This is a genomic window from Allobosea lupini (genome assembly GCF_900109525.1).
Taxonomy (GTDB): domain Bacteria; phylum Pseudomonadota; class Alphaproteobacteria; order Rhizobiales; family Beijerinckiaceae; genus Allobosea; species Allobosea lupini.
Map to the genome: position 1 here is coordinate 1 of NZ_FOAN01000013.1, position 104,893 is coordinate 104,893.

The window sequence follows — 104,893 nt, forward strand, 5'->3', positions numbered from 1 at the left end:
GCTCTTCCACCTGATCAGCAAGCTCTACGAGAACACCTCGGTCATCATCACCACCAATCTCGCCTTCGCGGACTGGCCCCAGATCTTCACCGACGCCAAGATGACCACCGCAATGCTCGATCGGCTCACGCATCACTGCGACATCATCGAGACCGGCAACGAGAGCTGGCGCTTCAAGAACCGGGCCTGAGCGCGCCCAAGACCATCGCGAGCTGGACGCCGAAATCGCCCCGGCCGAGCAACCCCGACCAGCTCAGCCGGGCCGATCCCGGCACGGCGGCGCAAGCCCAAGGGGGGCTAGCCTTCAACGCGATAAGAGGGCTGCGCTTCAATGCGATTTGACAGCCATCACAAAGCGAGGACACGGGCCGTAGATTCGACCGTCTTTCCCGGAGAACGAAGGTCGCTCCCGTCGCACGCGCACCCACTCGATCAACGCGCGACGCATCATAAGCTCTCGGCTGATCGTCGGCTGCGCGGCTGGCCGGATGGCTTTGATCGGCGCGTTGTAGCGGCGGCGAACGGCAATCTCGCGGGACAGCTGCTCTCGTGTCTCGCTGCTCGTCGCGAGATCGCGAACATGCTCGAAGGCTGCTATTTCAGCTAGGCGGCGTTTGCGCATTTTGGGATCGCGAATCCGCTTTTGGTGGAAGCGGTAGATGTCCGCGAGTTGCTCTAGCCCCTCTCGATCAAGTCGCGCAGCATTGCTGCCTGCCGCTTCGACGATGCAGGCCCATTGCTCAGCGGTGTATTTGAAGCCGCCGCTATCCATGAGTACCGCCGTGCATTTGAACGACGTTGGTGGGCAGCCGCTGATTATTCAGGATCGCCGCGATCTGCGCGTCCAGCGCCTCGAGTGCCCGCTTCTTTTGTACAAGGAAGTCGTGCCGGTCGTAGGTCGAGCCGGTGACTGTCGCCCTGACTGTCGATTGGTGATTGAGGACGTACGCGATAGTGAGACGGTCGATTTCGAGCTGGGACATGATTGTCGCTGCTGTCCGCCTTAAATCATGGGGCGTTGCTGGCGACTTGAGCACAGTTCGTGTCCGCTCGAATGCTTTCGCGAGATCCTGCGATGTCGGTGCCTTTCCCTTTGTCGTCAGGAACAACGGCCCGCGCTTCTTGCCCTCGGAGAGCCGCCTCACGATCGCCAATGCCTCGCCGACCAGCGGCAGCACGTGTGCCGTTTTCGTCTTCACCCTCTCGCCGGGGATCCGCCACACAGCTGCGTCGAGGTCGATCTCCTCCCGCGACATCCCCGCTACTTCACCCGGCCGAGCGCCAAGAAGGAGCACCAGCCTTACTAGGTCGGCGTAGCGGGGAGCTGTCTCATTCAACCCGCTCCAAAGAGCGCGTATCTCTTCGGCATCGAGGTGCCGCTCCTTCGGCGCTTCGGTGCCGCGCTTCTTGAGGCCACGAACGGGGTTTTCCTTTGCCAGCCCTTCGGACACCGCCCAAGAGAACACCGACGAGATGACGGACATCACTCGGTTGGCGACGACGGGAGCACGCTTCGCGACATCGTCCAACAACACCCCGACTTCCGGCCTTGTGATCTCGTCAACGCGACGCTCGCCCATGCGCGGGATAACGTCCTTGTCGAGCAGTTGCTGATATTCGGCAGCGGATCGAATCTTCTTTCCGTGACTCGCCATAAAGCGCTCGACCAGTTTGGAGAACGTCAGAGCCTCCCGGCGGATTTTCTCCTCGATGACTGGATCGCCGCCGTCTTGCACACGCTTTTTGAGAGCCAGCGCCTTGTCGCGTGCGGCGGCAACGCTCCAAGCGGGGTACGTGCCAATCGAATATCGCCGCTGTCGGGCTTCCCCGCGGACGCGATAAACGAAGGACCAAGCCTTGCTGGTCGGGCTGACTCGCAAGGTAAGACCTGGCACCTTGCCGTCTCGCACGACGAGGCGCTGACCGGCTTCCGCCTTCAGAGCTCGGACTTCCACGTCGGTCAACGGTTTTCCAGCCAAGTTTGAACTCCGACCATCTCCCCGGATCACACCAGGGTCACAAAAAATCGGTACTGCACGAAATTGGCTGAAACAAGTAGAAAAGAAATTTCGCCGCTATATCAGAACGTTGAGCGTCTCACACGGTTTCAGCCGTTTTCTAGATATTGCGCAGGGAAAGTTACCAAGATCAAGTGAGGCGTTTCGCCTAACTGCTTGACTGGTTTAGAAAAACCGCCCTTCTCAGGGCGGTTTTTTCGTTTTGGGCAGGGCATACCCCTAACCTGTTTGGGGGATTGTGTCGGTTTTACCCGCCTGCTTTCCTGAGCCGAGACGCCTTCGGTTACCAGTGGGGAGTATCCGCATGAAGCCGCTGCGTTTGGCCATCGCCTTGAGCCTGTTCTGCACACCCCTCCTGATAGCCGATGCAATGGCAGCCAAGCGCCCGGCTGATGACCCGCGCCGCAAGTGCCGCGAGGCCATCCAGAAGAGCCAGGGGCTCGGCAAGGATGCTAAGGTCTCGCGCAAGGCCATCGACCAGTGCGTCGCGAATGGCGGGCAGAACTGAGCCTGACCGTTCGCTGTAGCGCGGCGGGCCCAGCGACTGCCTGCGACGTCATCTTTCCCCGGCCGAGCGCTCTTTCAGCAGCTCGTTGAGACGATCCTGCTTCTCGTTGAGCAGATCCGACAATCTCTCTTCGCTCCCGGAGCCGGATGCGGCGGCAGCCTGTTCCGTCAGGTCGGAAATTTGTCGGCGCAGGAGCGCAATCAGATCGTCCAGCGCTTCGTGATTGCCGTTTTCCGCCATGGCTGCTGTCTCCATTCTTAACGACGGGCCATGATGACCTGCAGGCGACGATCACGAGGTGGGACCGTGGCTGCCATCCGATAACTCGGCAGCTCACAGATTTGCTCCATAGCGACGCAAATTCAATCGGCGCATTCGCGCCGGCGGCTCCCTCTTCAGAACCGCAATTCGACGCGTCCCTTGAGGGCGTGGTCTCTGGAGCGCTCCCCGATGGCGGCGGAGTAGGTCAGGCCCAGCGCGGTGGCCTGCGAGATGCGCCAGTCGAGCCCGGCCTCGGCGACGAGGGCCTCGCGATCGATCGGTGCGGCGAAGACCGTGGTCGGCGTGGTGCCGGCGACGAAGGCGGTGCGGGCCTGCGGGGTGAGATCGCCGAAGCCATGGCGCCAGCCGAGCATCGCCCGCGCGAACAGCGGCATCGCCCCGAGCTGCGCCTCGGCGCGGACGCCGAGCGTGGTGAAGCCCAGCGTCTGGTCGGAGGAGAGCACCCGCAAGGCGGCCGCGCCGCCGCGCTCCGTACCGGCATCGGTCGAGACCCGGATCAGTGCCAGCTGTGCGAAGGGCTCCAGCGCAACGCCGCTGAAGGCGAAGGCATAGCCAAGCTCGGCGAAGCCTTGCGCGACCTGCCCCGGACGCTGCAGGCGCAAGAGGTCACTGAGCCCGCGGATCTGGACCTGGCGGCGGATGTCGCTCTCCGACCAGGTGTAGGCCGCGCCGGCATCGAAGCGAAGGTTGCCGAAGCGGGCGCCGGCATAGAGCGCGGCATGGCCGCTTTCGAGCTTGCCGCTGGAAAGCCTAGCGTCGAGATCGAAGCGCGACTGGCTGTAGCCGCCGGCGACGCCGAGCTTCAGCGACGAGCCCGGCGCGTCGTAGACCATGAGATCTGCGCCGAGCAGTGCCCCGCCGCTGCGGCGGCTCAGGCTGGCGGCGTTGCCGTCGCCGTCGCTGTTGCCGGTGCCGCCGAAGGCCGTGCCCCAGAGGGCGTAGCGCGGCTGCGGCAGCGGGGCCGGCATCACGATCGCGCCCTTGCGGCCGGGCAGATCGGCGCTGAAGCTCGCCGCGACCTGCTGCCCCGGCGCGGTCAGCAGCGGGCCGCGCAGATGGCCGAGGATCGTATCGCGCACCAATCGGCTCTCGTCGATCATCACGCTGACGGCTTGCGCATGCGCCTCGCCCGAGAGCAGGTCGAAGCCGGCCCGCGCCTGATCGGCCGTCGCCGAGATCAGCGCGTCATAGACCGCATTGCCGACGCCAAGCCGCTCCGCCGCGATCGCGATGAAGCCCTGGTTGCGGGTCTGCGCGATGGGATTGCGACCGGAACCGTCCGGCCCGAACGCGGCGTCGTTGCGCGTCATCGTCAGCGTGACATTCGCGCCGCCATAGCTCAGCGACGGCGTCAGGAAGGCGAGGTTCGAGGTGACGCTGGTGAAGCTGCCGCTGACCCCGCCCGAGGCGGTGAGGATAGTATAGCTCGTGCTCGCGGCGTAGTTGCCGCTCTCGGCCAGCACCTGGACCGTGCCGCCCGAGAGCGTCGCCGAGCCCGAAGCGACGATCCTGTCGCTCTGGCCGGCGGCGTTGACCTCGACCTGATAGGTCGAGCCCGAGGCGAAGGAGACATTGCCGGCGACCGTCAGCGTGCCGATCGAGTTGCCCGGGGCGACCGTGCCGGACACGGCGGTGATGCCGCCGACCGTTCCGGTGCCGCCCAGCGTGCCGCCATTGACGACTACGGTCGAGCCCGCCAGCGACCCGTTGACGGACAGCGTGCCCGCTTCGACCGAGGTCTGACCGGTGAAGCTGCTCGAACCCGTGAAGGTAACTGCGCCGCTGCCGCGCTTGGTGACGGAGCCGGCGCCAGACAGGGCACCGGCGTAAGTGCCCGTATTGCTCTGGTCGAACACCAGGGCTGCATCGACCTGGATCGCGCCCTGCAGGCTCGTCGTGGTCCCGGCCAGCGTGCCGCCGGAGACGGTCGTCCCCCCGGTGTAGCTGTTCGCCCCCGTCAGGGTCAGCGTCCCGCTCCCGACTTTTACGAGCGAGCCGCCTGTATAAAAACTCCCCTCACTGTCGATGATCGTACCGCTGAACGTCGTCGAAAGATTATTGCTGCCGACCGTCAGCTGCTTGGAGCCGAGGAGGACTGTGCCGGTCCCCTCGATCGAACCTGCAGTCATGCCTGCCGCGGTTAAACTGAGTATGGAGAGTTCGCCGGACACGACGAACCGGGCATTGCCTCCCGTGCTGTAATCCGAAAAGGATACAGCAGTGCCGGAGCCAACGATGATCGTTGCATCCCCGGCCGTCGAACGTCCCTCGAATACGCCTAACGCATAAGGTCGGACGGTTGCGTTCCCTGCCGTGCTGTCATCCTGAAATCTGAAATACCGCGAGGTGATGTTCGAATTGGCGGCGGTACTGGTGCCGGAAAATATAATACTCCCATCGCTTACGATGGAGGCGTTTCCGGCGCTCGCGGAATTGAGGAACTGCATCGCATTGAATCTAAAAACTTCAAACGTCTGCGTATTGCTCGAATTGTTGACGATCCCAGCTCCGTCGAAGGTAATACTTCCGCTGAAACGATAGGCTGGCGCATCCGCGTTGAAGGTGAAGCCGCCATGGGTCGAGAACATATAGTATTCGGTGCGAGCGCTCGTACCGAAATAGCCCGTTCCGGACGGGACGGTTCCAGTGGACCAGTTCTGACCTTCGTTGGTATTGGCGCCCGGAGGGTTAAAAAGCCAGGTCGCATCGGTGCCCGCGGCCCGCGCCGATCCGGACACTGACAGGCAGGCCATCAGACCCGCATCGAGAGCGAAAGCGATGCACGCAATCCGCCGCCCCAGCTTGCGCATCCCACCCCCATCGCCGCGAAGCCGTTCCGCATCGCACGCTGCCGTACAACCTAAGCGAGGCAGCCTCATGGACCGGACAAGCGCAACAATTTCCTCGACGGCGTGCCCGGCAGAATGAGCGACGAGCGCGGTATCGAGGGCGTGGGGGGGGAGAGGCCCCACTGCGGGCGTCGACCGAGCGCGAGATCAGGCGGGCGTAGCAAATCGGTCACCGGTGCTACCTGCGCCCCGCCCCAAGCTCATGGCTGCGAGCGTCAGCGCGCCAAATCCCACCAGCCCCCCCAACATCGCCCGGCCGCTCCTCGTCAGAAGGCCGGCTTCGGCACGAACAGGCAGATCGGCCGCTGCGACGGCGCGATCACCGAGCCGGTCAACATCCCGCCGCTTCGGCAGATGTGGAAGCGCCCGTCCTTGGAGACGCGCGTGCTCTGCTCGGCGACGAAGTGCCCGTCATGGGTCAGGTATCCGCCCGGAACGATGCGCGGCTCGGGCTCGCGCGCATCGGCGTCGAGCCCCATCGGCCAGCAATCGCGGTCGCTACAACAATCGTAGGGGTACCAGCTATGCGCGTGAACAGGCCCTCCGCCCCACGGCAGCAATGCGAGGCAGAGCGCCAATGCGATGAGACGCATGGATCGCTCCTTGGAGTCCGCTTGCCGATGAGGCCATGCCGGCCGGATCGGCGTCGGCTTTTGCAAAGATGTCAGGCCAGCAGCTTCGCAGCCGAATAGCAGGGCGTGCGAATCGTTATTAGATTAGCATGAGACGACGATCGTTAATGCAGTCTTGCAGGCCGCCCGGCGCCTAGTTCTTGACCAGTATTCGCCGATGCATTTGCCAGGCGCCTTCGACGCGGGCAGTTCGCTCCGGTCCTGCGCGAACCCGCTGGCGCCGGCCGTAGCGATCTTCTAACTTGCCCGGGCGGCGCAGCCCGCCCATCCGCAGGAGCATCGCTTGAGCAACGGCCCCGCTTCAGTCGAACCGCCGCCGCGCCCAGGCGGACTGGTACGGGGCTTCCTGCGCCTGATTGTCGAGGTCGACGAGTCGCGCCGCTGGACACATCGCGTGCGGGCCGCGCTGCTCCTGGTCCTGCTGCTCGTCGGCTTCGGCGCACTCGGCTACTGGATACCGGAGATCATCGAGCGCTATCTGCGCTGAGGCGACGACCCCGAAAACGAGGTGGCCGGCCGACGACGGGGCTGAGGAGGCCAGGATCCCGTCATCGACCGGCCGAGCCCAGCGGTGACCCAGGAGATGCGGCGGAACCTGGGCTTCCGAAGGGCGTTCCGGACGGCTGCTCGGCAGCCGTTCTCTTGGAAATCACCCTACGCGGAAGCCCCTCCGAATCAATCGGAGACGATTGATTCACCATTATTCATCGAAACTTAACCCTACTTGGAAACCTTACCTCGCCCGCTGAGGCCATTCAGGCGGCGCTGGCGACGATGACGCGGTTGCGGCCGGCAGCCTTAGCCCGGTAGACCGCCTCGTCGGCCCGCTTCATCATCTCGACCGGCCCGGCATCGCCCGCCCGCCGGCTGGCGACGCCGATCGACACCGTCACCGTGATCGCGCGCTGCCCGCGCTGGATCTGAAAGGCCTCGCCCTCGACCCGTTCCCGGATGCGTTCGGCAACGGCCCGCGCAGCCTCGAGCGCGGTGTCTGGCAGCACGACGACGATCTCCTCGCCGCCCATGCGGGCCACCAGGTCGATGCCGCGCGTGCAGGCGCGGATCCGGTCAGCGAATTCGCGCAGGACCTCGTCGCCGGCATCGTGGCCCCAGCTGTCGTTGACGACCTTGAAGCGATCGACGTCGAGCACCAGCAGCGACAGTGCCCGCGCCCTGAGGGCCGACTCGTCGAAGAGGGCCGAAAGCCGGCTGTCGAGATAGCGGCGGTTATGGAGGCCCGTGAGCTGGTCCATCACCGCCATTTCCATTGAGGACTGCACGCTGTCGCGCAGCCGCTCGGCGAAGCGCTTGCGGCGGACCAGTGTCCGGGCGCGCGCGAGCAATTCGTTGCGATCGATCGGCCGGACCAGGAAGTCGTGCGCGCCGATCTCCAGGCCGCGAAGCACGCGGGACTTGTCTTCGGCCTCGCCGAGCAGCAGCACGGAGAGATTGCGCGTGCGCTCCAGCGAGCGCAGCTGGCTGCACAGCCTCAAGCCGTCATAGTTCTGCAGATCGAGGCTCACCAGGACGATCTCGAAATCGCCCTCGGCGGCGCGCGCGAGCGCGGCCTGCGCATCGGTTTCCGTCTCGATCGAGTGAAAGGCAGACAGCGCCTGTGTCAGGCGCTCGGCGATCAGCGGCCGGTCCTCGATCAGGAGGACGCGGCCGTTGAGCCCGGTTTCTGCCGCGGCCGCGGCCAGCGGATCGGCGATGCCGAGCTGGCGCGAGGCGAGCGCGCGCTGGCGCAACTCGTCAGTGACCGATTTCAGCCGGACCAGGCTGCGCACCCGTGCAAACAGAGCCGTGTCGTCGATCGGCTTGGTCAGGAAGTCGTCGGCGCCGGCATCGAGCCCCTTCAGCCGGTCGCTCGGCTGGTCGAGCGCTGTCACGATCACCACCGGGATATGGGCGGTGGTCGCACTGTGCTTCAACCGACGGCAGACCTCGAAGCCGTTCATGCCGGGCATCATCACGTCGAGCAGGACGATATCCGCCTCGCCGCGCTCGCAGATCGCCAGCGCATCGATGCCGTTCGTCGCGGTGATGACGTCAAAATACTCGGCGCCTAGCTTGGCTTCGAGCAGCTTCACATTCGCGGGAATGTCGTCGACGACCAGGACCCGGGCTGACATGGCTCAGCGGTTCCCTTCAGGCCGTGCCGACATAGGCGCGCACCGTCTCGAGGAACTTGCCTACCGAGATCGGCTTCGAGATATAGGCCTCGCAGCCGCCCTCCCGGATGCGTTCCTCGTCACCCTTCATCGCGAAGGCGGTCACCGCGATCACGGGGATCGACTTCAGCGCGTCGTCCTCCTTGATCCACTTCGTCACCTCCAGCCCCGAGACTTCCGGCAGCTGGATGTCCATCAGGATCAGATCGGGATGATGCGTGCGCGCCAGCTCGATCGCCTCGATGCCATCGGCCGTCTTGAGCGTCGCATAGCCATGGGCCTCCAACAGGTCGTTGAAGAGCTTCATGTTGAGCTCGTTGTCCTCGACGATCAGAACCGTCTTCTTCATCTGTCCCCCAGTCCGCACAGTCCTGATCATCCGATGTCGGATTCCCCAGGCTGTCGGCCGCGTTCAGTGTTAGGTTTAACATGCGAGCAGTTGACGAAACGCAAACCCGAAACCCGACTCGTCGATCATAGATAGATGGCCATGCCGCACCCGATCACCAGCGAGGAAGCCCAGACCCTCGCGCTCAAGGCCCTCGCCTTCCTGGCTTCCGAGCCGGAACGCCTGGAACCGTTCCTGGCCGTCACCGGCCTCGGCCCTGCAACCCTGCGCAGCGCCGCTCAGGAACCAGGCTTCCTCCTCGGCGTCCTCGACCATCTCTGCGCCAGCGATTCGCTGCTGCTCGAGTTTGCCGGAAATCTGCACCTGAAGCCCGAAATGGTGGCGCAGGCGCGCGAAACTCTCGCCGGCCCGCCCGAAGCCTACGAGCCGTGAGCGACGAGGTCGGCATCGCCGTCTCAGCCCGGGCGCTCTGCCGCGACTGCCTGCGCGATCATGACGAGACGCGCGCGCCGGTGCGCCGCTGCCCATCCTGCGGCTCGCCGCGCCTGCTGCGCCATGCCGAACGCGACAGCCTGCATCTCGCCCATATCGATTGCGACGCCTTCTATGCCGCCATCGAGAAGCGCGACGATCCCTCCCTGCTCGACAAGCCGGTGATCATCGGCGGCGGCAAGCGCGGCGTGGTCTCGACCTGTTGCTACATCGCCCGCATGTCCGGCGTGCGCTCGGCCATGCCGATGTTCAAAGCTTTGAAAGCTTGCCCGGAAGCAATCGTTATCAAGCCGAACATGACGAAATACGTCGCAGTCGGCCGCCAGGTGCGGAAGCTGATGCAGGAATTGACGCCGCTGGTCGAGCCGCTCTCGATCGACGAGGCCTTCCTCGATCTCGGTGGCACGCAGCGCCTCCATCATGCCAGCCCGGCGCTCACCCTCGCCCGCTTCCAGCGCCGGATCGAGGACGAGATCGGCATCACCATTTCGGTCGGGCTCTCCTACGCCAAGTTCCTCGCCAAGGTCGCCTCCGATCTCGACAAGCCGCGCGGCTTCTCGATCATCGGCCAGGCCGAGGCCGTCGCCTTCCTCGCCAACAAGCCCGTGGGAATGATCCCCGGCATCGGCAAGGCGGGCGCGGCGAAGCTGGCGCAATCGGGCTTCCGCGTCATCGGCGACCTCGCCAAGGCCGAGATCGCGACGCTCTACCGCCTGGTCGGCAAGGACGGGCCGCGCCTGCGCAACCTCGCGCTGGGCATCGACCCGCGCAAGGTCACGGTCGAGCACGAGGCCAAGACCGTCTCATCCGAGACGACGCTCGATGTCGACCTCGCCGGCTTCGAGGAGCTGGAGCCGATCCTCTGGCGGCTCTGCGAGCGGACCTCGCAGCGATTGAAGGCGCAGGAACTCGCTGGGCGCACCGTCACCCTCAAGCTCAAGACCCACGACTTCCAGATCATCACCCGCGCCGCGCGCCTGCCCGAGCCGAGCCAGCTCGCGGCGCGCCTCTTTTCCGCCGGGCGCGATTTGCTCAGGCGCGAATGCACCGGGCCGCGCTACCGGCTTATCGGCATCGGCATGAGCGATTTTTTCAACCCGGCCGAGGCCGATCGCGGCGATCTCGCCGATCAGGAGACACCGAAGCTGAAAGCGATGGAAAGCGCCCTCGACAAGGTCCGCGCCAAGTTCGGCGACGCCGCGATCGGGAAGGGCCTGTCGCTGCGCGATACGCGCCGCAGGACGACTTCGAGCGCGACTACTTCGAGCACTCGCTCGCCGGAAGCAGATCCAGACGCGTGAGCGTGCCGCGCAGCGCGAACGAGCCGTAATCGAGCCGGATCGCGCCGGTGACGCCGTTCTCATAGAGCTCGAAGGACACGGTGTAAGCCGGTGTGCTCTCGCCGGAACCGACCTTGAAATAGGAGACCGTCACCGGCCAGCGCGCGAGCTTTTCGAACTCCGGCTTGCGCAGCGGCGCCTCGGCGGCCGGCGTCGTGATCTTGCGGCCGATCACCGAGAGCGTGTCGTAGACGTCCTTGCCGCTGTTGGCGCCGTCATAGAGGCGCACATTGAGGGTGTTCTTGCCCTCGCGCGCCGCTTGGATCACCGCCTTCATCTGCTCGTTCGGGAACATCGCGGCGCTCGGCTCGCGATGCGTCTCGGCCTTGGGCGCACGCAGCTGTACCTCGTAGCCGGCATCGCCCTTCTTGGCCGTGCCGTCGACGATGTCGGCCGGTGCGCCGGCGGCCGAGCTCTCGGTCTTGAAGCGATAGCTCTTGGCATCGCCTTCCTCGAAGCTCGTCGTGCGCGCATCGATCACCCGCGGCCCGCCCTCGCTGGTGAGTTCGGTGACCTGCCGGAAGGAGAGCGCATAGCCGTCGCAGGCATCGCCGGAGAAGTCGAAGGCGATGCGGCCGCGCGCCGTGGTGATGTCGCGCGAGGGCTTGCCGTCGTCGAGCACGAGATCATAGACCGCCCGGTGCGGCACCAGCACGACGCGCTCCGCCGAAGTCGGAGCCGGCGCTTGCGCCCAGGCGCCCGTCGCCGCGATCACTGCCAGGCCTGCGATCCCGCCGCGATACGTCTTCATGCCGATCCTCGATTCGCGCTCTTAGCCGGGGCGAACTGCAGCCCGTCAAATCTAGGTGCATTGCGGCAATGGCGCAAACAAGGCGGGCAACAGAGGTTGCGACCGTCAGCTCTGCGGAGATCGAAGCCCTGCCCTGGCCGCTGCCAGAATCTCATCCGACAGCGCTGCATCGTCGACCATGCGGGCAAGGACGAGCGCACCGACCAATGTGGCGTAGCCCGCAATCGCGCTGCTTCTGCGCTCGTCCGGAGTCGCCCCAGGCGTGATGGCGCAGAGGCCCTCGATCGCCGCCCGCACCCCCTCCGTTGCGGCAAGGCGCGACGCCTCGCTTTGGCGTGCAGTGTCGCTGCCGAGCGCTGCGACCGGGCAGCCATGACCGGGATCGTCGCGATGCGACGGTGACAGATAGCGATCGACGATCGCCTGCAGTGGCTCCTGTGGTTTCGCGGCTTTCGCCTCCGCAGCCCATTGGCCGGAGTGGACGAAGGCGCGCCCGAGCGCCTGGGCGGCGAGATCGTCCTTCGACGAAAAATGCCCGTAGAAGCCGCCATGGGTCAGGCCGACCGCCTTCATCACATCGGCGACGCCAACCCCGTCGAAGCCGCGTTCGCGTAACAGCGTCGCCGCCGTGTCGAGAATGCGCTCGCGATTCTCCGCCATCTGCTCGCGGCTCACGCGCATCGATCCGCTCCTTCCAAAAATCGGTGATCCAGCCTCTTGACTCTTTATATGACGCCGATCATGTAAATTCAATCATGATGAACATCATGAAAACGGCACTAACATCGAACAGGAATTGGACATGGCAACGCAGCAGCTCGGCACGGCCCTCATCACCGGCGCCTCGACCGGGATCGGCGCCGTCTACGCCGACAGATTGGCCCGTCGCGGCTATGATCTCGTCCTCGTCGCCCGCGACGAGGCGCGTCTCTCCGCGCTGGCCGAGCGCCTTCATTCAGAGACCGGCCGCAAGGTCGAATGGCTCAAGGCCGATCTGACGGTGAAGGCGGATCTCGCTCAGGTCGAGCAGCGCCTGCGCGACGACAAAAGCCTGACCCTGCTGGTCAACAATGCCGGGATGTCCGTCTCCGGCACGCTGGTCGAAGGCGACATCGACCGCTTCCAGACCATGCTGGAGCTCAACGTCATCGCCCCGACCCGCCTCGCCGCGGCTGCAGCTCGCAACTTCGTGACCCGCAAGACCGGAGCGATCGTCAACATCGCCTCGGTGCTGGCTCTGGCGCCGGAGCTGTTCAACGGCAGCTACAGCGGCACCAAGGCCTATGTGCTGAACCTCAGCATCTCCCTGCAGAAGGAGCTCGAAGCCGCCGGCGTCCGCGTCCAGGCCGTGTTGCCCGGCGCGACTCGTACCGAGATCTGGGCGCGGGCCGGCGTCGATGTCGGCGGTTTCCCGCCGGAAATGGTGATGGAGGTCGACGACATGGTCGACGCCGCGCTGGCCGGCTTCGATCAGGGCGAGCTCGTCACCATTCCGTCGCTGCCTGACCAGGCCGATTTCGAGCGTTATACCGCGGCACGGCTGGCGCTCGGCCCCAATCTTTCGCGCAATGTGCCCGCCGAGCGCTACCTGGCGAAGCGTTCCGCCGCCTGATCCACCCTGCCCGGCAGGCGGATCGGCCACGCCGAACCGCGCTTGCGGGCCGGCCTGCCATCGGCGATGAAAGGCTCCTGTCAAGCGCAGGCCGGGAGCCTCTCATCATGAACGCCATCGACACCAAGCTCGCCGCCCTCGGCATCACCCTGCCCGCTCCAGCCGCGCCGGTTGCGAACTACGTTCCCTATGTTATCACCGGCAACCTCCTGATCATCTCCGGCCAGATCTGCTTCGGCCTCGATGGCAAGCTCTCCGACGCGCACAAGGGCAAGCTCGGCGGCGAGATCTTCAACGAGGCCGGGCTCGAAGCGGCCAGGCTCTGCGCCATCAACGTGCTCGCCCAGGCCAAGGCGGCGCTCGGCGGCGATCTCGGCCGGATCAAGCGCTGCGTACGTCTCGGCGGCTTCATCAACGCCGCCCCGCATTTCGCCGCTTTGCCGGCGATCATGAACGGCGCCTCCGACTTCATGGTCGAGGTGCTCGGCGATGCCGGGCGCCATGCCCGCTCGACCGTCGGCGTCGCCAACCTCCCGGCCGACGCCGCCGTCGAGGTCGAAGCCATGTTCGAGATCGCCTAATGGCAGCCGAAGCCTGGCTGACCGCCCGCCCGATCGCACATCGCGGCCTGCATGATGCCGCCGGCGGCGTGATCGAGAACTCGCTCTCGGCTGCTGCCGCCGCGATTGCCGGCAATTTCGCCATCGAATGCGACGTCCAGCTCAGCGCCGACGAGGACGCGGTCGTCTTCCACGACTACGTTCTCGACCGCCTGACCGCCGAAACCGGCCGCGTCGATGCTCGAAAGGCGGCCGAGCTGGCGCAGATCGGCCTGAAGGGCGCCAGCGACCGCATTCCGACGCTGATCGGGTTCCTTGATGCCATCGGCGGCCGGACGCCGCTGGTGATCGAGATCAAGAGCCGCTTCGACGGCGACCTGCGGCTGGCGAAGCGCACGGCGCAGATCCTCGAAGCCTACAAGGGCCAGCCGATCGTGCTGAAATCCTTCGATCCGGTGATCGTCGCGGCCCTGCGCGATCTCGCGCCAGGCCTCGCCCGCGGCATCGTCGCCATGAACGAATACAATTATGGCGACTACGACCGCCTCTCGGCCGGTGAGAAGCATGCCCTCGCCAATCTTCTGCATTTCGAGCAGACCCGGCCCGACTTCATCTCCTGGAAGGTGACCGACCTGCCCAGCGCCGCGCCCTTCTTCTGCCGCAAGGCGCTGGGCCTGCCGCTGATGAGCTGGACGGTGCGCACGCCGGAGGATCGCGCCCGCGCCGCCGCGCATGCCGACCAGATGGTCTTCGAGGGCTTCCTGCCTTGAGCGAAACCGGCATCCGCGACACTCTCAGGGTCCGCGTTGCCACCTCGCTGAAAGGCGTCCCGGCCGCGGGCTGGGACGCTTGCGCCAATCCCGGCGCCGGCCGACCGCTTGAATCAGCCTGCGAGCAAGCGGATTCAACATCTCAAGCAGACCCGGACAACCCCTTCGTTTCGCACGCTTTTCTTCGTGCGCTGGAAGAGAGCGGCTGCGTCGGCGGTCGCACCGGCTGGTCGCCGGCCTATCTCCTGGTCGAGGATGCGGATGATCGCCTGATCGCCGCGGCGCCCTCTTTCGTGAAGGGCCATAGCCAGGGAGAATACGTCTTCGACCATAGCTGGGCCGAGGCCTATATGCGCGCCGGCGGCCGCTACTACCCGAAGATCCAGGTCGCCGCCCCGTTCACCCCCGCGACGGGCCCGCGCCTGCTCGTCGCCGAAGGGCCGCATGCCGCTGAGGCGCGCGAGGCCGTGATCGCCGGGCTCGACGCACTGCGCGAGCAGGTGCGCGGCTCGTCGATCCACGTCACCTTCGCGCAGGAGCCGGACATGGCGGCGCTGCTGGAAGCGGGCTTCCTCGAACGCCACGACATCCAGTTCCATTGGCGCAACGAAGGCTTCGCCAGCTATGACGACTTTCTCGCAACATTGGCTTCGCGCAAGCGCAAGGCTCTGAAGCGCGAGCGGCGCGAGGCGCTCTCGGCCGGCATCGAGGTCGCTGTTCTCTCCGGCTCGGATCTCACCGAAAGCGTCTGGGATGATTTCCACGCGTTCTACGAGGACACTGGCTCGCGAAAATGGGGCCGGCCCTATCTCAACCGCCGCTTCTTCTCCGAGATCGGCCAGCGCATGGGCGAGCGCATCGTGCTGGTGCTGGCCCGCCGCGCCGGCCGCAACATCGCCGGCGCCATCAATTTCCGCGGCGGCAACACGCTCTACGGCCGCAACTGGGGCTGCATCGAGGACCACCCCTTCCTGCATTTCGAGCTCTGCTACCATCAGGCCATCGACTACGCGATCGCGCACAAGCTCGTCCGCGTCGAGGCCGGCGCCCAGGGCGAGCACAAGCTGGCCCGCGGCTATCGCCCGGTGATCACCCGCTCGGCCCATCTCCTCGCCGATTCCGGCCTCGCCCGCGCCGTCGCCGCATATCTGCCCGGCGAACGGCGGGAGATCGGCTCTGCAGTGGCTGCGCTTGCGGAGGAGAGCCCCTTCCGCAAGGGTGACCCCCTCTGACCTCCTTCGAACCATCAGGATTCAGCTGATGACCGCCTATGATCCGAACAACATCTTCGCCAAGATCCTGCGCGGCGAATTGCCGGCCCATCGCGTCTACGAGGACGACCGGGCGCTCGCCTTTCTCGACATCATGCCGCGCGCGCCCGGCCACACGCTGGTGATCCCGAAGAACCCGGCCCGCAACATCCTCGACATCGACGCCGACGACCTCGGTTATGTCGCGACCATCGCCCAGCGTATCGCCCGCGCGCAGATGCAGGCCTTCGGGGCCGACGGCATCACCGTGCAGCAGTTCAACGAGAGCGCCGGCGGCCAGGTCGTCTTTCATCTGCACGTCCACGTCATTCCCCGCCATGACGGCGTTGCGATGAAGCCGCCGGCCAGCGAGATGGCGAAGCCCGAGGATCTGGCGGCGGCCGCAGAAAAAATTCGGGCTGCGCTGAAAAATCTTTGAGGAGCATGTCACGCGGGCGCTGGCTGCCTCGTCCTGTCTTCATCGAACCCCGATGGAGACTACGATGACCCAGCGCCTCAACGGCTTCCAGACCGCCCCCGACGCCTACAAGGCCATGCTCGGCCTGCAGGACTACATCAACCAGTCGAAGCTGGAGCACAGCCTGCTCGAGCTGGTGAAGATCCGGGCGTCGCAGATCAACCGCTGCGCCTACTGCCTGCACATGCACATCGCCGATGCGCGCAAGGCCGGCGAGAGCGAGATCCGCATCGCTCTGCTCAGCGCCTGGGAGGAGTCCGAGCTCTTCACGCCGCGCGAGCGTGCCGTCCTGCGCTGGACGGAAGAGCTGACGCGGCTCGTCGACCGCAGCCCGAGCGACGAGGCCTTCGCCGAATTGCGCGAGCATTTCGACGAGAAGGATTGCGTCGACCTCTCGGTCGCCATCGGCATGATCAATCTCTGGAACCGGATCAATTGCGGCTTCCGCACGCTGCATCCGAACGATCGTCGCCGCGAGAAGGCCGCGGCCTGACGCTGCACCGATGTAACCTGCTGGCCCGGTCGTCGCCGGGCCGGAATCGCCTCGATCCGAAAGCCCCGTCATGAGCAAGCGCCTCAACCCCTACTCCACCGCTCCCGACACCATGAAGCCGATGATCGCGCTCGAAGCCTCGATCAAGGAGAGCGGCCTCGAGCACAGCCTGATCCACCTCGTGAAGATGCGGGCGTCGCAGATCAATGGCTGCGCCTATTGCCTGCACGTGCATTCCTCAGACGCGATCAAGGAGGGCGAGAACCCGGCCCGCCTCTTCCTGCTCGACGCCTGGCACGAGTCGGCGCTCTATACCCCGCGCGAGCGCGCCGCCCTCGCCTGGACCGACGCGCTGACCCTGATCGCGCAGACCCATGCGCCGGACGAGGCTTACGAGGACGTGCTCCGCCATTTCAGTCCGGAGGAAACCGTGAAGCTCACCCTGCTGATCGGCACGATCAACACCTGGAACCGCATCGCCATCGGCTTCCGCACGAGCCACCCAAACGACCGCCCGGCCAAGGCCGCCGCCTGAGACGCTGCCATGAACGCCCCGGACGATCTCTTCGAGACCCATCGCCGTTTCCTGACCCGCCTCGCCTATCGCATGCTCGGCTCGGTCAGCGATGCCGAGGACATCGTCCAGGAGGCCTGGCTGCGCTGGCGCGACGTAACCCAGGGCGAGGTCGAGGCGCCGCGCGCCTATCTCGCCCGCACCGTCACGCGCCTCTGCCTCGACCAGATGAAATCGGCCCGCAGCAAGCGCGAGTTCTATGTCGGCGCCTGGCTGCCCGAGCCGCTGGTCGAGGAGATCGGCACCGCCGAAGCCGATATCGACACCCAGCTCGACGCCCCGATCGCGCTGATGCTGGCGCTCGAACGGCTTTCGCCGCTCGAGCGCGCCGCTTTCCTGCTGCACGACGTCTTCGAGCTGGATTTCGCCGAGATCGCCCGCACCATCGATCGCAGCGAGAGCGCCTGCCGCCAGCTCGCCAAGCGCGCCCGCGAGCATGTCCGCATCGACATGCCGCCGCGCAACAAGATCGATCCGGTCGAGGCGAAGCGCTTCGTCGAGGCCTTCTTCAAGGCCGCGCACAAGGCCGACACCAGCGACCTTCAGACGCTGCTGGCACAGGATGTGGCCTTCCACAGCGACGGCGGCGGCAAGGTGCTGGCGATCCTCAATCCGCTCCACGGCATCGAGCGCGTCCTGCGCTTCTTCGCCGGCATCGCCAAAAAGGTGATCAGCCAGCAGAAATCGACCACGCTGTACAAGCCGGTGCTGATCAACGGCATGCCCGGCTATCTCAGCCTCGAACGCGGCGAGACCCTGCAGGCGACCGCCCTCGACATCCGCGACGGGCGCGTCCATGCGATCTATGTCGTGCGCAATCCCGACAAGCTCCGGCACATCTCGCTGGCGGCAGCCTGAGTGATCACACCAGCCAGACAGCGCCGCCGATCAGCACCGCCTCGCCCGCAAGCACCGCCAGCATCACCCGGCGGCGAAAGGCGAGCACCACCGTGACGGCGACGGCGAGCGCTGCCAGTCTTACCGCGAGCGGCACGCCGGCGAGCGCACCCGGCGCCGCCAGGACCAGCTTGGCCACGACGCCGGCCAGCAGCGAGGTCGCGACCAGCCTGACCCATTCGAGCCAGGGCGATCGCTCGTCGAGCTTCCGCGCGAAGGCGACGGCGAGCCAGCGCCAGATCTCGGTCGGCAGCACCGCGAACAGGACGAGCGCGAGATAGGGCCACCACGGCCCGTCGAGCAAGGCGATCGGCTGGGTCATGCGCCCGCCTTTCGCGCCTTGCGCCAGCGCTGGATCAAAAAGGCGACGCTCCCGCCGACGATGCCGCTGGCGATCAGGTCAAAACCGCCGCCGATCGCCCAGCCGGCCGCTGGCGCAAGCGCCAGACCGAGCCCGATCGCGAAGGTGTCGCCCAGGCCGCGAATGCCGGCGACCATCGAGGACAGGAAGAAGATCGGCGTCAGGCAGAGCAATCCGGCCGCGACCGGCGCCGGCACCACGCCGGCAAGATGAAAGCCCGCATAGGTACAGAACGCGCTGACGACGATCAGCGCATTGGCGAAGCCGAGGAAATAGCCGACGCGCTGTTCGGGCGGGATGTTCGGCAGCCGCCTGAGCGCCTCGACCCAGGCGGTGACGGCGACGAAATGCGCGATCAGCATCTGCTGCGCCACGCTCTGCCCCGGCCGGCGCAGCAGCGGCAGCAGCGCCACTGTCATCGGCAGGAAGCGCAGCGAGGCGAAGCCGATGGCGAGCGCGATGGCGCTCCAGGCGGCGCCAGCGGCGATCGAAGCGAAGAACAGCACCTGCGACGGGCCGGCCCAGACCAGGATCGTCGAGAGTACCGCGGCCTCGACGGGATAGCCGACATCGCGCGCCAATGTGCCCACGCCCATCAGCGAGAGCCCGACCACCCAGGCAGGCAGCATCGCAGCATCGCGAAAGCCGCGCGCCCATGGTCTGAGCCATTGATCGGGAGCAGCCTCGGTCATCTCGCCATCGCTCTGCATGCGGTCCCTGGCGGGAGCGCTCTGCTGCGATCGAAAGGCCATGAGCTCGGGGATCGGATCATCGGACCGAAAGGTACGCAAAAGGGCCCGCAGCAGCTGCGAGCCCTTTTGCTTAAAGCGCATGACGCTGGTCGCATGACAGCCACCAGACCGCGCGCCGGCCTTGCGCCCAGTGCAAGTCGGCTCAGAAGCTCTTCATCGCGAGGCCGATGATCTCCTGGAAGAAATCCATACCTTCCTTCGGGATGCCGCCGACGGCGCGATAGCCGAGATAGAGCAGATAGAGGAAGGCCGGGACCATGATCCAGCCCAGCACTTCCTCGAAGATGATCCGCCGGCGGCGCCGGCGGGCCCGCTTCTCGAACCAGCCGAGCTTTTCCTTGGGCGCGGGAGCGGCCGCCTGCGCGGCGACCTCTCCCTCCTGAGCCCACACACTGTCCGATTTGCGCTTGAAGAACACCGATCAGGCCTTGGTCAAAGGAACCTTCGGGACGGTACGGACGCTGCGCGCCTTCGGCGGCTCGACCGGAGCATCCGGCTTCGGACCGCGCTTGGCGCTGCCGGAGCCGGCCGCCTTGGCCTTGCCCGGCGTCTTCGCCCGCGGCTTGCGCGTGCGCTTCTCGGCTGCGGCGGCGACGTCCTTCTCCGGTTTGGGCTTGACCGGCCCGTCGGGGAATTCGAGGCCGAGCACCTTGATGCCGGTCTCGGACTGGATCACCACGACCTTGACCGCGCCGCCATTCTTCAGGCGGCCGAACAGCACCTCGTCAGCAAGCGGCGTCTTGATCGTCTGCTGGATCAGGCGGGCCATCGGCCGGGCGCCCATCGCCTCGTCATAGCCGTTCTCGACCAGCCATTCGCGCGCCTCGTCAGAGAGCTCGATGGTAACGTTGCGGTCGGCGAGCTGCGCCTCGAGTTGCAGCACGAACTTGTCGACGACGCGGGCCACGACGTTCTTCGGCAGATGGCCGAAGGAGACCGTCGCGTCGAGCCGGTTGCGGAATTCCGGCGCGAACAGCTTGTTGATCGCCTCGGTATCGTCGCCCTCGCGCTTCTGGCGGGTGAAGCCATAGGCGTTCCTGGCCATGTCCGCGGCACCGGCATTGGTGGTCATGATCAGGATGACGTTCCTGAAATCGACCTGCTTGCCGTTGTTGTCGGTCAGCTTGCCGTGGTCCATCACCTGCAGGAGGATGTTGAACAGGTCGGGATGCGCCTTCTCGATCTCGTCGAGCAGCAGCACGCAATGCGGATGCTGGTCGATCTGGTCGGTCAGCAGGCCGCCCTGATCGAAGCCGACATAGCCCGGAGGCGCGCCGATCAGCCGCGAGACGGTGTGGCGCTCCATGTATTCCGACATGTCGAAGCGCACGAGCTCGACGCCGAGCGACAGCGAGAGCTGGCGCGCCACCTCGGTCTTGCCGACGCCGGTCGGGCCGGCGAAGAGATAGCAGCCGATCGGCTTCTCGCCGTCGCGCAGGCCGGCGCGGGCGAGCTTGATCGACGAGGAAAGCGCCTCGATCGCCTTCTCCTGACCGTAGACTGTACGCTTCAGCGTGGTCTCGAGGTTGCGCAGCACCTCGGCATCGTCCTTGGAGACGGTCTTGGCCGGGATGCGCGCCATCGTCGCGATCGCCGCCTCGATCTCCTTGACGCCGATCGTCTTCTTGCGCTTGGTCTCGGCCACCAGCATCTGCGAGGCGCCGGTCTCGTCGATCACGTCGATCGCCTTGTCCGGCAGCTTGCGGTCATGGATGTAGCGCGCCGACAATTCCACCGCCGCCTTGATGGCGTCGTTGGTGTAGCGCAGCTTGTGGAACTCCTCGAAATAGGGCTTCAGCCCCTTGAGGATCTCGATCGTGTCCGGCACCGACGGCTCGTTGACGTCGATCTTCTGGAAGCGCCGAACCAGTGCCCGGTCCTTCTCGAAATACTGGCGGTATTCCTTGTAGGTGGTCGAGCCGATGCAGCGCAGCCCGCCCGAGGCCAGCGCCGGCTTCAGCAGGTTCGAGGCGTCCATAGCGCCGCCCGAGGTCGCACCGGCGCCGATCACCGTATGGATCTCGTCGATGAACATGACCGCCTTCGGGTGCTGCTCGATCTCCTTCATCACCTGCTTGAGGCGTTCCTCGAAGTCGCCGCGATAGCGCGTGCCGGCGAGCAGCGTGCCCATGTCGAGCGAGAAGACGGTCGCATCCTCCAGCACCTCGGGCACCTCGCCGCGCACGATCTTGAGCGCCAGGCCCTCGGCGATCGCGGTCTTGCCGACGCCGGGATCGCCGACCAGCAGCGGATTGTTCTTCTGCCGGCGGCAGAGGATCTGGATGGTGCGCTGCACCTCGGCCTCGCGGCCGATCAGCGGGTCGATGCGCCCATCGCGCGCCTTGCGGTTGAGGTTGACGCAGTAAGCCTCGAGGGCGCTTTCCTTTTTCTTCTTGTCCTTGTCGCCGTCCTGGGCCTGCTCGCTGCGCTGCTCGCGCTGCTCCGGCTCCTCTTCGGCGCCGCGCACGGGCCGGCTCTCGCTGGCGCCGGGGCGCTTGGCGATGCCGTGGCTGATGTAGTTGACCGCGTCGTAACGGGTCATGTCCTGCTCCTGCAGGAAGTAGGCGGCGTGGCTCTCACGCTCGGCGAACATCGCCACGAGCACGTTCGCCCCGGTCACCTCCTCGCGGCCGGACGACTGGACATGGATCACCGCGCGCTGGATCACGCGCTGGAAGCCGGCGGTCGGCTTGGAATCGTCGCGCCCGTCGGTGACGAGGTTGGTCAATTCCGCATCGATGTAGTCGACGAGGTTGCGGCGCAGCGTGTCGAGATCGACGCTGCAGGCGCGCATCACCGCGGCTGCGTCCTGGTCGTCGACCAGCGCCAGCAGCAGGTGTTCCAGCGTCGCATATTCATGGTGGCGCTCATTGGCGAGCGCGAGGGCCCGGTGAAGCGCCTGTTCGAGGCTGCGCGAGAAGCTCGGCAAGGTCAGCGCTCCCAGTCCAGTTTCGAAAGGATGATGTTCAAAGCTACTTCTTCTCCATCACGCATTGCAGCGGATGCATGTGCTTGCGGGCGAGGTCCATCACCAGGGTGACCTTGGTCTCCGCGACCTCGTAGGTGAAGACGCCGCATTCGCCGACGCCATTCTGGTGGACGTGCATCATGATGCGCGTCGCCTCGGCCCGGTCCTTGTTGAAGAACCGCTCCAGCACATGCACCACGAATTCCATCGGCGTGTAGTCGTCGTTGAGGATCAGCACGCGGTAGAGATTGGGCTTGCGCGTCCTCGTGCGGGTCAGGACCGCAGTGCCGGTTCCGCTGCGGTCATTGTCGGTCGGGCCGGATGGCGCCCGCGGCTTCGATGCCAGACGCGGCGCAAAAAAGGACGCGTCCCCGCACGGCGTGTTGCCGGCTGGCAGGTCCTCATCGATGGGCGTCGTGGCTGCTTGGCTCAAGGTGTCCGTCCCGAAGGCTGACATCAAGATAGTGCTTCGCTCACGAATTTACAGTCGTCTCCCCCGCTTCGCCAGCCCGTTCCGAGCGCATGCCACAGCAAAGCGCCCTTTTTGCAGCGGAGAAGACTGGAGCGCGGCCGGAATAGCCAAATTTCTCAGAGGCTTGGCAGCCGCACCCGACCGTCAGGTTCGCCAGCGTAGGCGCTCCGGGCCAAGCCGATTGGAGAAAACCGTGCCCTCCCGGCGAGCTGCGGCATAGTCGCGCTTCAGGCAGAAATACCATTGCGCCAGCCGGTCGGCCTGCCCCAGCAGCAGCATGGTCGGCTTACGCTCCAGCCCCTGCTGGGCGAGTTCGAGAATCCGCTGGTCCTGGCGCAGGAAGGCGTGCCCCGCCCATCTGATCACCGGCGCGAGCGGCATGAGCTGCGGCAGGTCCGACAGCAGCACATTGGTCAGCAGCGTCCGGCGCGTATCGATCGGCGTGGCGAAGGTCGCGTTGACGATCGCGCGCTCGCCGAGCCGAATCCGTTCGATCCGCTGGCCCGGCAGCAGGAAGTCGACCTCCGTCTGCGGGCGCCCGAGCAGGCGATAGCCGCGCGAGTTCGCCGCCGCCTTGTGCGCCTTCATCCGGAAGCCGAAGGGCAGCGGCTCGAAGTCCTTGACCTTCTCCTGTGCCGTCGCGGTCGGCCGCCACCACCAGGAGTTATGGACATAGCCGACATGGCCGGGGTCGATCAGACTGAGCACGCTGAGATCATAGGAGGCCTCGACCAGAACCGAGACGGCGACGCGGCAGCGCGTCTTGCCCGCAAGGGCCAAGACAGGCACCGGCGGCGCAAGCTCCGGCCGCTGACCGAGATAGAGCCAGATGATGCCGTCGCTCTCGCGAATCGGGAATTCGCCGACCTTGACCTGGCCGGGATCGGTGACGTCGCCATCGACCAGCGTCGGCATCGCCCGGCAGCGGCCATCGGCCCCGAAGCGCCAGCCATGGAAGGGGCAGGTGATCGCGACCCCGTCGAACCGCCCCTCGGACAGGGGCGCGCCGCGATGCGGGCAGCGATCGCGCAGGGCGAACAGCTCGCCGAGCTTGGTGCGGCCGATCACGACCTGCTCGCCGAGAACGGTCACGCTCGCCATCGCGCCGGTCGCCAGGCTGCCGGCACTCTTGACGCAGTACCAGGCCTCCCGGGGCGGCTCACGGAACTCGTTCGCCGGTGGCGCCTCGGTGGTGGTCGATGCGTCCATGGCAATCGTCGAACGGCTCATTGCGGCTCCTGGCTCGGGTCGCTGCCGTCAGGCTGAACGCGACGCAGGCAGAGAGCCGCCCGCCAGTTGCCAGAGCATTGCCGCGAAGGCGCATCCGGACGGAGCCCAAACGCAAAGAAGCCCGGCCGAGGCCGGGCTTCTTGAATTCAAGTCGTGATCAGCTGCAGCCGGGCGAAGCCGGCCGCGCCAGAATCACTCGACTGCAATCACTTGGCCGGGGTCGGGACGGCCTTGGCGACGATGCCCTCGAACGGCTTGTAGGCGTCCTTGGCGATCGCGGCATAGAGCTCGCCGACCTTAGTGACCTGGGCGACATAGCCCTCGAAAGCGGTCTTGACGTAATCCGACTGGATCTCGATGGCCTTGTCGAGCGTCTTCACGCCGGCAAGCTTCTCGATCGTGGCCGTGCCGGCCTCGAACGACTTCTTGGCGTAGTCGGTGGCCTCGACGGCCAGAGCCTGCACGCCCTTCGAGGTGGCGCCGAAAGCCTTCAGGGCGGCGTCGACGTTCTCTTTGGAAGCCTTCTGGATGGTCTCGAACTGCTGGATCATGGTGTCCCTTTCAGCGCTGATGCGCCGCCTCTGCTGACGAGCCGGAGTGGCCCGGGTTCCGTGCCCCCTAGGTCAGATGAAAAGGTCCATCACCGGGGCGCTTACTGATATTGTGCACCGCAACATAAAAGTCAAGCTTGCGCTGCAATGCATCAAACGCAGAGCCCCCCAGCGTGCATCGGCGACGGTTTGCAACCTGACCGTTCCATGTGACGGCCGTGCGAAATGGTCATGCGAAAGCCGTCCGGTGCTTAACCGCTCCGTAACCGCATCCGCCTAACCTCCTTATCTGTGTCCTTCGCGCCACGCTGCAAAGCCTGCGACGGACGGGTGGGTTTAGTTGAGGCGAGTTGCATGGCTTCTGGTTGCGTTGGGTCCCGACGCGGGCGCTGGCTTGCGTTCATCGGGGTGGTGAGTGCTGCTGCCGTCGTGCTGACAGCGACGGTCTCCCCCGCCGAGGCGGCGCGCAAGAAGCGCCGCCATGTCTCGGGCGGCTATGCCCCGCCCTATGCGGCGATGGTCGTCGACGTGAAGAGCGGGCGCACCCTGCACGCCGTCAACGAGGATGCGCCGCGCATCCCGGCCTCCCTTACCAAGGTGATGACGCTCTACATGCTCTTCGAGCAGATGGAGCGCGGCCGCTTCACCATGAACTCCGAGCTCAAGGTCTCGTCCTACGCCGCCTCGCAGCCGCCGACCAAGCTCGGCCTGCGCGCCGGCTCGACCATCGAGGTCGAGGACGCGATCAAGAGCATGATCACCCTCTCGGCCAACGATTCCTCGGTCGTGGTCGCCGAGGCCATCGCCGGCTCCGAAGAGGCCTTCGCCGAGCAGATGACGCGCAAGGCGCGCTCGCTCGGCATGGACTCGACCCGCTTCTACAACCCGCACGGCCTGCCGAACTCGCCGCCGAACATCACCACGGCGCGCGACCTGACCATCCTGGCCCGGGCGATCCAGGAGCGTTTCCCGCGCTACTTCCCGCTCTTCCAGATGCGCTCCTTCCAGTACGGCTCGCGCACGATTCGCGGGCACAACCGCCTGCTCGGCAAGATCGAGGGCGTCGACGGCATCAAGACCGGCTACACCCGCGCCTCCGGCTTCAACCTGATGACCTCGGCCAAGTCGGAAGGCCGCCAGATCGTCTCGATCGTGCTCGGCGGGCGCTCCGGCGCCTCGCGCGACAAGATCATGTCCGATCTCGTCCTCGCCAGCCTGCCGCGCGCCAGCGCCGGCGGCCGCAGCGCCCCGATGATCGCCGAGGCCTCCGAGCCGCAGCAGGAGCGTTATCGTGCGCCGGCCCCCGCCCCGGCTCCCGAGCCGCCGGCTCGCCCGGCGCTCGTCGCCCAGGCGCCCGAGCCCGCCCCGGCCCCTGCGCCGATCCCGGTGCCGCGTCCGCGCGCCGAGCCTGAAGTGCCCGCCGCCGCCCGCGCCTATGCCGCGACGACGACGACCGCCCAGATGCCGCCGCCGCGCGCCCTGAGCGGCAGCGCTCAGGCGCTCGCTCTCTCCAACATGCGCCCGGTCGCCGCGACGACGACGCCGTCGGCGATGCGCTGGTCGATCGGCGCCGCCCCGGCTGAAGGCAAGGTCCTGCGCCCGCCGGCGAATGTCGACACCACCTCCTCGATCGCCAAGGTCGCTGAAGTCGCGCTCAGGGACGAGGTCCAGCCCATGCCGAAGAAGGTCGAGGCTCGCCTCCCCGAACCGGCTCCGGCTCCGGCTCCGGTCAAGGTGGCGCATGTCGCCAAGGCGCCCGAGGCCAAGCCCGAGCCCAAGCCCGCCGAGAAGACCGCGATCGCCTCGAAATGGGTGATCCAGCTCGGCGCCACCGACGACGAGGCCAAGGCCAAGGACATCCTCAGCCGTGCCCGCGCCAAGGCCTCCGGTTCGCTCGCCGACGCTTCGCCCTTCACCGAAAAGGTCGAGAAGGGTGGTGCCACCCTGTTCCGCGCCCGCTTCGCCGGCTTCGAGGAGTCCAAGGACGCCGAGAAGGCCTGCGCCCAGCTCAAGCGCGGCGGCTTCTCCTGCTTCGCCACCCGCGGCTGACCGGTCCGGAAAGGAGATCAGCCATGCTTTTTCAGCAAGGTATCCTTGGCCTGGTTGACGCGAGCGGCAAGCCCGCTGGTACCTCCGGCATCCGGATGGATCCGCTTCATCAGGCTCCGATGGGCATCGCGGATCGCCTCCGGGCCCGCCCCCGGGTGAAGCCCCAGGATCTCGTAGGCCTCCTCGTCCGACATCGCGCCCGTGCGCGCCGGGCTGCGCTGCCCCGCGTCGCGGTGACGATCAGCGTCTTCACGCCATCCGGGCGCCCGGCGGTCGAGATATGCCTCTAGGAGGCGCGCCCCGTCTGGATCTCCCGCGAGGCATTCGCGCAGCAGCGCACTGAGTTCGGTGGGGTTGAGATCGTCGAGATCGCGCCCCGCATAAGCGCCGGCCAGGACCTTGCCCCTGATGCCGCCGCTGTCATGGTCGAGCTCCATCTCGAGCAGGCTCGATGCGACCTTCGAGCGCCCGGCCGAGCCGGTCCCGCCCCAGTCCTTCGCCCATTCCGGCATCTTGAGGCCGCCCGGGCCATAGGCGCTCCAGCCGAGCAGCCAGGCGCCGAGCCCGCCGAGGAAGATCGCCATATCCGGGCGGCCGCGCAGCATCAGCAACGCCGCGACACCGAGCGAAAGCGTGCCGCCGACCACCTTGCCGAGCCGCACCAGCTTCTTCGGATCGGAGCCGGCGAAAAGCTTGGCCAACCACCAGATCAGGATCAGCGTGGCGATACCGTAGAGGAGGCTCACGATGTCCGGCCCTCCATCGCCGTCAGCAGTCTCTGCGCCGCAGCATTCTGCCCCGCGAGCTTCAGCAGCGCCTCGCGTCCACCGCTGGCATAGGCGGCTGCGCCGCGCAGCAGGTCGAGCAGGGAATTGGGCGCGTTGACGTCGAAGCGGGCATGGGCTCCGCCGGTCAGGCGTGCGATCTCGGCGAAGGCCGCGCTGGCGTCCGGATCGGCCCCCTCCTGAAACAGGAAGCCCTTGACGCCGCGCAGGCCGAGCTCGCCGGCGAGCGCGCAGAGCCGATCGACATCTTCCTCCATCGCGTCGCCGACATAGACGAAGGCGCGAATCGGCACCTGCCGCTCCTCGTCGCGGATATGCTTGAGCACGCGCCCGATCTGCGTCTGGCCGCCGCGACAGTCGATCTTGTTCATCAGCCCGGTCAGCCGCTGCGGCTCGCCGAGCCAGCCCGAGGCGCGGCACTCGTCGAAGCCGCGGAAATAGACGAGCTGGACCGCTAGCCCACCCGTCCTGGCCGCGACCTCGAACATCTGCCCCTGCAGCGAGCAGGCCAGATCCCAACTCGGCTGCCGGCTCATCGTCGCGTCGAGCGCAAAGACGAGCCGCCCCGCCTGCCCGGTCGCGAGCGGCGCGAGCTGCTTCGCCGCCGCGACGAAACGGTCGATCTCGCCAGGCTTGGAGCGCGCAGCATTCTCGGCCGGGCGCGTTTCGCCCGCCTTGCCCACTGCCTTGCCGTCTTCGCGTGTCATGCTCTTCGCCGGGATTCGTTCATGCCAGAGATATTGGCCGCGTCGCCGGCATTTGCTACCCGTCCCCCGAGCCGCGCGCTTTCCGTTCGACCGGTATCGGTCGAACGATCAGAATTCGCGCAACTCAATAGTTGGGCATGTCCCGCAAAAATGGTCCCCACTTTTGCGGGACATGCCTCGGAGAAGCGCTATGTCGCAGGTGGCGGTGTTCGAGACGGTCAAGGCGATGCGCGAGGCCGTCGCGGCCTGGCATGCCGCCGGCGAGAAGGTCGCGCTGGTGCCGACCATGGGCGCGCTGCACGAAGGCCATATCGCGCTGGTGACCGAGGCGCAGAAGCACGCCCGCCGCGTCATCGTCTCGATCTTCGTCAACCCGACGCAGTTCGCGCCGCATGAGGACTTCAAGAAGTATCCGCGCACCTTCGACAGCGACCGCGCCCAGCTCGAAGCCGCCAACGCCGATGCGATCTATTTCCCCGCGGTCGAGGAGATGTACCCGCCGGGCTTCGCCAGCCGCGTGCTGCTGCTCGGCCCGGCCGCGGTCGGCCTGGAGGACCGCTTTCGCCCGACGCATTTTGAAGGCGTCGCAACGGTTTGCTGCAAGCTGTTCACACAGAGCAAGGCCGATTTCGCCGTCTTCGGCGAGAAGGACTACCAGCAGCTCAAGGTGGTGACGCGCATGGCCCACGACCTCGATCTCGGCATCGAGATCGTACCGCTGGCGACCTTCCGCGAGACCGACGGCCTCGCAATGTCCTCGCGCAACCGCTACCTCTCGGCCGATGAGCGCGCCTTGGCGCCGACGCTCCACCGGGTGATGCAGGCCCTCGCCGCCCGCATCCGCAATGACGATCCGCTCTTCCAGGCGGTGGCCGATGCGCAGACCGAGATCATCACCGCCGGCTTCGAGCTCGACTATCTCGAAGCCCGCCATGCCGACACGCTGGCGCCGGTGACCTCGCGCGCCGACGGCCCGATCCGGCTACTGATCGCGGCGCGGCTGGGAGCGACGCGCCTGATCGACAATATCGGGGTGTAAGGCGAACCGCCGCCCAAAAGACTATTTTCAGGCTTAGTGTGCGGCGATAGCAGCCCGGCGCGGGGGCAGCGTCTTGAGGGGTCTGGCGTTGACAGGCCGGGTGCCTGCGAGAGGCTTCAGCCCGGCCAGCCGCCGGCCACGCATCTCGACGCCGCGCGTCAGGTGCGCATCGAGATGTTTGGCGAAAGCGGCAATGCGAGCAAAAATCCTGAGCATGGTGGTTCGCATCATATGCGCCTGACCGCGATGGGCGGCGCTTCCACCATGATGTAGGCGGCCTCGCATAAGGCTTCGAAGCGTATCGCAGCCGCCGGCCTAAGCGCTGCGTAAAGCCTACAGCAACCCGAGCTCCGCCAATTCCCGCCGCATCTGCTCGGGCATGACGCCGAGATCGCCGCTGCGGCCGTCGATGTCGCGCGGCGCGTCCTTGTCCTGCAGGTAGCGCCAGCCCTGGAACGGCCGGAATGGGCGCGGCTCGACCGGCACCACCACCGGCTCCATCACCAGATGGCAGCGGCCGATGCCCTCGCCATCGGTGAAGGGGCGGATATCGATCAGGCGCTGGCGCGCCGAGACCTGGCCCTTGATCACCCAGTAGAGCGAGCCGCCATTGACGATCTCCTCGATCCGCTTCGGCACCATGCGGGTGGTGTGCAGTTGCTCCGCCGGCTCGCCCCGGGCGCGGCGCTGCGCCTGCCGCTCGGCGATCCACTCTTCGAGATCGCTGATCGAGTCGGCGCCGACGCAGAGCTTGAGGATATGGAGCGGCATGGCGGGCAACCTAGTCCTCGCCGAAGCCGCTCGCCAGAGCCCACGGCCTTTCTCCACAAGCCGGCGTCCCCTTTCCCGTCATGGTCGGACTTGTCCCGAGCATCCACGTCTTCGTTTTTTGAGAGCGGTGTTCAAGATGTGGATGCTCGCCACAAGGGCGAGCCTGACGGCAGAGGTGCCGGGCTGGCCGGCGTGGATGCAGCCATGACGGCGCCGCGCTCGCAGGCTACTAAGGCCACCGACCCGAACGGAGACACGACATGCGCGGACTGCAAGGCAAGGCCATTCTCGTCACCGGCTCCTCGACCGGTATCGGCTACGCCATGGCCGAACGCCTGATCGCCGAGGGCGCCAAGGTGCTGATCCATGGCCGCGAGCAGAACGAGGTCGACACCGCCTGCCGCAAGCTCGGCCCCGCGACCTCGGGCGCGATCGGCGATCTCGCCGAACCGGCGACGGCCCAGGCACTGGTCGACGCGACGCGCAAGGCCTTCGGCCGCATCGACGGCCTGGTCAACAATGCCGGCATCTATCCGCGCGGCGTGCTGGCTGAGACCACCGCTGCCTTCTTCGACCATATCTTCGCGATCAACACCCGTGCGCCCCTGCTCTGCGCCGAGGCGGCGATCCGCGCCTTCCGCCTGCAGAAGTCCGGCGGCTCGATCCTCACCGTCGGCTCGATCAACGCATATTGCGGCAATTCCAACCTCACCGTCTATTCGATGTCGAAGGGCGCGCTGATGACGATGACGCGCAACCTGGCCAACACGCTCGGGCGCGAGCACATCCGGGTCAACCAGCTCAATGTCGGCTGGACCTTCACCGCCAACGAGGATGCGACGCAGCAGCGCGAGGGCAAGAAGCCGGGCTGGGAGAAGGAAGTGCCGCTCGAATTCGCGCCCTTCGGCCAGATCATGCAGCCGGCCGAGATCGCCGCCCACACCGCATTCTGGCTGTCGGAGGAGAGCGGGCACGTCTCCGGCCAGATCTACGAGGTCGAGCAGTTTCCGCTGATCGGTCGCGGCCGAGCGGCGGACTAGCCTCCAGCGCCATTGCGAGGAGCGCAGCGACGAAGCAATCCAGAGCGGCTCGCGCAATCCCCCTGGATTGCTTCGCTCGCCCTCGCAATGACAGAACTGACGACCGACGATGCCGACCGACGCCTTTTCGCCCTGGCTGATCCGCTGGAACCTCGACCCCGCCGGCGAGCCGATCAGGACGCATGCCAGCCAGCTTTTGCCCGTCCTGCACCAGAGTCAGCCGGCCATGCTGAAGCTGCCCGAAGTCGAGGACGAACGGCGCGGCTACCTGCCGCTCGACTACTGGGCGGGCGACGGCGCCGCCCGCCTCTTTGCCCGCAGCGACAATGGCGAGGCCATGCTGATCGAGCGCGCCACCGGTAAGCGCTCGCTCGCCGCCATGGCCCGCAGCGGTGCAACTGGCGATGACGAGGCGACGGCCATCCTCTGCGACGCCATCGCCGCTTTGCAGAAGCCGCGCGGCCCGGCGCCCTCAGGCCTGATCCCGCTGGAAACCTGGTTCAAGGACCTCTTCCCGATGGCTCGGCAGCACGGTGGCATCCTCGCCCGCTCGGCCACAGTCGCCAACGAATTGCTTCCGGCGCAGCGCGAGATCGTGCCGCTCCACGCCGACCTCCACCATGACAACGTCCTCGATTTCGAGGCCAAGGGCTGGCTCGCCATCGATCCGAAATCGGTGATCGGTGATCGCGCCTTCGAATACACGATCCTGTTCTGCGATCCCGATCTCGCCGACCCCGAACCGCCGGTCGCGGTCTTGCCCGGCCGCTTCGAGCGCCGGCTGGAGATCGTGCTGGCGAAATCCGGGCTGGAGCGCCGCCGACTCCTGATGTGGATCCTGGCCTGGTGCGGACTCTCGACCGCCTGGTTCGACGAAGACGAGGACCCTCTGGCGCAGATCAATCTCTCCGTAGCCGAGCGGGCGATCGTCGCGCTGGACGCGCTCTAATCCCGCATCCAGGCGCTGAACCGCTCCGGCAGGACATTCGACCCGCAGATCACCGTGGCGACGCGCTTGCCGCGATAACGTTCGGGCTCTTCCAGCATTGCGGCGATGCCGAGCGCCGCCGAGGGCTCGGTGACGAGCGCGGCATGCCGGTAGAGCAGCCGCATGCCCTCGACGATGCTGGCTTCCTCGACCAGCGGAACATGGTCGGCGAGGGCGATGAGGTCGTCGAGCACCTCCGGTATCGGAAACCGCCCGGCGACGCCGTCGGCGATCGTGTCGGTGCTCTCGGTCGTCACGACCGATCGGGCTCGCCACGACAGCGCCAGGGCCGGCGCGCCTTTCGGCTGGATGCAGACGATCTCGGTCGCTGGCGACAGGGTTTTCATGACATGGCCGACGCCGGTTGCGAGCGCACCGCCGCCGAGCGCGAGCAGCACGGTATCGATACGCCCTGCCCCCTCGACGAGTTCGAGCCCGATCGTCGCCGCGCCCTCGCAGGTGTCGAGGTTTTCGCTGTCCTCGATCAGGAAGGCGTTGCCACCACCCGCGATCTCCCGCGCCCGCTCGCGAGCAGTCTCGATATCGCCCTCGACCAGTTCGACCAGACCGCCCAAGCGGCGGATGCGCTCGATCTTGCCGGGATTGGCGCCCCTCCCCGCGATCACTACGACGTCGATGCCGCGCGACCGGCCGCTATAGGCCAGCGCTTGGCCAAGATTGCCGGCGCTGGCGCAAACCGCAGCCTTTGGGCCTAAACTCCTGGCGAGCCGCGCCATCGCGACCTCGGTTCCGCGTCCCTTGAAGCAGCCGATAGGATTGGCAGTCTCGAGTTTGATGACGAGCTCGCAGCCGAGCAATTCGCCGAGCGTCGGAGATTGGAACTGCGGCGTATCGCGAAACAGCGGCGAAATTTCTTGCTGCGCTTGCCGGATGCGGTCGAGGTCGAGCCTGGTGTTTGGCTGCATGGGACAAGCCTTCGGCGAGATGGTAGGAACGACGCGTGCGCTTTAGCGCACAAACATCCCGTGCGCAATAACGCACAGACTGGAGAGCGCCTGCCATGAAGCCCGTCGGCCCGGTCGATACCCCGAAGCTGCTCAAGTCGATCCGGAGCGACCGCGGATGGAGTCTCGACCAGACGGCGGCGCGCACCGGTGTCAGCAAGGCGATGCTGGGCCAGATCGAACGGGGCGAATCCGCACCGACGATCGCGACGCTCTGGAAGCTCGCCACGGGCCTGGGGGTTCCCATGACCGCGCTGCTGGAGGCCGATGGCGGGAGCGGCGACGTGCTGCTTCTGCGCGACGCCGCCGACTTGCGCGTGCGCCCGTCGCAGGAAGGCATGCAGCGGGCTCTTGTTTTTCCCTACGAGGCGCGGTTCGGCTTCGAGCTCTACGAACTCACCTTCGCACCCGGCTTCGAGAGCATCTCGGAGCCGCACGACGTCGGCGTCGTCGAGCACATCACCGTCCAGCACGGCGAGGTCGAGCTGCTGGTCGAGGAGGAGTGGCGGCCGCTGAGGCAGGGCCAGTCGCTGCGCTTCCCGGCCGACCGCCGGCACGGCTATCGCAATCGGACGCGCGAAGAGGCCGTGGTCATGGACATCATCCACTACCGCTACGCACCAAGCCCGAAGGCTTGAAGCCGTCACTGGGAAGGAAGGGGCTCTAGGTTCACTCCCCGAGCACGACCACCTTCGCGCCCTCGGCCACCTGCGCGCCCGGCTCGGCGCCGAGCTCGGTGACGGTGCCGTCGCGCGGAGCGGTCAGCACATGCTCCATCTTCATGGCTTCGACGATGGCGAGCCGCTGGCCCTTCACCACCGCTTCACCAGCCGCGACGAAAAGTGCGATCAGCTTGCCGTGCATCGGCGCCTTGATCACGCCGCCAGCGCCGGCGACGGCATCGAGATCGACGCTGAACGGATCGAACAGCGCGACGGAGGTCTGGCGGCCGCGATGCAGCGCGAGATAGGTGCCTGCCTCGGCGCGGGCCAGCGTCACCTCGTGCTCGCCCTCATCAAGCGGATGGCCCGGCAACGAGACGCGCGCTGCGTCGCCGTTCCACTCGATCCTGGCCTCGATCCGCTCGCCATCGACCAAAAGCGGCAGGCCAAGCGCCGGGCGTGGCATGATCGAGAAGGCATCGGCGTCGAGCCAGGGCGACTTGGCCTCATCGCCGGTCCGCTCGATCGCGAGGTCGAGCAGCGCCACCTGCCGCTCCTCTTCCAGTTGCAGCGCCGCCGCCGCGACCGCGGCCGCATCGAGCGGCTGCGGCTCGGCCCCGAGCGCCTCGATATTGCGCTCGATGAAACCGGTATCGAACGGACCCTTCCGGAACCCCTCGGCCTCGGCCAGCTTTTTCAGGAAGGCGAGATTGGTGCGGGGCCCGGCGACGATGGTCTCGCCGAGCGCGAAGGCGAGATGGTCGAGCGCCTCGTCGCGGGTGCGGCCATGGGCGATCACCTTGGCGATCATCGGATCGTAGAACGGCGTCACCGAATCGCCGGCCTCGACGCCGCTATCGATGCGGATGTCCTCGCTCTGCGGGAATTGCAGCGCCCAGAGCTTGCCGGTAGACGGCAGGAAGCCCTTCTCCGGATCCTCGGCATAGAGCCGCGCCTCGACGGCGTGCCCTTCGGCGCGAACGTCATCCTGGGTGAAGCCGAGCGGCTCGCCGGCCGCGACCTTGAGCTGCAGCTCGACCAGATCGAGCCCGGTGATCGCCTCGGTGACGGGATGCTCGACCTGGAGGCGGGTATTCATCTCCATGAAGTAGAAGCGGTCGGCCCTGAGGCCGTCGCGCCCGTCGGCGATGAACTCGACCGTGCCGGCGCCGACATAGCCGACCGCCTTGGCCGCCTCCGTCGCCGCCTTGCCCATGGCGGCGCGCACCTCGGGCGTCATGCCCGGCGCCGGCGCCTCCTCGATAACCTTCTGGTGGCGGCGCTGCAACGAGCAGTCGCGCTCGTAGAGATGGACGACATTGCCATGGCTGTCGCCGAACACCTGGATTTCGACATGGCGCGGCGAGAGCACGTATTTCTCGACCAGCACCCGCGCATCGCCGAAGGCGTTCTTGCCCTCGCGCTGGGCGCTGGAAAGCGCATCGGCGAAGTCCTCGGGCCGATCGACCTTCTTCATGCCCTTGCCGCCGCCGCCGGCGACCGCCTTGATCAGCACGGGATAGCCGATGCGCTCGGCCTCCTGCCTTAGGAAATCGACGCCCTGCTCGGCGCCGTGATAGCCCGGCACGACCGGGACACCCGCCTTCTCGACCAGTGCCTTCGCCGCATCCTTCAGGCCCATGGCGCTGATGGCGGAGGCGGGCGGGCCGACGAAGACGATGCCGGCCGCGGCGCAGGCCTCGGCAAATTCGACATTCTCGGACAGGAAGCCATAGCCTGGATGGATGCAGGCCGCGCCGGCTTGCTTGGCGGCCGCGAGGATCTTCTGCGCATCGAGATAGCTCTCGCGCGCCGGCGCCGGGCCGATCCGATAAGCCTCGTCCGCCATCTCGACGAACAGCGCCTGCGCATCGGCGTCGGAATAGACCGCGATGGTGCGCAGGCCGAGCCGCCTGGCGGTGCGGATCACCCGGCAGGCGATCTCGCCGCGATTGGCAATCAGGATGGAGGGCAGTTTGGCGGCAATCGACATACAAGCTTCCTCGGGGACATCCTCGAACCGATGCCACCGTTATAGCCCAGCCTGCCCCCATGTCTGCGCCTTGTTGCGCAAGTGGCAGATGGGTACAGCGCCTCAATCCAACAGCCGCAGCCGCCGCCCCGCCTTCAGTGTCACCGTCGTCCCGACGACCAGCCCGAGCGCGAACACCCAGCCCGAGACCGCCCCGGCCGAGATGCCCGAGAGGAGCGTGCCGACCGTGCAGCCAAGCCCGAACACCGTGCCCCAGCCGAGCAGCACGCCGCCCAGCAGACCGCGTAGCACATGCCCGCCGGTCGGCCACCTTGGCTTGAACTCGCCCGCCGCCAGCGCCGCGGCGAAGGCGGCCGCGACCAGCCCGGCGACGAAGAGCCCGTTTGGCGTCAGCAGTGCATCGCGGATCAGGGTGGCGCAGCCGCGGAAGCTGTCGAGCCCTTCCAGGCGCGCCGGCAACCAGTCGAACCCGGTCGCCAATTGCCGCGAGCGCGAGCCGAGCTCGGCGGTGACGCCGAGCGGCGACAGGCGAAGATAAGCTGCGGCGCCAATCAGCCCGACGAAGAGCCCGCCGAGCCAGGCCGGCCAGCGTCGCAGGACAATCGCGGCGATTGGGTCGGCTGGCGCGTTCTCCGATGCACCCTGCCCGCTCGGCCCGCCAGCGCGCAGCAGCCACCAGGCCGCGGCCCCGAACACGGCAAGCCCGGCCAGCAGCGCCCCGCCATAGCCGAGCTGGCGCGGCAGCCAGAGCACCGGCGACTCCGAGATCGTCAGCAGATAGAGCTCGTTCCAGCTCAGGAATCCGAGGATGAAGCCAAGGCCTGCGCCGATCAGCGCGAAAGGAGAGGTCGGCGAGCCCTCGCCCAGCCGGTAGAGATGAGCACTGATGCAGGAGCCTGAGATCGCCATGCCGGCGCCGAAGGCGAGTCCCGCCAGCAGCAGCGCCGGGCCGACCGGCCCGATATGTGCCGTCGGCGGCAGGCGCGTGCCTGTAGGATCGGGCAGCCAGGCGCCAAAGATCAGGGTGTAGCCGGCAAGCCCAACAGCCAGTGCGGCGAGGATGCCGAGTAGCCCGCGCGGATCGCGCCGGTCGAGCCAGTCTTTCCAGATGCAGAAGAAGCAGAAGCGCGCCCGCTGCAGGACGAAGCCGAAGGCAGCGCCCAGGATCAGCGAGAGCTGGAGCTGCGGCGCCGGATCGCCGTGGCGCCCGACCAGATAGATGGAAATTGCGATTGCTACGGCGACGACCGCTGCAGCGATGTAGCGCAGGGGCGGCAGCCTGATCGGCTCCGCCCCCGCCTGCCGGCGCGCCAGCTCATAGTCCAGCGCGCCGCTATCGTCGGAGATACTCATCAGGGAGCTTACTTGCCGCCCCAGACTGTGCCGGCCGGATTGCTGATCGGCAGCCCGACGACGTTGCCGTATTCGGTCCAGGAGCCGTCATAATTGGCGGCCTGGTAGCCGAGCACGCGCGTCAGGATGAACCAGGTGTGGCTTGAGCGCTCGCCGATGCGGCAGGAGGTGATCACCGGCTTGGAGCCGTCGATGCCGACCTCGGCATAGAGCTTCTTCAGCTCTTCCGGCGACTTCAGCGTGCCGTCGGCCTGGTTGACCGCCCGCGCCCACGGCACGTTGACCGAGCCGGGGATATGGCCGGCGCGCAGCGCCAGTTCCTGGAAGCCGGCCGGGGCGATGATCTTGCCGGAGAATTCGTCGGGCGAGCGGATATCGAGAATGCGGGCGTCCGACTTCTTCTCGACGCTGGCGACGACGTCGGTGAGGCGGGCGCGCAGCGCCTTGTTCGGCTCGCCGACTGTAAAGGTAGACGCCTTGACCGGTACCGGATTGGTCGCGACCGGGCGCTTCTCCAGCTCCCATTTCTTGCGGCCGCCATCGAGCAGCTTCACGTTGTCGCGCAGGCCGTAGATGTCGAACACCCAGGCGCCCCAGGCAGCAAACCAGTTGTTGTTGTCGCCGTAGAGGACGACGGTGACGTCCTTGTCGACGCCGAGCTTGCGGGCCAGCGCCTGGAACTTCTCGGGACCGGCGATGTCGCGCGAAACGGTCTCGACCAGATCGGTATGCCAGGCGATGTTCTGCGCGCCGGGGATATGGCCGCGCTCGTAGATGCCGGGCTCGACGCTGACCTCGACGATCCTGACCTTGGGATCGCTGAGATTCTTCTCCAGCCACTCGGTCGAGACCAGCGGGCCGGACTGTGCCAGCGCCGCGCCGCCGAGCACGAGGCTCGCGGCCAGTGCAGCCACGCCGTGGCGGATGAAAGACAGGACGGACATTCTGGCGCTCCTTGGCGCCGAAAGAGCCGGGCTATCGGCGCGTTTCGGCATGAATTGCAGGGGCTGCCATGATTTCGCCACGCGGCTCGCCGGAGAAGCCGGACAGGATTTTTTTGTTTGCCATCAAGGCGGAAGAACTGGGTCGTACGACCTTGGTCTAGGGAGAATATTCTCCTTTTGCTTCGACTTTGGTTCGATCCTGCGGCTGCTTCGTCGCCCGCCAGATCGCCCAGCTCGCCTGGAAGCAGAGGAAGGCGACGAAGAGGTCGAACAGATATTCCGGCCAGCGCACCGGGAGCAGCCGAGCGGCGAGGCCGAGCAGCGCAAAGCCCGTGGTCGAGATCGCATCGTTGCGCGAGGACAGCCAGGTCGCCTTGATCACCGGGTTGGTCTCGGCCCGGAAGCGCCAGAGCACGCCGATGATCAGATAGGCGATCAGGATCGCGCTCGCCGCCGAGAAGCCAAGCGTGAAGAGCTCGATCGGCCGCGGCCGCAGGATCTTGTCCCAGAGGTCGTAGAGGGTGTGCAGGCCCGCGACCGCCATCACCGCGCCGATGGCGAGCGCCGCCAGCTTCTCGGCCCGCTCGTCGCGGCCGAAGACCAGCGCCGCGATGCCGTAGAGCGCGACGTCGTAGACCCAGTCGACTCCGTCCTTGAACAGCTGGTTGTTGCCGACGGCAATCGCCCAGAGCACGACATTGCCGGCGAAGATCAGGATGCCGAGCGCGATGCCCCAGATCGTCAGGCGATAGGCGCGCCCGACTTTCGGATCGACCGGCGTGGCGTGGCCGGGTTCGCTCTCGATGCGAACGCCGTGCCCGTCATGGTCGGCCTTTGGCCGACCATCCGCGTTTTCGCGCAGTTCCGAGGCATCGAAGGCTGACAAGCGCGGCACTCCAGAGTCGCCCCGGACAGTGTCGCGCAAAAACCGCTCGTCGCAAGCCGTGGACGGCCGGGACTGGCCCGACCAGGACGACAGCGGATCGCCGCTCACGGCGCCGGCGCTTGTGGGAGCGTGCCCCTCAGCCGCGCCCGACGAGCGGGGCCTTGGTCGCCATCACCGTGACGAAGAGGATGTTGGCCTCGAGCGGCAGGCCGGCCATATGCAGGACGGTGGTCGCGACGTGGTCGACATCCATCACCGGCTCGACCTTGATCGAGCCGTCCGGCTGCGGCACGCCAGTGGTCATCTTCTTGGCCATCTCGGTCAGCGCATTGCCGATATCGACCTGGCCGACGGCGATGTCGTATTTGCGCCCGTCGAGCGAGGCGGTCTTGGTCAGGCCGGAGATGGCGTGCTTGGTCGCGGTGTAGGCGGCCGAGTTGGGCCGCGGCACCTGCGCCGAGATCGAGCCGTTGTTGATGATGCGCCCGCCGCGCGGCTCCTGCGACTTCATCGCCTTGAAGGCCTCCTGCGTGCACAGGAACGGGCCGGTCAGGTTGGTGTCGACCACCCTCTGCCAGTCCTCCAGCGAGAGGTCCTCCAGCAGCACGCCGCCCGGCGCATTGACGCCGGCATTGTTGAACAGCACGTCGACGCGGCCGAACTTCGCCTTGGTGGCAGCGAACAGCGCCTCGACCGACGTCTTGTCGGTCACGTCGGTCGAGACCGCGAGCGCCTGCGCCGCCGGCGCGCCCGAGAGCGTGATCGTCTCTTCGAGGGCATCGGTGCGGCGCCCGGCCAGCACGGTGCGGTAGCCGTCCTTGAGGAAGGCGATGGCGACGGCCCGGCCGACGCCCGAGCCGGCACCGGTGATGATCGCGACCTTGTTATGCCCAGACATGCGCTTCCTCGCCTTACCGTGTTTTCAACCGTTTCAGGTGCCGCACCATATCAGCGTATGCAGTATACGGAACCGCTTTTCGCGCAGGCCAACCGCTTGTCAGCATTGGCGCCTGCCCTACTGTTCTAGCGAGGGAGGACGCGCCATGACCAGCCTGAACCGCCGAAGCTTGCTCGCAACCGGAGTGGCGGCATTGACTTCCCCCGCTCTCGCCCAGCAGCCCGGGCACGAGCAGCATGGCGGCCATTACGAGCGGCTGAACCAGCCCGGCCGGATCGGCAAGCCCGAGCTCGCCGCCTCCCAGAACGTCTTCGATTCACCGGCCCCGAAGGCAGTCAGTCCCGGCCGCTGGAGCACGAAGGCGCTGCTGCCGCTGCCGCGCTCGGAAATGGCCTGGGCGGCGGCGCATGACGACCGCATGCATATCGTCGGCGGGTACGGCGAGCAGCGCACCGACCGGGCCTACCACCATGTCTACGATCCCAAGGCCGACACATGGAGCGACGGCGCGCCGCTGCCGCAAGGCGCCAACCATGTCGGCGTCGCCTTCCTCGATGGAAAACTCTACGCCATTGGCGGCTTCCTCGAGCAGAACCGCAAGCCGCATCCGCGCTGCTTCGTCTATGATCCCAAGGCGGACAAATGGGCGAAGATCGCGCCCCTGCCTCGCCCCGTCGGCTCGGCCGCGATCGTCGGCCTGAACGGCGTATTACATTCGATCGGCGGCGCCATCGGCGACACCACCGAGAGCAAGACCTCGATCAATTGGCACCGCGTCTACGATCCCAAGGCCGATGCCTGGAGCGAGCGCACGCCGTTGCCGACGGGGCGCGACCACACCGGCACGTTGGCGATCGGACAGTTGATCCACGTCATCGGCGGGCGCGTCGACTCGTTCCACACCAATTCGAACCTGCACCACGCCTATGACCCGGCGACCGACAAATGGGCGCCGCGCAACCCGCTGCCGACCGCCCGCTCAGGCCATGGCGCCGTGCTCTATCGCGGCAAGGTCTTCATCATGGGCGGCGAAGGCACCAATCGCGTCTTCGGCCAGATGGAGGCCTATGACCCCGCCAGCGACGGCTGGGAGCAATACGCCCCGATGCTGACGCCGCGCCACGGGCTCGGGGCCGCGCTGGTCGGCGACGCCATCCACGTCGCCGGCGGCGGCCCGGTCATGGGCGGCGGCGTCCAGAGCGCGGTGCACGAGGCGTTCAGTCTGGGGTAGAGTTCCGACCACGGGAACCGCCCTCCCTGCGTTGATGATCGACTTGACCGCTGCACGGAAGAAGCGCCAGGGGCGCATTTGCGATAGTTGAAAAGCCATGAGCACTTGCCTGAGCTGTGAGATTTCCTCTGGACGAAGGGCAATCGAAGGCGGAGCAATTTACGAGACAGAGCATTTCCACGCTCATCAGGATGTAGCATACCCGGTACCTGGCCTTGTCATCGTCGCATCAAAGCGGCATTTCAGGTCGCTGCTGGAAATGAATGAAGCAGAAGTTTTAGAATTCGTACCGGTTGTTCAGCGCCTAAGGCGTGCTCAGGAGCAGATCGGAATCCAGTTCGTCTATTATTTTTACAACGAGGATACGAAGCACCACTTTAATTTCTGGATGGTGCCTCGCTATCAGTGGATGGCTCAATTCGGGAAATCCATCGAGGCAGTACGCCCGGCACTTTTGCACGCGCGTAATCATATGAACTCCGAGGAAGAGGTGCGCGCCGTAACGCGGACCGCGGCGAAACTGCGGGCAGACATGAGCGCCCGACCGGGCCGCTAAGGCCGGCTCACAGAATCGGCCTGCGCGACCGGTGCCCTCGAAGCCCGCTCAAGCACAAACGCCACCGCCGCCGTCGCCACGATCGCGAACACCAGCCGTCCGAACAGCACGCTGGTCAGGTCGGCCCCCAGCGCCACCATGATCAGCGTGTCCTCGATCAGGCTGTGGGCGAAGCCCATGAAGACACTGGCGATGAAGATTTGCCGCGGCTCGATCGGCTGCCGGCGCACCTCCGCCAGCATCAGCCCGCTGCCATAGGAGATGCCGAGCAGCAGGCCGACAGTGGTGAACGGCAGCGCCTCGGGCTTAAGGCCGACCAGACGGAACAGCGGAGCGAGTGCCCTGTAGAGCACATCGAGGATGCCTGCCGCTCTGAGTAGTTCCATCACCCAGGTCAGAACGAGCAGAACTGCGAGCATCACGACCAGTGTCTTGGCCAGCCCGTAGGAGAAGCCGAGCCAGCCGCCCTCGCCCGCCGCGGGCGTCCAGACCGGGGCCATCGGCTGCGACAGCCAGCCGGTCGCGGCAAAGAGCTGGTGCAGCAGCGCGGCGAAGGCCATCGCCCCGGCGATGCGGATGATCGAGGTCGCCCAAAAATTCGGCCCAGCCCTGGCGACGATGCGCTGCTCGACCGGGATGGCATGCGCCAGCAGCAGCAGGGCCGAGAACACCGTCATGTCGGCGCTGCTGAGCGCCAGTGTCGGCACCAGAGTGAACAGGACCACCACCCCGCCCCACATCCCGACCAGCAAACCTGTCAGCCAGGCTAGAGCCAGCTCCGGCGGCAGGCCGAAAAGCTGCATCGCCGGCGCCAGCCACGGCGAGACGGCCTTGATAACCCCGAACTCGGCCAGAGCCTGAGTCGCGATCGCGATCGGCACCATGACCACGACGAGCTCGCGGTAGACGGCAAAGGTCTCGATCGTCTTGCGCTGGAATTGGGTCTGGAGCGGCATCGGCGGCAATCCTCGATTGGTGCCGGGACGCTAGCGCCGATGCATGCTTGGTGGTGGTCAAAATCGCCAGCTATATGCAATTTTATTGCACGAGGCTCGCCGGAGATGCCCGCGATGGATCGAATCGACAGGACGCTGCTGAACCTGCTCCAGGCCGACGCCTCGCGCACCAATGCGCAGCTGGCCGATGAGGTCGGGCTCGCCTCATCGAGCTGCCTGCGCCGGATCAGGCGGCTGGAAGCGGCTGGACTGATCCTGCGAACGGTCGCGATCCTCGATCCCGCCAAGAGCGGCAAGGGCCTCAAGGTGATCATCGCCGTCGAGCTCGCCCGGCATGACGAGCCGAGCCGACGGCAGTTCCTCGAACTGGCGGCCCGCCAGCCGGCCGTCGTCCAGGCCTATGGCGTCACCGGTCAGACCGATGTGATCCTGATGCTGCGCGTCGCCGACATGGACGAGGTGACGGCGCTCTGCGAGCTGCTGTTCGGCGAAGGCAGCAACGTCACGCGCTACTACACCATGGTGGTCAACAAGACCGCCAAGGAGACGACCGCGATCCCGCTGTGAGCGGACGCCTCAACCGCCGAGCAGCTTCTTCATCGACGGCGCCGGATGGAGGGCATAGCGCTCGCGCTCGTAGAACGGGATCGCCTCGCGCCTGGCGTCGAGGAAGACCGCGTTGAGGCCGCGCGCCCTTGCATCCGCCTCGGCGAAGGCGAGCAGCGCCCGGCCGATGCCGCCGCTGCGGACCCGCTCGTCCACCACGAGGTCGTCGACATGCAGATGCGCCCCGCGCGACAACGTATGGACGGGGCGCATGCCGAGCACGCCGACCAGTGCGCCGTCACGGAAGGCGCCGACCAGCTCGTAGCCCGAGAAGGATTGGCGCCGCACGCGGTGCAGGAACTCCGCCTCGTCGAGCGCTGAGCGCAATTGCACGACGATCGGAAAGGCCTCGCGCCACTCCGCCGGAACGAGCCGTCTCACCGAAACCATCGTCCTCGCCCATCTCGCAATCGTCCAGCCGCGGCAGATGAGGTCGCCATGCGTCTCGAATAGCAAGTGCTTTGCCGAGGGGCCGGCCTTGCGCAGGCCTTCTGACCGGCTCGTGTGGCACTCGGCGCAAGTATACCCGCTAGTGAATATCGCCATCGCTTTCGGTGCTGCAGGTTGGCCAGATCCGGGCACAGAGCCCGGCGAGGAGCCGGCCACGTGCAAGCCATCGCCTACGCCTGCCTTGTCGTGCTCCTGTTCTCGGGCTTCGTCCTCGTGTCGAGAGCCGGGCTTTCGACCGCCTTGACCCTGCCGGATATGGCGGCGCTGCGCTTCGGCATCGGCGGGCTGCTGTTGCTGCCGATCGCGCTGAAGCATGGGTTGAGCGGCTTGCGGCCGGCGCAAGCCCTGGCATTGTCGATCTTGGGCGGGCTCGGCTTCGCGTTGTTCGCCTATGCCGGCTTTGCGCTCGCGCCCGCGGTGCACGGTGCCGTCCTGTTGCACGGGACATTGTCGTTGACCACCGCCATATTGCTGTGGGTCGTTACGAACAGACTGCCGCAAGGCCGACAGACCACCGGGCTGGTGGTCATCGGCCTCGGCATCGTCGCAATGGCCTGGGATGGCTTCGGGCATGCGTCCTGGCGGCTGCTTCTGGGAGATGCCTGCCTGCTGGCAGCCTCGCTCTGCTGGTCGGGCTACGGACTCTACGTGAAGCAGCTCGACCTCCCCGCGACGCGTGCCGCATCGATCGTCGCAGTCGTCTCGGCGCTCGCCTTTTTGCCTATCTACGCCGTCTTGCGCGGCAAGATGCTGTTTCGCGCCTCGCTGCAGGATCTCCTGGTCCAAGGTCTGTTTCAGGGTGTCCTGATCGGGGCGGTCTCGATCTTCGTCTACACCCGGGCCGTTTCCCTGCTCGGCGCCGCCAGGGTTGCGCTATTCACCGCCGCCGTCCCCGGTCTGACCGCGATTGCGGGCTATGTCTTCCTTGGCGAGGCGCCCAGCCTCTTCGTTGCGCTGGGCGTGACGCTGGTCACAGCGGGCCTTCTCGGCTCCCTGCGTCGAGTACCTTGAAGACCGAAGCGCTTTCGTAGCCGTTGTCCGCTCACGGCAGCGGGGGCTCCATGTCCTGCATACAAAATTCCGCATACACTCTTGCCGCTGAAACAAGAGCGCTCTACTCCTTGCATGCAAGAAGCCGGGACAAGCCTGGCAATGACAAAGCATGGGAGGAGTACGATGAAGGGTTTCCGCAGGCTCGCTCTGGCTGTAGCCACGCTCGCGATCGGCGCGGCGCCAGCCTTCGCCTTCCCGGATCGGCCGGTGCAGTTGATCGTGCCCTGGGCGGCCGGTGGCGGCATGGACGCGGTGATGCGCATCTTCGCCAACGGGCTCGAGGCCGAGCTGAAGCAACCGGTCAACGTCATCAACCGCACCGGCGGCGGCGGCGTCACGGGCCATACCGCGATCGCGACCGGCGCGGCGGACGGCTACACCATCGGCGGCGTCAGCCCGGAGCTCTCGTTCTTCAAGACGCTCGGCCTCGGTGACCTGACGGTCGACAGCGTCGACATGTTCTCGCGCGTCTCGCTGATTCCCGCGGGCGTCACGGTCAAGGCGGACGCGCCCTACAAGACCGTCGCCGACTTCCTCAAGGCGGTGAAGGAGAGCCCGAAGGGCACCTTCACCTCGTCCGGCACCGGCACCGGCGGCTCCTGGCACATCGCCTCGGGCGGGCTGATGAAGGCGGCCGGCCTGCCGGCCGACCAGATCCGCTGGGTGCCGAGCAATGGCGGCGCTCCGGCGCTCCAGGATCTCGCCGCCGGCGGCATCACCGCCTTCACCGGCTCGCCGATCGAAGCCAAGGCGATGCTCGACGGCGGGCGCGTGCGCACCATCCTGACGATGACCGAGGAGCGCCATCCGAACTTCCCCGACGTGCCCAGCGCCAAGGAAGCCGGCCTCGACTGGACCTATCAGAACTGGTTCGCCATCGCCGCCCCCAAGGGGGTGCCGGCCGATCGCCGCAAGATCCTCTACGAGGCGGCAGAACGCACGATGAAGCGCGAGGATGTCCGCAAGGGCATGGCCGATCGTGGCATCACCCCAGTCTGGGACACGCCGGCGCAGTTGCAGGACTATGTGAAGACCTTCAGCGAGCGCGGCAACGGCGTGCTGAAAGATCTGGGCCTGGCGAAGAACTGACGGCCGACACCGAACGGGCTCGCTGCACAGCAGCGGGCCCTGCTTTACCGCAGCCGCGCCTGCAGCGGCAGATCGCCGAACAGTGCCGGCTCGGCGCTGGTGCGCGCCTTCTCGATCGTCAGGATCCTGAGCTTGGTCTCGACGCCACCATCGGCCGAAAAGCCGCCGGTCTTGCCACCCGCAGCGAGCACGCGATGGCAGGGCACGATGATCGGGATCGGGTTCTGGCCGAGCGCGACACCGACGGCCCGCGCCGCCCCGGGCTCGCCGATCCGCGCCGCCACCTCGCCATAGGTCAGGGTCTCGCCGGGCGGGATTGCCAATGCCACGGCGTAGACGCGCCGGTTGAATTCGGGCGTGGCCGAGAGATCGATCGGCAGATGCGAGAGGTCGCGCTGCTCGCCGGCCAGCAGGGCGACGACCTCGGCGATCGCCTGCCGCACGAAAGCGGGCGGCTCGGCCTCGACGCTGTCTGGAAAGCGCCGCCCCAGCCGCCGCCGGGCGGCATCTTCGTCGCGCTCGGGCAATTGCGCCGCGACGATGCGCTCGCCCTGCCAGACCAGGGCGCACGCGCCGATCGCGGTGGTGAAGAGACAGAAGTTCTGCATGAACGGACGATAGCGCGGCTGCGGGCTCCAGGGCACCCGATTCCTGCCGTCTCCATCATTTGTCGTCTCGGGTGGAGCGAAGCGCAGACCCGGGATGACTTGGTTGGGAAGCGAGAAAGCCCGGCTCACGCCCAGAGCCGTTCCTTCTCCAGTCCCTTGTAGAGATCGGCCACCTGCTCGGCATAGCCGTTGAACAGCAGCGTCGGCTTGCGATCGCGCGTGCCCAGCACCTGCTCGCTGGCCTGGCTCCAGCGCGGATGCGATACCTCCGGGTTCACATTCGCCCAGAAGCCGTATTCCGAGGCCTGAAGACCCTCCCAGAAGGTCTTCGGCCGCTCGGCGACGAAGCTGATCTTGCTGATCGATTTGACCGACTTGAAGCCGTATTTCCACGGCGTGATCAGCCGCAGCGGCGCGCCGTGCTGGGTCGGGATCGGCTTGCCGTAGATGCCGGTCACCATCAGCGTCATGTCATGCGTCGCCTCGGCCATGGTCAGCCCCTCGGTGTAGGGCCAGGGATACCAGCGCTGCGACTGGCCGGGAGCCATCTTGGGATTCATGAACGTCTGCATCTGGACGTATTTCGCGCCCGAGAGCGGCTTTGCCAGCGCGACCAGCTCCTTCAGCGGGAAGCCGGTCCACGGCACCGCCATCGACCAGGCTTCGACGCAGCGGAAGCGGTAGAGCCGCTCCTCCAGCGTGACCTTCCTGATCAGGTCGTCGAAGCCGATTTCGAACGGCTTCTCGACCAGCCCATCGATCGTGATCGTCCAGGGGCGCGTGACCAGCCGCTTCGACGCAGCGGCCACCTCTTTGGAGGTGCCGAACTCGTAGAAGTTGTTGTAGTTCGCCGCCAGCTCCTCGTCGGTCACCGGCCGGTCGAGCGTATAGGCCGCGTTGCGCTTGGCAGGGTAGAGGTCGAGCGTCGGATCGGCACCCTGCGCACCGGCGGCCTGCGGCAAGGCGGCACCGGCGATAGCGCCGGCACTGCCGGCGAGCCATTGCCGGCGATTGAGGAAGACAGATTCCGGTGTCGCCTGGCTTTCGGGCATCTCCCAGCCGGCGCGACGCTTGATCAACATGACGGACATACTCCGTTGCAACGGAGCAAGTTTAGTCGATCCGACACCCTAGGACCAAGTCACGAGCGGGAGAGCAGTTCACCCGCTCGGTCAGAACCAGCGCAAATCGACCGTTGTCAGTCCGGCTGATCGGCGTACCGCTCGGCGTAGTCCGCCTCAAGCCCTTCGATCTTCGACCAGAAGCCGCGTGGCGGATTGCCGGCGAGCCTGTCTTCCAGGATGCCGAGATGGGCGTGCCAGCCGCCGGAGACGTCGATCATCTCGGCCTTGCCGGCGAGCTTGCGATGCGTCAGCACCAGCCTGACCTTGTCGCCCTCGGGGATGAGCTCGAAGGTCGCCTCCGAGGTTGCGTCGCCCTCGCCCGGCCAGGTCATCGCCAGCACCGTCATCGGCTCGTAGCGCGTGACGGTTCCCTTCGAAGGCCAGCCCTTGTCGTTCATCTCGCGATAGCGCTCGGGCGGTGGCTCGCTGGTGATTTGCGAATGCTTGAACAGAAGATCGGCCTTGCCGCCGACGCGTGGCTCGATCTCGCCCGAGGCCAGCCAGGTGCCGCGCTTGTCGGACTCGGTGAGATAGGACCAGACCCGTTCGAGCGGGCCGGGCAGGAGCCGCTCGAAGCGGACCGCGCCGCTCTCCAGGACCACGCCATGTTCGTTCATCACGCCTCTCCTCAGTCGTCGTCTGGCTTTGCGAGTTCTCGTTCCAGGCGGTCCAGCCCGGCATTCCAGAAGCCGCGCACCTGCCGGACCCAGGCGTCGAAGGCATCGAGCCCGTCGGGATCGAGCCGGTAGATCCGGCGCTGGCCGCTGACTTCGACGCTGACCAGCCCCGCCTCCTTCAGCACCTTGAGATGCTGCGAGATCGCCGGCGCGCTCATGGCGAACTGCGCAGTGATCTCGCCGGCCGCCATGGCGCGCCGGCCGAGCATCTCGACGATGCGGCGGCGGGTCGGGTCAGCCAGGGCCGTAAAGCGATCCATGGCTTTTATTTAATGTCTCACTTAATTAAGTCAATGCAAAAATATACACACACCGATGGCGCGCCCTCCCCTTGCATGCACGTCGCTTGTGGTTGCGGCGGTTGCAGGTCATGAAGGGCGCCCCGTCCGCCGCCTCCCACGAGACCATGCCCAGCCGAAACGCCACCCTCGCCGGCATCCTGATGATGCTGCTCGGCATCCTCCTGTTCTCGATCAACGACGTGATGGGGAAATGGCTGGTCGCGACCTATACGGTCGGCCAGGTCCTGCTGCTGCGCTCGGCTGCGGCGCTGCTGGTGATCGTGCCTTTCGTCGTCAAACAGGGCGTTCAGCGCACGCTGCGGCCGGAGCGGCCCGGTTTGCAGCTGCTGCGCGTCACGCTCGGCTCTTGCGAGGTCGCGCTGTTCTACTGGGCAGTGTCCTATCTGCCGCTCGCCGACACGATGACGCTCTGGCTGGCGGCGCCGGTCTGGGCGGTGGTTCTGGCGGCGCTGCTGCTCGGCGAGCGCGTCGATGCCGGGCGCTGGCTCGCGGTCGTCGCCGGTTTCGTCGGCGTCGCGATCGCGCTCAACCCGTCCGGCCAGAGCCTTTCACTGCCGGCGATCATCGCGCTGGTCGGCAGCCTCTCCTTCGCGGCGATGATGATCACGGGCCGGCAATTGCGCGGCACGCCCGACGTCACGCTGGTGTTCTGGCAGACGCTCGGCGCGCTGGTGATGGGTCTTCTGCTCCTGCCCTTCGGCTGGGTGACGCCGAGTCTCGCCGATCTCGGCCTGCTCGGCCTGCTGGGCATCGTCGCCATGGTCGCGCATATCTGCGTGACGCGCTCGCTCAAGCTGGCCGAGGCTTCGGTTGTCGTACCCTATCAGTACACGCTGATCGTCTGGGCGCTGGTCTTCGGCTGGTTCGTCTTCGGCGACTGGCCGACACCGGCCATGCTGTTCGGCGCCGCGCTGATCATCGCCGCCGGTCTTGCCCTGCTCGTGCTCGAGCGGCGGGCGAGCAGCACGGCCTCTGACACCGCCAAGGAGCGTGTTACGATCGAGCAGAACTGATCCGGAGACGCGATGGCAGAGGCTGCGAAACCGCCGGATTACTGGAACTGGCTCGGCGCCGCGATCTCCCTCGTCCTCGGCCTCTGGCTGCTCGTTGCCGGCTGGCGCACCCTGCCGCTGGCGCGCGGCGACCTCTTCGTCGCCGACCATGTCGGCCCGATGAGCTACAGCACGCCGCTGATCCGCGTCAGTTCGGGGCGCCGCGGGACCACGACCTATCGCACGCAGGACCTCTGGCTCGCCGCTATCCGCGACGACGGGCGATACAACTACCGGCGGCTCTACCGGCCCGCCCGTGGCCTCTGGGTCGACGACATCGACCGGCTCGACCGAGACCAGCAGGTCCGCTTCCTGGTCGATCCCGATCGCCAGCTGGTTTACGAGGCGACCTCGCGCGGCAAGACCTTCCTCGCCTATGACGACACCGCCGAGACGCTGACCGGCGGCGCACGGCGCTCGTTCCTATTCGGCTTCGGCCTGCTTGCCGGCGCAATCTGGCACCTGTGGCCGCTGGCCTCGCGCTACTGGCGCGAACGGCAAGGCGCCGGCGAAGCCAATGGCGGCTGAGCAAGCGGAAACAGGGCCGCTCTGGTGGGCGGGGGTCGCAACCCTTGGCCTCGTCTTCCTCGCCTATGGCTACGGCATCCTGCCCGTCGCACGCGACCGGCTCGTCGCGGTCGAGCTGGAAGCGCCACTGCCGGTGCGGCAGGTGCTGATCCAATTGAGCGGGCGCAACCCCGACAGTTACTACACCCAGTATGTCGACGCGTCCCTGCCCGATCGCGGCAAGGTCGTGATCAGGCCGGTCGCCAAGGTCCTCATACCCGAGATCGAGAGCCTCAGGCGTGGCCAAGTCCGCTTCCTCGTCGATCCGTCCAGGCTGAGGATCTACGAAGCCGCCATCGACGGCCGCATCGTCCAATCCTATGCGGGCTCGGCCGGCCGGCAGCGCAGCCATGCCTTTATCGCGCTGGGTGCCGGGGTGTTCTGCGTCTGCGTCGGGGCTCTGGGGCTGGCGCCGCTGCGCCAGGCGCGCGACAAAAAGCAGGCCCGCCCGAAAAGCTGAGCGGGCGGGAGGAATTCATGGCGACGATCACCTATCTGACCACCGTCCAGTTCGGCTTCGGCGAGCTCAAGACCATCGCCCCCGGCCTGACCGACTTGAAGATCGCGCGCCCGCTGATCGTCGCCGATCGCGGCCTGGCAGCGACCGACCTGATCCAGCGCCTGCGCTCCGCCTCGCCGCTGCTCGGCAATGCCCCGCTCTTCGTCGACACTCCCACCAACCCGACCGAGGAAGCGGTCGAGGCCGCGCTGGCGCTTTATCGCGAGCACGACTGCGACGGCCTCGTCGCCATCGGCGGCGGCTCGCCGATCGACCTCGCCAAGGGCGTCGCCTTGCTCGCCGGCCATGACGGCCCGCTCGAGACCTATGCGGCGATCCTCGGCGGCATCCCGAAGGTGACGGGCAAGGTCGCGCCGGTGATCGCGGTGCCGACCACCGCCGGCACCGGCAGCGAGGTCGGCCGCGCCGCGCTGATCACGCTGAAGGACGGCCGCAAGCTCGGCTTCATCTCGCCGCACCTGATCCCGAAGCTGGCCATCTGCGATCCCGAGCTGACTCTCGGCCTGCCGGCCATGCTGACCGCCGCCACCGGCATGGATGCGCTGACCCATTGCATCGAGACCTATCTGAGCCCGCGAGAGAACCCGCCAGCCGAGGCGATCGCGCTCGACGGGCTGAAGCGCGCCGCGCTCAATATCGAGCGGGCGACCAAAGACGGCTCCGACCGCGAGGCCCGCAAGGAGATGCTGATGGCGGCCCTGCAGGGCGGCCTCACCTTCCAGAAGGGGCTCGGCGCCGTCCATGCCCTCTCCCACCCGCTCGGCGGCCTGAAGCAGGTCTCGTTGCATCACGGCACGCTCAACGCCGTGCTGCTGCCGGCGGTCCTGCGCTTCAACGAGCAGGCCTCCGGCGCGAAATATGCCGAGATCCGCCGCGTGCTCGGCCTCTCCGCCGACGCCGACCTCGCCGCCTGGGTCGCCGGGCTGACGCAGCGCCTTGGCCTGCCGGGCTCCCTGTCGCAGATGGGCGTGCCGCGCGATGTGCTGCCGGCCATCGCCGAGGCAGCGACGCAGGACCATTCGAGCGCGACCAATCCGCGGCAGGCCAGCGCGGCGGATTATCTGGCGATGCTGGAGGCGTCGTTCGGATAAGCGGCGCTCCTGTCGTCATTCTCGGGCGAAGCGAAGCGCAGACCCGAGAATCTCTGGACGATCAGGTACTCGTTGGAGCCTCACCTTGCCTGACATGCCCGGGTCCAGCCCGGGCATGACGCGCTTCATCACATCCGGAAGACGCCGAAGCGCGTCTCCGCCACCTCGGCGTTGAGGCAGGCGGAGAAGGCGAGCGCCAGCACGCGGCGCGTCTCGGAAGGCAGGATGATGCCGTCGTCCCAGAGCCGGGCGGTGGCGTAATAAGGCGAGCCTTCCGATTCGATCTTGTCGCGGATCGGCGCCTTGAAGGCTTCTGCGTCCTCGGCGCTCCAGGGCTTGCCCTCGGCTTCGAGATTGTCGCCGCGTACGGTCGCGAGCACGCTCGCCGCCTGCTCGGCACCCATCACCGAGACCTTCGAGTTCGGCCAGGCGAACAGGAAGCGTGGCGAGTAGGCGCGCCCGCACATGCCGTAATTGCCGGCACCGAACGAGCCGCCGACCAGCACGGTGATCTTCGGCACGCGGGCCGAGGCGACCGCCGTCACCAGCTTGGCGCCGTCCTTGGCGATGCCGCGCGTCTCGGCCTCGCGCCCGACCATGAAGCCGGTGATGTTCTGCAGGAACAGCAGCGGGATACGGCGCTGGCAGCAGAGCTCGATGAAATGCGCGCCCTTGAGCGCGCTCTCCGAGAACAGGATGCCGTTATTGGCGATGATGCCGACCGGAATGCCGTGGATGCGGGCAAAGCCCGTGACCAACGTCGAGCCGTAGAGCGGCTTGAACTCGTCGAGCTGCGAGCCGTCGACCAGCCGGGCGATGATCTCGCGGGCATCGTACTGCTTCTTCAGATCGGTCGGCACGACGGCGTCGAGCTCGTCCGCGCCATAGAGCGGTTCGACCGTCTCGGCGAGGTCGATGTCCGGCCGCTTGACGCTGTTGAAATTGCTGGCGATGCGGCGCGCGATCGCGAGCGCATGGGTGTCGTCGCCGGCATAATGATCGGCGACGCCCGAGAGCCGGGCATGGACATCGGCGCCGCCGAGGTCCTCGGCCGAGACGACCTCGCCGGTCGCGGCCTTCACCAGCGGCGGGCCTCCCAGGAAGATCGTGCCCTGATTCCTGACGATGACGGTCTCGTCCGACATTGCCGGCACATAGGCGCCGCCGGCGGTGCAGGAGCCCATCACCACGGCGATTTGCGGGATGCCGAGCCCCGACAGCGTCGCCTGATTGTAGAAGATCCGGCCGAAATGCTCGCGATCCGGGAAGACCTCGGTCTGGTGCGGCAGGTTCGCACCGCCCGAATCGACCAGGTAGATGCAGGGCAGCCTGTTCTCGCGCGCGATCTCCTGCGCGCGCAGGTGCTTCTTCACCGTCATCGGGTAATAGGTGCCGCCCTTGATGGTGGCATCGTTGCAGACGACCATCACCTCGCGCCCGGCGACCCGGCCGATGCCGGCGATCATGCCGGCGCCGTGCACGTCCTTGTCGTACATGTCGTAGGCGGCGAGCGAGCCGATTTCGAGGAAGGCCGAGCCGGGATCGAGCAGGCGCAGCACGCGTTCCCTGGGCAGCAATTTCCCGCGCGAGGTATGGCGCTCGCGCGAGCGGGCATTGCCGCCGAGCGCGGCGGTCGCGCGCCGTTCCAGCAATTGGTCGCGCAGCGCGCTCCAGGCCGCGACATTGGTGCGCGCCTCGGCCGAATTGAGATCGACCTTGCTCTCGATGACCGCCACGGCGCGCTCCCTCACGACAATCTTGCTCGCGGGTTATGGCCCGCCGCGCGCGAAACGCAAACAGGCGGCGGCGCGCAGACGCGCCGTGCGCGATTTGACCGGAACGCTATTCCCGCATCCGCTTGACCGAGCCGGTCACGGTCGGAGCGGCGAAGGCGCCGACCGCCCCGCCCGCGACGGCGCCGATCGGTCCGCCGATGATCGCGCCGGTTCCCGCGCCGGCAGCAGCGCCGGCGATGCGTTCCTCGGTGGTGGTGCAGGCTGAAAGCAGGGCCGCCAGGCAGCCCGCGAAGATGATCCTCATCGTCATCGTCCCCATGGTTTCGTCACGGGGCAAGCATCCCGGCGGATGGTCAATGCGAGGTAAACGTCAGGGAACGGCGACCGTAGGCCCGAAAATCCGCTCGAATTCGGCCCTGAGCGCGCTGTCGACCTCCGGCATCGTCACCGGCAGGCCCAGATCGACCAGCGAGGTCACGCCCTGATCGGAGACGCCGCAGGGCACGATGCCGTCGAAATGCGCCAGTTCCGGCTCGACATTGAGCGAGATGCCATGGAACGAGACCCAGCGCCGGACGCGGATGCCGAGCGCCGCGATCTTGTCCTCGGCGCCCTGCCCCTTCTCGGGCCGGCGCACCCAGACGCCGACGCGCTCCTCGCGCCGCTCGCCGCGGATGTTGAAGGCTCCGAGCGTCCCGATCAGCCAGGCTTCCAGCGCCGAGACGAAGCGGCGCAGGTCGGGCTCGCGCCGCTTCAGGTCGAGCATCACGTAAGCCACGCGCTGGCCGGGGCCATGATAGGTGAATTGCCCGCCGCGGCCGGTCCGATGCACGGGAAAGCGCTCCGGCGTCAGCAGGTCCTCGTCCCTGGCCGAGGTGCCGGCAGTGTAGAGCGCGGGATGCTCGACCAGCCAGACGCGCTCGCGCGCGGCGCCATCCGCGATCAACGCGGCACGGGCCTCCATCTCGGTGACGGCTGCCTCATAGCCGACCGGCTCGTCGGCGATCACCCATTCCACCGGCTCGGAACCCGCCTCAGGCAGGAACGAAACCGACAATGCCTCGCGGGTCTTCACTTTGGCTTAACCTAGTTTGTTCAACTCTTGGAAACCGGTCAGGCGCCCTTGTCGCTTCGCCGCTGCTCATGCGCCGGTTTCCGCGTCGCTGGCAAGTTCGTGGAATTGTTTTCAGGTAAGTCTGCGGAGGCAGCTTTTGAAGGCCGATCTCGACAACGTCGCGGTAGAGCTCACTGTCGTGCTCGGCTCGGCCCAGATGCCGATCTACAAGCTGCTGCGCATGGGCCGCGGCGCGATCATCGAGCTCAACGCGACCGAGAACGACGAGGTCCAGATCCTCGCCAACAACCATCCCTTCGCCAAGGGCCATGTCGTCGTCGCCGGCAGCCGCATCTCGGTCGAGATCACCGAGATGCTGATGCGCCCGACCGTCTATACGCTCGAAACCGTCGCCGACGCGGCCTGAGCGATACTCACTCGAACTGGACGCTGACCTTCGGCGTCCCCGCGAATCCTTCATAACGGACGGTGATCTGCTGGCCCGGCTTCGGCGGCGTCAGCGGCGAGAACGAGCCGACGCTGATCAGGTCGCCTGCCGCCAGCTTGCGGCCGCTCTTCGCCAGGTCCTGCACGAGCCAGATCACCGAATTCAGCGGGTTGCCGAGCGTCGCGGCGCCGGTCCCTTCGGCCAGCGTTGTCCCGCTCGCGTCGGTCGCGACGATCCTGGTCTCGGCGAGCAGCGCCACGGTCGCCGCATCGGCGTTCAGCGGCACCTCGGGGCCGGCGACACCAAAGCGGGCAGCGACATTGATCGCCAGCAACTGCGTGCCGTCGAGCGTCTCGCTCGGCGCCAGCGCCAGATCCGGCAATTCGATGAAGGGGCGCATGCCGGAGATGTGGCGCAGCGCTTCCTCGGGCGTCCTGGCGGTGTTGATGCCCTCGTCCTTGACGACGAGCAGCATGTCGGCCTCCCAGACCGGGCGGGCGCCATAGGCTGCCGGCAGCTTCGCCCCGTCGTTCAGAATCATCTTCTCGAACAGCACGCCGCTGACCGGCCCATCGGCATTGAAGCGCTCCTGCACCGCCTTGGCTGTGAGCCCGGCCTTGTAGCCGACGACCTTGCCGAGCTTGCCCTGAAGCTCGGCGACGAGCTTGCCGCGCGCACAGGCCGCATCCTCGGGATTCGTCACGGGCAAGGCCTTGGCCGGGCGCTTTCCCTCCCAATCGGCAACGAAGCCGCTGATCGCGGCCGCGTCGGGACAGGCGGCCTGCGCTGCGCTCGCCATGAGGCAGGTGTGCAGGGCCAGAGCAATGGAACATGCGCGCATCGACGTCCTCCCGTATCCGCTCATGGCCGGCGCGGGAGCGCAGACTGGCGGGGATTATCGCTGAGCTGGCTGCGCATGGAGCGCGCTTGCGGCAGCGTTGTGCCTTGACGATCTCCGGCCGGGCGAACTTCGTCAACAAGACTGTCCGAACAGGGCTTGTCCCGGCTCACGGCTTTTGCTAGACCCGCGCCGCTCCGGAGTTCACGGCCACCACGCGGTGACCTCCGAGCCGCTGCGGTCATGGCGGAATTGGTAGACGCACTACCTTGAGGTGGTAGCGGGGAGACCCGTGGAGGTTCGAGTCCTCTTGACCGCACCAGTTTAGGACGAAGGTCCGCGAAACGGCGATCCGCAAGGGTCGCCGTTTTTCGTTGCGGATGCATCGAATCCCGCCGTGGCGCGTTGCCATCAGGCGGAGGCGCTGACACAAGGGCGCTGACGCATTCGGGCGCGAATCCCCTGCCCCTGAATTCTCCAGCCCTCGAATCGCGGAGCGACCCATGGTGGAAGCCGAGCCCGCTCCTGGCGAGACGCCGGAGCGCAAGGTCCGCGACGAGGATGGCGCGATCGACGCCCGCTTCCTCGAGCAGGTCTCGCAGGCCGTGCTGCTATCCGACGTCACCGCCTTGCGGAAGCTCGTCGCCGAACTCCATGAAGCCGATCTCGGCGACCTGATCGAGGCGCTCGACCAGGATGAGCGGCCCAAGCTGATCTCGCTGCTCGGCAACGATTTCGACTTCGCCGCCTTGACCGAGGTCGACGACGCCGTCCGCGAGGAGATTCTCGACGAGCTCTCGCCCGAGACCGTCGCCGAGGGCGTGCGCGATCTCGACACCGACGATGCCGTCTACATCCTCGAGGACCTCGACGAGGCCGACAAGCGCGAGATCCTCGACAAGCTGACGCCGGCCGAGCGTACGGTGCTGCAACAGGGCCTCGACTATCCTGAAGGCTCGGCCGGCCGGCGCATGCAGCCCGAGGTGATCGCAGTGCCGCCGTTCTGGACGGTCGGCCACACCATCGACTTCCTGCGCGAGACCGAAGACCTGCCCGAGCGCTTCTTCGAGATCTTCGTGACCGACCCCAGCCACCATTTCGTCGGTACCGTCCCGCTCGACCGCCTGCTGCGCAGCAAGCGCCCGGTCAGCGTCGTCGATCTCGTCGAGGACGACCGCCGCGTTGTCCAAGCCACCGACGATGTCGAGGACGTGGCGCGGATGTTCCAGCGTTACAATCTGGTCGCGGCGCCTGTCATCGATGCAGCCGGCCGGCTCGTCGGCGTCATGACGATCGACGACATCGTCGACGTGATCGAGGAAGCCGGCGACGACGACGTCAAGCAGCTCGCCGGCGTCGACGCGGAAGAAGAGATTTCCGATTCGGTGCGCCAGGTTGCGCTCGGCCGCTTTCGCTGGCGCTTCATCAGCCTGGTCGCAGCCTTTATCAGCGCCTCCGTCATGGCGCTGTTCGAGGAGCAGCTCGGCAAGCTGGTCGCGCTCGCAGTGCTCGCACCGATCGTCGCCAGCCAGGGCGGCAATGCCGCGACCCAGACGATGACGGTCGCGGTCCGTGCGCTGGGCACCGGCGAGCTCGGCGGCTGGAACATGGCCCGTTTCTTCCGGCGTGAGATGATCGTCGGCGTGCTCAACGGCGTCGCCTTCGCGCTGATCACCGCGCTGGTCGCCGGCTTCTGGTTCGGCAATCCCACGCTCGGCGTCGTCATCGGTCTTGCGATGGTCGCAACCTTGATCATCGCCGCCCTCGCCGGTGTCGCCGTGCCTCTGGTTCTCGACAAGGCCGGCATCGATCCCGCGATTTCGTCCGGCACCTTCGTCACCACCATCACCGACGTGGTCGGCTTCTTCTCGTTCCTCGGCATCGCGACGCTGCTGCTGCGCCTGTCCTGATCGGACCTGACAGGCCCGAAAAAACCGGTAACGTAAACCGGGCGTCAAGTTTTCTCCGCAATTGTCCGAGAAATGATCGCCCGCCGCATGAAATCCTTGTCCCTGGCCCCCTTCGCGCTGCTCGCCGCCCTGACGGCTCTGGGTGGCTGCGTCGCTTTGGACAATTACCCGTCCAAGGGCGATGCCCGCCCCCATCCCGGCGTCGATGCCGCCAGGCAATATCCGATCCAGGGCATCGATATCTCGCGCTGGCAGGGCGAGATCGATTGGGCCTCGGTCAAGGCCGCCGGCACCCGCTTCGTCTACATCAAGGCGACCGAGGGCGGCGACCATGTCGACCCGGCCTTCCAGCGAAACTGGGAAGGCGCCCGCCGCGCCGGCGTGCCGCGCGGTGCCTATCATTTCGTCTACTGGTGCCGCCCGGCGCATGAGCAGGCGGTCTGGTTCAAGCAGCAGATCCCGAACGATCCCGACGCGCTGCCGCCGGTGCTCGACCTCGAATGGAACGGCCACTCCAAGACCTGCCCGAAGAAGGTCGAGCGCTCGCTGGCGCTGGAGAAGATCCGGCTGATGCTGACCGAGCTCGAGCAGCTCACCGGCAAGAAGCCGGTGATCTACACCGACATCACCTTCCACAAGGACATCCTGGAAGGCGAGTTCAACGACTATCCCTACTGGATCCGCTCGACCGCGGCCAAGCCCGAGGTCCGCTACAACAATCGGCCCTGGGCCTTCTGGCAGTTCACCACCACCGGCCGCGTCCCCGGCATCAAGGGCGATGTCGACCGCAACGCCTTCTATGGCAACGAGGGCGAATTCGCCGGCTGGCGCGAGGGCCGCTTCGACATCGGCACCAGGACTTGGACGCGCGAGCGCAAGGTGCCGCCGCAGCCGACCCCGGGGCCGGAGCATACTCCAGTAGCGATGATGCCGGGCGCGAGCAGGCCGGTCGCGGCCGCCTCCTTCCAGCCGGCGCCGCTCGGCGAGGTCGTAGAGAGCGAAGGACCCGGACCGGATTCCGAATAAGGGCTATCCGCGCGGCATCCTGGCCCGCGCCACACCGAGCCCGACGAAGTAGCAGGTCGCCAGCGCAAGCCCGGCCTTGCTCCAGATATCCGGCACCATCCCCTGCCACAGCGTCGCGACCGCGGCGATGCCCCACAGCGCCAGCACGGCCAGCGTCAGTCCGCGCCAGCGCCGCACGCGCACCGGGTGAACGAACACGACCGGCAGGAACATCAGCGCAGCGGCGATCAGGATGATCGCCAGCGCCAGCCAGGCCGCCGGCGCGAAGGCGACGATGTAGAATACGACGATGTTCCAGACCGCCGGGAAGCCGCGGAACCACCAGTCGTCGGTCTTCATGCCAGTGTCGGCGAAATAGAGCGCGCTCGCCAGCGTCACGGCAAGGCCCGCGATCACCCCATAGGGCGCCGCCATCACCTCCGGCCGCAACAGCATCGCCGCCGGCACGAAGACATAGGTGACGAAATCGACGACGAGATCGAGCAACGCCCCGTCATAACGCTTCGCCCGTTCCTTGACCGCGAAGCGTCGCGCCAGCGGCCCGTCAACCGCATCCACCACCAGCGCCACGCCGAGCCAGACGAAAGCCTGGGTCAGGTCGCCGGTGAACACGGCCTGGAGCGCCAGGAAGCCGAGCGCGGCACCGAACGCCGTCAGGACATGAACGCCATAGGCCAAGGCCCGACTGCCCTTGCCGGGATCCTCGCCGCCGGAATCGTCCATCGCCAGCCTCCCGCCGGTTAACCAAGCCTGAAGCCGGCCGCTCGAATGCTAACCACCTCTTAACCCGCCCATCGCCTATCCTTTTCTGCGAAGAGGAGACAAGCATGGCGCCCCGCGCTGAGACCAGACCAGAAGCGCGGCGCAGGGCGAAATCTGCCGGCCAGCTGGCGATCTGCGCCCTGCTCGGCCTGTTCGGTGCCGAGCCAGCTTTGGCGCTTTATCCCAAGAAGGGTGATTCAGACCCCCATGGCGGCGTGCGCGATGCGCGCCGCCGCGTGATCCAAGGCATCGATGTCTCGCGCTGGCAGGACGATATCGATTGGCAGAAGGTCAAGGACGCCGGCACCCGCTTCGCCTTCATCAAGGCGACCGAGGGCGGCGACCATCTCGACCCGATGTTCAGGAAGAACTGGGCCGGGGCGAAGGCGGCCGGCGTGCCGCGCGGCGCCTATCATTTCGTCTACTGGTGCCGGCCGGCCAAGGACCAGGTTCGCTGGTTCAAGCGCCATATCCCGCGCGATCCCGACGCGCTGCCGCCGGTGCTCGATGTCGAGTGGAACGGCGAATCCGCCAAATGCGGCAAGAAGATCCCGCGCGAGAAGGCGCTCGCCAAGATCCGCGAGATGTTGAGAGGGCTGCAGGAGCATACCGGCAAGAAGCCGATCATCTATACCGACATCACCTTCCACGAGGATGTGCTGGAAGGCGAGTTCAACGACCATCCCTACTGGCTGCGCTCGACCGCCGCCCCGCTGCACCATCGCTATGAGCGCAAGCAGTGGGAGTTCTGGCAATTCACCACGACCGGCCGCGTGCCGGGGATCACCGGCGACGTCGACCGCAACGCCTTCTTCGGCTCCGAGCACGAATTCGCCGCCTGGCGCGATGGGCGCTACGACATCGGTGCCCGCAAATGGCGCGGCGGCGAGCCCAGGGTCGCGACCACACCCAAGCCACCGGCCACGCCGGCCGGCCTGAGGACGCCGAAAGCGGCCGGCGGCACGCCGCTGAAATTCCTGCCGCCCGGCAAGATTCCGAAATCGGCGCAGGCGCGCGAGATCGCCGCGACGGGGTCAATCGCCCGCGACTGACGGCGAGCGTCGTGAAACCGTCATCTGGCGGTGCTGATGCGAGCGCATCGTCATCGCATTGGTCGACACTCCGATGTTGCCTGACCTCCACTCGCAGACCGGCATCGTCTGGGCCTATCGCTTCACTGCGGACGGCACGCCGACGCTCATACCCCGCGACGAAGCGCCGACGCTGGCGCCGGAAGACGGCTTCGTCTGGCTGCATCTCGACCTCGTCCACACCAGGGCCCAGGCCTGGATCGACGAGCGCAAGGAATTGCCACCGGCGGCGCGCGAGCTCCTGCTCTCGCGCGAGACGCATCAGCGGCTCGACCATTCCGCCAGCCTGGTCTGGGGCATCGCCCACGACCTGACCCGCGACATCGTCGACCGCACCGACACTGTCGGCACCCTCGCCTGGGCTGTCGGCGAACGCTTCCTGCTGACCGGGCGGCGTGAGGCGCTGCAATCGGTCCGCAAGGCGGTCGAGGCGCTCAATGCCGGCGAACAGATCGGCTCTCCGGCCGAGCTGTTCGAGCATCTCATCGAATATCTGATCGATGACGTCACCGACGCAGTCGTGCGCCTCTCCGACGAGACCGACAGCATCGAGGACCAGATCCTGCTCGACAGGCTGGAGGACGGTCCGCAGCGCGTCGGCTCCGTGCGCCGCTCGGCCGTGCAGCTGCACCGCCAACTCGCCGGCCTGCACTTGCTGTTCCGGCGCTTCGCCGAGACCCCGTCAGGACGCTCGGCCCCGGAAACGGTGCGGGCGGCAGCACTCCGGCTCCTGCTGCGGGTCGATACCTTGCGCCAGGACATCCAGTCGGTGCAGGACCGCGCCCGGCTGCTCCAGGACGAGATCGCCGTGCGCTCGGCCAATCAGACCAACCGGCAGCTCTACACGCTCTCGATCCTGACCGCGCTCTTCCTGCCGGCAACCTTCATCACCGGCCTGTTCGGCATCAATGTGAAGGGCCTGCCCTGGGTGGAATGGGACCTTGGCGCCGGCTTGGTCACCCTCGCCTGCCTCGGCGCGTCGCTGCTGACCCTGTTCCTGCTGCGCCGGCGCGGCGTGATCGGGCGGTAGGGGCTGTTGCCGCGATGGCGGTCACCCGCGGTTTCACGTCAGCCCCCGATCAGGACCGTAAACTCTCCGACCGCGATCTTGTCGGGCCCTCCAAGCGCCTCGAGAACGGTGTCGAACTGCCGGCAGAGCGGTAGGCCGTTGACCAGCACAGTCTGCGATCCGTCGATCACCATGCCAGGGCCATGCGGGGGCAGCGGAGTCGGAATCGGGCAGATATGCGTGTCCGGCACGCCGCCATTCGGTGTCATGGCCGCCCCCTTCATGGCGGACATCATGCTGCCGAGCGCCGCGGCAGCGGCAGTCTTGGCAGCCTGCTCGGCGGCATAGGCCGCAGTTGCGGCCGCAGCGGCGGCAGGTCCGGTCGGCGATCCCGCCTGCGCAGCTGCGGCTGCTTGAGCGACCCGTGTCGTCTGCTCGGCCGTCTTGATCGTCGCATCGCTCGCGGCCTGGGCGGATTGCAGCGCTGCGGCGGCAGCCGCCGGTAGACCGCGCCAAGCCGGCTTCCCTCCGATCAGGACATTCGGGCTGCCGCTGCCCGGTGTGAGCGGCGGCCCGTGCATCGTCGGATCCAGGAGTCTCGCGGCTGGCCGGCCGCCACCGCCACCTCTGCTCCCGCCACCCGCACCCGCACGGGTTGACCCTGCAGGTGCGCCAAGACCAGCGGCTTCGAGCGCCGACACATAGTCGCCCAGCCTGTGAGTCGCTGCGATGCTCAGAGCAGCCAAGAGCAAGCCGAGCGGCCCACCGATGAGGTTCCCGACCGCTATCGCTGCTATGTTTCTCAGCCGCGTCTCCCTGCTTGGGGTGAGGGTGACGACTTTGCCGATGTGATCACCGCGCAGCGGAACGGGATCGCCGGGAACGACGAAATTGACGACATGGGCCTGCGCGGCGGCTGCTTCATCATTTGTCACGGCGAACTGAACGCCTGGAGCGGCGAAAGTGATCGCCTTGGAGCCCATATCCAGGCGCGCGGCCTGTACCTGCGCCTCGGCGCCTCCTAGGGAGTGACCCGTGAAATTGACTTGGCTTTCCGGATTCTCCATCTGAACTTGGCGCGCGAAGTCCTCCGCATCGTCGAACGCCTTGGGAACATGCTCAGGCGACTGCCGGAGGATCTGGGCGTCGCTGCCTGCCCAGTCCTGCTTGAGACCTTCCAGATTCCCCCGGCTGCCCCGGTTGGTGACCATGACCTCACCGGTGGCAGTATTCTTATAAGCCGCGCCAAAGTATCCGTTCGCGGAACCTTGAGACCCGCCGGCCGGGGTACTCTGGCCGATCCATGCCCAGCCCGGCGGCGGCGGTACGGCGTCAACGGCGCCGTCTGGTCCCGCATAGGCGGCCTTGCTTAGCGCCGCGCTCTCGGATGGAGATGCCATCAGCGCTCCACCGGTTTCACGTCGTCAATCGAAAGATGCGATGTTGCGGTCAGGAGCCGGCCGAGCCATCGACCGTCGGGGCTGAAGCGAGCTATCACGGTTTGCGGCGCAGGAGCGGCAATGGCCGCTACAGCGCGGACAGGATCGGCTGCGTCGATGAGATGGACCGTCCCGGCGCCATCGCTCGCGGCTATCAGCCGCCCGTCCGGACTGAACGAAATCGTCTTTGTGAGCTCCGGAAGTTCAGCCCCGCCACGAGGCTCGCCGGTCTTTGAATCCCACAGCTTCAAAGTCCATGGGTCGGGCACCGTGTTGACGACTTTCGATTGGGGATCGCGGATCATCGCTCGCGCCTTGCCACCAGTCGCAACTAGCCGCCCGTCCGGACTCCACGCCGTGACGTCGACGCCCCCGGCATGGGCGCTGATCGAGGTCGGCGCTCCGCCTTCGTTCAGGTTCAGGATTTGCAAGGCACCGCCGCGCCCCCGATACGCGACACGGTCCCCGCCTGGACTGATCGCCACCCACATTGCTGCGGGGCCCTTGACCCGCAGCAACCGCCTGCTCGGCAGTTCGTAGAGCGCGAGCGCGACGCGTTCGGTCGAACCGGCGGGCAACTGATAGACGCCGATCAGACGACCGCTCTCGCCATCCAGTGCAAATTCGAGCAGCTTGTTGCCGGATGAGTCGGTCGTCGATCCGTGAGGGCCCGCGAGGCTTTGCCTGCTGCCTGTCCGATGGTCCCAGATCGTCGCGGCGGCAGCCGGGTCATCGACCGGCCCGCATACCACATCGCCGTGCGCATCGAACGCTACCGACGCTGCTCCGCCAGCCAGGTTCTCGAGACGCGCCGACAGTCGCCCAGTCGCGACATCGAATACGCTGACCCTGCGCAGAAGCCGCGACAGGACAACAACCTGCCGCCCATCTCCACGCCAAGCGAAATCGCTTGCCGCAGCCTCGCCATCCGATACGTCGATCAACCGTGAAACTCCCACCGCTTCGGCTCCGGCCACCGGCGAACCTGCCAGGATTGTCAAGGACATTCACAGAAAAAAAATGCGAGCGAACGACATGAGCGCGCCTAGACCCTGCCCCGGTCCCCAATGCCGACCTCATCCAGCAAACTCGACAGTAGAAGCTGTTGCATGGGATCAACTCTACTTGATGAATGATAACGCGACGCTTGTCGAATCCGGCCGACGCTACGGCAGCGCGAGATCGGGCGGCCGCGCTCAAGGGCCTGATACAGGCAGCTGTGAAATAGATCTCGATGCGTCCCGACGTTTCTTTTGCAACTCCGTTCTACCGCCTTCTGCGCATCGGCGCAGAACCAACTATCGGCGCATGCCCGCTGACTTGAGGCCCAACCGCGCTATAACCGGGCAAAGGTCTCAGCCGAGCCGGGAGGACATCATGCTCGCCAACGCGCCCCGCCCCTTCAATTTCGACCTCGGCGAGACCGCCGACGCGATCCGCGACACCGTCCATGCCTTCGCGCAGGAAAAGATCGCGCCGCGCGCCGAGGAGATAGACCGGACCAACCAGTTCCCGCGCGATCTCTGGCCGGAAATGGGCGCGCTCGGCCTGCACGGCATCACCGTTGCCGAGGAATATGGCGGTGCCGGCCTCGGCTATCTCGAGCATTGCGTCGCGATCGAGGAGGTCTCCAGAGCCTCGGCCTCGGTCGGCCTCAGCTACGGCGCCCATTCCAATCTCTGCGTCAACCAAATCGCCCGCAACGGCAACGACGCGCAGAAGAAGAAGTACCTGCCCAAGCTGATTTCGGGCGAGCATGTCGGCGCGCTCGCCATGTCCGAGCCGGGCTCGGGCTCCGACGTAGTCTCGATGAAGACCAGGGCGGTCAGGAAGGGCGACCGCTATGTCCTGACCGGCAACAAGATGTGGATCACCAACGGCCCGATCGCGGAGACCTTGGTGGTCTACGCCAAGACCGATCCGGAAGCCGGCCCGAAGGGCATCACCGCCTTCCTGATCGAGAAGGGAATGAAGGGTTTCTCGACCCATCAGAAGCTCGACAAGCTCGGCATGCGCGGCTCCGACACCTGCGAGCTCGTCTTCGAGGAGTGCGAGGTTCCCGAGGAGAACGTGCTCGGCTCGGTCGGCCGCGGCGTCAATGTGCTGATGAGCGGGCTCGACTATGAGCGCGTCGTGCTCTCGGCCGGCCCGCTCGGCATCATGCAGGCGGCGATGGACATCGTCCTGCCCTATATCCACGAGCGCAGGCAGTTCGGCCAGCCGATCGGCGAGTTCCAGCTGGTTCAGGGCAAGGTCGCCGACATGTATGTCGCGATGAACTCGTGCAAGGCCTATGTCTACGCCGTCGCTAAGGCCTGCGACCGCGCCGAGACCACCCGCGAGGACGCCGCCGGCGCCATCCTGATCGCCGCCGAGAAGGCGACGCAGCTCGCCCTCGACGCGATCCAGCTGCTCGGCGGCAACGGCTACATCAACGACTACCCGACCGGCCGCCTGCTGCGCGACGCCAAGCTCTACGAGATCGGCGCCGGCACCAGCGAGATCCGGCGCATGCTGATCGGGCGGGAATTGTTCAACAAGACGAAGTGAGGAGGCCTCTTCCTTCTCCCCTCGGGGGAGAAGGTGGCAGCGCGAAGCGCTGACGGATGAGGGAAGCAAGGCATAGACCTGTCCCGCCTCACCCGGTCGAACCGCCCTCATCCCCTGCCGGACCTTCTCCCCCGAGGGGAGAAGGAGGCCACTTCGGTGACCCGCACCAATGCCCCTCTACTTTGCCTATGGCGCCAATATGGATGTCGCCGCGATGCGCGAGCGCTGCCCGCGGTCGAAGCCGCTCGGCCTCGCCCGCCTGCCGCGCCATCGCTTCATCATCACCACGGACGGCTACGCTTCGGTGCTCCGCGATCCGCGCGAGAGCGTCCATGGCGTGCTCTGGGATTGCGCGCTCGGCGACATCCGCACGCTCGACAAGTTCGAGGAGCTGGCGAGCGGTCTCTACATCAAGATCAATCAGCCGGTCGTGGTCGAGGGCGGCGCCAAGCGCGCTCTGATCTATGTCGGGCGCAGCGCGCACATCGGAAAGCCCCGCCCCGGCTATCTCGAGAGCGTCATCGCCAGTGCCAGAAACTGGGCTTTGCCAGAGACTTACCTGACCGGCATGAATCGCTTTCTGAGCAAGCCGATGCAGGATGATAAGCCGCTGCCTCGCGATCTGGATGAGCCGCTGCCGGCCGGCCCGGTCGCCGGGGTGAGGCCGCGCGCGGCCGCGCCGAGCTCGGCGATCCGCGCCGCCAAGGCGTCGAAATAGTTCGACTTTCGAAAGATTGACGCAGGCGCATGCACGCCATGCGCGAGGCCCTCCGGACCGCGAAAATCGCGCTGGCCGCGACAGGCGGCAGGCGTCCGGACGCAAGTTCCGGGCTCCTTTCCCGAACTGTCTCGATGGAGGCCCCAATGAGCGGAATCGTCGGCTGGATCACCGGCAAGATCAAATGGCTGCTGCTGATCGCAGCGATCGGAGGGCCGGTTCTCGCCTTCTTCAGCTGGCAGGATGGCGAGCGCGTCAGGACGATCGCGGCCAAGGGCATCGAGGCGCAGGCTTCGGTCGAGGGCGCCACCCGGACCAAGCGCCGCCGCGGCGGCACCAGCTATTCAGTCGACCTCGCCTGGAAGGATGCTGCGGGCAAGGACCGCAGCGCCGAGAAGGTCTCGGTCTCGAACGAGTTCGCCAATCGCATCGTCAGGAACGACAAGCTCACGGTCGACACGCTGACGATCAAGTACCTGCCGGACGAGCCCGGCAAGGACGCCGTGATCATCGCCGACGATGCCGCCAGGCAGGCCGACCAGGACAGCGAGATGATCTATGTCGGCGCCGGAGCCGGCGCGATCGGCATCCTCGGCTCGGGGTTGTTCTTCCTGCTCGGGCGGCGGCGCTCGGAGGGTGAGGAGCAGGCCGCCTGATCGCAGCGACACCGACATGAAAAAGGGCCGCTCACACGGCCCTTTCCCTTGTTGCGAAGGCAGTGGCTCTACACCACCAGCCCCTTGGCCAGCTCGCTGACCTGCTTCTCGAACAGCGCCCGGTAGATGCCGCCGTCATGGCTCAGCAGCGCCTCATGCCGGCCCTCTTCCACGACCTTGCCGCGGTCGAAGACCAGGATGCGGTCCATGGCGCGCACCGTCGAGAGCCGGTGGGCGATGACGATGGTGGTGCGGCCTTCCATCAGCCGCTCCATCGCCTCCTGGATCAGCGCCTCCGATTCCGAATCGAGGCTCGAGGTCGCCTCGTCCAGGATCAGGATCGGCGCGTCGGCCAGGAAGGCGCGTGCCAGCGCCACCCTCTGCCGCTCGCCGCCCGAGAGCTTGACGCCGCGCTCGCCGACGAGCGTGCCGTAGCCCTTCGGCAGGCGCATGATGAACTCATGCGCGTTGGCGAGCTTCGCCGCCTGCTCGATCTGCGCCATGCTGGCGCCCGGCCGGCCATAGGCGATGTTCTCCGCCAGCGAGCGGTGGAACAGCACCGGCTCCTGCTGCACGATCGCGATCTGCGCTCGCAGGCTAGCCTGCGTCGCCGACGCGATGTCGCGCCCGTCGATGGCGATGCGACCGCCGGTCACGTCGTAGAGACGCTGCACCAGCTTGACGAAGGTGGTCTTGCCGGAGCCGGAGCGCCCGACCAGACCGACCTTCTCGCCCGCTTTGATCGTCAGCGAGAAATCGCGATAGAGCGGCTCGATGTGGCCTCCATAGTGGAAGGTCACCCGCTCGAAGGCGATCTCGCCGGCGGTCACGTCCATCGCCGTCGCGCCGGGACGATCCGGCACGCCGAAGGGCAGCGAATGCATCGCGACCAGCTCCTCCATGTCGTTCACCGAACGCTGGAGGTTATGCACGTGCTGGCCGACATCGCGCAGATAGCCATGCACAACGGCATAGCTGGTCAGCACGAAGGCGACGTCGCCGGGCGAGGCCTGGCCATTGGCCCAGAGCCAGATCACCAGGCCGATCACCGCGGCCCGCAGCGCCAGCAGGACGATCTGCTGCGCGGTTCCCGACCAAGTTCCACGCACCCAGGTCCGCCGCGTCCGCCCGGCCCACTTCGCCAGCACGCCGGTCAGGCGGCTGTCCTCGCGGGCCTCGGCGCCGAACGCCTTGACCACCGGGTTGCACGAGATCGAGTCGGCCAGCGCGCCGCCGAGCCTGGTGTCCCAGCTGTTGGCGAGCGTCGCCGCCGGCGCGACGAAGCGCAGCGACAGCAGGATCGTCACGGCGCAGTAGATCAGCGCGCCGGCCAGGACGACCGCGCCCATCGCCGGCCAGTGCCAGGCCAGCAGCACCGTCGTGCCGAGCAGCACGATCAAGGACGGCAGCAGCGCGATCACGATCGTGTCGGTCAGCAGGTCGAGCGCCCACATGCCGCGCGTGATCTTGCGCACTGTCGAGCCGGCAAAGTTGTTGGCGTGCCAGTCGGTCGAGAAGCGCTGCAGGCGCGCGAAAGCCTCGCGTGCCACGTCGCTCATGGTGCGCAGCGTCATCGCGGTGATGCCGATGAAGGACAGGTGCCGGAAGAACACCGTGCCCGCGCCGAGCGCGATCATCATCGCGAGCGCGACGAGCGCGGCCTGGAGCCCGCTCGCCTTCTCGCCGGCTACCGCATCGACCAGCCGCCCGGCGTAGAGCGGCATGAACAGGTCGGCGGCCGTCGCCGCCATCACGGTGAAGACCACGCCGGCGACGCGCCAGCGCTGGCGGCCCCAATGCGAAAATGTGAAGCCGAGAACGGCACGGAACGGCTCCTGCCGCTCCGTCTTGGGAGAAAGAGACATGAAAGCATCCGGTCCCGAGAGACCGGCTCCAAATTCAGGCGAAGCGCAGCAAAGGCCGCGGCTTCAGAAAACGTGTCTGGAAATGATGGCTCGGGCCGCCGAAGAGGCGGGCCTCGTGCTGATCCGACCTAGTGGAGGCGGGATCGCATGGCGGGAGCGACGATGGTTGCGAATTCCATTCAGCCCTCCCTTTCCTGAGTTGGAGCCAAGGCCGGCAAGATGCCTGATGCCCGCTTAGTGTGCAAGCTGCGTCCGATGCATGGGACGGTTGCAATGAGGACCGATCGGTCTTCGCATTGCGGTCATGATCTTGAATGACGCGCGGGCCGCGCGCGCGTCACCAGAACAGCGCCAGCAGCCTCATCCCGATCACCAGCAGGAACGCCGCGATGATCGTGCCGAGCACGCGCTGGCGCTTGCCCCGGTCGGGGAATTGCTTCGCCAGCAGGCGTCCGAGCGGCTTGCGGAAGAGAAAGCAGATGACAAGAAAAACGACGACGTAATGGGACAAGCGGCGCGCTCAGCCTTGCTTCGGCTCAGGCGCATCGAACGGAGCGCCGGCCTTCTTCCAGGCGCCGAAGCCGCCCTCGATGTGCGCGACCGGTTTCAGGCCCATATCCTGTGCCGTCTTGGCCGCCAGCGCCGAGCGCCAGCCGCCGGCGCAGAAGAAGACGAACTGCTTGTCCTCCTGGAAGACCGGCTTGGCATAGGGGCTGTCCGGATCGATCCAGAATTCCAGCATGCCGCGCGGGCAATGGAAGGCACCGGGCATGCGCCCTTCCCGCTCGAGCTCGCGCGGATCGCGCAGATCGACGAAGACGACATCGCCCCGCCCGACCAGGCCCTTCGCCTCGTCGACCGAGAGCGTCTTCACAGCAGCTTCCGCTTCGGCCAGCAGCGCCTTGTAGCCCTTGGTTATCGTCTGCGGCACGGCCGGCCCTCCCTTGCGAGGCCGGCAAAGTGGCGGCTGCGACGGCCGGCGTCAATCGACAGGCTTGCAGGTACGCGCTGGCCTCGCCAATCTGCCGGTCGGAGGGGCTCATGGCCGGATTCGGACCGCTCGACCTGATCGCGATCGCCTTCTTCGCCGCCGCCTGGGTCGGCTATCTCCTGGCCGTCGAAGTCGGCCCGCATGCGCGGCGCAGCCTCAACGCGCTGATGAACGAGCGCCGCGAGCGCTGGATCATGGAATCAGTCAGGCGTGAGAACCGGATCATCGACACGCAGGTGATGAACGGCCTGCAGAACGGCACCGCCTTCTTCGCATCGACCTCGCTGATCGCCATCGGCGGCTCGCTGACGCTGCTGCAATCGGCCGATCGCGTCGTCCAGATCTTCGCCGACCTGCCCTTCGCCACGCAGACAACGCGCACTGCCTGGGAGATCAAGGTCATCGGACTCGCGGTGATCTTCGCCTATGCCTTCTTCAAGTTCGGCTGGGCCTACCGTTTGTTCAACTACTGCGCCATCCTGATCGGTGCGATCCCGTCGCATACCGAGGCCGACAGACCCGAAACGATCGCGGCGGCGCGCGAGGCGGTGGCGATGAACGTCGCAGCCGGGCTGCACTTCAACCGCGGCCAACGCGCCTTCTTCTTTGCGCTCGCCTATCTCGGCTGGTTCATCTCGCCCTGGCTCTTCCTGATCGCGACGGCAGCGGTGCTGACGGTGATGTGGCGCCGGCAATTCGCCTCGGATTCGGCCGCAGCGGTCGGCGCGGGAAGCAAGGCCGCTTGACGAAGCTCTCCCGCCGGCCCAGCAAGCGGCATGACCAGACCGACAGATGAAGACCTCGCCGAGACCATCCTGCGCCTCGCGGCCGAACGCGGCGACGAGCGTACGCTCGGGCCGATGGACGTCGCCCGCGCCCTCGGCGGCGACCATCCCGATGGCTGGGGCCCGCTGATGCAGCCGATCCGCCGCGTCGCGGTGCAGCTGATGAAGGACGGCAGGCTGGTCATCACCCGAAAAGGCCGCCCGGTCGATCCCGACGATTTCCGCGGCGTCTATCGCCTGCGCCTGCCGGGACAAGAAGGGGCGGAGCAGGACTAGAGCGTGCCACGGCGGCCTGCTTGCATCGTGCCGCGGTGAGGCAACAAAAAAGGGCCGAGGAATGCCTCCGCCCTTTGCCACTATCATCGTCTAACGCACCCCGGGACTTGCGGCAAGCCCCCCTCCATGGACTAGCAACGCTGCCCTCGGCCTGATCCCCAGGCCGAAGGGAGTAGAAAAATGCGTGTACTGCTATCGACTTACGGCTCGCGGGGCGACGTCGAACCCATGGTTGCGCTGGCCGTTGAATTGCAGACGCTCGGCGTAGAGGCCATCGTTTCGGCCCCTCCGGACCAGGAATTCATCGACCTGCTGGCGCGCGCCGGCGTGCCCCTCGCACCGGCCTTCATGCCGATCCGCCAATGGGTAGCCGATCGGGCAAAGCCTCGGGCGGCCGCGGATTTCCATAGCCTGGCATCCGACATGATGGCTGCGCAGTTCGCCGCCATCTCCGAAGCGGCCGAAGGATGCGATGCGATCGTCGCGACCGGCCTGTTTCCGTCCGTAGGCGCTGCACGGTCTGTCGCCGAGCTCAGGGGCCTTGCCTATCGGCACGTCACCTTCTGCCCGTTCTTCCTGCCGTCGCATCACCATCGGCCGTTCTTCTATCCGGGCCATCCTCTGCCCGCGGGCGTGACCGACAACCGGGCGTTGTGGGACTTCAATGCCGGGACAGTGAATGCGCTGTTCGGCGAGGCGCTTACGACCCATCGCGTATCGGTGGGCCTGCCGCCCGTGGACAGCGCTCGCGATCTTGTTCTCGGCGAGCGGCCGCTGCTGGCCTCCGACCCGGTGCTATGGCCATGGCAGCCGACCGATCTTTGCGACGCTGTTCAGACCGGCGCCTGGATCCTGCCTGATCAGCGGCCGCTCTCCGCAGAACTGATGGCATTCCTCGAGGAGGGCGAACGTCCGATCTATGTGGGTTTCGGCAGCATGTCGCTACCATCCGTCAAGGAGGCTGCACAGGTCGCGACCGACGTCATCCGGGCGCAAGGGCGCCGCATCGTGATGCTTGGAGGCTGGGCAGGGCTCGCGCCCGGCGAAGATCGGGACGACTGCTTCTCCATCGCCGGCGACGTCAATCAGCAGGCGCTGTTTCCGCGCATGGCGGCCGTCGTGCACCATGGCGGCGCGGGCACGACGGTCGCGGCCGCCCGCGCCGGCGCGCCGCAGGTCATCGTCCCCCAGGTCGTAGATCAGCCCTGTTGGGCGGCCCGCGTGGTGGAACTGGGCATCGGCGCGGCCAATGACGGCTCGACGCCGACCCGCGAGTCCTTGTCCGCAGCGCTGGCCATCGCCCTTGCATCCGAGACTGGAGCACGGGCGTCCGCAGTGGCGCGCACGATCCGCACCGATGGAGCGCAAGTTGCCGCGAAGCTGCTGATCAAAGCGACGGGCCGGTAGTCACTGCACCGGACGATCCGGTCGGCAGGCGCCGTTCCTTATCGGGCGGCACCTGCTGGCCTCGGACCCGGAAACAGCGCATCGCTGTAGCCGGCGAGATAATAGGCGACGAGCCCGACCCATTCCTTGAAGGCGTCGTCGGCGATATCGAGACCGCGCGACGCCTTCCGGTAAGGCTGAACATAGTCTGCCGACGTGCCGGCCGAGAGGAAGTCGACCGGGAAGGCCTCGACCTGGAATCCTGCCTTGCGGAACACGCCCATGGCGCGCGGCATGTGCCAGGCCGAGGTCACCAGCAACCAGCGCTCGTCCGGCTTGGGATCGACCAGGCGGCGGGTGAACACCGCATTCTCCAGCGTGTTGCGCGACTTGTCCTCGAGGACGAGGCGGCTTTCCGGCAGGCCGAGCCCGAGGAACAGCAGGCGTGCCCCGTCGGCTTCGGTGCGCACGATCGGCGAGAGCAGGTTGCCGCCCCCTCCGGCGAAGACCAGCTTCGCCTCGGGATGGGCGCGGGCGAGCTCCACCGCCTTGGTCATCCGCGCCGCGGCATAGTTGAGCACGATGTCCTCGCGCGCCACGCCGATTGCGCCGCCGAGCACGATGATGCCGTCGACCTTGCCGGAGTTGATCGCCTGCTGCGGGAAACGATCCTCCAACGGCCTGACGACGATACGCGGCAATGGGCTGAAGGCGAGCAGACCGAGCACGACGACGCAGATCAGCCCGAGCCAGCGCCCCGGCCCGGAAAAGCGCGTGAAGGCGAGCAGGCTCGCCAGCACCAGCCCGAGAATGGCGAGATTCACCGGCGAGGCCAGGAACCAGAGGATCTTTGAGAGGGTGAAGAACATGGCTTTCTTGAACAGACCCGCCTCCCCTTACGCGCAGAAAGCTGACAGGCCGTTAGGAAACGGCTGAGGGCGGCGGGAGTTCGACAAGGGATCGCATTCACGTTGCGGTGAAGGCCGTGCGGCTCCAGCCGTCATTCTCGGGCGGAGCGAAGCGCAGGCCCGAGAATCTCAGGGCAAGACGACGCTGCCCAGCGCCCTATCCGGCCTGAGACGGTCGGCTCAAGGCAGACCATGACGCGATATTACCGGATGATCTGCGGCGGCTGCGCCGGCGGGCGGCGGGTCTGCCGTGCCGCCAGGCGCTCGATCTCCAGCGCCCGCTCCGCCACCTCGCGCAGTTCGCAGCCCGCCTGCAGCCCGGCCGAGCGCGCCGGCGGCTGCGAGGCGCCATAGAAGGCGCACTTCTGGACGGCGTAGCTCTGCCAGGCGAGTTGCAGCGCCGCGAACTGGCTGCGCGCCCCGGCATCGAGCGAGCGCTCCAAGGCCGTGCCCGCCAATGTCAGCCGCTCGCGCCAGACCGCCTTCTCACGCCTCGCGCAGGAGATCTCGGCCTGGGCGCGATCATTGACCGACGCGGCGCTGACGCAGGGCACCGCGACGAGGCCGATGCAGGCGGGACTGGCGGCAAGGCCCTGTCTGACGCAATTCGCCACCTGCATGCGATCGGCGGATTGCACCGGATTCGTCGGCACCTGCGCGAGCGCTGCCGCACAGGAAAATTGCGCCATCAGGACGGGAATGACGAGGAAACCGCGCATGGCGGCGATCATGACCGCCAAATCGGGCGGGTCAAGCGCGGGCTGCCGTCCTCACGTGATCGGCAACGGCATGGCGGGTCCCGCCGCCGGCCGTGCCGAAACCTGCGCATACCAGCGGCGGATATTGGGCCAGTCCTTCTGCGCCACCGGCATATGGAGCCAGCGATGCGCGCCGAGCGCCACAGCAATGTCGCCCATGCCGAAGCGCTCGTTGGCGACGTAGGACCGCCCCGCCAGATGCGCCTCCAGGATATCGAGCTTGGCTTCGGCCTTGGCGACCGAGGCCGCGATGGTCGCCTCGTCGGTATAGCCCCGCGTCTTGCGGATCAGCCCCCAGAAGGCCGGTGTCATCGACGGCTGCAATTCGGACAGCATCCAGTCCATCCAGCGATCGGCCTCGGCCCGCTTCGCCGGGTCCTCCTCCCAGATCCAGCCGGCGCCGTAGCGGGCCGCGAGATAGCGCACGATGCTGCTCGATTCCCAGATGATGATCTCGCCATCCTCGAGCGTCGGCACCTGGCCGTTCGGATTCTTGGCGAGATAGGCCGGCTCGTGATTGCCGCCGAACTGGCCGCCGACATCGATCCGCTCGAAGGGCTGGCCGACTTCGCCGGCGGCCCAGACCACTTTCTGCACATTGATGGAGCTGATCCGCCCCCAGATCGTCAGCATGGTCGCCACCTTCGCATGATAGGGCGGCGACAATCATCCGGCCGCCCCGCGAAGGCAAGCGCCTCAGGCGAATTCCATGATGACGGCGTCCACCGCCAGCGAATCGCCCTCCTTCGCCAGGATCTTGGCGATGGTGACGTCCTTCTCGGCGCGCAGCACGTTCTCCATCTTCATCGCCTCGACCATGGCGAGCGGCTCGCCCGCCTTGACCTCCTGCCCGACCGCAACGAGCAGTGCCTTGACCAGGCCGGGCATCGGGCAAAGCAGGAACTTGCCGGTGTCGGCAGCAACCTTCTCGGGCATCAGCGCGGCGAGTTCCGCCTCGCGCGGCGTGTAGACATGGGCGTTGGCATAGGCGCCGGCATGGCCGAGCGCGACGCCGTTCAGGATCGGCCGGACCTGCGCGGCGATCGAAACGCCGTCGATCGTGCCGCGCCAGACCGGCTCGCCCGGCCGCCAGTCGCTGGCGACCGTCAGGCTGCGCTCGGGAAAGGCGATCGTCACCGCCCCGCCTTGCTCCGTGGCTTCACCCTCGAAGCGCTCGCCGCCGAGCGAGACGATGCGGGTGCGTTCGAACTCGACCTTGCGCCAGCCCTCCATCTGCGCCGAGACGTGGCGCTTGCGGCTGTTCAGGCGATGGTCGCAGGCGATCGCGATCGCCGCCATGCGCAAGGCGATCTCGCCTTCCGGCTGCGGCAGCGAGAAGCCTTCCGGGAACTCCTCGGCGATGAAGCCGGTCGAGAGGTTGCCCGAGATCCAGCGCGGATGCTGCATCACCGCTGCGACGAAGGGGATGTTGTGCCGGATGCCGTCGATGGCGAAGGCATCGAGCGCCCGCGACTGCGCCTTGATCGCCGCCTCGCGCGTTGGGGCGTGCGTCACCAGCTTGGCGATCATCGGGTCGTAATAGATCGAGATCTCGCCGCCCTCGAACACGCCGGTGTCGTTGCGCACGGTGGCGTCGCCATCCGGCCCCTCGCTCGGTGGGCGATAGGTGACGAGCCGGCCGGTCGAGGGCAGGAAGTTGCGGGTCGGATCCTCGGCATAGACTCTGGATTCGACCGCCCAGCCGTTCAGCTTCACATCGGCCTGGCCGATGCCGAGCTTCTCGCCATAGGCGACGCGGATCATTTGCTCGACCAGGTCGATGCCGGTGATCATCTCGGTCACCGGATGCTCGACCTGGAGGCGCGTGTTCATCTCAAGGAAGTAGAAGGACCTGTCTTGGCCGGCGACGAACTCGACCGTGCCGGCGCTGTCGTAGTTCACGGCCTTGGCCAGCGCGACCGCCTGTTCGCCCATCTTGCGGCGGGTGGCTTCGTCGAGCAGCGGCGACGGCGCCTCCTCGAGCACCTTCTGGTTACGGCGCTGGATCGAGCATTCGCGCTCGCCGAGATAGATGACGTTGCCGTGCTTGTCGCCCAGCACCTGGATCTCGATATGGCGGGGATCGACGATGAACTTCTCGACGAAGACGCGGTCGTCGCCGAAGGAGGACGCCGCCTCCGATTTGGCGCGGGCGAAGCCTTCCGCCACCTCGCCGGCCGAATGGGCGATGCGCATGCCCTTGCCGCCGCCGCCGGCCGAGGCCTTGATCATCACGGGATAGCCGATCTCGTCGGCGATCTTCACGGCGTGCTCGGGGTTCTCGATCACGCCGAGATAGCCTGGAACCGTCGAGACCTCGGCGGCAGCTGCCGCCTTCTTCGATTCGATCTTGTCGCCCATCGCAGCGATGGCGCCCGGATTGGGGCCGATGAAGACGATGCCGTTCTCCTTCAGCGCTTTCGCGAAGGCCTCGCGCTCGGAGAGGAAGCCGTAGCCAGGATGCACGGCCTGCGCCCCCGTCTGCTTGCAGGCGGCGATGATCTTGTCGATCTGGAGATAGGATTCGGCAGCGGGAGCTGCGCCGATATGCACGGCCTCGTCGGCCATCTCGACATGCAAGGCATCGCGGTCGGCGTCAGAATAGACCGCAACCGTCGCGATCCCCATCCGCTTTGCCGTCTTGATGACGCGGCAGGCGATCTCGCCACGGTTCGCGATCAGGATCTTCGAGAACATGCGTGGCGTCCCCCCGGCCCGGAGCTTTGATTGTGCAGTGCGGGCTTTACGGGAGGCAAGCGCATCCGTCCACTGATGCGAAAGTTTTGCAACGTGCGCAAACGCCCGGCGGCGGCCGGGCGCTAGAGCACGCTCCGATCAGCTTGCACCGCAAGCTGATCGGAAAAGCGTTCTCCATTTTAAAGTGAGAGACGGATTCACCGACCAGATTGATCCAATCTGGTCGGATCCGGCTCTTGTGCTCAATCAGTCAATCGATCTCAGCTCGCCAGGATCACGCGCTGGGCGATCGGGGCGGTGGAAATCCGGGCATCGGCCTTGCGCAGGGCAAAGCTGACCAGGGCCTCGTCGCAGGACTCGGCTTCGCGGACGACCTCGAAGGCGATCTTCTGCGCCAGAGGCGTCGGACCGTCGCCGGCCGAGAGCGTCGTTACCAGCCAATGCGCCTTGTCGCGGTCGATCCGGCCGGTCGGGCGGCTCTCCCAGACCGAGAAGTCGACGCAGAAGGCCAGCAATACATCGGCGAAGAGCGGCGACTTGTCGGCGACGGCACGGTCGAGCGCCACCAGCACATCGATGATGTCACGGGTCAGGACGACCTCGTGCAAGATTTCACGCTGAAGAATTCGGACGTCTTCATCGTCGATCACGCGCCTGTCCATCACGTGATCGACGAATTCGCGAAGTTCGTGGCCAATCATCGTTCAACCCCTGTCCGACGTTGTTTCGTGTCGGTTTGTCCCTGTCGTGTGAAGACGATGCGACCAGGCCAGTCAGCAGGTGGTTAACACGCAAATCTGAACGCCTGTTCAGGTTAAACGGTCCTGAGTCAGCGTGGTTGCGAGGATATTACTGCCCCACCTGGACCGCGTGCCGGCAAGCGGTTTTCCGGACTGCGTTTGGCGCATTGGACGCGGCGAAGCATGGCACTCTACCGTGCCGCAGGATCAGAACTCGGGCAGGCGGCGCGACCATGGCTTCTTCCGACACGCTGGCTGTGGTCTTCGCGCATATCGAGGCGAACGGCAGCACCTTCCTCGATCGCCTGCTCGCCTATCTGCGTCACTCCAGCATCAGCGCGCAGAATATCGGCATCGCCGAGGTCGGCGCACTGCTGGTCGAGATCCTGGCGAAGATCGGGCTGGAGACCAGCCTGGTACCGACCGACGGGCACCCGATGGTGGTCGCCCGCTGGCAGAAGGCGCCTGGCAAGCCGACGGTGCTGCTCTACGGCCATTACGACGTGCAGCCGCCGGACCCGCTCGACAAATGGCTCTCGCCGCCCTTCGAGCCGACGATCCGCGACGGCCGGATCTATGCGCGCGGCGTCGGCGACAACAAGGGCCAGCACTTCGCCCAGATCCTCGCGATCGAATCCCATCTTGCGGTGCACGGCACCCTGCCCTGCAACGTCATCCTGCTGCTGGAGGGCGAGGAGGAGATCGGCAGCCCGAACATCGCCGGCTTCGTCGAGGCCAACAGGGCGATGCTCAGGGCCGATCTCGCCGTCACCGCCGACGGGCCGCGCCATGCCAGCGGCGCGGCCGCGATCAAGTTCGGCTCGCGCGGCGTCATCTCTTTCGAATTGCGCTGCCGGCATGCCGTCCGCGACGTGCATTCCGGCAATTTCGGCGGCGTCGTGCCGAACCCGATCTGGACGCTGGTGCATCTGCTCGGCACCATGAAGAATGCCGAAGGCGAGATCACGATTCCCGGGCTGCACGACGACATCGAAGCGCCGACAACCGAGGAACTCGCCGCGATAGACGCCCTGCCGCTCGACATCGAGGCGGTGAAGCACAGCCTGGGCCTGACCAGGCTCGACGCGCCGGCCGATCGGCCCTTCTACGAGCGCCTCTGCTTCCGGCCGACCCTGACCATCAACGGCTTCCATGGCGGCTATGGCGGCCCCGGCTCCAAGACGGTGCTGCCCAACGAAGCCATGGTGAAATGCGACATCCGCCTGGTCGAGGCGCAGGACCCTGAGGACATCCTGCGCAAGGTCGCCGCGCATGTGACGCAGCATGCGCCGGAGGTCGAGTTCATCGCCGCCGATGCCGGCATGCAGCCCTCGAAGACACCGATCGCCTCGCCCTTCACCGCGCCTTTGCGCCGAGCCTTCGTCGCGGCGCAGGGCGTCGAGCCGCTGCTGATCCCGGCCGGCTTCGGCAGCCTGCCCGGCTACGTCTTCACCAAGATCCTCGGCATTCCCGCCTTCGTCACGCCCTATGCCAATCCGGACGAGGCGAACCACGCGCCGAACGAGAATCTGACGCTTGACTGCTTCTATAGCGGGCTGCGCACCGGCGCGGCGCTGCTGTACGAACTCGGCCAGCTCGAAGCGCCCTGAACGCCTGCCAGGGCCACTCGCCCTCAGGCCGGCTCGGTCACCGTCAGCCCGTCGACGATCCCCGTCAGCTCGGCGCAAGCTTCGATCACATGCCGCGCGCCGGCCGCCCGCAGCGCCGCGACCGGCTGGAAGCCCCAGGAGACCGCGACCGGGGTCACACCAGCCGCCACCGCCATCTGCATGTCGAAGGTGCTGTCGCCGACCATGAGCGTCCGCTCTGGCCTGGCTCCGGTTTCGGCCATCGCCCGCAGGATCATCTCCGGATGCGGCTTCGAGATCGCATCATCAGCAGTCTGGATCGTCTTGAACAGGTCGCCCCAGGCATGGCGCTCGACGATGTAGTCGGCGCCGCGGCGTGATTTGCCGGTGGCGATGCCGAGCACGGTGGCAGGCCGCCGAGACAGCCCCGCCAGCAGCTCGACCACACCGGGGAAGAGCGGCTCGGCCAGGGCTGGGTCGGTCTCCGCCCGCTGCCGCATGCCGTTGAAGACCTCGCGGTAGGTCTGCGTCAGCACATCGTCCGGCTCGGTGAGCCCGGCGACTCGCATCAGCGCGATGTCGAGGGTCAATCCGATGACGCCGAGCCCGGCCTCGCGGCCCGGGTGCGGTCGGCCACAGCGCGCAAAGGTCTCGTATTGCGCGCCGAGGATGATCGCCTCGGAATTGACCAGCGTGCCGTCGAGATCGAAGATGATGAGGTCCATGTGCCGCGCTCTACAGGAGTTGGCGGCAGCCCGCCATCTCCGCCGGCGCAAGGCCCTCATGCCGTCATGGCCTCACCCTTGCGGGTTGCGGCCGCATTCGGCGATGGCAGCCTTCAGGGCCTCGCCGTCGAGCCCCTTGCCGCGTGCCTCCTTGCGGCATTCGGCCCGCTGGGCGAGGTCCGGCCGCTTGCCGTTGAAGCAGGCGACCAGCGCCGCCGTCCGTTCGGCCCCTTTGAGCCCGGTCGCATCGGCCTCCTGCTTGCAGACGGCCCGCGCCGTCACGGCTGTCGGCTTGCCGTCGCGCGTCAGGCCATCGCTGGCATAGAGCTTCACGCCGGGAAAACGCTCCTGCATGCACTCGCGCATGGCGCGGCGCAGGTCGTCGCCTGACAGCGCGACGTTCTCGGCATAGCAGTCGCGTCGCGCCTCGGCCCGGGCGGCACGCGGCACCGGCTCGTCAGGCGCCGCAGCAGCCGGTTTCGGGGCGACTGGGGCCGGCTGTGACTGGGCGAAGCCGGCGGAGGAGAACGACAGAACGAAGCCGGCGGCAAGCAAGGCGATGCGCAACATGGAAAGCCTCCCGTGACAAAGGGTTCACAGGAACAAACTTAGAACATATCGCGTTTTGTTCGACAAGTGTTCTCACGCAAGGTTACGCAACTTTTTCGTGCAGACCTCACTCGTCCGGCGCATCGACGATCGGGTCGTAGGGCGCATCCTCGAAGCCGAGCAGGTTCCAGCTCTGGCGCATATGCGGCGGCAGCGGCGCGCTGACGTCGATCGTGCCCTTGCCGCGCGGATGCGGCAGCACAATGCGCCGGGCGAGCAGATGCAGCTTGTTCTGGATGCCGCCGGGCAGCTCCCAGTTCTGGATGTTGAAGTATTTGGGATCACCGACGATCGGATGGCCGATATGGGCGGCGTGGGCGCGCAATTGGTGGGTGCGTCCGGTCACCGGCTTGAGCGAGAGCCAGGCGAGCTTCTGCGCCGCGGTCTCGACCACGGCGTAATAGGTCACCGCATGCATCGCGCCGTCGTCGCCATGCTGGGCGACGGCCATGCGCTGGTCGCCGTCATAAGCCTCTTCGCGGGCGAGATAGGTCGAGATCCGGCCCTGGCGCACACGCGGCACGCCGGCGACCAGCGCCCAGTAGACCTTGCGGGCCGAGCGCGAGCGGAAGGTCTTGGCCAAAGTCGCCGCGGCGAAGCGCGACTTGGCGATGACGAGGCAGCCGGCCGTATCCTTGTCGAGGCGATGGACGAGGCGCGGCTTCTGCCCGTCCTTGCCGGTCAGGGCATCGAGCATGCCGTCGACATGCCTCGTCGTGCCGGAGCCGCCTTGCACAGCCAGGCCCGCCGGCTTGTTGAGGACGATGACGTCGTCGTCCTCGTAGAGCGTGATCGAGCGCAGGAAGCCGATCGTGTCGCCATCGGCCTTGGCCGAGCGCGGCCGCTCCGCCGCCTGCTCGAGCTTGAGCGGTGGGATGCGCACGGTCTGGCCGGCTTCGAGCCGGTCCTTGCTGTCGGCGCGCTTGCCGTTGACGCGCAGTTCGCCCTTCCGGACGATGCGCTGGATATGGCTGAAGGAGAGCTGCGGAAAACGCGCTTCGAGGAAGCGGTCGATCCGCATCTCGTTCTCGTCCGGCGTCACTACGAGCTGCTGCACGCCGGTCGCGAGCACCTCAGCAGTCACGGCCTTGACCTCGGCGCGCGTCGGCGCATCCGTGATCGGCGGCTTGCGCATCGCGGGCGTGCGCGGTGCTGGCGTGCGCGGAGCTGCGGCCCTCGGCGCGGGATGATGTGGCTTCGGGTTGCGCGTCGGTTCGGTACGCACGACCTCGTCCTCCGCCGGCCGCGGCCTGGCTCGGGCCGAACGGCGCGCGTCATGGCTCGGGCGCTTGCCTTTCGGCGCGCCTGAGGCAGGCGGCCTGCCGCCACGCTTGGGACCGTTGCCGCGTGGAGGACCGCTCGGTCCCTTGCCCCCGGTTCTCATGATAGCCCCCTGACCAGAGCGAGCCCCGCGACCAGCGCCATGAGCGAGAGGACGACCGAGCACAGCACGTAGAATGCGGCCAGCATCATCTCGCCGCGCTCCCAGAGCAGCACCGCGTCGAGCGAAAAGGCCGAGAAGGTCGTGAAGCCGCCCAAAATGCCGGTGGCGAGGAAGAGCCGGGCATTCTGCGTCCAGCCCTCGCCCGCCTTGAAGGCGAGGAAACCGGCGACCAGGCCCATCACCCCGGAGCCGATGATGTTGATGGCCATCGTCCCATACGGGAACGACATGCCGAGCCATTTCAGCGAGACGATGTTGACGCCGTGCCGGAGCACGCCGCCGATGCCGGCGCCGAGGAAGACGAGAGCGGTGGAAAGCATTCCCGAGGCATAGAGCGCCGCGTCATCGCGCACAAACGAAATCCGCTGCAATCCGGTGGTCTGCGATCGCCAGCAGGCCGCTTTCATCGAGGATGCCGTACGCTACCTCCTCGGAACGATTGACTTGCCGCCTCCCCGCCCGGCAGAAAAGTCGAGACGCAAGGGGTGGTCGTCGCGCCGATGGCATGCGGTTCCGAACCGGGAGGCGAGCGTATCGGCGCGGCTTGGCGCGCGATCTTGCCTGCCGGCCTCGGCCTCGCCCTCCTCTCGCAGACCGCCCTCGCCGCGCCGCTGCGCCTGCCGTCCCGCCCGGCGCAGGCGCCAAGCTTCGCTCGCGCCTGCACGATCGCGCCTCCCGAAATCCAGCCGCTTTTCACCGGCGGGCCGGCCAAGCCCGCGGATTCGAGCGAGGAGGCGGACGACGACAGCGACGACGATGATAACGATGAGGAGGACGAAGACCCGCCGGAGCGCGGCCTCGTCCTGCCGGGGTCGGCCACTTGCCTTGCCATCTCCGGCACTGTCAGCGCCGGCATGCAGCGCGATTCCTTCCGCGCCTCGCGCAACGGCCCACCGGCCCCACCGGCCGCGACCTCCTTCCCCCTGAGCGCCGCTTTCCGCATCGCGACCTCGCATGAGCTCGCATCGGGCCTGCGCGTCGGCACGGCCTTCAGCTTCACTCTGTACAGCCCGGTCGACGGCGCCAGCGATCCTTCGATCGACGAGGCGACCATTCTGGTCGGCCCCTGGACCTTCGGCCTCGATGCCTCGCGTTTCTCGTTCTGGACCGGCGACGAGTTCATCTTCTCGGCGCGCGTACCCTCGCGCACCGTCGGCATCATCGCGCTGGAACTGCCGCTGACCGAGAGCTGGACGGCCACGCTGGCCCTCGAAGATCCCGCGCTCGGCAACACCGCCTCGAGCGCACCGGTCCCGACCGGGCGGCGCATACCGGACACAATCGGCCGCCTCGTTTACGAGCAGGACGGCTGGACCGTTCATGGCGCGCTCGCCTTGCGCGAGATCCCCGGCACGCCCGCGCGCTTCGGCCGGGCCGGCATCGTCGGCGCGACCTATGAAGGCGAGGCGCTGGGCCATGGCTGGAGCCTGACCGCCCAGCTCGCCGGCGCGATAGACGGGGCGCCCTATCTCGGCTCGGTGCTCGACGCCCGCACCGTCAACCGCGTGCTGGTGGCGAGCGATGCCACGCGCGGCTTTTCCGGCGTCGTCTCCGGCCGCTTCGAATGGACCGACGAGCTCGCCAGCAACGCCTATCTCAGCCGCTACTGGCTGGAAGTGCCGCTCGCCGGCCAGATCCGCGGCGAGGTCAGGATCGACCGCTTCGCCGCCAATCTGGTGTGGACGCCGGTCGAGGGTTTCAAGGCCGGCATCGAGAGCTCGGTCGCCTGGGCGAAGATCGCACTGACAGGCCGCGAGATCCCGGTTGGACTGGCCGGGCGACAAATCTCCACGCAGGTGTTCATCGAGCGGAGTTTTTAGAAGCAGTTGCTTTTACAGAGCTGCCCACGCCGTCGTGCTCCCCCTTGTGGCGAGCATCGACGTCCTGGACACCGCGCCGTCCGAAGGAAGACGTGGATGGTCGGGACAAGCTCGACCATGGCGGAGAATAGCTGGCATTCTTCGGCAGAAGAGCGCCCTACTCCCCCCGCTCCTGCCGGAGCTTCTCCCAGTATTCCAGCCGCTTCCTGATCTCGCGCTCGAAGCCGCGCTCGGGCGGATCGTAGAAGCGCTGCCGGCCGAGTGCGTCCGGCCAGTAGTTCTGGCCGGAGAAGGCGTCGGGGGCGTCGTGGTCATAGGCGTAGTCCGCTCCGTAGCCCTCTTCCTTCATCAGCTTGGTCGGGGCGTTCAGGATCGTCTTGGGCGGCGTCAGCGAGCCCGCCTGCTTGGCGGTGCGCATCGCCGCCTTGTAGGCGACATAGGCCGCGTTCGATTTCGGCGCGGTGGCGAGATAGATCACCGTATTGGCCAAAGCGAGCTCGCCCTCGGGCGAGCCGAGCTGCTCGTAGGTCTCGGCGGCGGCGCGGGCATGCACCAGCGCCTGCGGGTCGGCGAGGCCGATATCCTCGACCGCCATGCGCACAAGCCGCCGCGCCAGGAAGCGCGGGTCCTCGCCGGCATCGAGCATGCGGGCGAAGTAATAGAGCGCGGCGTCCGGATCGGAGCCGCGGATCGTCTTGTGCAGGGCCGAGATCAGATTGTAGTGGCCATCCTGCGCCTTGTCGTAGATCGGCGCGCGGCGCTGGATAACCTCGGAAAGGCCGGCCTCGTCGAAGATCTCGCCCGGCTTGGCGGCGCGCCAGGTCTCTTCCGCCAGCGTCAGCACCGCCCGCCCGTCGCCATCGGCGAAGCGCGCCAGCGCGAGCCGCGCCTCCGGCGTCAGCGGCAATTCGCGATTCTCCAGCGCCTCGGCCCGGCCGAGCAGGAAGAGCAGTGGGCCCTCGTCGAGCGCCTTGAAGGTCAGGACGCGGGCGCGCGACAGCAGCGCGGCGTTCAAGGCGAAGGACGGGTTCTCGGTGGTGGCGCCGACCAGCGTGATCGTGCCGTCCTCCATCACCGGCAGGAAGGCGTCCTGCTGGGCCCGGTTGAAGCGGTGGATCTCGTCGACGAACAGCAAGGTGCCCTTGCCGCCGAGCCGGCGGCCGCGGGCGGCGTCGAAGGCTTTCTTCAGATCGGCTACGCCTGAGAAGATCGCGCTGATCTGCTCGAAGCCGAGATCGGTCTGCCCCGCGAGCAGGCGCGCCACGGTGGTCTTGCCGGTGCCGGGCGGCCCCCAGAAGATCAGGCTACCGAGCGAGCCCGAGGCGATCAGCCGGGTCAGCACGCCGTCCTCGCCGGTCAGGTGATCCTGGCCGGAGACCTCCCCGAGCGTCGTCGGCCGCACCCGGTCCGCGAGCGGGCGCGGACCGGATTTGTCGAGGCCGGAGGCGGAGAAGAGGTCGGTCACCTCACCCGCCGAACACGGACGTCACGGTCTGACCGCCGCGCGAGATCGTCACCTCCCAGGAGCGCTTGCGCTCGCGCGTCGCCAGCTCGATCTCGCGCGAGGCATTGATGCGCTCGCCATTGATGGCGAGGATGAGATCGCCCTTCTGGAAGCCGACGCGCGCGGCCGGGCTGCCTTCCTCGATATTGCCGACGACGACGCCCTCGGTCGAGAGGTCGATCGAGAGCTCTTCGGCGACCGCCGGCGACAGGTTCAGCACGGTGAGCCCCGTGAAGGGCGAGCGGCCGCCGACCTTGACCGGCTCGCGCGGGCGCGTCTCCGGCGCCGGCGTCAGCTTGACGGGAATGGTGATGCGCTTGCCGCCGCGGAGCACGGTGAGCTGCGTCGTGCCGCCGATCGGACGGGTCGCGAAGCGATAGCCGAAGCTCTCGGGATCGTCGACGCCGACGCCGTCGACGGCGAGGATCACGTCCGAGCGCTTGAGGCCGCCTTCGGCCGCGGGCCCGGAATCGACCACGCTGGCGACCACGGAGCCGGCCGGCCGGTCGAGCCCGAGCCCGTCGGCGACGTCCTGGGTCAGCGCCTGCAACCGCGCCCCGAACCAGGCCCGGCGAACCGTCGTCGCCCCCGTCTTGGCGCTGTCGACGACGACGCGGACCATGGCCGAGGGAATGGCGAAGCCGATACCGACGCTGCCGCCCGATTTCGAGAAGATCGCGGTATTGATGCCGGTGAGCCGGCCCTGCATGTCAACGAGCGCGCCGCCGGAATTGCCGGGGTTGATCGCGGCGTCGGTCTGGATGAAGGACTGGGCGTCGCCGACGCCGACCTGGGTGCGCGCCAGCGCCGAGATGATGCCCTGCGTCACCGTCTGGCCGACACCGAAGGGATTACCGATCGCCAGCACGAGATCGCCGATCTGCAGCGCATCGGAATCGCCGACCTCGATCGCCGCAAGCTCCTTGGCGCCCTTGAGTTTGAGCACGGCGAGATCGGTGCGCGGATCGCGCAGCAGGATCGTCGCCTCGTATTCGCGCTTGTCGGCCAGCGCCACCTTGACCTCGGTCATCCCCTCGATGACGTGGTTGTTGGTGACGACGAGCCCCGCTCCGGCATCGACGATGACGCCCGAGCCGAGCGAGCGCTGCACCTGCTCGCGCGGCAGGCCGAAACCGCCATCACCGAAGAAGCGGCGGAAGAACGGGTCGTCCATGAACGGGTTCTGCGGCCGCCGCTCGACACGCGCGCCATAGACGTTGACGACCGAAGGCGCGGTCTTCTGCACGACCGGCGCGAAGGACAGCGTGATCTGCTGCCGCGCCTCCGGCACTTGCCGGGCCTGGGCGAGGGCCAGCGTTGAGGCGCCCGCGGACAGTGCAAGGCCGAGGGTCAGAGCGACGAGCTGACTGCGGTTCGGCACGATGGAACGGCGCATGCCGATCTCCTTCTTGAAACAAAACGACTGCCCCGGGCGTTCGTTTCCCGAACTATCCCTCCACGGCAGCAGCCCGGATAGTCTGCGAAACACGCGCTGCGTGCTTCCGTTCCGGGTCGCGAAACCCCTCATCTCACCCCCGGAAGGAATGTCGACGTGAGCCTCGTGCGCCTTGTTTATGCCAGCCGGAGCCGACTCGTCGAGGCGGATCGACGTGTCGAGCTCGCGCGCATTCTCGAGACGGCGCGGCGACACAATGCGCAAAGGCATCTCACAGGTTTCCTGATGGCGACACCGGGTGGATTCGCCCAGGTCCTCGAAGGCGAGGCCGGGTCTATCGCGGAAACCTATGGCCGGATCATGGTCGATCCGCGCCATGGCGATCTGCGCCTGCTGGCGCAGGATGCGATCGCTCACAGGCAGTTCGCCGGCTGGGCGATGGCCCTTGCCGAGCGTAACGAGACGACTGCGTTCATCTTCGGGCTCTATGGCGTCTCTCCCGACGCCGAGATCTTCGAGCAGCCGCTGGACGTTCTGCTCGACCTCGCCACAGAACTCGCCAGCGCCCGGGCCTGAAAGCCTATTTGGCGTCGCTGAGCAGCACCTTGTACTTCTCGATCTCGGCCGGAACCATCTTGGCGACGAACTCGGGCGACATCTCGTCCTTTTCAGGCAGCACCGAAGAGAGCTCCTTGAAGCGCGCATGCAGCTTTTCGCTGGAAAGCGCTGTGCGCAGCGCCTGATTGAGCTTGTCGATCACCGGCTGCGGCGTGCCCTTCGGCGCGAAGATCGCGTTCCAGCCCTGCGCCTGGAACGCCGGCAGCCCGGCTTCGACCGAGGTCGGCACATCGGGCAGGCTCGGCAGGCGCTGCGGCGTCGCCACCACCAGCGCCTTGACCTTGTTGCCCTGGACCGCGCCGGAGAGCGAGGTCGCTGCATCGCAGACGCCGTCGATCTGTCCGCCCATCAGGTCGTTCAGCGCCGGGCCCGCGCCGCGATAGCTCACCAGCGCCACGTCGAGGCCGGACGCCTTCAGGAAGTTGCGGCAGATCAGATAGTTCGACGAGCCGACACCGGCATGGCCGAGGCTGAGCTTGCCGGGATTGGCCTTGGCGTAGGCGAGGAACTCCTTGAGGTCCTTGGCCGGGAAGTCGAGCTTCAGCGCGATCATCGGCGAGGTCTTGGCGACCAGGCCGACCGGCACGAAATCGGCGGGCGTGTATTTCAGGTCGTTGTAGATCGTATAGGAGGCGGCATTGGTGCCGCTGTTGCCGATCACGATGGTGTAGCCGTCGGGCTCGGCCCGGGCCGCCCGCGTCAAGGCGGTCGCGCCGCCCGCTCCGCCCATGTTCTCCATCACGATGCGCTGGCCGAGAACCTGCGCCATTTCCTCGCCGACGAGGCGGGCGATCACGTCGGAGGAGCCGCCGGCCGCGAAGGGCACCAGCATGTTGATCGGCTTGGAGGGATATTTGTCCTGGGCCTGCGCCGGCAGGATGGCGATAGCGGCTAAAATAGCCAGAGCAGCGCGCTTCATGCGAATATCTCCCTCGACGCCGGGCTTTTTCCAAAGCGGTCTTCAGAACCGCCCTGCCCGGTTCGGGCAGACGCTAGCACCCACCTGACGCGGGGAGAAGCGCAAGCGGGCGCAACAATCTCGCGCAGCAATCCCCTCTCGCCTCTGACCTGCACAGGCAAAACAAAAAGGGCGGCCCGAAGACCGCCCTTCCGAAATGCTTGATGTCGGCGCGGCTCAGGCCGCCTGCTCGTCATCCGCCGTGAAGACCGGGCCGGAATCCTTGCCCTTGGCGTCGACGTCGCGATCGACGAACTCGATGACGGCGAGCGGGGCGTTGTCGCCGAAGCGGAAGCCCGCCTTCATGATGCGCAGATAGCCGCCATTGCGCTCCTTGTAGCGCGGGCCGAGGATCGCGAAGAGCTTGCCGACCAAAGCGACGTCCTTGATCTGCGCGATCGCCTGGCGGCGGGCGTGCAGGTCGCCGCGCTTGCCGAGCGTGACCAGCTTCTCGACGACCGGACGCAGGTCCTTGGCCTTCGGCAGCGTGGTGGTGATCTGCTCGTGCTTGATCAGGGCCTGGGCCATGTTGGCGAACATCGCCTGGCGATGCTCGGCAGTGCGGTTGAAACGACGACCGCGGAAACCGTGACGCATGATTGGCTCCTTCGTTGCTTACGGCCGCCGTGCCACGGAACGGCCGTCCTTTATGCTCCGGTGCTCATGCGCCGGGCGGGAAGTGGCGCGGGACGCAGTCCCGCGCCGGGGTCTCAGTAGTGCTCTTCGAAGCGCTTGGCCAGCTCTTCGATGTTCTCCGGCGGCCAGCCCTGCACGTCCATGCCGAGATGGAGGCCCATGGTGGCGAGCACTTCCTTGATCTCGTTCAGCGACTTGCGGCCGAAGTTCGGGGTGCGCAGCATCTCGCCCTCCGACTTCTGGATGAGGTCGCCGATATAGACGATGTTGTCGTTCTTCAGGCAGTTCGCCGAGCGGACCGACAGTTCGAGCTCGTCGACCTTCTTGAGCAGGGCCGGGTTGAACGGCAGCTGCGGCGCGGTCGAGACGGCCTCTTCCTTGCGCGGCTCTTCGAAGGTGATGAAGACGGCGAGCTGGTCCTGCAGGATGCGGGCGGCAAGCGCCAGCGCGTCCTCGGGCGAAACCGAGCCGTTGGTCTCGATCTGCATGGTCAGCATGTCGCGGTCGAGGTTCTGGCCCTCGCGGGTGTTTTCGACGCGATAGGAGACCTTCTTGACCGGCGAGTAGAGGCTGTCGACGGGGATCAGGCCGATCGGCGCGTCCTCGGGACGGTTCTGCTCGGAGGGGACATAGCCCTTGCCGGTGTTGACCGTGAACTCCATGCGGATCTCAGCCCCGTCGTCCAGCGTGCAGAGCACGAGCTCGGGGTTGAGGATCGACACGTCGCCGATGGTGTTGATGTCGCCGGCGGTGACAGCGCCCGGGCCGGTCTTGCGCAGGGTCATGCGCTTGGGACCCTCGCCCTGCATCTTGATGGCGATCGCCTTGATGTTCAGGACAATGTCGGTGACGTCCTCGCGCACGCCCGGGATCGAGGAGAACTCATGCAGCACGCCGTCGATCTGGACGGCGGTGACGGCGGCACCCTGGAGCGAGGAGAGCAGCACGCGACGCAGCGCATTGCCGAGCGTCATGCCAAAGCCGCGCTCGAGCGGACGCGCGATCACGGTGGCCAGACGCTTCGGGTCGTCGCCGACCTTGACTTCGAGCTTGTTAGGCTTGGACAGATCCTGCCAATTCTTGCTGATCACGACCGCACTCCTGGTGATTCAATAATGGCGGCGGCGGGCCGCCCCGTACCGGCGTCCGCCCCTGCGGACGCCGCTTCGATCCGGCTAAGGCTCAGACGCGGCGACGCTTGCGCGGCCGGCAGCCATTGTGCGGGATCGGCGTCACGTCGCGGATCGAGGTGACGGTGAAGCCGGCGGCCTGCAGCGCGCGCAGCGCCGACTCGCGGCCCGAACCCGGACCGGTGACCTCGACCTCGAGGGTGCGCATACCGTGCTCGGCAGCCTTGCGGGCAGCGTCCTCGGCGGCGACCTGGGCTGCATAGGGGGTCGACTTGCGCGAGCCCTTGAAACCCATCGTGCCGGCGGACGACCACGAGATCGTGTTGCCCTGCGCGTCGGTGATGGTGATCATGGTGTTGTTGAACGAGGCGTTCACATGCGCGACGCCGGAGACGATGTTCTTGCGTTCGCGACGACGGACGCGCTGGGCTTCCTTGGCCATAGTCTCTTTCTTCCATCCTTCAGGCGCGCCCGTGATGCCAGGCGCTGGGGATATCGCCTGCCCGCGAGCGGGTCAGGCGACGCAAAATACTGCAGCGAGCCGGTCGCCCGGCCCGCCGAAACTCACTTCTTCTTGCCGGCGATCGGCTTCGCCTTGCCCTTGCGGGTGCGGGCGTTGGTGTGGGTGCGCTGGCCGCGCACCGGCAGCGAGCGGCGATGACGCAGGCCGCGATAGCAGCCGAGGTCCATCAGGCGCTTGATGTTCATCGAGACTTCGCGACGCAGATCGCCCTCGACGAGATAGTCGCGGTCGATCGTCTCGCGGATCTGCAGGACCTCGGCGTCGGTCAGCTGGTTGACCCGGCGCTCGGCGGCAATGCCGACCTTATCGCAGATCTCCTTGGCCTTGTGGGCGCCGATGCCGTGAATGTACTGCAGACCGATGACGACGCGCTTGCCGGTCGGAATGTTGACGCCCGCGATACGAGCCATGTTCTTCACCTCTCCATTGCGGCCATGACGCCGGGCGCCATGACAATGACAAGAACTCCGCGTCCGGTGGAGGCCGGCCCTTGCGGAGCGTTGAATCCAGTCCACGCGAGAAAGCGACGTCGATCCTTCTTGCGAAGGCATCGGCATCGCTCAGCTGAAACCGGATGGCGCGCTGGTAGTCGGTTAAGCGCGCCCTGTCAACCCGGGCGCGCTCGCCCCGGCTGCCTTTACTTCTTCACCAGCGGGCACTTGCTCTCCGACAGCGGCGCGATGATCTCGGCCGCCGGGATCTTGCGGACCACCTTGAAATAGTCCCAGGGCGCCTTCGATTCGGCGGGGCCCTTGGCCTCGACCAGCAGCATGTCGTTCATCAGGCGACCGTCCTCGCGAATCCTGGCGCCGGGTGCGTAGAAGTCGTCGACAGGCAGTTCCTTCATCTTGGCCGCGACAGCAGGACCCGCCGCCGTGCCGGCCGCCTTGACCGCCTTGAGATAGTGGAGCACCGACGAGTAGACGCTCGCCTGGATCATCCCCGGCATCTTCTTCGTCCGCGCCATGTAGCGGTCGGCGAAGGCGCGGCTCGGCTTGTCGGCGTCATGGTAGTAGGCAGCGGTGGTGATCAGCCCCTTGGCCTTGTCGAGGCCGAGCCCATGCACGTCGCTCAGGACCACGACCATGGCGGCGAGCTTCTGGCCACCATCGACGAGGCCGAACTCGCCGGCCTGCTTGATCGAATTGATCGTGTCGCTGCCGGCATTGGCGAAGGCGACGATCTTGGCCTTGGAGGCCTGCGCCTGCAGCAGGAAGGAGGAGAAGTCGGGCGTCGAGAGCGGCGCCCGCACGGTACCGAGTGTCTTGCCGCCATTGGCGGCAACAACCTTCTCGATGTCGGCGGTGAGCTGATGGCCGAAGGCGTAGTCGGCAGCGATGATGTACCAGCTGTCGCCGCCCTCGCGCAGGATCGACAGCGCCGTGCCCTTGGCCGAGGTCGCCGTGTCGAAGGTCCACATGAAGCCGGTCGCCATGCAGTCCTCGTTGAAGAGGCGCGTCGTCGCCGGGCCGTTGTAGAGCGCGACCTTCTGCTTCTCCTTGGCGATGCCGGCTACGGCGAGCGCCACGGCCGAATTGGTCAGGTCGGCGATGGCGGTGACGCCGTCGACATCGTACCAGCGCCGCGCCAGGCCCGCGGCGACATCCGGCTTGTTCTGGTGGTCGCCCGAGACGATCTCGATCGGCTTGCCCAGCACCGAGCCGCCGAAATCCTCGATCGCGAGCTTGGCCGCCTCGACCGAGCCGAGCCCGCCGAATTCGGCGTAATTGCCCGACTGGTCGTTGAGGACGCCAATCTTGACCGCGTCCTGCGCCAGCACCGTCGAAGCCGTCGCCAGCAGCGCAGCCGCCACAAGGCAAGCAACCCGTTTCATGTCGTCCTCCCGTTTGCCGGCCGATCGGATCACCGGCGATGGCGCGTGCCACCGGCATAGGCTGCCGTCGTCCCGTGTCTTGGCCGTCATCGGCCTGGGGCGGAGTTCAGTCGGCGGGAGGAGATGTGTCAATTGCAACCGCGGCGCGCGAAATCGCGCCTGCGCCGGCGCAAATGCGCACCAGTGTGCCAGCTGTAACGAGAGCTTGGCGTGAGCCTTGCCGTAAGCAGGGGCTGAGCATATGCTGTGGCATATGCCAACTATCCGGAGCGGCGCACATGAACGAAATCCGGCATGTCAGGCTGTTTCGCAATGGCCGCAATCAGGCTGTTCGCATCCCTGTCGAATTCGAGCTTCCCGGCGACGAGGCTCTGATGCGCCGAGACGGCGACCGCCTCGTCATCGAGCCGCTGGCTAAACGAGGCCTGTCCGCCCTGCTCGAAAGCCTCGAGCCGCTCGACGGTGTCTTCCCGGAGATCAGCGATCCCGTTCCGGCGCCGGAGCGCGACATTTGACGCGTTATCTGCTCGACACCAACATCATCTCTGATCTGGTGCGGCAACCGCAGGGCCGTGCCGCAAAACGGATCGCCGAGATCGGTGATCGCCAGATCCTGACGAGCGTGATCGTCGCGGCCGAATTGCGCTATGGCTGCAGGAAAGCCGGCTCGGCGCGCCTGTCGGCAACAGTCGAGGCGTTACTCTCCGAGATCGAGACCATTCCTTTCGACGAAGCTGCCTCGCGTACCTATGCCGATCTGCGCACGGCCCTTGAGGCAAGGGGGAAACCGATCGGCGGTAACGACATGCTCATCGCTGCACAGGCTCTCGCGCTCGGCTGCATCGTGGTCACGGCGAACATCGATGAATTCGCCCACGTCGACGGGCTCGAAGTCGAGAACTGGCTAGCCTGACCTGAGCCCCCTCACCGCTTGCGCACGAACTCCGTGCGCAGCACCAGTCCCTTAATGGTCTCGTGCCGACAGTCGATCTCTTCGGGATTGTCCGTCAGCCGGATCGAGCGGATCACCGTGCCCTGCTTCAGGGTCTGGTTAGCGCCCTTGACCTTGAGGTCCTTGATCAGCGTCACCGCATCGCCGTCGACCAGGATGTTGCCGGAGGCGTCGCGGACCTCGCGCTGCTGCGCCGCAGCCGCCGCCAGTTCCGAAGCCGGGCGCCACTCGCCGGTCGCCTCGTCATAGACATAGTCGTCATCGCCATCGGCCATTGGCCCGGCTCCTTCGCCAAGAAAAAACCGCGCGGCGAAGGCCGCGCGGCGTCTGAATGACCGATCAGGCTGGATATCAGCCTGCCAGCGCCTCGTCGATCGCACTCGCGACCTGCTCGATCGGCTGCATGCCGTCGATCGGCGTCAGCTGGCCGCGCTTGTCGTAATAGGGCGCGACGATCGCGGTATCGCGGTTATAGGCTTCGAGCCGGGTCTTGAAGACCTCCGGGTCGTCGTCCTTGCGCACCGGCTGGCCGGCGGCCTTGGCCTCCTCGGCCCGGCGCACGATCCGGTCGACCAGCTTGCTCTGGTCGACGCGCAGCTCCAGCACCTTGTCGAGTTTCAGTCCCTTGCCGGCCAGCATCGAGTCGAGTGCCTCGGCCTGCGCCAGCGTGCGCGGGAAGCCGTCGAGGATGAAGCCCTTCCTGGCGTCGGCTTCCTCGATGCGGTCGGCGACGATGCCGATGACGATCTCGTCCGAGACCAGCCCGCCGGCATCCATCACCGCCTTGGCCTTGAGGCCGACCGGCGTGCCGGCGGCGACTGCCGCGCGGAGCATGTCGCCGGTGGAGAGCTGCGGAATGCCGTGCTTTGCGACGATCCGTGTCGCCTGAGTGCCTTTGCCCGCCCCCGGCGGCCCCAGGAAAATCAGCCTCATCAGCGCCTTGCCCCCCTCAACTTCGCTTTTTTGACCAGCCCCTCATATTGATGGGCCAGGAGATGACCATGGACCTGAGCCACCGTGTCCATGGTCGTCGTCACCACGATCAGCAGCGAGGTGCCGCCGAGCAGGATGATCGGAATCTGGGCATAGGTGATCATGAACTCCGGGATCAAGCAGACGATAGTCAAATAGGCGGCGCCGAGCACGGTGATGCGCGTTAGCACCCGGTCGATATGTTCGGCGGTGCGCTCGCCCGGGCGGATGCCGGGCATGAACCCGCCATGCTTCTTGAGATTGTCCGCCGTCTCGACCGGATTGAACACGATCGCGGTGTAGAAGAAGCAGAAGAAGATGATCAGCGCCGCATAGAGGAACATGAACAGCGGCCGGCCATGCGCGAGATAGGTCGCCATCGTCGCCAGGATGCCGGTGCCGCCCGAAGCCTGCGAGAAGCTGGCGATCGTGGTCGGCAGCAGCAGCAGCGACGAGGCGAAGATAGGCGGGATCACGCCGGCGGTGTTGAGCTTCAGCGGCAGGAACGAGGTCTGGCCCTCATACATCCGGTTGCCGACCTGGCGCTTGGGATAGTTGATCAGCAGGCGGCGCTGGGCGCGCTCGACGAAGACCACGAAGGCGATGACGCAGACCGCCATCACCATGACGAGCAGCAGCAGGCCGGTCGAGATGGCGCCCTGGCGGCCGAGCTCGAGCGTCTGCGCCAGCTGGGCCGGGAATTCGGCGATGATGCCGGCGAAGATGATCATCGACGTGCCGTTGCCGATGCCGCGGCTGGTGATCTGCTCGCCGAGCCAGAGCAGGAACATGGTGCCGCCGACCAGCGTGATGGTGGTCGAGATCAGGAAGAACGGCCCGGGTTCGAGCACGAGATTACCCGAGCCCTGAAGACCAACGCCGATGCCCCAGGCCTGGAACAGCGCCAGCACCAGCGTCAGATAGCGCGTGTACTGGTTGAGGATCTTGCGGCCCGCCTCGCCCTCCTTCTTCAGCGCCTCGAAAGTCGGGACGACGCTGGAGAGCAGCTGGATGATGATCGAGGCCGAGATGTACGGCATGATCGCCAGCGCGAAGATCGCGAGCCGGCCGACCGCGCCGCCGGAGAACATGTTGAACAGGCCGAGCACGCCCGACTGGGTCTGCTTGAACAGGTCGGCGACCGCATCCGGGTTCATGCCGGGCAGCGGGATATAGGTGCCGAGCCGGTAGACGATCAGCGCCCCCAGCGTGAACCAGATCCGCTTCTTCAGCTCGTCGGCCTTGGCCAGCGCGCCGAAGTTCAGGTTTGCCGCAAGCTGTTCAGCCGCCGATGCCATGCGTCCGGTCCTTGGGTGATTCTCTGGTCTAGACAGTCGAACGGCGGCCAAGGCTTCGGGCCCGGCCGCCGCTCGCGTTAGTCATGTAAGCGTGGAAGTCACGCCTGTGAAGCGGCAGCCGCCAGGATCTTGACCGTGCCGCCGGCCTTCTCGATCGCCTCGACGGCCGACTTCGACGCACCGGCCACCTCGAAGGCGAGCTTCGCCTTGAGTTCGCCGACGCCGAGGATCTTGACGCCGTCCTTGGCCTGCCGGGTGATGACGCCGGCGGCGACCAGCGCCTCGACCGTCACCGCACCCTTGGCATCGAGCTTCCCGGCTTCGACCGCCTGCTGGATGCGCCCGAGGTTGACCTCGTTCAGATCCTTGGAGAACAGGTTGTGGAAGCCGCGCTTCGGCAGGCGCCGATAGAGCGGCATCTGGCCGCCTTCGAAGCCCTTGACCGCCACGCCGGCGCGAGCCTTCTGGCCCTTGACGCCACGTCCGCCGGTCTTGCCCTTGCCGGAGCCGATGCCACGGCCGACGCGGATGCGCGACTTGGTCGCGCCTTCGTTGTCACGAATGTCTGTGAGTTTCATGGGTTCGCCCTCCTCACTTCGCGTCGACGACGCGGACGAGGTGCTTGACCTTCTCGACCATGCCACGCGCAGCCGGCGTGTCCTGCAGGGTCGATTGGCGGCGGATCTTGTTCAGGCCGAGACCGATCAGGGTCTGGCGCTGCGAGGCGTCGCGGCGGATCGGCGAACCGATCTGCTCGACGGTGAAGGTCTTCTCAGCCTTTGCCATCGAACCCTCCTCACGCGTCCGCGCCGGCATCCGCGCCGGCATCGCGGCGGCGGGTCTGCAGGGCCGAAACCTTGAGCGAGCGACGCGCGGCGACGCTGCGCGGCGAATCCTCGTTCTTCAGCGCATCGAAGGTGGCGCGCACGAGGTTGTAGGGGTTCGAAGAGCCGAGCGACTTCGAAACCACGTCCTGCATGCCGACCGCCTCGAAGACGGCGCGCATCGGGCCGCCGGCGATGATGCCGGTACCGGCCGGCGCAGCGCGCAGGATGACCTTGCCGGCGCCGTGACGGCCGTGGACGTCATGGTGCAGCGTGCGGCCATCGCGCAGCGGGACGCGGACGAGGCCACGCTTGGCGGCTTCCGTCGCCTTGCGGATCGCCTCGGGCACTTCACGGGCCTTGCCGTGGCCGAAGCCGACGCGGCCCTTCTGGTCGCCGACGACGACGAGGGCAGCGAAGCCGAAGCGACGGCCGCCCTTCACCACCTTGGCGACGCGGTTGATGTGGACCAGGCGGTCCACGAATTCAGAATCACGCTCTTCGCGGTTCTGACGGTCACGAGGTTCTCTCGCCATATCTTCCTCTTACTTGCGCGGACGGTACCGATCGTGGCCCGCCGCTCGCTCGAGCGCTCCGGAATGGAGCGACTTTCCAAATGCGATATGCGGGAAGCCCGTGAGGCCTCCCGCATCCCGCGATAGTCAACCGATCAGAAGCTCAGCCCGCCTTCGCGAGCGGCCTCGGCCAGCGCCTTGACGCGGCCATGGTACATATAGGCGCCACGGTCGAACACGACCTCCTTGACGCCGGCCTTGATGGCGCGCTCGGCAAGGATCTTGCCGATCTGCGCCGCGGCCTCGACATTCGCGCCCGACTTGATGTCGGCGCGGATGTCCTTGTCGAGCGACGAAGCCGAAGCGAGCGTCAGCCCCTTGGTGTCGTCGATGACCTGCGCATAGATCTGCTTGCCGGTGCGGTGCACCGACAGGCGGGCGCGGCCATTGGCCACTTTCTTGATCGCGCGGCGGACGCGGGCCTTGCGGCGCGCAGTCGCAACTGTCTGCTTGCTCATGGCTGCCGTCCTTACTTCTTCTTGCCTTCCTTGCGGAAGATGAACTCGCCGGCGTACTTGACGCCCTTCCCCTTGTAGGGCTCGGGACCGCGATAATCGCGGATCTCGGCGGCGGTCTGGCCGACGACCTGCTTGTCGATGCCGGAGATCACGATCTCGGTCGGCTTCGGCGTGACGATCGCGACCCCGGCCGGGATCGGATAGTCGATGTCGTGGCTGTAGCCGAGCGAGAGCTTGAGCACCTTGCCGGCGACCGCGGCCTTGTAGCCGACGCCGTTGATCTCGAGCTTCTTCTCGAATCCGGCCGTCGTACCGACGACCAGGTTGTTGATGCGGGCGCGCGAGGTGCCCCAGAGGGCGCGGGCGCGCTTGGTCTGCGAGCGCGGCTGGACGGCGATGGCGCCGTTCTCCAGTGCGACCGAAACCTCCTCGGGAACCTCGAAGGACAGTTCGCCCTTCGAGCCCTTGATCTTGACCAGCTGGCCCGAGACGTTGGCGGTGACGCCAGCGGGGACCGGAACGGGCTTCTTACCGATACGAGACATTGGATCTCTCCTGATGAGCAGCTGTGCGCGAAAGGTCAGAAGACCTTGCAGAGCACTTCGCCGCCCACGTTCTGCTCGCGGGCAAGGTGATCGGACATCACGCCACGGGGCGTGGAGACGATGGTGACGCCGAGGCCGTCGGCCACGCGAGGCATGGTCTCGACCGAGGAGTAGACGCGACGACCGGGCTTCGACACGCGCGAGATCGACCGGATGACCGGCTGTCCCTCGTGGTACTTCAGCTCGATGTCGAACTCGGTGCGGCCGTTGCCGAACTCGGTGGTCGAATAGCCGCGGATGTAGCCTTCCGACTGCAGCACGTCCAGAACGCGGGCGCGCAGCTTCGAGCCCGGGGTGGAAACGCGCGACTTGCGCCGCATCTGCGCATTGCGGATGCGGGTCAGCATATCGCCAAGCGGATCGATGATCGCCATGATGCTACCTCCTCACCAGCTCGACTTGACGAGGCCGGGAACCAGCCCCTTGTTGCCGAGCTCGCGCAAAGCAACGCGCGACATCTTCAACTTGCGATAGAAAGCGCGCGGGCGGCCGGTGACTTCGCAACGGTTGCGCACGCGGATGCCGGCGGAATTGCGCGGCAGTTCGGCCAGCTTCAGGCGAGCGAGGAAGCGCTCGTCCATCGACTGGTTCTCGTCATTAGCGATCGCGAGAAGACGCGCACGACGGCCCGCGAATTTCTTCACGAGCGCCTTGCGGCGGTTGTTGTTCTCGACGGAGCTTTTCTTAGCCATCGATATCTCCTGGTTTCCGCGTATGAGCCCGAAGGCTCACTGCCGGAACGGGAAGTTGAAGTGCTTGAGCAGAGCGCGTGCCTCGTCGTCCGACTTCGCAGTCGTGCAGACGATCACGTCCATGCCCCAGACCTGGTCGACCTTGTCGTAGTTGATCTCGGGGAACACGATGTGCTCCTTGATCCCGAGCGCGAAATTGCCGCGCCCGTCGAAAGACTTCGGGTTGAGGCCACGGAAGTCGCGCACGCGCGGCAGAGCAATGGTGACGAGCCGATCGACGAACTCGAACATCTTGGTCTTGCGCAGCGTGACCTTGGCACCCACCGCCATGTTCTCGCGCAGCTTGAAGCCGGCGATGGCGAGGCGGGACTTGGTGATGACCGGCTTCTGGCCGGCGATCATGGCGAGGTCGCCGGCGGCGTTGTCGACCTTCTTGCGGTCGGCCGTGGCTTCGCCCACGCCCATGTTGATGACGACCTTCTCGAGGGTCGGCACTTCCATGACGTTCTTGTAGCCGAACTCGGCGATCATCGCGGGACGGACGACGTCCTCGTAATGCTTCTTCAAACGCGGCGAGAGAGCCGCCTGCTGATTGTCAGCCATCGATCAGATCCCCCGAACGCTTGGCGAAACGAACCTTGCGGCCGTCATCGAGCACCTTGAAACCGACGCGGGTCGGCTTGCCGTCCTTCGGATCGGCGACGGCCAGGTTCGACAGGTCGATCGTGGCTTCCTTGCTGATGATGCCGCCCTCGGACTGGGCGGTCGCCTTGGTGTGCTTCTTCACCAGGTTCACGCCGCGCACGACGGCGCGGGCGTCCTTCGGCAGGACCTGGAGCACTTCGCCGTTCTTGCCCTTGTCGCGGCCGGCGAGCACGACGACCTTGTCGCCCTTCTTGATTTTCGCAGCCATCACAGCACCTCGGGAGCGAGCGAAATGATCTTCATGTGGTTCTTGGCGCGCAGCTCGCGCGGAACCGGTCCGAAGATGCGGGTGCCCACCGGCTCCTTCTGGTTGTTGATCAGCACGGCCGCGTTGCGGTCGAAGCGGATCACCGAACCATCGGCGCGCTTGATGTCCTTGGCGGTGCGCACGACGATCGCCTTCATGACGTCGCCCTTCTTCACGCGGCCGCGCGGGATGGCTTCCTTGATCGAAACCACAATGATGTCGCCGATGCGGGCATAGCGCCGCTTCGAGCCGCCGAGAACCTTGATGCACATCACGCGGCGGGCACCGGAATTGTCGGCGACCTCGAGATTCGTCTGCACCTGGATCATGGCCTTGATCCTTCCATTCCATATCAGCGCGGTTTCCGGACAAAGGCGGATTGCCTAAGCCCGGACTACGACTGACGGGGGTCGATCGCCCCCTGGCCTCAATGATTCGACTTACGCCTTGGGAGCGTTGTCGAGCACAACCCAGCTTTTCAGCTTGGAAATCGGCTTCGACTCCTCGATCCAGACCGAGTCACCGACCTTGAACGATCCCGCCTCGTCATGGGCGTGATAGTTCTTCGAACGGCGCACCGTCTTCTTGAGGAGCGGGTGCGTATAACGCCGCTCGACCTTGACCACAACAGTTTTGTTTTGCTTGTCGCTAACGACGACGCCCTGCAGCACGCGCTTCGGCATGGTCCCCTACTCCTCAGGCGCTCACTGCTGCGGTCTTCGACCGCTGCAGTGTCTTGATGCGGGCGATCTCCTTGCGCACCAGGGTGACCCGAGCGGTATTCTCGAGCTGGCCGGTGGCGCGCTGGAAACGCAGGTTGAACTGCTCCTTCTTGAGCTTGAGAAGCTCGTCCTGGAGCTGGTCCGCGCTCATCACTTTGAGATCGGACAGGCGTTGAGTCGATTTCATCTCGCCCTCCTTACTCGGCGATGCGCTGGATGAAGCGGGTCTTGATCGGCAGCTTGGCGGCGCCCAGACGGAGCGCCTCGCGGGCGATATCCTCCGGCACGCCGTCGAGCTCGAACATGATCCGGCCCGGCTTGACCTTGGCCGCCCAGAACTCGGGCGAACCCTTGCCCTTACCCATGCGGACTTCGGTCGGCTTCTTCGAGACCGGCACGTCCGGGAAGATCCGGATCCAGACTCGACCCGCGCGCTTCATGGCGCGGGTGATGGCACGACGGGCCGCCTCGATCTGGCGGGCCGTGACGCGCTCCGGCTCCTGGGCCTTCAGGCCGAACTGGCCGAAGTTGAGGTCCGTACCGCCCTTGGCGACGCCTGAAATGCGTCCCTTGAACTGCTTACGGAACTTAGTGCGCTTTGGTTGCAGCATGGCTCTTCTCGATCAGCCTTACGCAGCCTGCTCGCGACGTTCGCGGCGCTCACCACCGGAGCGGCCGCCCTCGTCCGAGAGGCGCTTGTCCTGGGCCATCGGGTCGTGTTCGAGGATCTCGCCCTTGAAGATCCAGACCTTGATCCCGCACGTGCCATAGGTCGTGAAGGCAGTGGCGACGCCGTAGTCGACGTCGGCGCGCAGCGTATGCAGCGGCACGCGGCCCTCGCGATACCATTCGAGGCGCGCGATTTCCGCGCCGCCGAGACGGCCCGAGCAGTTGATGCGGATGCCCTCGGCACCGAGACGCATCGCCGACTGCACGGCGCGCTTCATGGCGCGACGGAAGGCGACGCGGCGCTCGAGCTGCTGCGCGATCGAGTCGGCGACCAGGGTCGCGTCGATCTCGGGCTTGCGCACCTCGACGATGTTGATCGTCACGTCGGCGTTCGTCAGCTTCGCGACCGTCTTGCGCAGCTTCTCGATGTCGGCACCCTTCTTGCCAATCACCACGCCCGGACGAGCCGAGTGGATGGTGACGCGGCACTTCTTGTGCGGACGCTCGATGATGATCTTCGAGACGGCGGCCTGCTTCAGCAGCTTCATCAGGGCGGCGCGGATGGCCATGTCCTCATGAAGCAGCTTGCCGTACTCGCCCTTGGCGGCGAACCAGCGCGAATCCCAGGTCCGGTTGATGCCGAGACGAAGGCCGATCGGATTGATTTTCTGACCCATCGTTCTCTCCTCAGGCCTTCGCAGCCTGAACTTCGCGCACCACGATCGTGATGTTGGCGAAGGGCTTCATGATGCGGGCGCCACGGCCGCGAGCGCGGGCATGGAAGCGCTTCATGACCAGCGCCTTGCCGACGAAAGCCTGGGACACGACCAGATCGTCGACGTCGAGATCATGGTTGTTCTCGGCATTGGCGATCGCGCTCTGCAGGCACTTGCGCACATCGGTCGAGATCCGCTTGCGCGAGAACTCGAGGTCGGCGAGCGCGGTCGAGACCTTCTTGCCGCGGATGAGCTGGGCGAGAAGGTTCAGCTTCTGCGGGGAGACGCGCAGGTTGCGCGCCACCGCCTTGGCCTCGTTCTCGGGCAGCGCACGGGGGGCGGAGGGCTTACCCATGGCTTACTTCCTCTTCGCCTTCTTGTCGGCAGCGTGGCCGGGGAAGGTGCGCGTCGGCGAGAACTCGCCGAACTTGTGGCCCACCATCTCCTCGGAGACGTTCACCGGCACATGCTTGTGGCCGTTGTAGACGCCGAACGTCAGACCGACGAACTGCGGGAGGATCGTGGAGCGGCGGCTCCAGATCTTGATGACTTCCGACCGGCTCGCCGAACGGGCGACCTCGGCCTTCTTCAGGAGGTATCCGTCGACGAACGGACCTTTCCAAAGCGAACGCGCCATGACGGACCTCAGTTCTTCTTCTTGCGGGCGTGACGGCTCGACACGATGAACGTATCGGTCCGCTTGTTCGAGCGGGTCTTCTTGCCCTTGGTCGGCAGACCCCAGGGCGTGACCGGATGACGGCCGCCCGAGGTGCGGCCTTCGCCGCCGCCGTGCGGATGGTCGACCGGGTTCATCGAGACACCACGGTTGTGCGGACGACGACCCAGCCAGCGCGAGCGCCCGGCCTTGCCGTCATTCCGGTTCATGTGGTCGGGGTTCGAGACCGCGCCCACCGTCGCATAGCACAGGCCGCTGATCAGGCGCTGCTCGCCCGAGTTCAGGCGGACGATGACGTAGCCCTGGTCGCGACCGACGATCTGGGCGTAGTTGCCCGCCGAACGCGCCAGCGCACCGCCCTTGCCGATCTTGAGCTCGACATTGTGGACGATCGTGCCGATCGGCAGCGTGCCCATCGGGGCCGCGTTGCCGGGCTTCACGTCGACGCTGTCGCCGGCGATGACGCTGTCGCCGACCGCCAGGCGCTGCGGCGCCAGGATGTAGGCGAGCTCGCCGTCCTGATACTTGATCAGCGCGATGAACGCCGAGCGGTTCGGATCATACTCGATCCGCTCCACGGCAGCCGGGATGCCGGCCTTGCCGCGACGCTTGAAATCGATCAGGCGCAGCGTGCGCTTGTGACCACCGCCGCGGAAGCGGACGGTGATGCGGCCGAGATTGTTGCGGCCGCCCGAGGACGACTTGCCCTCGGTCAGCACCTTGACCGGCTTGCCCTTGTAGAGCTCGCTGCGGTCGACGATCACGAGCTGGCGAAGGCTCGGCGTGATCGGCTTGAAACTCTTCAAAGCCATGATGACGATCCTTCCCTCAAAGCCCAGTGGTCACGTCGATGGAGTGACCTTCCTCGAGGGTCACGACCGCCTTCTTGACGTCCGAGCGCTGGCCGAGACGGCCCCGGAAGACCTTCATCTTGCCCTCGGTGACCATCGTGTTGACGCTGATCACCTTGACGTCGAACAGCTTCTCGATCGCCGCCTTGATCTGCGGCTTGGTCGCGGTCTTCGCGACCTTGAAGACGACCTTGTTGTGCTCGGAGAGCATGGTCGCCTTTTCGGTGATGACCGGGCCACGGATGACGTCGTAGTGGCGCGGATCCAGGTTCTTGGACTGGCTCATTTGAAGCGCGCCTCCAGCGCATCGACAGCCGAGCGCGTCAGCACGAGCTTGTCGCGACGCAGGATGTCATAGACGTTGATGCCCTGAACCGGCAGGACGTCGACATTCGGGATCGAACGCGCCGCCAGGCCGAAATTCACATCGATCTCGGCGCCGCCGATCACCAGTGCGCTCGACAGGTCCAGCTTGCCGAAATGGCCGAGCAGGATCTTGGTCTTCGGCTCGGCGAGCTTGACGTCGTCGATGATGATCAGGCCGGCGTCCTTGGCCTTGGCCGAGAGCGCATGGCGCAGAGCGAGCGCCTTGACCTTCTTGGGCAGGTCATGGGCGTGGTCGCGCACGACCGGGCCGAAGGCCTTGCCGCCGCCGCGGAACTGCGGAGCCGAAGCCGCACCGTGACGTGCGCCGCCGGTGCCCTTCTGCTTGTAGATCTTCTTGCGGGTGCGGTCGACTTCCGAACGCCCCTTCGACTTGTGCGTGCCGGCGCGGCGCTTGGCGAGCTGGTAGCGCACCATGCGGGCGAGCAGGTCGGCGCGCGGCTCAAGGCCGAAGATCGCGTCGGACAGCTCGAGCGAGCCGGCATTGCCGCCTTCAAGAGTGACGATATCGAGTTTCATCACACGTTCTCCTCAGCCTGGGCCGCAGGAGCCTCGACACTCTCGGCCTTGCCCTCGCCGGAGACCTTGAACTTGCCCGGCAGGGGCGCGTCCTTCGGCAGCGAGCGCTTGACCGCGTCGCGGACATGGATCCAGCCGCCGGCAACGCCGGGGACGGCGCCCTCGACCAGGATCAGCCCGCGCTCGGCGTCCGTCTGGACGACGCGCAGGTTCTGCGTGGTGACGCGCTCGGCACCCAGATGGCCCGGCATCTTCTTGTTCTTGAAGGTCTTGCCCGGATCCTGACGGCCACCGGTCGAACCGATCGAACGATGCGAGACCGAGACGCCGTGCGTGGCGCGCAGACCGCCGAAGTTCCAGCGCTTCATGCCGCCGGCGAAGCCCTTGCCGGTGGTCGTGCCCGACACGTCGACGAACTGGCCGACGACGAAGTGGTCGGCGGTCAGCTCGGCGCCGACCGGAATCAACGCGTCGTCGCTGACGCGGAACTCGACCAGCTTCTGCTTCGGCTCGACCTTGGCAACGGCGAAATGGCCGCGCTGCGCCTTCGAGACGTTCTTGACCTTGGCACGGCCCGTCCCGAGCTGCACGGCGACATAGCCGTTCTTGTCCTTCGTGCGGTGCGCGACAACCTGGCAGTTGTCGAGCTTCAGCACGGTGACCGGGATGTGCTCGCCGGCATCGGTGAAGATGCGGGTCATCCCGACTTTCTGTGCAATCACACCGGAACGCATCGGTGCATACCTTCCTTTGGGGTCATGTCCATCCGGGGGCACCGGAAACAGAGGACCCGTTTAATCGGATCAGAGCTTGATTTCGACGTCGACGCCGGCGGCGAGATCGAGCTTCATGAGGGCGTCGACCGTCTGCGGAGTCGGATCGACGATATCGAGAACCCGCTTGTGGGTCCGCATCTCGAACTGCTCGCGCGACTTCTTGTCGATGTGGGGCGAGCGGTTGACGGTGAACTTCTCGATCAGGGTCGGCAGCGGAATCGGGCCGCGGACCTGAGCGCCGGTGCGCTTGGCGGTCGAGACGATCTCGCGCGTCGACGCATCGAGGATACGATGGTCGAACGCCTTGAGGCGGATCCGGATATTCTGACCGTTCATGGTCGTGTTATCTCCGTGACGTGAAAAGACGAAAGCCCCGAAGGGCTTCCGCCCTCAGATCAGCCGTTACGCAATGATCGAAGCGACGACGCCTGCGCCGACGGTGCGTCCGCCTTCGCGGATGGCGAAGCGCAGCTTCTCTTCCATCGCGATCGGGACGATCAG

Annotated in this window: 126 protein-coding genes and 1 tRNA gene; 44 read left to right on the forward strand and 83 right to left on the reverse strand. The window is 66.6% G+C overall.

The window, feature by feature from the left end:
• Window positions 1-190, forward strand: a 190-nt coding sequence (locus BMZ21_RS26640; protein WP_167561720.1) for an ATP-binding protein, incomplete at its 5' end; no start/stop codon positions are given.
• Window positions 191-328: 138 nt separating this feature from the next.
• Here BMZ21_RS26640 and BMZ21_RS26645 read toward each other — a convergent pair.
• Window positions 329-772 carry a hypothetical protein gene (locus BMZ21_RS26645; RefSeq protein WP_091842009.1) on the reverse strand — a complete coding sequence of 148 codons (444 nt, stop codon included), beginning with the start codon at window positions 770-772 and terminating at the stop codon, window positions 329-331.
• Window positions 765-1,955: a tyrosine-type recombinase/integrase gene (locus BMZ21_RS26650; RefSeq protein WP_244544046.1), complete on the reverse strand. Its 1,191-nt coding sequence runs from the start codon at window positions 1,953-1,955 to the stop codon at window positions 765-767. Before BMZ21_RS26650 ends, BMZ21_RS26645 begins: the two co-directional genes overlap by 8 nt.
• Before the next feature lie 367 nt (window positions 1,956-2,322).
• Here BMZ21_RS26650 and BMZ21_RS26655 point away from each other — a divergent pair, with 367 nt between their 5' ends.
• Window positions 2,323-2,526, forward strand: a complete 204-nt coding sequence (locus BMZ21_RS26655) for a hypothetical protein (RefSeq protein WP_091842013.1) — start codon at window positions 2,323-2,325, stop codon at window positions 2,524-2,526.
• Between the two features lie 48 nt (window positions 2,527-2,574).
• Here BMZ21_RS26655 and BMZ21_RS26660 read toward each other — a convergent pair whose 3' ends face one another.
• From BMZ21_RS26660 to BMZ21_RS26670, 3 genes are all read right to left on the reverse strand, one after another.
• Window positions 2,575-2,766, reverse strand: a complete 192-nt coding sequence (locus tag BMZ21_RS26660; RefSeq protein ID WP_091842015.1) for a hypothetical protein — start codon at window positions 2,764-2,766, stop codon at window positions 2,575-2,577.
• A 155-nt stretch (window positions 2,767-2,921) separates the two neighbouring features.
• Window positions 2,922-4,937, reverse strand: coding sequence for an autotransporter family protein (locus tag BMZ21_RS26665; RefSeq protein ID WP_167561771.1), 2,016 nt, complete (start codon window positions 4,935-4,937; stop codon window positions 2,922-2,924).
• A gap of 986 nt (window positions 4,938-5,923) precedes the next feature.
• A complete protein-coding gene (locus BMZ21_RS26670) occupies window positions 5,924-6,250 on the reverse strand; it encodes a hypothetical protein (RefSeq protein ID WP_244544037.1) in 327 nt (108 codons plus the stop codon).
• A 322-nt stretch (window positions 6,251-6,572) separates the two neighbouring features.
• Between BMZ21_RS26670 and BMZ21_RS26675 the strand changes: the two genes are divergently transcribed.
• A complete protein-coding gene (locus tag BMZ21_RS26675) occupies window positions 6,573-6,776 on the forward strand; it encodes a hypothetical protein (RefSeq protein WP_091842020.1) in 204 nt (67 codons plus the stop codon).
• A gap of 268 nt (window positions 6,777-7,044) precedes the next feature.
• Here BMZ21_RS26675 and BMZ21_RS26680 read toward each other — a convergent pair whose 3' ends face one another.
• Window positions 7,045-8,421 carry a PleD family two-component system response regulator gene (locus BMZ21_RS26680; protein ID WP_091842022.1) on the reverse strand — a complete coding sequence of 459 codons (1,377 nt, stop codon included), beginning with the start codon at window positions 8,419-8,421 and terminating at the stop codon, window positions 7,045-7,047.
• A gap of 16 nt (window positions 8,422-8,437) precedes the next feature.
• A complete protein-coding gene (locus BMZ21_RS26685) occupies window positions 8,438-8,809 on the reverse strand; it encodes a response regulator (protein WP_091842024.1) in 372 nt (123 codons plus the stop codon).
• A gap of 141 nt (window positions 8,810-8,950) precedes the next feature.
• Between BMZ21_RS26685 and BMZ21_RS26690 the strand changes: the two genes are divergently transcribed.
• The gene (locus BMZ21_RS26690; protein ID WP_091842279.1) at window positions 8,951-9,241 is read left to right on the forward strand and encodes a DUF3572 domain-containing protein; all 291 of its coding nucleotides are present in this window, start codon (window positions 8,951-8,953) and stop codon (window positions 9,239-9,241) included.
• Window positions 9,238-10,602: a DNA polymerase IV gene (locus BMZ21_RS26695; protein ID WP_244544038.1), complete on the forward strand. Its 1,365-nt coding sequence runs from the start codon at window positions 9,238-9,240 to the stop codon at window positions 10,600-10,602. Before BMZ21_RS26690 ends, BMZ21_RS26695 begins: the two co-directional genes overlap by 4 nt.
• Here the strand turns inward: BMZ21_RS26695 and BMZ21_RS26700 are convergent.
• On the reverse strand, window positions 10,559-11,392 hold the full coding sequence (locus BMZ21_RS26700) for a cell envelope integrity EipB family protein (RefSeq protein WP_091842026.1): 834 nt from the start codon (window positions 11,390-11,392) through the stop codon (window positions 10,559-10,561). The two genes, BMZ21_RS26695 and BMZ21_RS26700, sit on opposite strands and share 44 nt — an antisense overlap.
• A 105-nt stretch (window positions 11,393-11,497) precedes the next feature.
• The gene (locus BMZ21_RS26705) at window positions 11,498-12,073 is read right to left on the reverse strand and encodes a TetR/AcrR family transcriptional regulator (RefSeq protein WP_091842028.1); all 576 of its coding nucleotides are present in this window, start codon (window positions 12,071-12,073) and stop codon (window positions 11,498-11,500) included.
• Between the two features lie 121 nt (window positions 12,074-12,194).
• Here BMZ21_RS26705 and BMZ21_RS26710 point away from each other — a divergent pair, with 121 nt between their 5' ends.
• From BMZ21_RS26710 to BMZ21_RS26745, 8 genes are all read left to right on the forward strand, one after another.
• The gene (locus BMZ21_RS26710) at window positions 12,195-13,004 is read left to right on the forward strand and encodes an SDR family NAD(P)-dependent oxidoreductase (RefSeq protein WP_091842030.1); all 810 of its coding nucleotides are present in this window, start codon (window positions 12,195-12,197) and stop codon (window positions 13,002-13,004) included.
• 107 nt (window positions 13,005-13,111) lie between these two features.
• On the forward strand, window positions 13,112-13,585 hold the full coding sequence (locus tag BMZ21_RS26715) for a RidA family protein (RefSeq protein ID WP_091842033.1): 474 nt from the start codon (window positions 13,112-13,114) through the stop codon (window positions 13,583-13,585).
• A complete protein-coding gene (locus BMZ21_RS26720) occupies window positions 13,585-14,334 on the forward strand; it encodes a glycerophosphodiester phosphodiesterase family protein (protein ID WP_091842036.1) in 750 nt (249 codons plus the stop codon). The genes BMZ21_RS26715 and BMZ21_RS26720 overlap by 1 nt, the downstream gene beginning before the upstream one ends.
• Before the next feature lie 11 nt (window positions 14,335-14,345).
• Window positions 14,346-15,566 carry a GNAT family N-acetyltransferase gene (locus BMZ21_RS26725; RefSeq protein ID WP_091842283.1) on the forward strand — a complete coding sequence of 407 codons (1,221 nt, stop codon included), beginning with the start codon at window positions 14,346-14,348 and terminating at the stop codon, window positions 15,564-15,566.
• 28 nt (window positions 15,567-15,594) lie between these two features.
• Window positions 15,595-16,023 (forward strand): HIT family protein, encoded by a 429-nt coding sequence (locus BMZ21_RS26730; RefSeq protein ID WP_091842038.1) that lies wholly within the window; start codon window positions 15,595-15,597, stop codon window positions 16,021-16,023.
• 64 nt (window positions 16,024-16,087) lie between these two features.
• A complete protein-coding gene (locus tag BMZ21_RS26735; protein ID WP_091842041.1) occupies window positions 16,088-16,555 on the forward strand; it encodes a carboxymuconolactone decarboxylase family protein in 468 nt (155 codons plus the stop codon).
• A gap of 70 nt (window positions 16,556-16,625) precedes the next feature.
• A complete protein-coding gene (locus BMZ21_RS26740; protein ID WP_091842043.1) occupies window positions 16,626-17,090 on the forward strand; it encodes a carboxymuconolactone decarboxylase family protein in 465 nt (154 codons plus the stop codon).
• A 9-nt stretch (window positions 17,091-17,099) separates the two neighbouring features.
• On the forward strand, window positions 17,100-17,987 hold the full coding sequence (locus BMZ21_RS26745; protein ID WP_091842046.1) for a sigma-70 family RNA polymerase sigma factor: 888 nt from the start codon (window positions 17,100-17,102) through the stop codon (window positions 17,985-17,987).
• Between the two features lie 4 nt (window positions 17,988-17,991).
• On the opposite strand, the gene BMZ21_RS26750 is transcribed toward BMZ21_RS26745, so the two are convergent.
• From BMZ21_RS26750 to BMZ21_RS26780, 7 genes are all read right to left on the reverse strand, one after another.
• Window positions 17,992-18,348, reverse strand: a complete 357-nt coding sequence (locus BMZ21_RS26750; RefSeq protein ID WP_091842049.1) for an AzlD domain-containing protein — start codon at window positions 18,346-18,348, stop codon at window positions 17,992-17,994.
• Complete coding sequence (locus tag BMZ21_RS26755) at window positions 18,345-19,079, reverse strand: AzlC family ABC transporter permease (RefSeq protein WP_167561772.1); 735 nt, start codon at window positions 19,077-19,079, stop codon at window positions 18,345-18,347. Before BMZ21_RS26755 ends, BMZ21_RS26750 begins: the two co-directional genes overlap by 4 nt.
• 202 nt (window positions 19,080-19,281) lie before the next feature.
• On the reverse strand, window positions 19,282-19,557 hold the full coding sequence (locus tag BMZ21_RS26760; RefSeq protein WP_091842054.1) for a hypothetical protein: 276 nt from the start codon (window positions 19,555-19,557) through the stop codon (window positions 19,282-19,284).
• 3 nt (window positions 19,558-19,560) lie between these two features.
• Window positions 19,561-22,068 (reverse strand): ATP-dependent Clp protease ATP-binding subunit ClpA, encoded by a 2,508-nt coding sequence (clpA, locus tag BMZ21_RS26765; RefSeq protein ID WP_091842057.1) that lies wholly within the window; start codon window positions 22,066-22,068, stop codon window positions 19,561-19,563.
• Between the two features lie 43 nt (window positions 22,069-22,111).
• The gene (gene clpS, locus BMZ21_RS26770; RefSeq protein ID WP_244544047.1) at window positions 22,112-22,453 is read right to left on the reverse strand and encodes an ATP-dependent Clp protease adapter ClpS; all 342 of its coding nucleotides are present in this window, start codon (window positions 22,451-22,453) and stop codon (window positions 22,112-22,114) included.
• Between the two features lie 270 nt (window positions 22,454-22,723).
• The gene (locus BMZ21_RS26775) at window positions 22,724-23,809 is read right to left on the reverse strand and encodes an aromatic ring-hydroxylating oxygenase subunit alpha (protein WP_244544040.1); all 1,086 of its coding nucleotides are present in this window, start codon (window positions 23,807-23,809) and stop codon (window positions 22,724-22,726) included.
• Window positions 23,810-24,015: 206 nt separating this feature from the next.
• Entirely contained in the window at window positions 24,016-24,360 is a 345-nt protein-coding gene (locus BMZ21_RS26780; protein ID WP_091842063.1) for a phasin family protein, read from the reverse strand.
• Between the two features lie 411 nt (window positions 24,361-24,771).
• Here BMZ21_RS26780 and BMZ21_RS26785 point away from each other — a divergent pair, with 411 nt between their 5' ends.
• On the forward strand, window positions 24,772-26,409 hold the full coding sequence (locus tag BMZ21_RS26785) for a serine hydrolase (RefSeq protein WP_425285476.1): 1,638 nt from the start codon (window positions 24,772-24,774) through the stop codon (window positions 26,407-26,409).
• Between the two features lie 17 nt (window positions 26,410-26,426).
• Here the strand turns inward: BMZ21_RS26785 and BMZ21_RS26790 are convergent, their stop codons facing one another.
• Together BMZ21_RS26790 and BMZ21_RS26795 are read right to left on the reverse strand one after the other, a co-directional pair.
• On the reverse strand, window positions 26,427-27,155 hold the full coding sequence (locus BMZ21_RS26790) for a DnaJ domain-containing protein (protein WP_342029055.1): 729 nt from the start codon (window positions 27,153-27,155) through the stop codon (window positions 26,427-26,429).
• The gene (locus tag BMZ21_RS26795) at window positions 27,152-27,901 is read right to left on the reverse strand and encodes a VWA domain-containing protein (RefSeq protein ID WP_244544042.1); all 750 of its coding nucleotides are present in this window, start codon (window positions 27,899-27,901) and stop codon (window positions 27,152-27,154) included. The genes BMZ21_RS26790 and BMZ21_RS26795 overlap by 4 nt, the downstream gene beginning before the upstream one ends.
• Before the next feature lie 190 nt (window positions 27,902-28,091).
• Here BMZ21_RS26795 and panC point away from each other — a divergent pair, with 190 nt between their 5' ends.
• Window positions 28,092-28,940, forward strand: a complete 849-nt coding sequence (gene panC, locus BMZ21_RS26800) for a pantoate--beta-alanine ligase (RefSeq protein WP_091842066.1) — start codon at window positions 28,092-28,094, stop codon at window positions 28,938-28,940.
• 333 nt (window positions 28,941-29,273) lie between these two features.
• On the opposite strand, the gene BMZ21_RS26810 is transcribed toward panC, so the two are convergent.
• Window positions 29,274-29,711, reverse strand: a complete 438-nt coding sequence (locus BMZ21_RS26810; RefSeq protein WP_091842072.1) for a DUF1489 family protein — start codon at window positions 29,709-29,711, stop codon at window positions 29,274-29,276.
• A 260-nt stretch (window positions 29,712-29,971) separates the two neighbouring features.
• On the opposite strand from BMZ21_RS26810, the gene BMZ21_RS26815 reads away from it, so the two are divergent.
• Together BMZ21_RS26815 and BMZ21_RS26820 are read left to right on the forward strand one after the other, a co-directional pair.
• Window positions 29,972-30,751: an SDR family NAD(P)-dependent oxidoreductase gene (locus tag BMZ21_RS26815; protein ID WP_091842074.1), complete on the forward strand. Its 780-nt coding sequence runs from the start codon at window positions 29,972-29,974 to the stop codon at window positions 30,749-30,751.
• Between the two features lie 109 nt (window positions 30,752-30,860).
• Window positions 30,861-31,700: an aminoglycoside phosphotransferase family protein gene (locus BMZ21_RS26820; protein WP_091842077.1), complete on the forward strand. Its 840-nt coding sequence runs from the start codon at window positions 30,861-30,863 to the stop codon at window positions 31,698-31,700.
• Here BMZ21_RS26820 and BMZ21_RS26825 read toward each other — a convergent pair.
• Window positions 31,697-32,665, reverse strand: a complete 969-nt coding sequence (locus tag BMZ21_RS26825) for a threonine ammonia-lyase (protein ID WP_091842079.1) — start codon at window positions 32,663-32,665, stop codon at window positions 31,697-31,699. The genes BMZ21_RS26820 and BMZ21_RS26825 overlap by 4 nt on opposite strands.
• Window positions 32,666-32,760: 95 nt before the next feature.
• Here BMZ21_RS26825 and BMZ21_RS26830 point away from each other — a divergent pair, with 95 nt between their 5' ends.
• Complete coding sequence (locus BMZ21_RS26830) at window positions 32,761-33,342, forward strand: helix-turn-helix domain-containing protein (protein ID WP_091842081.1); 582 nt, start codon at window positions 32,761-32,763, stop codon at window positions 33,340-33,342.
• 31 nt (window positions 33,343-33,373) lie between these two features.
• Here the strand turns inward: BMZ21_RS26830 and BMZ21_RS26835 are convergent, their stop codons facing one another.
• The 5 genes from BMZ21_RS26835 to BMZ21_RS26855 all read right to left on the reverse strand — a co-directional run bounded on the left by BMZ21_RS26835 (window position 33,374) and on the right by BMZ21_RS26855 (window position 39,440).
• The gene (locus BMZ21_RS26835; RefSeq protein WP_091842084.1) at window positions 33,374-35,359 is read right to left on the reverse strand and encodes an acetyl/propionyl/methylcrotonyl-CoA carboxylase subunit alpha; all 1,986 of its coding nucleotides are present in this window, start codon (window positions 35,357-35,359) and stop codon (window positions 33,374-33,376) included.
• Window positions 35,360-35,461: 102 nt separating this feature from the next.
• Complete coding sequence (locus tag BMZ21_RS26840; protein ID WP_091842087.1) at window positions 35,462-36,712, reverse strand: YeeE/YedE family protein; 1,251 nt, start codon at window positions 36,710-36,712, stop codon at window positions 35,462-35,464.
• An 8-nt stretch (window positions 36,713-36,720) separates the two neighbouring features.
• Window positions 36,721-37,656, reverse strand: a complete 936-nt coding sequence (locus BMZ21_RS26845) for a sulfurtransferase (RefSeq protein WP_091842089.1) — start codon at window positions 37,654-37,656, stop codon at window positions 36,721-36,723.
• A 157-nt stretch (window positions 37,657-37,813) separates the two neighbouring features.
• Complete coding sequence (locus BMZ21_RS26850) at window positions 37,814-38,542, reverse strand: cation efflux transmembrane domain-containing protein (RefSeq protein ID WP_091842092.1); 729 nt, start codon at window positions 38,540-38,542, stop codon at window positions 37,814-37,816.
• A gap of 136 nt (window positions 38,543-38,678) precedes the next feature.
• The gene (locus BMZ21_RS26855) at window positions 38,679-39,440 is read right to left on the reverse strand and encodes an SDR family oxidoreductase (protein WP_091842095.1); all 762 of its coding nucleotides are present in this window, start codon (window positions 39,438-39,440) and stop codon (window positions 38,679-38,681) included.
• Between the two features lie 145 nt (window positions 39,441-39,585).
• Between BMZ21_RS26855 and BMZ21_RS26860 the strand changes: the two genes are divergently transcribed.
• Both BMZ21_RS26860 and BMZ21_RS26865 read left to right on the forward strand, forming a co-directional pair.
• Window positions 39,586-40,671, forward strand: coding sequence for a Kelch repeat-containing protein (locus BMZ21_RS26860; protein WP_091842097.1), 1,086 nt, complete (start codon window positions 39,586-39,588; stop codon window positions 40,669-40,671).
• A gap of 97 nt (window positions 40,672-40,768) precedes the next feature.
• Window positions 40,769-41,227, forward strand: a complete 459-nt coding sequence (locus BMZ21_RS26865; protein WP_091842099.1) for an HIT family protein — start codon at window positions 40,769-40,771, stop codon at window positions 41,225-41,227.
• Here BMZ21_RS26865 and BMZ21_RS26870 read toward each other — a convergent pair.
• Entirely contained in the window at window positions 41,224-42,183 is a 960-nt protein-coding gene (locus BMZ21_RS26870; protein WP_091842102.1) for a nucleoside recognition domain-containing protein, read from the reverse strand. The two genes, BMZ21_RS26865 and BMZ21_RS26870, sit on opposite strands and share 4 nt — an antisense overlap.
• A gap of 114 nt (window positions 42,184-42,297) precedes the next feature.
• Here BMZ21_RS26870 and BMZ21_RS26875 point away from each other — a divergent pair, with 114 nt between their 5' ends.
• Window positions 42,298-42,750: an Lrp/AsnC family transcriptional regulator gene (locus tag BMZ21_RS26875; RefSeq protein ID WP_091842104.1), complete on the forward strand. Its 453-nt coding sequence runs from the start codon at window positions 42,298-42,300 to the stop codon at window positions 42,748-42,750.
• Between the two features lie 9 nt (window positions 42,751-42,759).
• On the opposite strand, the gene BMZ21_RS26880 is transcribed toward BMZ21_RS26875, so the two are convergent.
• Complete coding sequence (locus BMZ21_RS26880) at window positions 42,760-43,170, reverse strand: GNAT family N-acetyltransferase (protein ID WP_244544043.1); 411 nt, start codon at window positions 43,168-43,170, stop codon at window positions 42,760-42,762.
• A 225-nt stretch (window positions 43,171-43,395) separates the two neighbouring features.
• Between BMZ21_RS26880 and BMZ21_RS26885 the strand changes: the two genes are divergently transcribed.
• Together BMZ21_RS26885 and BMZ21_RS26890 are read left to right on the forward strand one after the other, a co-directional pair.
• The gene (locus BMZ21_RS26885; protein ID WP_091842108.1) at window positions 43,396-44,250 is read left to right on the forward strand and encodes a DMT family transporter; all 855 of its coding nucleotides are present in this window, start codon (window positions 43,396-43,398) and stop codon (window positions 44,248-44,250) included.
• Between the two features lie 165 nt (window positions 44,251-44,415).
• Window positions 44,416-45,381, forward strand: coding sequence for a Bug family tripartite tricarboxylate transporter substrate binding protein (locus BMZ21_RS26890; RefSeq protein ID WP_244544044.1), 966 nt, complete (start codon window positions 44,416-44,418; stop codon window positions 45,379-45,381).
• A gap of 44 nt (window positions 45,382-45,425) precedes the next feature.
• Here the strand turns inward: BMZ21_RS26890 and BMZ21_RS26895 are convergent, their stop codons facing one another.
• The 4 genes from BMZ21_RS26895 to BMZ21_RS26910 all read right to left on the reverse strand — a co-directional run bounded on the left by BMZ21_RS26895 (window position 45,426) and on the right by BMZ21_RS26910 (window position 48,050).
• The gene (locus BMZ21_RS26895) at window positions 45,426-45,989 is read right to left on the reverse strand and encodes a methylated-DNA--[protein]-cysteine S-methyltransferase (protein ID WP_091842113.1); all 564 of its coding nucleotides are present in this window, start codon (window positions 45,987-45,989) and stop codon (window positions 45,426-45,428) included.
• Between the two features lie 125 nt (window positions 45,990-46,114).
• Window positions 46,115-47,071: a protein-methionine-sulfoxide reductase catalytic subunit MsrP gene (msrP, locus tag BMZ21_RS26900; protein ID WP_091842293.1), complete on the reverse strand. Its 957-nt coding sequence runs from the start codon at window positions 47,069-47,071 to the stop codon at window positions 46,115-46,117.
• A 116-nt stretch (window positions 47,072-47,187) separates the two neighbouring features.
• The gene (locus BMZ21_RS26905) at window positions 47,188-47,730 is read right to left on the reverse strand and encodes an SRPBCC family protein (RefSeq protein WP_091842116.1); all 543 of its coding nucleotides are present in this window, start codon (window positions 47,728-47,730) and stop codon (window positions 47,188-47,190) included.
• A gap of 11 nt (window positions 47,731-47,741) precedes the next feature.
• Window positions 47,742-48,050 carry a metalloregulator ArsR/SmtB family transcription factor gene (locus BMZ21_RS26910; protein ID WP_091842119.1) on the reverse strand — a complete coding sequence of 103 codons (309 nt, stop codon included), beginning with the start codon at window positions 48,048-48,050 and terminating at the stop codon, window positions 47,742-47,744.
• A gap of 110 nt (window positions 48,051-48,160) precedes the next feature.
• On the opposite strand from BMZ21_RS26910, the gene BMZ21_RS26915 reads away from it, so the two are divergent.
• Genes BMZ21_RS26915 through BMZ21_RS26930 form a run of 4 tightly spaced genes read left to right on the forward strand, consistent with a single transcriptional unit; the run spans window position 48,161 to window position 51,322 of the window.
• Entirely contained in the window at window positions 48,161-49,105 is a 945-nt protein-coding gene (locus BMZ21_RS26915; protein WP_091842122.1) for a DMT family transporter, read from the forward strand.
• Between the two features lie 12 nt (window positions 49,106-49,117).
• Window positions 49,118-49,672 carry a hypothetical protein gene (locus tag BMZ21_RS26920; RefSeq protein WP_091842124.1) on the forward strand — a complete coding sequence of 185 codons (555 nt, stop codon included), beginning with the start codon at window positions 49,118-49,120 and terminating at the stop codon, window positions 49,670-49,672.
• Window positions 49,662-50,171, forward strand: coding sequence for a hypothetical protein (locus tag BMZ21_RS26925; protein WP_091842127.1), 510 nt, complete (start codon window positions 49,662-49,664; stop codon window positions 50,169-50,171). Before BMZ21_RS26920 ends, BMZ21_RS26925 begins: the two co-directional genes overlap by 11 nt.
• 17 nt (window positions 50,172-50,188) lie before the next feature.
• Entirely contained in the window at window positions 50,189-51,322 is a 1,134-nt protein-coding gene (locus BMZ21_RS26930; protein WP_091842130.1) for an iron-containing alcohol dehydrogenase, read from the forward strand.
• A 128-nt stretch (window positions 51,323-51,450) separates the two neighbouring features.
• On the opposite strand, the gene BMZ21_RS26935 is transcribed toward BMZ21_RS26930, so the two are convergent.
• The 3 genes from BMZ21_RS26935 to lipB all read right to left on the reverse strand — a co-directional run bounded on the left by BMZ21_RS26935 (window position 51,451) and on the right by lipB (window position 54,133).
• Window positions 51,451-53,049: a carboxyl transferase domain-containing protein gene (locus tag BMZ21_RS26935; protein ID WP_425285477.1), complete on the reverse strand. Its 1,599-nt coding sequence runs from the start codon at window positions 53,047-53,049 to the stop codon at window positions 51,451-51,453.
• A 115-nt stretch (window positions 53,050-53,164) separates the two neighbouring features.
• Window positions 53,165-53,362, reverse strand: a complete 198-nt coding sequence (locus BMZ21_RS30675; RefSeq protein WP_091842296.1) for a hypothetical protein — start codon at window positions 53,360-53,362, stop codon at window positions 53,165-53,167.
• Between the two features lie 66 nt (window positions 53,363-53,428).
• Window positions 53,429-54,133 carry a lipoyl(octanoyl) transferase LipB gene (gene lipB / locus BMZ21_RS26945; protein WP_091842135.1) on the reverse strand — a complete coding sequence of 235 codons (705 nt, stop codon included), beginning with the start codon at window positions 54,131-54,133 and terminating at the stop codon, window positions 53,429-53,431.
• A gap of 136 nt (window positions 54,134-54,269) precedes the next feature.
• On the opposite strand from lipB, the gene BMZ21_RS26950 reads away from it, so the two are divergent.
• Window positions 54,270-54,539, forward strand: coding sequence for a FliM/FliN family flagellar motor switch protein (locus BMZ21_RS26950; protein ID WP_091842137.1), 270 nt, complete (start codon window positions 54,270-54,272; stop codon window positions 54,537-54,539).
• A gap of 7 nt (window positions 54,540-54,546) precedes the next feature.
• Here the strand turns inward: BMZ21_RS26950 and BMZ21_RS26955 are convergent, their stop codons facing one another.
• Window positions 54,547-55,401, reverse strand: a complete 855-nt coding sequence (locus BMZ21_RS26955; protein WP_167561773.1) for a 2-keto-4-pentenoate hydratase — start codon at window positions 55,399-55,401, stop codon at window positions 54,547-54,549.
• A 234-nt stretch (window positions 55,402-55,635) separates the two neighbouring features.
• On the opposite strand from BMZ21_RS26955, the gene BMZ21_RS26960 reads away from it, so the two are divergent.
• From BMZ21_RS26960 to BMZ21_RS26970, 3 genes are all read left to right on the forward strand, one after another.
• A tRNA-Leu gene (locus tag BMZ21_RS26960) sits at window positions 55,636-55,720 on the forward strand.
• A 181-nt stretch (window positions 55,721-55,901) separates the two neighbouring features.
• Window positions 55,902-57,308 (forward strand): magnesium transporter, encoded by a 1,407-nt coding sequence (gene mgtE / locus BMZ21_RS26965; RefSeq protein ID WP_091842143.1) that lies wholly within the window; start codon window positions 55,902-55,904, stop codon window positions 57,306-57,308.
• 87 nt (window positions 57,309-57,395) lie between these two features.
• Window positions 57,396-58,334: a glycoside hydrolase family 25 protein gene (locus tag BMZ21_RS26970; protein ID WP_244544045.1), complete on the forward strand. Its 939-nt coding sequence runs from the start codon at window positions 57,396-57,398 to the stop codon at window positions 58,332-58,334.
• A 3-nt stretch (window positions 58,335-58,337) separates the two neighbouring features.
• Here BMZ21_RS26970 and BMZ21_RS26975 read toward each other — a convergent pair whose 3' ends face one another.
• Window positions 58,338-59,057: a CDP-alcohol phosphatidyltransferase family protein gene (locus BMZ21_RS26975; RefSeq protein ID WP_091842147.1), complete on the reverse strand. Its 720-nt coding sequence runs from the start codon at window positions 59,055-59,057 to the stop codon at window positions 58,338-58,340.
• A 104-nt stretch (window positions 59,058-59,161) separates the two neighbouring features.
• Between BMZ21_RS26975 and BMZ21_RS26980 the strand changes: the two genes are divergently transcribed.
• Window positions 59,162-60,148: a glycoside hydrolase family 25 protein gene (locus BMZ21_RS26980; protein WP_091842150.1), complete on the forward strand. Its 987-nt coding sequence runs from the start codon at window positions 59,162-59,164 to the stop codon at window positions 60,146-60,148.
• Window positions 60,149-60,221: 73 nt separating this feature from the next.
• Window positions 60,222-61,217: a CorA family divalent cation transporter gene (locus tag BMZ21_RS26985; RefSeq protein WP_091842153.1), complete on the forward strand. Its 996-nt coding sequence runs from the start codon at window positions 60,222-60,224 to the stop codon at window positions 61,215-61,217.
• Between the two features lie 38 nt (window positions 61,218-61,255).
• Here the strand turns inward: BMZ21_RS26985 and BMZ21_RS26990 are convergent, their stop codons facing one another.
• A complete protein-coding gene (locus BMZ21_RS26990; RefSeq protein WP_091842156.1) occupies window positions 61,256-62,596 on the reverse strand; it encodes a Tle-like phospholipase domain-containing protein in 1,341 nt (446 codons plus the stop codon).
• Window positions 62,596-63,579, reverse strand: coding sequence for a WD40 repeat domain-containing protein (locus BMZ21_RS26995; protein ID WP_091842159.1), 984 nt, complete (start codon window positions 63,577-63,579; stop codon window positions 62,596-62,598). Before BMZ21_RS26995 ends, BMZ21_RS26990 begins: the two co-directional genes overlap by 1 nt.
• 433 nt (window positions 63,580-64,012) lie before the next feature.
• On the opposite strand from BMZ21_RS26995, the gene BMZ21_RS27000 reads away from it, so the two are divergent.
• The 3 genes from BMZ21_RS27000 to BMZ21_RS27010 all read left to right on the forward strand — a co-directional run bounded on the left by BMZ21_RS27000 (window position 64,013) and on the right by BMZ21_RS27010 (window position 66,559).
• On the forward strand, window positions 64,013-65,185 hold the full coding sequence (locus BMZ21_RS27000) for an isovaleryl-CoA dehydrogenase (RefSeq protein ID WP_091842161.1): 1,173 nt from the start codon (window positions 64,013-64,015) through the stop codon (window positions 65,183-65,185).
• A 169-nt stretch (window positions 65,186-65,354) separates the two neighbouring features.
• Window positions 65,355-65,903 (forward strand): gamma-glutamylcyclotransferase family protein, encoded by a 549-nt coding sequence (locus BMZ21_RS27005; protein ID WP_091842163.1) that lies wholly within the window; start codon window positions 65,355-65,357, stop codon window positions 65,901-65,903.
• Between the two features lie 146 nt (window positions 65,904-66,049).
• Window positions 66,050-66,559 carry a DUF3592 domain-containing protein gene (locus BMZ21_RS27010; protein WP_091842166.1) on the forward strand — a complete coding sequence of 170 codons (510 nt, stop codon included), beginning with the start codon at window positions 66,050-66,052 and terminating at the stop codon, window positions 66,557-66,559.
• A 68-nt stretch (window positions 66,560-66,627) separates the two neighbouring features.
• Here BMZ21_RS27010 and BMZ21_RS27015 read toward each other — a convergent pair whose 3' ends face one another.
• The 3 genes from BMZ21_RS27015 to BMZ21_RS27020 all read right to left on the reverse strand — a co-directional run bounded on the left by BMZ21_RS27015 (window position 66,628) and on the right by BMZ21_RS27020 (window position 69,355).
• On the reverse strand, window positions 66,628-68,424 hold the full coding sequence (locus tag BMZ21_RS27015; protein ID WP_091842168.1) for an ABC transporter ATP-binding protein: 1,797 nt from the start codon (window positions 68,422-68,424) through the stop codon (window positions 66,628-66,630).
• 337 nt (window positions 68,425-68,761) lie between these two features.
• Entirely contained in the window at window positions 68,762-68,935 is a 174-nt protein-coding gene (locus BMZ21_RS30500; protein WP_158673441.1) for a hypothetical protein, read from the reverse strand.
• Window positions 68,936-68,944: 9 nt separating this feature from the next.
• Window positions 68,945-69,355, reverse strand: a complete 411-nt coding sequence (locus BMZ21_RS27020) for a rhodanese-like domain-containing protein (protein WP_091842171.1) — start codon at window positions 69,353-69,355, stop codon at window positions 68,945-68,947.
• 110 nt (window positions 69,356-69,465) lie between these two features.
• Here BMZ21_RS27020 and BMZ21_RS27025 point away from each other — a divergent pair, with 110 nt between their 5' ends.
• The 3 genes from BMZ21_RS27025 (at window position 69,466) to BMZ21_RS27035 (ending at window position 71,883) form a co-directional block, all read left to right on the forward strand.
• Window positions 69,466-70,161, forward strand: coding sequence for a DUF599 domain-containing protein (locus BMZ21_RS27025; RefSeq protein ID WP_091842174.1), 696 nt, complete (start codon window positions 69,466-69,468; stop codon window positions 70,159-70,161).
• A gap of 30 nt (window positions 70,162-70,191) precedes the next feature.
• Window positions 70,192-70,476 (forward strand): DUF3253 domain-containing protein, encoded by a 285-nt coding sequence (locus BMZ21_RS27030; RefSeq protein WP_091842177.1) that lies wholly within the window; start codon window positions 70,192-70,194, stop codon window positions 70,474-70,476.
• A gap of 180 nt (window positions 70,477-70,656) precedes the next feature.
• A complete protein-coding gene (locus BMZ21_RS27035; RefSeq protein WP_091842179.1) occupies window positions 70,657-71,883 on the forward strand; it encodes a glycosyltransferase in 1,227 nt (408 codons plus the stop codon).
• Between the two features lie 38 nt (window positions 71,884-71,921).
• Here BMZ21_RS27035 and BMZ21_RS27040 read toward each other — a convergent pair whose 3' ends face one another.
• From BMZ21_RS27040 to BMZ21_RS30505, 5 genes are all read right to left on the reverse strand, one after another.
• A complete protein-coding gene (locus BMZ21_RS27040) occupies window positions 71,922-72,731 on the reverse strand; it encodes a YdcF family protein (RefSeq protein WP_091842181.1) in 810 nt (269 codons plus the stop codon).
• Between the two features lie 242 nt (window positions 72,732-72,973).
• Window positions 72,974-73,489: a lysozyme inhibitor LprI family protein gene (locus BMZ21_RS27045; protein WP_167561775.1), complete on the reverse strand. Its 516-nt coding sequence runs from the start codon at window positions 73,487-73,489 to the stop codon at window positions 72,974-72,976.
• A gap of 51 nt (window positions 73,490-73,540) precedes the next feature.
• The gene (locus BMZ21_RS27050; protein ID WP_091842299.1) at window positions 73,541-74,161 is read right to left on the reverse strand and encodes a glutathione S-transferase family protein; all 621 of its coding nucleotides are present in this window, start codon (window positions 74,159-74,161) and stop codon (window positions 73,541-73,543) included.
• Between the two features lie 63 nt (window positions 74,162-74,224).
• Complete coding sequence (locus BMZ21_RS27055) at window positions 74,225-76,225, reverse strand: acetyl-CoA carboxylase biotin carboxylase subunit (RefSeq protein ID WP_091842187.1); 2,001 nt, start codon at window positions 76,223-76,225, stop codon at window positions 74,225-74,227.
• A 260-nt stretch (window positions 76,226-76,485) separates the two neighbouring features.
• A complete protein-coding gene (locus BMZ21_RS30505; RefSeq protein WP_091842189.1) occupies window positions 76,486-76,926 on the reverse strand; it encodes a hypothetical protein in 441 nt (146 codons plus the stop codon).
• A gap of 272 nt (window positions 76,927-77,198) precedes the next feature.
• Between BMZ21_RS30505 and BMZ21_RS27065 the strand changes: the two genes are divergently transcribed.
• Window positions 77,199-78,575: a M20/M25/M40 family metallo-hydrolase gene (locus BMZ21_RS27065; RefSeq protein ID WP_091842192.1), complete on the forward strand. Its 1,377-nt coding sequence runs from the start codon at window positions 77,199-77,201 to the stop codon at window positions 78,573-78,575.
• A 23-nt stretch (window positions 78,576-78,598) separates the two neighbouring features.
• Here the strand turns inward: BMZ21_RS27065 and BMZ21_RS27070 are convergent, their stop codons facing one another.
• The 4 genes from BMZ21_RS27070 to crcB form a co-directional block, all read right to left on the reverse strand.
• Entirely contained in the window at window positions 78,599-79,279 is a 681-nt protein-coding gene (locus tag BMZ21_RS27070) for an HAD-IA family hydrolase (RefSeq protein WP_091842194.1), read from the reverse strand.
• 72 nt (window positions 79,280-79,351) lie between these two features.
• A complete protein-coding gene (locus tag BMZ21_RS27075) occupies window positions 79,352-79,849 on the reverse strand; it encodes a hypothetical protein (protein ID WP_091842197.1) in 498 nt (165 codons plus the stop codon).
• Window positions 79,850-79,955: 106 nt separating this feature from the next.
• On the reverse strand, window positions 79,956-81,272 hold the full coding sequence (locus tag BMZ21_RS27080; RefSeq protein WP_091842199.1) for an RluA family pseudouridine synthase: 1,317 nt from the start codon (window positions 81,270-81,272) through the stop codon (window positions 79,956-79,958).
• On the reverse strand, window positions 81,269-81,652 hold the full coding sequence (gene crcB, locus BMZ21_RS27085; RefSeq protein WP_091842301.1) for a fluoride efflux transporter CrcB: 384 nt from the start codon (window positions 81,650-81,652) through the stop codon (window positions 81,269-81,271). The genes BMZ21_RS27080 and crcB overlap by 4 nt, the downstream gene beginning before the upstream one ends.
• Window positions 81,653-81,889: 237 nt before the next feature.
• Between crcB and BMZ21_RS27090 the strand changes: the two genes are divergently transcribed.
• A complete protein-coding gene (locus BMZ21_RS27090) occupies window positions 81,890-83,152 on the forward strand; it encodes a hypothetical protein (RefSeq protein ID WP_143079823.1) in 1,263 nt (420 codons plus the stop codon).
• A 157-nt stretch (window positions 83,153-83,309) separates the two neighbouring features.
• Here BMZ21_RS27090 and BMZ21_RS27095 read toward each other — a convergent pair whose 3' ends face one another.
• Window positions 83,310-84,617, reverse strand: a complete 1,308-nt coding sequence (locus tag BMZ21_RS27095; protein WP_091842204.1) for a replication-associated recombination protein A — start codon at window positions 84,615-84,617, stop codon at window positions 83,310-83,312.
• 1 nt (window position 84,618) lies between these two features.
• Entirely contained in the window at window positions 84,619-86,052 is a 1,434-nt protein-coding gene (locus BMZ21_RS27100; protein ID WP_091842207.1) for a DegQ family serine endoprotease, read from the reverse strand.
• Between the two features lie 156 nt (window positions 86,053-86,208).
• On the opposite strand from BMZ21_RS27100, the gene BMZ21_RS27105 reads away from it, so the two are divergent.
• Window positions 86,209-86,628, forward strand: a complete 420-nt coding sequence (locus tag BMZ21_RS27105; protein ID WP_158673445.1) for a BLUF domain-containing protein — start codon at window positions 86,209-86,211, stop codon at window positions 86,626-86,628.
• Window positions 86,629-86,632: 4 nt separating this feature from the next.
• Here the strand turns inward: BMZ21_RS27105 and BMZ21_RS27110 are convergent, their stop codons facing one another.
• The 6 genes from BMZ21_RS27110 to BMZ21_RS27135 all read right to left on the reverse strand — a co-directional run bounded on the left by BMZ21_RS27110 (window position 86,633) and on the right by BMZ21_RS27135 (window position 91,751).
• Window positions 86,633-87,589 (reverse strand): tripartite tricarboxylate transporter substrate-binding protein, encoded by a 957-nt coding sequence (locus BMZ21_RS27110; RefSeq protein ID WP_091842212.1) that lies wholly within the window; start codon window positions 87,587-87,589, stop codon window positions 86,633-86,635.
• Window positions 87,590-87,805: 216 nt separating this feature from the next.
• On the reverse strand, window positions 87,806-88,225 hold the full coding sequence (gene rplQ / locus BMZ21_RS27115) for a 50S ribosomal protein L17 (RefSeq protein WP_091842215.1): 420 nt from the start codon (window positions 88,223-88,225) through the stop codon (window positions 87,806-87,808).
• Between the two features lie 113 nt (window positions 88,226-88,338).
• Window positions 88,339-89,355, reverse strand: a complete 1,017-nt coding sequence (locus BMZ21_RS27120) for a DNA-directed RNA polymerase subunit alpha (RefSeq protein WP_091842218.1) — start codon at window positions 89,353-89,355, stop codon at window positions 88,339-88,341.
• Window positions 89,356-89,446: 91 nt separating this feature from the next.
• Window positions 89,447-89,836, reverse strand: coding sequence for a 30S ribosomal protein S11 (rpsK, locus tag BMZ21_RS27125; RefSeq protein ID WP_043237079.1), 390 nt, complete (start codon window positions 89,834-89,836; stop codon window positions 89,447-89,449).
• 122 nt (window positions 89,837-89,958) lie between these two features.
• Window positions 89,959-90,327 (reverse strand): 30S ribosomal protein S13, encoded by a 369-nt coding sequence (rpsM, locus tag BMZ21_RS27130; protein ID WP_091842220.1) that lies wholly within the window; start codon window positions 90,325-90,327, stop codon window positions 89,959-89,961.
• Window positions 90,328-90,554: 227 nt separating this feature from the next.
• Window positions 90,555-91,751, reverse strand: a complete 1,197-nt coding sequence (locus BMZ21_RS27135) for an ABC transporter substrate-binding protein (protein ID WP_091842222.1) — start codon at window positions 91,749-91,751, stop codon at window positions 90,555-90,557.
• Between the two features lie 278 nt (window positions 91,752-92,029).
• Between BMZ21_RS27135 and BMZ21_RS27140 the strand changes: the two genes are divergently transcribed.
• Window positions 92,030-92,266: an antitoxin gene (locus BMZ21_RS27140; RefSeq protein WP_091842225.1), complete on the forward strand. Its 237-nt coding sequence runs from the start codon at window positions 92,030-92,032 to the stop codon at window positions 92,264-92,266.
• Window positions 92,263-92,664 carry a type II toxin-antitoxin system VapC family toxin gene (locus BMZ21_RS27145; protein ID WP_091842228.1) on the forward strand — a complete coding sequence of 134 codons (402 nt, stop codon included), beginning with the start codon at window positions 92,263-92,265 and terminating at the stop codon, window positions 92,662-92,664. Before BMZ21_RS27140 ends, BMZ21_RS27145 begins: the two co-directional genes overlap by 4 nt.
• 11 nt (window positions 92,665-92,675) lie before the next feature.
• Here the strand turns inward: BMZ21_RS27145 and BMZ21_RS27150 are convergent, their stop codons facing one another.
• The 25 genes from BMZ21_RS27150 to BMZ21_RS27270 all read right to left on the reverse strand — a co-directional run.
• A complete protein-coding gene (locus tag BMZ21_RS27150) occupies window positions 92,676-92,978 on the reverse strand; it encodes an alkylphosphonate utilization protein (protein WP_091842230.1) in 303 nt (100 codons plus the stop codon).
• Window positions 92,979-93,054: 76 nt separating this feature from the next.
• The gene (locus tag BMZ21_RS27155; protein WP_091842232.1) at window positions 93,055-93,636 is read right to left on the reverse strand and encodes an adenylate kinase; all 582 of its coding nucleotides are present in this window, start codon (window positions 93,634-93,636) and stop codon (window positions 93,055-93,057) included.
• Window positions 93,636-94,973 carry a preprotein translocase subunit SecY gene (secY, locus tag BMZ21_RS27160; RefSeq protein WP_091842235.1) on the reverse strand — a complete coding sequence of 446 codons (1,338 nt, stop codon included), beginning with the start codon at window positions 94,971-94,973 and terminating at the stop codon, window positions 93,636-93,638. The genes BMZ21_RS27155 and secY overlap by 1 nt, the downstream gene beginning before the upstream one ends.
• 98 nt (window positions 94,974-95,071) lie before the next feature.
• The gene (rplO, locus tag BMZ21_RS27165) at window positions 95,072-95,551 is read right to left on the reverse strand and encodes a 50S ribosomal protein L15 (protein ID WP_091842237.1); all 480 of its coding nucleotides are present in this window, start codon (window positions 95,549-95,551) and stop codon (window positions 95,072-95,074) included.
• Between the two features lie 13 nt (window positions 95,552-95,564).
• Window positions 95,565-95,759, reverse strand: coding sequence for a 50S ribosomal protein L30 (gene rpmD / locus BMZ21_RS27170; RefSeq protein ID WP_091842304.1), 195 nt, complete (start codon window positions 95,757-95,759; stop codon window positions 95,565-95,567).
• A 10-nt stretch (window positions 95,760-95,769) separates the two neighbouring features.
• A complete protein-coding gene (rpsE, locus tag BMZ21_RS27175) occupies window positions 95,770-96,333 on the reverse strand; it encodes a 30S ribosomal protein S5 (protein ID WP_091842240.1) in 564 nt (187 codons plus the stop codon).
• Window positions 96,334-96,467: 134 nt separating this feature from the next.
• Entirely contained in the window at window positions 96,468-96,830 is a 363-nt protein-coding gene (gene rplR, locus BMZ21_RS27180; RefSeq protein ID WP_091842243.1) for a 50S ribosomal protein L18, read from the reverse strand.
• Between the two features lie 11 nt (window positions 96,831-96,841).
• A complete protein-coding gene (rplF, locus tag BMZ21_RS27185) occupies window positions 96,842-97,375 on the reverse strand; it encodes a 50S ribosomal protein L6 (protein ID WP_091842246.1) in 534 nt (177 codons plus the stop codon).
• Window positions 97,376-97,410: 35 nt separating this feature from the next.
• Complete coding sequence (rpsH, locus tag BMZ21_RS27190) at window positions 97,411-97,809, reverse strand: 30S ribosomal protein S8 (protein ID WP_057193248.1); 399 nt, start codon at window positions 97,807-97,809, stop codon at window positions 97,411-97,413.
• A 12-nt stretch (window positions 97,810-97,821) separates the two neighbouring features.
• Window positions 97,822-98,127, reverse strand: coding sequence for a 30S ribosomal protein S14 (gene rpsN, locus BMZ21_RS27195; RefSeq protein WP_057193250.1), 306 nt, complete (start codon window positions 98,125-98,127; stop codon window positions 97,822-97,824).
• A gap of 36 nt (window positions 98,128-98,163) precedes the next feature.
• Window positions 98,164-98,730, reverse strand: a complete 567-nt coding sequence (rplE, locus tag BMZ21_RS27200) for a 50S ribosomal protein L5 (RefSeq protein ID WP_091842249.1) — start codon at window positions 98,728-98,730, stop codon at window positions 98,164-98,166.
• Window positions 98,723-99,040 carry a 50S ribosomal protein L24 gene (gene rplX, locus BMZ21_RS27205; protein ID WP_057193254.1) on the reverse strand — a complete coding sequence of 106 codons (318 nt, stop codon included), beginning with the start codon at window positions 99,038-99,040 and terminating at the stop codon, window positions 98,723-98,725. The genes rplE and rplX overlap by 8 nt, the downstream gene beginning before the upstream one ends.
• Window positions 99,040-99,408, reverse strand: coding sequence for a 50S ribosomal protein L14 (rplN, locus tag BMZ21_RS27210; RefSeq protein WP_091842252.1), 369 nt, complete (start codon window positions 99,406-99,408; stop codon window positions 99,040-99,042). Before rplN ends, rplX begins: the two co-directional genes overlap by 1 nt.
• 111 nt (window positions 99,409-99,519) lie before the next feature.
• Complete coding sequence (gene rpsQ / locus BMZ21_RS27215) at window positions 99,520-99,762, reverse strand: 30S ribosomal protein S17 (protein WP_091842255.1); 243 nt, start codon at window positions 99,760-99,762, stop codon at window positions 99,520-99,522.
• A gap of 13 nt (window positions 99,763-99,775) precedes the next feature.
• The gene (rpmC, locus tag BMZ21_RS27220) at window positions 99,776-99,988 is read right to left on the reverse strand and encodes a 50S ribosomal protein L29 (protein WP_091842257.1); all 213 of its coding nucleotides are present in this window, start codon (window positions 99,986-99,988) and stop codon (window positions 99,776-99,778) included.
• A gap of 10 nt (window positions 99,989-99,998) precedes the next feature.
• On the reverse strand, window positions 99,999-100,412 hold the full coding sequence (gene rplP, locus BMZ21_RS27225) for a 50S ribosomal protein L16 (protein ID WP_057193262.1): 414 nt from the start codon (window positions 100,410-100,412) through the stop codon (window positions 99,999-100,001).
• Window positions 100,413-100,430: 18 nt separating this feature from the next.
• Window positions 100,431-101,147: a 30S ribosomal protein S3 gene (gene rpsC, locus BMZ21_RS27230; RefSeq protein WP_091842260.1), complete on the reverse strand. Its 717-nt coding sequence runs from the start codon at window positions 101,145-101,147 to the stop codon at window positions 100,431-100,433.
• Between the two features lie 10 nt (window positions 101,148-101,157).
• Window positions 101,158-101,541, reverse strand: coding sequence for a 50S ribosomal protein L22 (rplV, locus tag BMZ21_RS27235; RefSeq protein ID WP_091842262.1), 384 nt, complete (start codon window positions 101,539-101,541; stop codon window positions 101,158-101,160).
• 3 nt (window positions 101,542-101,544) lie between these two features.
• Window positions 101,545-101,823 (reverse strand): 30S ribosomal protein S19, encoded by a 279-nt coding sequence (rpsS, locus tag BMZ21_RS27240; RefSeq protein ID WP_091842265.1) that lies wholly within the window; start codon window positions 101,821-101,823, stop codon window positions 101,545-101,547.
• An 8-nt stretch (window positions 101,824-101,831) separates the two neighbouring features.
• Window positions 101,832-102,674 (reverse strand): 50S ribosomal protein L2, encoded by an 843-nt coding sequence (gene rplB, locus BMZ21_RS27245; RefSeq protein ID WP_091842268.1) that lies wholly within the window; start codon window positions 102,672-102,674, stop codon window positions 101,832-101,834.
• 16 nt (window positions 102,675-102,690) lie between these two features.
• A complete protein-coding gene (locus tag BMZ21_RS27250) occupies window positions 102,691-102,999 on the reverse strand; it encodes a 50S ribosomal protein L23 (protein WP_091842271.1) in 309 nt (102 codons plus the stop codon).
• Window positions 102,996-103,616, reverse strand: a complete 621-nt coding sequence (gene rplD, locus BMZ21_RS27255; RefSeq protein ID WP_091842274.1) for a 50S ribosomal protein L4 — start codon at window positions 103,614-103,616, stop codon at window positions 102,996-102,998. Before rplD ends, BMZ21_RS27250 begins: the two co-directional genes overlap by 4 nt.
• Window positions 103,616-104,350, reverse strand: coding sequence for a 50S ribosomal protein L3 (gene rplC / locus BMZ21_RS27260; protein WP_091842277.1), 735 nt, complete (start codon window positions 104,348-104,350; stop codon window positions 103,616-103,618). The genes rplD and rplC overlap by 1 nt, the downstream gene beginning before the upstream one ends.
• Window positions 104,351-104,419: 69 nt before the next feature.
• On the reverse strand, window positions 104,420-104,728 hold the full coding sequence (gene rpsJ / locus BMZ21_RS27265) for a 30S ribosomal protein S10 (RefSeq protein WP_043237115.1): 309 nt from the start codon (window positions 104,726-104,728) through the stop codon (window positions 104,420-104,422).
• A 66-nt stretch (window positions 104,729-104,794) separates the two neighbouring features.
• Window positions 104,795-104,893: EF-Tu C-terminal domain-related protein (locus BMZ21_RS27270; protein WP_143079824.1), on the reverse strand; the 99-nt coding region annotated here is incomplete at its 5' end.

What these genes read in the sequence shown, in the direction of transcription:
- BMZ21_RS26875 (WP_091842104.1), top strand. Translation starts at nt 42,298, where the DNA reads ATGGATCGAATCGACAGGACGCTGCTGAACCTGCTCCAGGCCGACGCC.
- rpsQ (WP_091842255.1), bottom strand. Translation starts at nt 99,762, where the DNA reads ATGCCGAAGCGCGTGCTGCAGGGCGTCGTCGTTAGCGACAAGCAAAAC.
- rplE (WP_091842249.1), bottom strand. Translation starts at nt 98,730, where the DNA reads ATGGCTGACAATCAGCAGGCGGCTCTCTCGCCGCGTTTGAAGAAGCAT.
- BMZ21_RS26710 (WP_091842030.1), top strand. Translation starts at nt 12,195, where the DNA reads ATGGCAACGCAGCAGCTCGGCACGGCCCTCATCACCGGCGCCTCGACC.
- BMZ21_RS26670 (WP_244544037.1), bottom strand. Translation starts at nt 6,250, where the DNA reads ATGCGTCTCATCGCATTGGCGCTCTGCCTCGCATTGCTGCCGTGGGGC.
- BMZ21_RS26720 (WP_091842036.1), top strand. Translation starts at nt 13,585, where the DNA reads ATGGCAGCCGAAGCCTGGCTGACCGCCCGCCCGATCGCACATCGCGGC.
- BMZ21_RS26815 (WP_091842074.1), top strand. Translation starts at nt 29,972, where the DNA reads ATGCGCGGACTGCAAGGCAAGGCCATTCTCGTCACCGGCTCCTCGACC.
- panC (WP_091842066.1), top strand. Translation starts at nt 28,092, where the DNA reads ATGTCGCAGGTGGCGGTGTTCGAGACGGTCAAGGCGATGCGCGAGGCC.
- BMZ21_RS27050 (WP_091842299.1), bottom strand. Translation starts at nt 74,161, where the DNA reads ATGCTGACGATCTGGGGGCGGATCAGCTCCATCAATGTGCAGAAAGTG.
- BMZ21_RS26840 (WP_091842087.1), bottom strand. Translation starts at nt 36,712, where the DNA reads ATGAGTATCTCCGACGATAGCGGCGCGCTGGACTATGAGCTGGCGCGC.
- BMZ21_RS27140 (WP_091842225.1), top strand. Translation starts at nt 92,030, where the DNA reads ATGAACGAAATCCGGCATGTCAGGCTGTTTCGCAATGGCCGCAATCAG.
- BMZ21_RS26835 (WP_091842084.1), bottom strand. Translation starts at nt 35,359, where the DNA reads ATGTCGATTGCCGCCAAACTGCCCTCCATCCTGATTGCCAATCGCGGC.
- BMZ21_RS26780 (WP_091842063.1), bottom strand. Translation starts at nt 24,360, where the DNA reads ATGATCCAGCAGTTCGAGACCATCCAGAAGGCTTCCAAAGAGAACGTC.
- BMZ21_RS27080 (WP_091842199.1), bottom strand. Translation starts at nt 81,272, where the DNA reads ATGAGAACCGGGGGCAAGGGACCGAGCGGTCCTCCACGCGGCAACGGT.
- BMZ21_RS27015 (WP_091842168.1), bottom strand. Translation starts at nt 68,424, where the DNA reads ATGTCTCTTTCTCCCAAGACGGAGCGGCAGGAGCCGTTCCGTGCCGTT.
- BMZ21_RS26715 (WP_091842033.1), top strand. Translation starts at nt 13,112, where the DNA reads ATGAACGCCATCGACACCAAGCTCGCCGCCCTCGGCATCACCCTGCCC.
- BMZ21_RS27035 (WP_091842179.1), top strand. Translation starts at nt 70,657, where the DNA reads ATGCGTGTACTGCTATCGACTTACGGCTCGCGGGGCGACGTCGAACCC.
- BMZ21_RS26745 (WP_091842046.1), top strand. Translation starts at nt 17,100, where the DNA reads ATGAACGCCCCGGACGATCTCTTCGAGACCCATCGCCGTTTCCTGACC.
- rpmC (WP_091842257.1), bottom strand. Translation starts at nt 99,988, where the DNA reads ATGAAATCGACTCAACGCCTGTCCGATCTCAAAGTGATGAGCGCGGAC.
- BMZ21_RS27030 (WP_091842177.1), top strand. Translation starts at nt 70,192, where the DNA reads ATGACCAGACCGACAGATGAAGACCTCGCCGAGACCATCCTGCGCCTC.
- BMZ21_RS30505 (WP_091842189.1), bottom strand. Translation starts at nt 76,926, where the DNA reads ATGATTGGCCACGAACTTCGCGAATTCGTCGATCACGTGATGGACAGG.
- BMZ21_RS27055 (WP_091842187.1), bottom strand. Translation starts at nt 76,225, where the DNA reads ATGTTCTCGAAGATCCTGATCGCGAACCGTGGCGAGATCGCCTGCCGC.
- rplN (WP_091842252.1), bottom strand. Translation starts at nt 99,408, where the DNA reads ATGATCCAGGTGCAGACGAATCTCGAGGTCGCCGACAATTCCGGTGCC.
- BMZ21_RS26740 (WP_091842043.1), top strand. Translation starts at nt 16,626, where the DNA reads ATGAGCAAGCGCCTCAACCCCTACTCCACCGCTCCCGACACCATGAAG.
- BMZ21_RS26825 (WP_091842079.1), bottom strand. Translation starts at nt 32,665, where the DNA reads ATGCAGCCAAACACCAGGCTCGACCTCGACCGCATCCGGCAAGCGCAG.
- BMZ21_RS26645 (WP_091842009.1), bottom strand. Translation starts at nt 772, where the DNA reads ATGGATAGCGGCGGCTTCAAATACACCGCTGAGCAATGGGCCTGCATC.
- BMZ21_RS26985 (WP_091842153.1), top strand. Translation starts at nt 60,222, where the DNA reads ATGTTGCCTGACCTCCACTCGCAGACCGGCATCGTCTGGGCCTATCGC.
- BMZ21_RS27070 (WP_091842194.1), bottom strand. Translation starts at nt 79,279, where the DNA reads ATGGACCTCATCATCTTCGATCTCGACGGCACGCTGGTCAATTCCGAG.
- rplB (WP_091842268.1), bottom strand. Translation starts at nt 102,674, where the DNA reads ATGGCTTTGAAGAGTTTCAAGCCGATCACGCCGAGCCTTCGCCAGCTC.
- BMZ21_RS26895 (WP_091842113.1), bottom strand. Translation starts at nt 45,989, where the DNA reads ATGCAGAACTTCTGTCTCTTCACCACCGCGATCGGCGCGTGCGCCCTG.
- BMZ21_RS26705 (WP_091842028.1), bottom strand. Translation starts at nt 12,073, where the DNA reads ATGCGCGTGAGCCGCGAGCAGATGGCGGAGAATCGCGAGCGCATTCTC.
- BMZ21_RS27025 (WP_091842174.1), top strand. Translation starts at nt 69,466, where the DNA reads ATGGCCGGATTCGGACCGCTCGACCTGATCGCGATCGCCTTCTTCGCC.
- BMZ21_RS27000 (WP_091842161.1), top strand. Translation starts at nt 64,013, where the DNA reads ATGCTCGCCAACGCGCCCCGCCCCTTCAATTTCGACCTCGGCGAGACC.
- rplF (WP_091842246.1), bottom strand. Translation starts at nt 97,375, where the DNA reads ATGTCTCGTATCGGTAAGAAGCCCGTTCCGGTCCCCGCTGGCGTCACC.
- BMZ21_RS30675 (WP_091842296.1), bottom strand. Translation starts at nt 53,362, where the DNA reads ATGAGGATCATCTTCGCGGGCTGCCTGGCGGCCCTGCTTTCAGCCTGC.
- BMZ21_RS26845 (WP_091842089.1), bottom strand. Translation starts at nt 37,656, where the DNA reads ATGTCCGTCCTGTCTTTCATCCGCCACGGCGTGGCTGCACTGGCCGCG.
- BMZ21_RS26925 (WP_091842127.1), top strand. Translation starts at nt 49,662, where the DNA reads ATGGCGGCTGAGCAAGCGGAAACAGGGCCGCTCTGGTGGGCGGGGGTC.
- rpsC (WP_091842260.1), bottom strand. Translation starts at nt 101,147, where the DNA reads ATGGGTCAGAAAATCAATCCGATCGGCCTTCGTCTCGGCATCAACCGG.
- rpsJ (WP_043237115.1), bottom strand. Translation starts at nt 104,728, where the DNA reads ATGAACGGTCAGAATATCCGGATCCGCCTCAAGGCGTTCGACCATCGT.
- BMZ21_RS26820 (WP_091842077.1), top strand. Translation starts at nt 30,861, where the DNA reads ATGCCGACCGACGCCTTTTCGCCCTGGCTGATCCGCTGGAACCTCGAC.
- BMZ21_RS26690 (WP_091842279.1), top strand. Translation starts at nt 8,951, where the DNA reads ATGCCGCACCCGATCACCAGCGAGGAAGCCCAGACCCTCGCGCTCAAG.
- BMZ21_RS27110 (WP_091842212.1), bottom strand. Translation starts at nt 87,589, where the DNA reads ATGAAGCGCGCTGCTCTGGCTATTTTAGCCGCTATCGCCATCCTGCCG.
- BMZ21_RS27040 (WP_091842181.1), bottom strand. Translation starts at nt 72,731, where the DNA reads ATGTTCTTCACCCTCTCAAAGATCCTCTGGTTCCTGGCCTCGCCGGTG.
- secY (WP_091842235.1), bottom strand. Translation starts at nt 94,973, where the DNA reads ATGGCATCGGCGGCTGAACAGCTTGCGGCAAACCTGAACTTCGGCGCG.
- rplV (WP_091842262.1), bottom strand. Translation starts at nt 101,541, where the DNA reads ATGGGTAAGCCCTCCGCCCCCCGTGCGCTGCCCGAGAACGAGGCCAAG.
- BMZ21_RS26990 (WP_091842156.1), bottom strand. Translation starts at nt 62,596, where the DNA reads ATGGCATCTCCATCCGAGAGCGCGGCGCTAAGCAAGGCCGCCTATGCG.
- BMZ21_RS26830 (WP_091842081.1), top strand. Translation starts at nt 32,761, where the DNA reads ATGAAGCCCGTCGGCCCGGTCGATACCCCGAAGCTGCTCAAGTCGATC.
- rplR (WP_091842243.1), bottom strand. Translation starts at nt 96,830, where the DNA reads ATGAGCAAGCAGACAGTTGCGACTGCGCGCCGCAAGGCCCGCGTCCGC.
- BMZ21_RS26920 (WP_091842124.1), top strand. Translation starts at nt 49,118, where the DNA reads ATGGCAGAGGCTGCGAAACCGCCGGATTACTGGAACTGGCTCGGCGCC.
- BMZ21_RS27045 (WP_167561775.1), bottom strand. Translation starts at nt 73,489, where the DNA reads ATGCGCGGTTTCCTCGTCATTCCCGTCCTGATGGCGCAATTTTCCTGT.
- BMZ21_RS27065 (WP_091842192.1), top strand. Translation starts at nt 77,199, where the DNA reads ATGGCTTCTTCCGACACGCTGGCTGTGGTCTTCGCGCATATCGAGGCG.
- rplC (WP_091842277.1), bottom strand. Translation starts at nt 104,350, where the DNA reads ATGCGTTCCGGTGTGATTGCACAGAAAGTCGGGATGACCCGCATCTTC.
- BMZ21_RS26975 (WP_091842147.1), bottom strand. Translation starts at nt 59,057, where the DNA reads ATGGACGATTCCGGCGGCGAGGATCCCGGCAAGGGCAGTCGGGCCTTG.
- msrP (WP_091842293.1), bottom strand. Translation starts at nt 47,071, where the DNA reads ATGTTGATCAAGCGTCGCGCCGGCTGGGAGATGCCCGAAAGCCAGGCG.
- BMZ21_RS26810 (WP_091842072.1), bottom strand. Translation starts at nt 29,711, where the DNA reads ATGCCGCTCCATATCCTCAAGCTCTGCGTCGGCGCCGACTCGATCAGC.
- BMZ21_RS27150 (WP_091842230.1), bottom strand. Translation starts at nt 92,978, where the DNA reads ATGGCCGATGGCGATGACGACTATGTCTATGACGAGGCGACCGGCGAG.
- rpsE (WP_091842240.1), bottom strand. Translation starts at nt 96,333, where the DNA reads ATGGCGAGAGAACCTCGTGACCGTCAGAACCGCGAAGAGCGTGATTCT.
- crcB (WP_091842301.1), bottom strand. Translation starts at nt 81,652, where the DNA reads ATGCTTTCCACCGCTCTCGTCTTCCTCGGCGCCGGCATCGGCGGCGTG.
- rpsM (WP_091842220.1), bottom strand. Translation starts at nt 90,327, where the DNA reads ATGGCTCGTATCGCGGGCGTCAACATTCCGACCGGCAAGCGCGTCGTC.
- rpsS (WP_091842265.1), bottom strand. Translation starts at nt 101,823, where the DNA reads ATGGCGCGTTCGCTTTGGAAAGGTCCGTTCGTCGACGGATACCTCCTG.
- rplX (WP_057193254.1), bottom strand. Translation starts at nt 99,040, where the DNA reads ATGGCTGCGAAAATCAAGAAGGGCGACAAGGTCGTCGTGCTCGCCGGC.
- BMZ21_RS26750 (WP_091842049.1), bottom strand. Translation starts at nt 18,348, where the DNA reads ATGACCCAGCCGATCGCCTTGCTCGACGGGCCGTGGTGGCCCTATCTC.
- BMZ21_RS26890 (WP_244544044.1), top strand. Translation starts at nt 44,416, where the DNA reads ATGAAGGGTTTCCGCAGGCTCGCTCTGGCTGTAGCCACGCTCGCGATC.
- BMZ21_RS26930 (WP_091842130.1), top strand. Translation starts at nt 50,189, where the DNA reads ATGGCGACGATCACCTATCTGACCACCGTCCAGTTCGGCTTCGGCGAG.
- BMZ21_RS26730 (WP_091842038.1), top strand. Translation starts at nt 15,595, where the DNA reads ATGACCGCCTATGATCCGAACAACATCTTCGCCAAGATCCTGCGCGGC.
- rplP (WP_057193262.1), bottom strand. Translation starts at nt 100,412, where the DNA reads ATGCTGCAACCAAAGCGCACTAAGTTCCGTAAGCAGTTCAAGGGACGC.
- BMZ21_RS26665 (WP_167561771.1), bottom strand. Translation starts at nt 4,937, where the DNA reads ATGACTGCAGGTTCGATCGAGGGGACCGGCACAGTCCTCCTCGGCTCC.
- BMZ21_RS26680 (WP_091842022.1), bottom strand. Translation starts at nt 8,421, where the DNA reads ATGTCAGCCCGGGTCCTGGTCGTCGACGACATTCCCGCGAATGTGAAG.
- BMZ21_RS26755 (WP_167561772.1), bottom strand. Translation starts at nt 19,079, where the DNA reads ATGACCGAGGCTGCTCCCGATCAATGGCTCAGACCATGGGCGCGCGGC.
- BMZ21_RS27005 (WP_091842163.1), top strand. Translation starts at nt 65,355, where the DNA reads ATGCCCCTCTACTTTGCCTATGGCGCCAATATGGATGTCGCCGCGATG.
- mgtE (WP_091842143.1), top strand. Translation starts at nt 55,902, where the DNA reads ATGGTGGAAGCCGAGCCCGCTCCTGGCGAGACGCCGGAGCGCAAGGTC.
- rpsH (WP_057193248.1), bottom strand. Translation starts at nt 97,809, where the DNA reads ATGGCGATCATCGATCCGCTTGGCGATATGCTGACCCGCATCCGCAAT.
- BMZ21_RS27135 (WP_091842222.1), bottom strand. Translation starts at nt 91,751, where the DNA reads ATGAAACGGGTTGCTTGCCTTGTGGCGGCTGCGCTGCTGGCGACGGCT.
- rpsK (WP_043237079.1), bottom strand. Translation starts at nt 89,836, where the DNA reads ATGGCCAAGGAAGCCCAGCGCGTCCGTCGTCGCGAACGCAAGAACATC.
- BMZ21_RS27155 (WP_091842232.1), bottom strand. Translation starts at nt 93,636, where the DNA reads ATGAGGCTGATTTTCCTGGGGCCGCCGGGGGCGGGCAAAGGCACTCAG.
- BMZ21_RS26700 (WP_091842026.1), bottom strand. Translation starts at nt 11,392, where the DNA reads ATGAAGACGTATCGCGGCGGGATCGCAGGCCTGGCAGTGATCGCGGCG.
- BMZ21_RS26775 (WP_244544040.1), bottom strand. Translation starts at nt 23,809, where the DNA reads ATGAGCCGTTCGACGATTGCCATGGACGCATCGACCACCACCGAGGCG.
- BMZ21_RS26660 (WP_091842015.1), bottom strand. Translation starts at nt 2,766, where the DNA reads ATGGCGGAAAACGGCAATCACGAAGCGCTGGACGATCTGATTGCGCTC.
- BMZ21_RS26955 (WP_167561773.1), bottom strand. Translation starts at nt 55,401, where the DNA reads ATGCGCGCATGTTCCATTGCTCTGGCCCTGCACACCTGCCTCATGGCG.
- BMZ21_RS26855 (WP_091842095.1), bottom strand. Translation starts at nt 39,440, where the DNA reads ATGTCTGGGCATAACAAGGTCGCGATCATCACCGGTGCCGGCTCGGGC.
- BMZ21_RS26910 (WP_091842119.1), bottom strand. Translation starts at nt 48,050, where the DNA reads ATGGATCGCTTTACGGCCCTGGCTGACCCGACCCGCCGCCGCATCGTC.
- rplQ (WP_091842215.1), bottom strand. Translation starts at nt 88,225, where the DNA reads ATGCGTCACGGTTTCCGCGGTCGTCGTTTCAACCGCACTGCCGAGCAT.
- BMZ21_RS26970 (WP_244544045.1), top strand. Translation starts at nt 57,396, where the DNA reads ATGAAATCCTTGTCCCTGGCCCCCTTCGCGCTGCTCGCCGCCCTGACG.
- BMZ21_RS26870 (WP_091842102.1), bottom strand. Translation starts at nt 42,183, where the DNA reads ATGCCGCTCCAGACCCAATTCCAGCGCAAGACGATCGAGACCTTTGCC.
- rplD (WP_091842274.1), bottom strand. Translation starts at nt 103,616, where the DNA reads ATGAAACTCGATATCGTCACTCTTGAAGGCGGCAATGCCGGCTCGCTC.
- rpmD (WP_091842304.1), bottom strand. Translation starts at nt 95,759, where the DNA reads ATGGCAAAGGCTGAGAAGACCTTCACCGTCGAGCAGATCGGTTCGCCG.
- BMZ21_RS27100 (WP_091842207.1), bottom strand. Translation starts at nt 86,052, where the DNA reads ATGCGCCGTTCCATCGTGCCGAACCGCAGTCAGCTCGTCGCTCTGACC.
- BMZ21_RS26865 (WP_091842099.1), top strand. Translation starts at nt 40,769, where the DNA reads ATGAGCACTTGCCTGAGCTGTGAGATTTCCTCTGGACGAAGGGCAATC.
- BMZ21_RS27250 (WP_091842271.1), bottom strand. Translation starts at nt 102,999, where the DNA reads ATGAGCCAGTCCAAGAACCTGGATCCGCGCCACTACGACGTCATCCGT.
- BMZ21_RS26685 (WP_091842024.1), bottom strand. Translation starts at nt 8,809, where the DNA reads ATGAAGAAGACGGTTCTGATCGTCGAGGACAACGAGCTCAACATGAAG.
- BMZ21_RS26905 (WP_091842116.1), bottom strand. Translation starts at nt 47,730, where the DNA reads ATGAACGAACATGGCGTGGTCCTGGAGAGCGGCGCGGTCCGCTTCGAG.
- BMZ21_RS27010 (WP_091842166.1), top strand. Translation starts at nt 66,050, where the DNA reads ATGAGCGGAATCGTCGGCTGGATCACCGGCAAGATCAAATGGCTGCTG.
- BMZ21_RS26915 (WP_091842122.1), top strand. Translation starts at nt 48,161, where the DNA reads ATGAAGGGCGCCCCGTCCGCCGCCTCCCACGAGACCATGCCCAGCCGA.
- BMZ21_RS26860 (WP_091842097.1), top strand. Translation starts at nt 39,586, where the DNA reads ATGACCAGCCTGAACCGCCGAAGCTTGCTCGCAACCGGAGTGGCGGCA.
- BMZ21_RS26735 (WP_091842041.1), top strand. Translation starts at nt 16,088, where the DNA reads ATGACCCAGCGCCTCAACGGCTTCCAGACCGCCCCCGACGCCTACAAG.
- rpsN (WP_057193250.1), bottom strand. Translation starts at nt 98,127, where the DNA reads ATGGCTAAGAAAAGCTCCGTCGAGAACAACAACCGCCGCAAGGCGCTC.
- BMZ21_RS26655 (WP_091842013.1), top strand. Translation starts at nt 2,323, where the DNA reads ATGAAGCCGCTGCGTTTGGCCATCGCCTTGAGCCTGTTCTGCACACCC.
- BMZ21_RS26795 (WP_244544042.1), bottom strand. Translation starts at nt 27,901, where the DNA reads ATGACACGCGAAGACGGCAAGGCAGTGGGCAAGGCGGGCGAAACGCGC.
- rplO (WP_091842237.1), bottom strand. Translation starts at nt 95,551, where the DNA reads ATGAAACTCACAGACATTCGTGACAACGAAGGCGCGACCAAGTCGCGC.
- BMZ21_RS27075 (WP_091842197.1), bottom strand. Translation starts at nt 79,849, where the DNA reads ATGTTGCGCATCGCCTTGCTTGCCGCCGGCTTCGTTCTGTCGTTCTCC.
- BMZ21_RS26980 (WP_091842150.1), top strand. Translation starts at nt 59,162, where the DNA reads ATGGCGCCCCGCGCTGAGACCAGACCAGAAGCGCGGCGCAGGGCGAAA.